The organism is Thalassovita mangrovi, from assembly GCF_009857745.1.
In the GTDB taxonomy this organism is placed as follows: Bacteria; Pseudomonadota; Alphaproteobacteria; order Rhodobacterales; family Rhodobacteraceae; genus Thalassobius; species Thalassobius mangrovi.
Genome location: NZ_WWEN01000007.1, coordinates 54,571 through 165,152, shown reverse-complemented (window position 1 = coordinate 165,152; position 110,582 = coordinate 54,571). Strand labels below are relative to the sequence as shown.

General features: G+C 64.1%; 115 protein-coding genes and 1 riboswitch (2 of these 116 only partly in view). Of the genes, 76 read left to right on the top strand and 39 right to left on the bottom strand.

Annotation, left to right across the window (positions count from 1 at the left end; all coding sequences use genetic code 11):
- Positions 1-690, bottom strand: the 5' portion of a protein-coding gene (cobW, locus tag GR167_RS15840; RefSeq protein WP_160974693.1) for a cobalamin biosynthesis protein CobW. It extends 381 nt beyond the left edge of the window; the window shows 690 of its 1,071 coding nt (coding positions 1-690); it begins with the start codon at positions 688-690; the stop codon falls past the left edge of the window.
- Positions 691-774: 84 nt separating this feature from the next.
- Positions 775-1,455 carry an energy-coupling factor ABC transporter permease gene (locus GR167_RS15835; protein ID WP_160974692.1) on the bottom strand — a complete coding sequence of 227 codons (681 nt, stop codon included), beginning with the start codon at positions 1,453-1,455 and terminating at the stop codon, positions 775-777.
- A 34-nt stretch (positions 1,456-1,489) separates the two neighbouring features.
- Positions 1,490-1,707, bottom strand: a riboswitch (cobalamin riboswitch).
- Positions 1,708-1,909: 202 nt separating this feature from the next.
- On the opposite strand from GR167_RS15835, the gene smc reads away from it, so the two are divergent.
- Positions 1,910-5,365 (top strand): chromosome segregation protein SMC, encoded by a 3,456-nt coding sequence (gene smc / locus GR167_RS15830; RefSeq protein ID WP_160974691.1) that lies wholly within the window; start codon positions 1,910-1,912, stop codon positions 5,363-5,365.
- A gap of 60 nt (positions 5,366-5,425) precedes the next feature.
- On the opposite strand, the gene GR167_RS15825 is transcribed toward smc, so the two are convergent.
- From GR167_RS15825 to GR167_RS15800, 6 genes are all read right to left on the bottom strand, one after another.
- On the bottom strand, positions 5,426-5,971 hold the full coding sequence (locus tag GR167_RS15825; protein ID WP_160974690.1) for an MOSC domain-containing protein: 546 nt from the start codon (positions 5,969-5,971) through the stop codon (positions 5,426-5,428).
- Complete coding sequence (locus tag GR167_RS15820) at positions 5,971-7,149, bottom strand: lytic murein transglycosylase (RefSeq protein WP_160974689.1); 1,179 nt, start codon at positions 7,147-7,149, stop codon at positions 5,971-5,973. Before GR167_RS15820 ends, GR167_RS15825 begins: the two co-directional genes overlap by 1 nt.
- Positions 7,150-7,211: 62 nt before the next feature.
- On the bottom strand, positions 7,212-8,108 hold the full coding sequence (cbiB, locus tag GR167_RS15815) for an adenosylcobinamide-phosphate synthase CbiB (RefSeq protein ID WP_160974688.1): 897 nt from the start codon (positions 8,106-8,108) through the stop codon (positions 7,212-7,214).
- Entirely contained in the window at positions 8,105-9,043 is a 939-nt protein-coding gene (locus tag GR167_RS15810; RefSeq protein WP_160974687.1) for a threonine-phosphate decarboxylase, read from the bottom strand. Before GR167_RS15810 ends, cbiB begins: the two co-directional genes overlap by 4 nt.
- A 1-nt stretch (position 9,044) precedes the next feature.
- On the bottom strand, positions 9,045-9,422 hold the full coding sequence (locus tag GR167_RS15805) for a DUF1636 family protein (protein WP_160974686.1): 378 nt from the start codon (positions 9,420-9,422) through the stop codon (positions 9,045-9,047).
- A gap of 111 nt (positions 9,423-9,533) precedes the next feature.
- Entirely contained in the window at positions 9,534-10,532 is a 999-nt protein-coding gene (locus GR167_RS15800) for a glutathione S-transferase family protein (RefSeq protein WP_160974736.1), read from the bottom strand.
- Between the two features lie 306 nt (positions 10,533-10,838).
- Here GR167_RS15800 and GR167_RS15795 point away from each other — a divergent pair, with 306 nt between their 5' ends.
- From GR167_RS15795 to GR167_RS15760, 8 genes are all read left to right on the top strand, one after another.
- The gene (locus GR167_RS15795) at positions 10,839-11,063 is read left to right on the top strand and encodes a DUF6732 family protein (protein WP_160974685.1); all 225 of its coding nucleotides are present in this window, start codon (positions 10,839-10,841) and stop codon (positions 11,061-11,063) included.
- Positions 11,064-11,067: 4 nt separating this feature from the next.
- Positions 11,068-12,336: a sirohydrochlorin chelatase gene (locus GR167_RS15790; RefSeq protein WP_160974684.1), complete on the top strand. Its 1,269-nt coding sequence runs from the start codon at positions 11,068-11,070 to the stop codon at positions 12,334-12,336.
- Positions 12,337-12,435: 99 nt separating this feature from the next.
- Positions 12,436-13,077 carry a precorrin-8X methylmutase gene (locus GR167_RS15785; protein WP_160974683.1) on the top strand — a complete coding sequence of 214 codons (642 nt, stop codon included), beginning with the start codon at positions 12,436-12,438 and terminating at the stop codon, positions 13,075-13,077.
- Between the two features lie 2 nt (positions 13,078-13,079).
- Positions 13,080-14,282 (top strand): precorrin-6y C5,15-methyltransferase (decarboxylating) subunit CbiE, encoded by a 1,203-nt coding sequence (gene cbiE / locus GR167_RS15780; protein WP_160974682.1) that lies wholly within the window; start codon positions 13,080-13,082, stop codon positions 14,280-14,282.
- A 66-nt stretch (positions 14,283-14,348) separates the two neighbouring features.
- Positions 14,349-15,050 (top strand): precorrin-2 C(20)-methyltransferase, encoded by a 702-nt coding sequence (gene cobI / locus GR167_RS15775; protein WP_160974681.1) that lies wholly within the window; start codon positions 14,349-14,351, stop codon positions 15,048-15,050.
- Entirely contained in the window at positions 15,041-16,840 is a 1,800-nt protein-coding gene (gene cobJ, locus GR167_RS15770) for a precorrin-3B C(17)-methyltransferase (RefSeq protein WP_160974680.1), read from the top strand. The genes cobI and cobJ overlap by 10 nt, the downstream gene beginning before the upstream one ends.
- A 34-nt stretch (positions 16,841-16,874) precedes the next feature.
- Complete coding sequence (gene cobM, locus GR167_RS15765; protein ID WP_160974679.1) at positions 16,875-17,645, top strand: precorrin-4 C(11)-methyltransferase; 771 nt, start codon at positions 16,875-16,877, stop codon at positions 17,643-17,645.
- A gap of 96 nt (positions 17,646-17,741) precedes the next feature.
- Positions 17,742-18,104, top strand: coding sequence for a hypothetical protein (locus tag GR167_RS15760; RefSeq protein WP_160974678.1), 363 nt, complete (start codon positions 17,742-17,744; stop codon positions 18,102-18,104).
- A gap of 3 nt (positions 18,105-18,107) precedes the next feature.
- Here the strand turns inward: GR167_RS15760 and GR167_RS15755 are convergent, their stop codons facing one another.
- Positions 18,108-19,277: a MalY/PatB family protein gene (locus GR167_RS15755; RefSeq protein ID WP_160974677.1), complete on the bottom strand. Its 1,170-nt coding sequence runs from the start codon at positions 19,275-19,277 to the stop codon at positions 18,108-18,110.
- A gap of 249 nt (positions 19,278-19,526) precedes the next feature.
- On the opposite strand from GR167_RS15755, the gene def (GR167_RS15750) reads away from it, so the two are divergent.
- Genes def (GR167_RS15750) through GR167_RS15725 form a run of 6 tightly spaced genes read left to right on the top strand, consistent with a single transcriptional unit; the run spans position 19,527 to position 22,456 of the window.
- Positions 19,527-20,045, top strand: coding sequence for a peptide deformylase (gene def / locus GR167_RS15750; protein ID WP_160974676.1), 519 nt, complete (start codon positions 19,527-19,529; stop codon positions 20,043-20,045).
- Positions 20,042-20,542, top strand: a complete 501-nt coding sequence (gene def, locus GR167_RS15745) for a peptide deformylase (protein ID WP_160974675.1) — start codon at positions 20,042-20,044, stop codon at positions 20,540-20,542. The genes def (GR167_RS15750) and def (GR167_RS15745) overlap by 4 nt, the downstream gene beginning before the upstream one ends.
- Positions 20,539-21,033, top strand: a complete 495-nt coding sequence (def, locus tag GR167_RS15740) for a peptide deformylase (protein WP_160974674.1) — start codon at positions 20,539-20,541, stop codon at positions 21,031-21,033. The genes def (GR167_RS15745) and def (GR167_RS15740) overlap by 4 nt, the downstream gene beginning before the upstream one ends.
- A gap of 17 nt (positions 21,034-21,050) precedes the next feature.
- On the top strand, positions 21,051-21,956 hold the full coding sequence (fmt, locus tag GR167_RS15735; RefSeq protein ID WP_160974673.1) for a methionyl-tRNA formyltransferase: 906 nt from the start codon (positions 21,051-21,053) through the stop codon (positions 21,954-21,956).
- Between the two features lie 17 nt (positions 21,957-21,973).
- Positions 21,974-22,210, top strand: coding sequence for a hypothetical protein (locus GR167_RS15730; protein ID WP_160974672.1), 237 nt, complete (start codon positions 21,974-21,976; stop codon positions 22,208-22,210).
- A gap of 9 nt (positions 22,211-22,219) precedes the next feature.
- Positions 22,220-22,456 carry a GlsB/YeaQ/YmgE family stress response membrane protein gene (locus tag GR167_RS15725; protein ID WP_160974671.1) on the top strand — a complete coding sequence of 79 codons (237 nt, stop codon included), beginning with the start codon at positions 22,220-22,222 and terminating at the stop codon, positions 22,454-22,456.
- A gap of 1 nt (position 22,457) precedes the next feature.
- On the opposite strand, the gene GR167_RS15720 is transcribed toward GR167_RS15725, so the two are convergent.
- Genes GR167_RS15720 through ispH form a run of 4 tightly spaced genes read right to left on the bottom strand, consistent with a single transcriptional unit; the run spans position 22,458 to position 25,066 of the window.
- Positions 22,458-23,078 carry a trimeric intracellular cation channel family protein gene (locus tag GR167_RS15720; protein ID WP_160974670.1) on the bottom strand — a complete coding sequence of 207 codons (621 nt, stop codon included), beginning with the start codon at positions 23,076-23,078 and terminating at the stop codon, positions 22,458-22,460.
- Positions 23,079-23,080: 2 nt separating this feature from the next.
- The gene (gene rnhA / locus GR167_RS15715; protein ID WP_160974669.1) at positions 23,081-23,533 is read right to left on the bottom strand and encodes a ribonuclease HI; all 453 of its coding nucleotides are present in this window, start codon (positions 23,531-23,533) and stop codon (positions 23,081-23,083) included.
- Positions 23,526-24,113 (bottom strand): class I SAM-dependent DNA methyltransferase, encoded by a 588-nt coding sequence (locus GR167_RS15710; protein ID WP_160974668.1) that lies wholly within the window; start codon positions 24,111-24,113, stop codon positions 23,526-23,528. Before GR167_RS15710 ends, rnhA begins: the two co-directional genes overlap by 8 nt.
- 2 nt (positions 24,114-24,115) lie before the next feature.
- Positions 24,116-25,066, bottom strand: coding sequence for a 4-hydroxy-3-methylbut-2-enyl diphosphate reductase (gene ispH, locus GR167_RS15705; protein WP_160974667.1), 951 nt, complete (start codon positions 25,064-25,066; stop codon positions 24,116-24,118).
- A 116-nt stretch (positions 25,067-25,182) separates the two neighbouring features.
- Between ispH and GR167_RS15700 the strand changes: the two genes are divergently transcribed.
- Positions 25,183-25,650, top strand: a complete 468-nt coding sequence (locus tag GR167_RS15700) for a c-type cytochrome (protein WP_370741328.1) — start codon at positions 25,183-25,185, stop codon at positions 25,648-25,650.
- A gap of 57 nt (positions 25,651-25,707) precedes the next feature.
- On the opposite strand, the gene GR167_RS15695 is transcribed toward GR167_RS15700, so the two are convergent.
- Positions 25,708-26,277, bottom strand: coding sequence for a LabA-like NYN domain-containing protein (locus GR167_RS15695; protein WP_160974666.1), 570 nt, complete (start codon positions 26,275-26,277; stop codon positions 25,708-25,710).
- Between the two features lie 144 nt (positions 26,278-26,421).
- Here GR167_RS15695 and folK point away from each other — a divergent pair, with 144 nt between their 5' ends.
- The 14 genes from folK to recO all read left to right on the top strand — a co-directional run bounded on the left by folK (position 26,422) and on the right by recO (position 36,933).
- Positions 26,422-26,988: a 2-amino-4-hydroxy-6-hydroxymethyldihydropteridine diphosphokinase gene (gene folK / locus GR167_RS15690; RefSeq protein WP_160974665.1), complete on the top strand. Its 567-nt coding sequence runs from the start codon at positions 26,422-26,424 to the stop codon at positions 26,986-26,988.
- Positions 26,989-27,062: 74 nt separating this feature from the next.
- Complete coding sequence (gene rpoZ, locus GR167_RS15685) at positions 27,063-27,422, top strand: DNA-directed RNA polymerase subunit omega (protein ID WP_160974664.1); 360 nt, start codon at positions 27,063-27,065, stop codon at positions 27,420-27,422.
- A 30-nt stretch (positions 27,423-27,452) separates the two neighbouring features.
- On the top strand, positions 27,453-29,585 hold the full coding sequence (locus tag GR167_RS15680) for a RelA/SpoT family protein (RefSeq protein ID WP_160974663.1): 2,133 nt from the start codon (positions 27,453-27,455) through the stop codon (positions 29,583-29,585).
- Between the two features lie 16 nt (positions 29,586-29,601).
- Positions 29,602-30,261, top strand: a complete 660-nt coding sequence (locus GR167_RS15675) for a DUF2062 domain-containing protein (protein WP_160974662.1) — start codon at positions 29,602-29,604, stop codon at positions 30,259-30,261.
- 46 nt (positions 30,262-30,307) lie between these two features.
- Positions 30,308-31,069, top strand: coding sequence for a pyridoxine 5'-phosphate synthase (locus tag GR167_RS15670; protein ID WP_160974661.1), 762 nt, complete (start codon positions 30,308-30,310; stop codon positions 31,067-31,069).
- Positions 31,066-31,503, top strand: coding sequence for an ABZJ_00895 family protein (locus GR167_RS15665; RefSeq protein WP_160974660.1), 438 nt, complete (start codon positions 31,066-31,068; stop codon positions 31,501-31,503). The genes GR167_RS15670 and GR167_RS15665 overlap by 4 nt, the downstream gene beginning before the upstream one ends.
- A gap of 18 nt (positions 31,504-31,521) precedes the next feature.
- Positions 31,522-31,923 carry a holo-ACP synthase gene (acpS, locus tag GR167_RS15660; RefSeq protein ID WP_160974659.1) on the top strand — a complete coding sequence of 134 codons (402 nt, stop codon included), beginning with the start codon at positions 31,522-31,524 and terminating at the stop codon, positions 31,921-31,923.
- A gap of 58 nt (positions 31,924-31,981) precedes the next feature.
- The gene (lepB, locus tag GR167_RS15655) at positions 31,982-32,806 is read left to right on the top strand and encodes a signal peptidase I (RefSeq protein ID WP_160974658.1); all 825 of its coding nucleotides are present in this window, start codon (positions 31,982-31,984) and stop codon (positions 32,804-32,806) included.
- Positions 32,803-33,480, top strand: a complete 678-nt coding sequence (gene rnc, locus GR167_RS15650; protein WP_160974657.1) for a ribonuclease III — start codon at positions 32,803-32,805, stop codon at positions 33,478-33,480. The genes lepB and rnc overlap by 4 nt, the downstream gene beginning before the upstream one ends.
- 162 nt (positions 33,481-33,642) lie before the next feature.
- Complete coding sequence (locus GR167_RS15645) at positions 33,643-34,362, top strand: hypothetical protein (protein ID WP_160974656.1); 720 nt, start codon at positions 33,643-33,645, stop codon at positions 34,360-34,362.
- Positions 34,363-34,400: 38 nt separating this feature from the next.
- Positions 34,401-34,607: a hypothetical protein gene (locus tag GR167_RS15640; protein ID WP_160974655.1), complete on the top strand. Its 207-nt coding sequence runs from the start codon at positions 34,401-34,403 to the stop codon at positions 34,605-34,607.
- Between the two features lie 70 nt (positions 34,608-34,677).
- Positions 34,678-35,583, top strand: coding sequence for a GTPase Era (era, locus tag GR167_RS15635; RefSeq protein WP_160974654.1), 906 nt, complete (start codon positions 34,678-34,680; stop codon positions 35,581-35,583).
- Between the two features lie 4 nt (positions 35,584-35,587).
- Positions 35,588-35,917, top strand: a complete 330-nt coding sequence (locus GR167_RS15630) for a DUF1491 family protein (protein ID WP_160974653.1) — start codon at positions 35,588-35,590, stop codon at positions 35,915-35,917.
- A gap of 263 nt (positions 35,918-36,180) precedes the next feature.
- A complete protein-coding gene (gene recO / locus GR167_RS15625) occupies positions 36,181-36,933 on the top strand; it encodes a DNA repair protein RecO (protein WP_160974652.1) in 753 nt (250 codons plus the stop codon).
- Here recO and GR167_RS15620 read toward each other — a convergent pair.
- Together GR167_RS15620 and GR167_RS15615 are read right to left on the bottom strand one after the other, a co-directional pair.
- A complete protein-coding gene (locus tag GR167_RS15620) occupies positions 36,901-37,452 on the bottom strand; it encodes a TetR/AcrR family transcriptional regulator (RefSeq protein ID WP_160974651.1) in 552 nt (183 codons plus the stop codon). The two genes, recO and GR167_RS15620, sit on opposite strands and share 33 nt — an antisense overlap.
- A 98-nt stretch (positions 37,453-37,550) precedes the next feature.
- Entirely contained in the window at positions 37,551-40,763 is a 3,213-nt protein-coding gene (locus GR167_RS15615) for a reductive dehalogenase (protein ID WP_160974650.1), read from the bottom strand.
- A gap of 198 nt (positions 40,764-40,961) precedes the next feature.
- Between GR167_RS15615 and GR167_RS15610 the strand changes: the two genes are divergently transcribed.
- A complete protein-coding gene (locus GR167_RS15610; protein ID WP_160974649.1) occupies positions 40,962-42,284 on the top strand; it encodes an NAD(P)-dependent oxidoreductase in 1,323 nt (440 codons plus the stop codon).
- 18 nt (positions 42,285-42,302) lie between these two features.
- Complete coding sequence (gene preA, locus GR167_RS15605; RefSeq protein WP_160974648.1) at positions 42,303-43,610, top strand: NAD-dependent dihydropyrimidine dehydrogenase subunit PreA; 1,308 nt, start codon at positions 42,303-42,305, stop codon at positions 43,608-43,610.
- Between the two features lie 197 nt (positions 43,611-43,807).
- Here the strand turns inward: preA and GR167_RS15600 are convergent, their stop codons facing one another.
- Both GR167_RS15600 and GR167_RS15595 read right to left on the bottom strand, forming a co-directional pair.
- Positions 43,808-44,431, bottom strand: coding sequence for a TetR family transcriptional regulator C-terminal domain-containing protein (locus GR167_RS15600; RefSeq protein ID WP_160974647.1), 624 nt, complete (start codon positions 44,429-44,431; stop codon positions 43,808-43,810).
- Between the two features lie 65 nt (positions 44,432-44,496).
- Positions 44,497-45,132, bottom strand: a complete 636-nt coding sequence (locus GR167_RS15595; RefSeq protein WP_160974646.1) for a TetR/AcrR family transcriptional regulator — start codon at positions 45,130-45,132, stop codon at positions 44,497-44,499.
- Between the two features lie 134 nt (positions 45,133-45,266).
- On the opposite strand from GR167_RS15595, the gene GR167_RS15590 reads away from it, so the two are divergent.
- The 6 genes from GR167_RS15590 (at position 45,267) to GR167_RS15565 (ending at position 51,877) form a co-directional block, all read left to right on the top strand.
- The gene (locus GR167_RS15590; protein ID WP_160974645.1) at positions 45,267-46,517 is read left to right on the top strand and encodes a Zn-dependent hydrolase; all 1,251 of its coding nucleotides are present in this window, start codon (positions 45,267-45,269) and stop codon (positions 46,515-46,517) included.
- A gap of 93 nt (positions 46,518-46,610) precedes the next feature.
- Positions 46,611-48,074, top strand: a complete 1,464-nt coding sequence (gene hydA / locus GR167_RS15585) for a dihydropyrimidinase (RefSeq protein ID WP_160974644.1) — start codon at positions 46,611-46,613, stop codon at positions 48,072-48,074.
- Between the two features lie 101 nt (positions 48,075-48,175).
- Positions 48,176-48,958: an ABC transporter ATP-binding protein gene (locus GR167_RS15580; protein WP_160974643.1), complete on the top strand. Its 783-nt coding sequence runs from the start codon at positions 48,176-48,178 to the stop codon at positions 48,956-48,958.
- Between the two features lie 177 nt (positions 48,959-49,135).
- On the top strand, positions 49,136-50,011 hold the full coding sequence (locus tag GR167_RS15575) for an ABC transporter permease (RefSeq protein WP_160974642.1): 876 nt from the start codon (positions 49,136-49,138) through the stop codon (positions 50,009-50,011).
- A complete protein-coding gene (locus tag GR167_RS15570; protein WP_160974641.1) occupies positions 50,011-50,850 on the top strand; it encodes an ABC transporter permease in 840 nt (279 codons plus the stop codon). The genes GR167_RS15575 and GR167_RS15570 overlap by 1 nt, the downstream gene beginning before the upstream one ends.
- Before the next feature lie 37 nt (positions 50,851-50,887).
- Entirely contained in the window at positions 50,888-51,877 is a 990-nt protein-coding gene (locus GR167_RS15565; RefSeq protein WP_212769999.1) for an ABC transporter substrate-binding protein, read from the top strand.
- Positions 51,878-51,948: 71 nt separating this feature from the next.
- On the opposite strand, the gene GR167_RS15560 is transcribed toward GR167_RS15565, so the two are convergent.
- Entirely contained in the window at positions 51,949-52,503 is a 555-nt protein-coding gene (locus tag GR167_RS15560; RefSeq protein WP_160974640.1) for a MarR family winged helix-turn-helix transcriptional regulator, read from the bottom strand.
- Positions 52,504-52,603: 100 nt separating this feature from the next.
- Between GR167_RS15560 and maiA the strand changes: the two genes are divergently transcribed.
- From maiA to GR167_RS15510, 10 genes are all read left to right on the top strand, one after another.
- Positions 52,604-53,248 (top strand): maleylacetoacetate isomerase, encoded by a 645-nt coding sequence (gene maiA, locus GR167_RS15555; RefSeq protein ID WP_160974639.1) that lies wholly within the window; start codon positions 52,604-52,606, stop codon positions 53,246-53,248.
- A 126-nt stretch (positions 53,249-53,374) separates the two neighbouring features.
- Entirely contained in the window at positions 53,375-54,409 is a 1,035-nt protein-coding gene (locus tag GR167_RS15550; RefSeq protein WP_160974638.1) for a TRAP transporter substrate-binding protein, read from the top strand.
- A gap of 99 nt (positions 54,410-54,508) precedes the next feature.
- Entirely contained in the window at positions 54,509-55,081 is a 573-nt protein-coding gene (locus tag GR167_RS15545) for a TRAP transporter small permease (RefSeq protein WP_370741327.1), read from the top strand.
- The gene (locus GR167_RS15540; RefSeq protein ID WP_160974636.1) at positions 55,078-56,400 is read left to right on the top strand and encodes a TRAP transporter large permease; all 1,323 of its coding nucleotides are present in this window, start codon (positions 55,078-55,080) and stop codon (positions 56,398-56,400) included. The genes GR167_RS15545 and GR167_RS15540 overlap by 4 nt, the downstream gene beginning before the upstream one ends.
- Before the next feature lie 138 nt (positions 56,401-56,538).
- Positions 56,539-57,309 carry a crotonase/enoyl-CoA hydratase family protein gene (locus GR167_RS15535; protein ID WP_160974635.1) on the top strand — a complete coding sequence of 257 codons (771 nt, stop codon included), beginning with the start codon at positions 56,539-56,541 and terminating at the stop codon, positions 57,307-57,309.
- Between the two features lie 5 nt (positions 57,310-57,314).
- A complete protein-coding gene (locus tag GR167_RS15530) occupies positions 57,315-57,788 on the top strand; it encodes a MarR family winged helix-turn-helix transcriptional regulator (protein WP_160974634.1) in 474 nt (157 codons plus the stop codon).
- Positions 57,789-57,799: 11 nt separating this feature from the next.
- Positions 57,800-59,596: a feruloyl-CoA synthase gene (locus GR167_RS15525; RefSeq protein ID WP_160974633.1), complete on the top strand. Its 1,797-nt coding sequence runs from the start codon at positions 57,800-57,802 to the stop codon at positions 59,594-59,596.
- Between the two features lie 87 nt (positions 59,597-59,683).
- Positions 59,684-60,556, top strand: coding sequence for an amidohydrolase family protein (locus GR167_RS15520; protein ID WP_160974632.1), 873 nt, complete (start codon positions 59,684-59,686; stop codon positions 60,554-60,556).
- 85 nt (positions 60,557-60,641) lie between these two features.
- Positions 60,642-62,204 carry an acyl-CoA dehydrogenase family protein gene (locus tag GR167_RS15515; protein WP_160974631.1) on the top strand — a complete coding sequence of 521 codons (1,563 nt, stop codon included), beginning with the start codon at positions 60,642-60,644 and terminating at the stop codon, positions 62,202-62,204.
- Positions 62,205-62,344: 140 nt separating this feature from the next.
- Positions 62,345-63,319, top strand: coding sequence for an SLAC1 anion channel family protein (locus tag GR167_RS15510; RefSeq protein WP_160974630.1), 975 nt, complete (start codon positions 62,345-62,347; stop codon positions 63,317-63,319).
- A gap of 130 nt (positions 63,320-63,449) precedes the next feature.
- On the opposite strand, the gene GR167_RS15505 is transcribed toward GR167_RS15510, so the two are convergent.
- Complete coding sequence (locus GR167_RS15505) at positions 63,450-65,102, bottom strand: acyl-CoA dehydrogenase family protein (RefSeq protein ID WP_370741326.1); 1,653 nt, start codon at positions 65,100-65,102, stop codon at positions 63,450-63,452.
- 287 nt (positions 65,103-65,389) lie between these two features.
- Between GR167_RS15505 and GR167_RS15500 the strand changes: the two genes are divergently transcribed.
- Complete coding sequence (locus tag GR167_RS15500) at positions 65,390-66,160, top strand: sulfite exporter TauE/SafE family protein (RefSeq protein ID WP_160974628.1); 771 nt, start codon at positions 65,390-65,392, stop codon at positions 66,158-66,160.
- A gap of 3 nt (positions 66,161-66,163) precedes the next feature.
- Here the strand turns inward: GR167_RS15500 and GR167_RS15495 are convergent, their stop codons facing one another.
- Positions 66,164-66,538: a helix-turn-helix domain-containing protein gene (locus GR167_RS15495; RefSeq protein ID WP_160974627.1), complete on the bottom strand. Its 375-nt coding sequence runs from the start codon at positions 66,536-66,538 to the stop codon at positions 66,164-66,166.
- Positions 66,539-66,817: 279 nt separating this feature from the next.
- Between GR167_RS15495 and GR167_RS15490 the strand changes: the two genes are divergently transcribed.
- Both GR167_RS15490 and GR167_RS15485 read left to right on the top strand, forming a co-directional pair.
- Positions 66,818-67,666 carry a helix-turn-helix domain-containing protein gene (locus GR167_RS15490; RefSeq protein ID WP_160974626.1) on the top strand — a complete coding sequence of 283 codons (849 nt, stop codon included), beginning with the start codon at positions 66,818-66,820 and terminating at the stop codon, positions 67,664-67,666.
- 58 nt (positions 67,667-67,724) lie between these two features.
- On the top strand, positions 67,725-68,444 hold the full coding sequence (locus GR167_RS15485; RefSeq protein WP_160974625.1) for a hypothetical protein: 720 nt from the start codon (positions 67,725-67,727) through the stop codon (positions 68,442-68,444).
- An 87-nt stretch (positions 68,445-68,531) separates the two neighbouring features.
- Here GR167_RS15485 and GR167_RS15480 read toward each other — a convergent pair whose 3' ends face one another.
- The 3 genes from GR167_RS15480 to GR167_RS15470 form a co-directional block, all read right to left on the bottom strand.
- Complete coding sequence (locus GR167_RS15480; protein WP_160974624.1) at positions 68,532-68,969, bottom strand: glyoxalase superfamily protein; 438 nt, start codon at positions 68,967-68,969, stop codon at positions 68,532-68,534.
- Entirely contained in the window at positions 68,966-70,363 is a 1,398-nt protein-coding gene (locus tag GR167_RS15475) for an MATE family efflux transporter (RefSeq protein WP_160974623.1), read from the bottom strand. Before GR167_RS15475 ends, GR167_RS15480 begins: the two co-directional genes overlap by 4 nt.
- Before the next feature lie 270 nt (positions 70,364-70,633).
- Positions 70,634-72,232 (bottom strand): phosphoenolpyruvate carboxykinase, encoded by a 1,599-nt coding sequence (locus tag GR167_RS15470; RefSeq protein WP_160974622.1) that lies wholly within the window; start codon positions 72,230-72,232, stop codon positions 70,634-70,636.
- Positions 72,233-72,600: 368 nt separating this feature from the next.
- Between GR167_RS15470 and GR167_RS15465 the strand changes: the two genes are divergently transcribed.
- From GR167_RS15465 to GR167_RS15435, 7 genes are read left to right on the top strand one after another with little or no spacing between them, the layout of a single operon-like run.
- Positions 72,601-73,302 carry a response regulator transcription factor gene (locus GR167_RS15465; protein WP_160974621.1) on the top strand — a complete coding sequence of 234 codons (702 nt, stop codon included), beginning with the start codon at positions 72,601-72,603 and terminating at the stop codon, positions 73,300-73,302.
- A gap of 2 nt (positions 73,303-73,304) precedes the next feature.
- The gene (locus GR167_RS15460) at positions 73,305-75,026 is read left to right on the top strand and encodes a sensor histidine kinase (RefSeq protein ID WP_160974620.1); all 1,722 of its coding nucleotides are present in this window, start codon (positions 73,305-73,307) and stop codon (positions 75,024-75,026) included.
- Position 75,027: 1 nt separating this feature from the next.
- Entirely contained in the window at positions 75,028-75,465 is a 438-nt protein-coding gene (locus GR167_RS15455; RefSeq protein WP_370741325.1) for an HPr kinase/phosphorylase, read from the top strand.
- 3 nt (positions 75,466-75,468) lie between these two features.
- A complete protein-coding gene (gene rapZ, locus GR167_RS15450) occupies positions 75,469-76,413 on the top strand; it encodes an RNase adapter RapZ (protein ID WP_160974618.1) in 945 nt (314 codons plus the stop codon).
- On the top strand, positions 76,410-76,805 hold the full coding sequence (locus GR167_RS15445) for a PTS sugar transporter subunit IIA (protein WP_160974617.1): 396 nt from the start codon (positions 76,410-76,412) through the stop codon (positions 76,803-76,805). The genes rapZ and GR167_RS15445 overlap by 4 nt, the downstream gene beginning before the upstream one ends.
- A gap of 3 nt (positions 76,806-76,808) precedes the next feature.
- On the top strand, positions 76,809-77,087 hold the full coding sequence (locus tag GR167_RS15440) for an HPr family phosphocarrier protein (RefSeq protein WP_160974616.1): 279 nt from the start codon (positions 76,809-76,811) through the stop codon (positions 77,085-77,087).
- A 17-nt stretch (positions 77,088-77,104) separates the two neighbouring features.
- Positions 77,105-78,001, top strand: coding sequence for a lysophospholipid acyltransferase family protein (locus tag GR167_RS15435; RefSeq protein ID WP_160974615.1), 897 nt, complete (start codon positions 77,105-77,107; stop codon positions 77,999-78,001).
- A 122-nt stretch (positions 78,002-78,123) separates the two neighbouring features.
- Here the strand turns inward: GR167_RS15435 and GR167_RS15430 are convergent, their stop codons facing one another.
- Positions 78,124-78,999 carry a 3-hydroxybutyryl-CoA dehydrogenase gene (locus tag GR167_RS15430; protein WP_160974614.1) on the bottom strand — a complete coding sequence of 292 codons (876 nt, stop codon included), beginning with the start codon at positions 78,997-78,999 and terminating at the stop codon, positions 78,124-78,126.
- Positions 79,000-79,157: 158 nt separating this feature from the next.
- On the opposite strand from GR167_RS15430, the gene GR167_RS15425 reads away from it, so the two are divergent.
- From GR167_RS15425 to GR167_RS15415, 3 genes are all read left to right on the top strand, one after another.
- Positions 79,158-79,955 carry a DUF6473 family protein gene (locus GR167_RS15425; RefSeq protein WP_160974613.1) on the top strand — a complete coding sequence of 266 codons (798 nt, stop codon included), beginning with the start codon at positions 79,158-79,160 and terminating at the stop codon, positions 79,953-79,955.
- Between the two features lie 88 nt (positions 79,956-80,043).
- Positions 80,044-80,784: an alpha/beta fold hydrolase gene (locus GR167_RS15420; RefSeq protein ID WP_160974612.1), complete on the top strand. Its 741-nt coding sequence runs from the start codon at positions 80,044-80,046 to the stop codon at positions 80,782-80,784.
- A 6-nt stretch (positions 80,785-80,790) separates the two neighbouring features.
- A complete protein-coding gene (locus GR167_RS15415; protein ID WP_160974733.1) occupies positions 80,791-81,918 on the top strand; it encodes an alpha-D-ribose 1-methylphosphonate 5-triphosphate diphosphatase in 1,128 nt (375 codons plus the stop codon).
- Between the two features lie 89 nt (positions 81,919-82,007).
- Here the strand turns inward: GR167_RS15415 and GR167_RS15410 are convergent, their stop codons facing one another.
- From GR167_RS15410 to GR167_RS15400, 3 genes are read right to left on the bottom strand one after another with little or no spacing between them, the layout of a single operon-like run.
- A complete protein-coding gene (locus GR167_RS15410) occupies positions 82,008-83,075 on the bottom strand; it encodes a 5-(carboxyamino)imidazole ribonucleotide synthase (RefSeq protein WP_160974611.1) in 1,068 nt (355 codons plus the stop codon).
- Positions 83,068-83,556, bottom strand: coding sequence for a 5-(carboxyamino)imidazole ribonucleotide mutase (gene purE, locus GR167_RS15405; protein ID WP_160974610.1), 489 nt, complete (start codon positions 83,554-83,556; stop codon positions 83,068-83,070). Before purE ends, GR167_RS15410 begins: the two co-directional genes overlap by 8 nt.
- Positions 83,557-83,612: 56 nt before the next feature.
- Positions 83,613-83,837: a YdcH family protein gene (locus tag GR167_RS15400; RefSeq protein ID WP_160974609.1), complete on the bottom strand. Its 225-nt coding sequence runs from the start codon at positions 83,835-83,837 to the stop codon at positions 83,613-83,615.
- A 160-nt stretch (positions 83,838-83,997) separates the two neighbouring features.
- Here GR167_RS15400 and GR167_RS15395 point away from each other — a divergent pair, with 160 nt between their 5' ends.
- The 3 genes from GR167_RS15395 (at position 83,998) to GR167_RS15385 (ending at position 85,272) form a co-directional block, all read left to right on the top strand.
- On the top strand, positions 83,998-84,411 hold the full coding sequence (locus GR167_RS15395) for an Hsp20 family protein (RefSeq protein ID WP_160974608.1): 414 nt from the start codon (positions 83,998-84,000) through the stop codon (positions 84,409-84,411).
- A 4-nt stretch (positions 84,412-84,415) separates the two neighbouring features.
- Positions 84,416-84,646: a DUF1150 family protein gene (locus GR167_RS15390; RefSeq protein WP_160974607.1), complete on the top strand. Its 231-nt coding sequence runs from the start codon at positions 84,416-84,418 to the stop codon at positions 84,644-84,646.
- 140 nt (positions 84,647-84,786) lie between these two features.
- Positions 84,787-85,272, top strand: a complete 486-nt coding sequence (locus GR167_RS15385; protein ID WP_160974606.1) for a cytochrome b — start codon at positions 84,787-84,789, stop codon at positions 85,270-85,272.
- 76 nt (positions 85,273-85,348) lie between these two features.
- On the opposite strand, the gene GR167_RS15380 is transcribed toward GR167_RS15385, so the two are convergent.
- Positions 85,349-87,067, bottom strand: coding sequence for a bifunctional sulfate adenylyltransferase/adenylylsulfate kinase (locus tag GR167_RS15380; protein WP_160974605.1), 1,719 nt, complete (start codon positions 87,065-87,067; stop codon positions 85,349-85,351).
- A 282-nt stretch (positions 87,068-87,349) separates the two neighbouring features.
- Positions 87,350-88,291, bottom strand: a complete 942-nt coding sequence (gene trxB, locus GR167_RS15375) for a thioredoxin-disulfide reductase (protein ID WP_160974604.1) — start codon at positions 88,289-88,291, stop codon at positions 87,350-87,352.
- 193 nt (positions 88,292-88,484) lie between these two features.
- Between trxB and GR167_RS15370 the strand changes: the two genes are divergently transcribed.
- Positions 88,485-88,985, top strand: a complete 501-nt coding sequence (locus tag GR167_RS15370) for an Lrp/AsnC family transcriptional regulator (protein WP_160974603.1) — start codon at positions 88,485-88,487, stop codon at positions 88,983-88,985.
- Positions 88,986-89,015: 30 nt separating this feature from the next.
- On the opposite strand, the gene GR167_RS15365 is transcribed toward GR167_RS15370, so the two are convergent.
- The 4 genes from GR167_RS15365 to lgt form a co-directional block, all read right to left on the bottom strand.
- A complete protein-coding gene (locus GR167_RS15365; RefSeq protein WP_160974602.1) occupies positions 89,016-89,786 on the bottom strand; it encodes a Hint domain-containing protein in 771 nt (256 codons plus the stop codon).
- 729 nt (positions 89,787-90,515) lie between these two features.
- Positions 90,516-91,271 carry a peptidoglycan editing factor PgeF gene (gene pgeF / locus GR167_RS15360; RefSeq protein WP_160974601.1) on the bottom strand — a complete coding sequence of 252 codons (756 nt, stop codon included), beginning with the start codon at positions 91,269-91,271 and terminating at the stop codon, positions 90,516-90,518.
- Positions 91,268-92,326, bottom strand: a complete 1,059-nt coding sequence (locus GR167_RS15355; RefSeq protein WP_160974600.1) for a class I SAM-dependent methyltransferase — start codon at positions 92,324-92,326, stop codon at positions 91,268-91,270. The genes pgeF and GR167_RS15355 overlap by 4 nt, the downstream gene beginning before the upstream one ends.
- Positions 92,323-93,210 (bottom strand): prolipoprotein diacylglyceryl transferase, encoded by an 888-nt coding sequence (lgt, locus tag GR167_RS15350; RefSeq protein WP_160974599.1) that lies wholly within the window; start codon positions 93,208-93,210, stop codon positions 92,323-92,325. Before lgt ends, GR167_RS15355 begins: the two co-directional genes overlap by 4 nt.
- Positions 93,211-93,305: 95 nt before the next feature.
- Between lgt and GR167_RS15345 the strand changes: the two genes are divergently transcribed.
- Entirely contained in the window at positions 93,306-93,551 is a 246-nt protein-coding gene (locus GR167_RS15345; protein WP_160974598.1) for an accessory factor UbiK family protein, read from the top strand.
- A gap of 83 nt (positions 93,552-93,634) precedes the next feature.
- On the opposite strand, the gene GR167_RS15340 is transcribed toward GR167_RS15345, so the two are convergent.
- Positions 93,635-94,060 (bottom strand): c-type cytochrome, encoded by a 426-nt coding sequence (locus GR167_RS15340; protein WP_212769998.1) that lies wholly within the window; start codon positions 94,058-94,060, stop codon positions 93,635-93,637.
- A gap of 438 nt (positions 94,061-94,498) precedes the next feature.
- Between GR167_RS15340 and GR167_RS15335 the strand changes: the two genes are divergently transcribed.
- The 5 genes from GR167_RS15335 (at position 94,499) to GR167_RS15315 (ending at position 98,351) form a co-directional block, all read left to right on the top strand.
- Positions 94,499-94,999 (top strand): type III secretion system chaperone family protein, encoded by a 501-nt coding sequence (locus GR167_RS15335; RefSeq protein ID WP_160974597.1) that lies wholly within the window; start codon positions 94,499-94,501, stop codon positions 94,997-94,999.
- Between the two features lie 42 nt (positions 95,000-95,041).
- The gene (gene proC, locus GR167_RS15330; RefSeq protein WP_160974596.1) at positions 95,042-95,857 is read left to right on the top strand and encodes a pyrroline-5-carboxylate reductase; all 816 of its coding nucleotides are present in this window, start codon (positions 95,042-95,044) and stop codon (positions 95,855-95,857) included.
- Positions 95,850-96,188, top strand: coding sequence for a tRNA-binding protein (locus tag GR167_RS15325; RefSeq protein WP_160974595.1), 339 nt, complete (start codon positions 95,850-95,852; stop codon positions 96,186-96,188). Before proC ends, GR167_RS15325 begins: the two co-directional genes overlap by 8 nt.
- Positions 96,185-97,147, top strand: a complete 963-nt coding sequence (locus tag GR167_RS15320) for a 2-hydroxyacid dehydrogenase (RefSeq protein WP_268894245.1) — start codon at positions 96,185-96,187, stop codon at positions 97,145-97,147. The genes GR167_RS15325 and GR167_RS15320 overlap by 4 nt, the downstream gene beginning before the upstream one ends.
- Before the next feature lie 82 nt (positions 97,148-97,229).
- Complete coding sequence (locus tag GR167_RS15315; RefSeq protein WP_160974594.1) at positions 97,230-98,351, top strand: beta-ketoacyl-ACP synthase III; 1,122 nt, start codon at positions 97,230-97,232, stop codon at positions 98,349-98,351.
- A gap of 61 nt (positions 98,352-98,412) precedes the next feature.
- Here GR167_RS15315 and GR167_RS15310 read toward each other — a convergent pair whose 3' ends face one another.
- Positions 98,413-98,994, bottom strand: coding sequence for a thymidine kinase (locus tag GR167_RS15310; protein WP_160974593.1), 582 nt, complete (start codon positions 98,992-98,994; stop codon positions 98,413-98,415).
- A 274-nt stretch (positions 98,995-99,268) separates the two neighbouring features.
- Between GR167_RS15310 and GR167_RS15305 the strand changes: the two genes are divergently transcribed.
- On the top strand, positions 99,269-100,132 hold the full coding sequence (locus tag GR167_RS15305) for a helix-turn-helix transcriptional regulator (RefSeq protein ID WP_160974592.1): 864 nt from the start codon (positions 99,269-99,271) through the stop codon (positions 100,130-100,132).
- 373 nt (positions 100,133-100,505) lie between these two features.
- On the opposite strand, the gene carB is transcribed toward GR167_RS15305, so the two are convergent.
- Positions 100,506-103,835, bottom strand: a complete 3,330-nt coding sequence (gene carB, locus GR167_RS15300; RefSeq protein ID WP_160974591.1) for a carbamoyl-phosphate synthase large subunit — start codon at positions 103,833-103,835, stop codon at positions 100,506-100,508.
- A 305-nt stretch (positions 103,836-104,140) separates the two neighbouring features.
- Between carB and aspS the strand changes: the two genes are divergently transcribed.
- Entirely contained in the window at positions 104,141-105,916 is a 1,776-nt protein-coding gene (gene aspS, locus GR167_RS15295; protein WP_160974590.1) for an aspartate--tRNA ligase, read from the top strand.
- 5 nt (positions 105,917-105,921) lie between these two features.
- Here the strand turns inward: aspS and GR167_RS15290 are convergent, their stop codons facing one another.
- Both GR167_RS15290 and GR167_RS15285 read right to left on the bottom strand, forming a co-directional pair.
- Positions 105,922-106,635 (bottom strand): BglII/BstYI family type II restriction endonuclease, encoded by a 714-nt coding sequence (locus tag GR167_RS15290; RefSeq protein ID WP_160974589.1) that lies wholly within the window; start codon positions 106,633-106,635, stop codon positions 105,922-105,924.
- A gap of 5 nt (positions 106,636-106,640) precedes the next feature.
- Positions 106,641-107,273, bottom strand: coding sequence for an MT-A70 family methyltransferase (locus tag GR167_RS15285; protein WP_160974730.1), 633 nt, complete (start codon positions 107,271-107,273; stop codon positions 106,641-106,643).
- A 220-nt stretch (positions 107,274-107,493) separates the two neighbouring features.
- Between GR167_RS15285 and GR167_RS15280 the strand changes: the two genes are divergently transcribed.
- The 3 genes from GR167_RS15280 to GR167_RS15270 all read left to right on the top strand — a co-directional run.
- Complete coding sequence (locus tag GR167_RS15280) at positions 107,494-108,894, top strand: DUF1800 domain-containing protein (RefSeq protein ID WP_160974588.1); 1,401 nt, start codon at positions 107,494-107,496, stop codon at positions 108,892-108,894.
- Between the two features lie 10 nt (positions 108,895-108,904).
- Positions 108,905-110,155 carry a DUF1501 domain-containing protein gene (locus GR167_RS15275; protein WP_160974587.1) on the top strand — a complete coding sequence of 417 codons (1,251 nt, stop codon included), beginning with the start codon at positions 108,905-108,907 and terminating at the stop codon, positions 110,153-110,155.
- Between the two features lie 78 nt (positions 110,156-110,233).
- On the top strand, positions 110,234-110,582 hold the beginning of the coding sequence (locus GR167_RS15270; protein ID WP_160974586.1) for a GNAT family N-acetyltransferase. The gene runs 365 nt beyond the window's last position; 349 of the gene's 714 nt are visible here — the first part of the coding sequence; the start codon lies at positions 110,234-110,236; its stop codon lies beyond the right edge, outside the window.

Here is a 110,582-nt window from a genome sequence, read left to right as displayed (position 1 = left end):
TTCGGCCCCCACGCCCTGACCCAGCAGCACGTCCACCGGCAGGGCGCCCATGGTGGATTTCACCACCTGCACCCCGTCGCGGCTTTCGTCGCGCAGCCGCTTGGTCAGCGTCTCGGCCTCGTCCTCGCTCAGCAGGTCGGATTTGTTCACCACGATCATGTCGGCGCAGCTGACCTGGTCGTGGAACAGTTCCGACAGCGGCGTTTCGTGGTCGAGGTTTTCGTCCAGTTTCCGCTGCGCATCCACCGCGGCGATGTCATGGGCGAAGCGGCCTTCGACCACGGCCTTGCCGTCGACCACGGTGACCACGCCGTCGACGGTCACCCTTGTGCTGATTTCCGGCCAGTTGAAGGCGCGCACCAAGGGTTGCGGCAGGGCAAGGCCCGAGGTTTCGATCACGATGTGATCGGGGGCCTGGTCGCGGTCCAGCAGCTTTTGCAGCGTCGGGATGAAATCCTCGGCCACGGTGCAGCAGATGCAGCCGTTGGACAGTTCCATGATATCGTCTTCGCTGCAGGTCTCGTCGCCGCAGCCTTTCAGGATGTCGCCATCGACGCCAAGATCGCCGAATTCGTTGATGATCAGGGCGATCCGCTTGCCCTCGGCATGGGCCAGCATGTGGCGGATCAGGGTGGTCTTGCCGGCGCCGAGGAAACCGGTCACCACGGTGGCAGGGATTTTTGCGGGCATTTTGTCGTTCCTTGAAACCTGAAAAAGACGACCGGCGGGGCCGGTCGTCCATGGGATCGGGTCGTGACCCTAAACTGGGTTAAATCAGGCTTCGGCCTTGACCAGACGCGGGGTGAACAGCCCGGTGGCCGCCAGGCCGCGCAGCGACTTGGCGCCAGCCAGTACGGCCAGGTCGGCCAGCGGTTCGATCAGCACGACCAGCATGTAGGCCGCGCCGAAGGTCCCGACCGAGGCCAGGTTTTCCGCGCCGAAGCCCTGGCCGTAGAAGGCCCAGAACCCGACCCAGGCCACCACGCCGCCCTGATAGGCGGTCGAAAGCGCCAGAGCCTGGGAATATTTCAGGTCAACATAGGCGGTGTCGGGGGCGATGATCCGCTTGGCCAGCATCTGCAGCGCGAACAGCGGCACCAGCAGCGTGGTCATGTTCATGCCGTATTGCGGCAGGTCGAAGGGCGCGAAGAACAGCCCCTGCAACAGCAGCCCGAGCGCCAGGCCAAAAGCGGCCGGGGCCGCGCCGAACAGCAGGAACAGGGTCGAACCGAGGATCAAATGCACCTCGGACACGCCGACCGCGTAATGCGGCAGGACTTCGAAAAATGTGAAAACGGCCGCGGTGGCAAGGCCGGTGCGCGCGGCGAGCGATCCAAGCCCGCGTTCCTTCAGCGCCTCCCAGCCCAGTTTCAGGGCATAGGTGCCAGCGGCGGCGGCGGTGCCATAGCTCAACAGAAGCTTCGCACCGGCTACGATTCCGGGTTCAATATGCATGGTCTGTCTCCTCTTCCGTCATCCCCGACGGCTTGGGTTTATGTCACGCATGGCAGGTCTCCTGGCTGGCGGGTCTTCACGTTCGTCCCCTTCCCGGGTTTGCCCCAGTGGTTTTTATGACGAACGCTCACCGCTGACAGTCGCGGGGGCGGCTGTGGCTGCGGGCCCCGGATTGGGTCGCCCGTTCCACATTCCCTTTTCATCCCGGGTGGTTTGCACCTGTGAATGGGAACCATACGCGGCCATTTCGCCCGTTTCCCGATCTCCGGTCAAGTTCGTTTTGGGCGCTCCGGGGGCGGAAAACGGCGAAAGCACCGTCCCTATATCGGCTGATATGCGCAATATTTTGTGGATAACTCCCGCCTTTGGGCCAGATAGAGGGTGTTTTGATTGACTCGCCGCCCGTCGGGGGCACAGGATTGAGGTCACTTCGGAATCAGCGGATAGGCAGACATTGCTCTTTACCCGACTCAGACTCACCGGCTTCAAAAGCTTCGTCGATCCGACGGACCTTCTGATCAAGGAAGGTCTGACCGGCGTGGTCGGTCCCAATGGCTGCGGCAAGTCGAACCTGCTGGAAGCGCTGCGTTGGGTGATGGGCGAAAACCGCCCCAAGGCGATGCGCGGCGGCGGCATGGAGGACGTGATCTTCGCCGGCGCCTCGACCCGCCCGGCGCGCAATTTCGCCGAGGTCAGCCTGGTCATCGACAATTCCGACCGCCTGGCCCCTGCCGGGTTCAACGACGACGACCAGCTGGAAATCGTCCGCCGCATCACCCGCGACGTCGGCAGCGCCTATAAGGTGAACACCAAGGACGTGCGCGCCCGCGACGTGCAGATGCTGTTCGCCGACGCCTCGACCGGCGCGCATTCGCCGGCGCTGGTGCGGCAGGGGCAGATTTCCGAACTGATCAACGCCAAGCCGAAGAACCGCCGCCGTATCCTGGAGGAAGCGGCGGGGATTTCCGGTCTCTATCAGCGCCGCCATGAGGCCGAGCTGAAACTGAAGGGCGCCGAACAGAACCTGGCGCGGGTCGATGACGTGGTCGATCAGCTGGCCAATCAGCTGGCGCAGCTGGACCGGCAGGCACGGCAGGCGGCGCGCTACCGCGCCATCGGAGAGGAGCTGCGCAAGGCCGAGGGCATGTTGCTGTACCGCCGCTGGCGCGAAGCCGACGAGGCCCGCCTGCTGGCCGAGGAAGAACTGCGCGCCCGCGTCACCGCCGCGGCGCAGGCCGAAGCGGCGGCCCGTCAGGCGGCCAAGGAACGGCAGACCCGGGACGACGCGCTGCCGCCGCTGCGCGAGGAAGAAGCGATCGCCGCCGCCATCCTGCAGCGGTTGGAAGTGCAGCGGGATTCGCTGAAGGATCAGGAATCCCAGGCGTTGCAGACCATCGAGACGCTGAAGAACCGGATCCTGCAGCTAACCAAGGATATCGACCGCGAAGCGGGGCTGAACCGCGACGCGGGCGAAACCATCGAACGGTTGGAATGGGAAGCGCGCGAACTGAAGAAGGCCAGCGAAGGCCATGACGACCGGCTGGAAGCGGCCTCGGACGCGGCGCGCGAAGCGGCCAGCGTGTTGCAGGACCGCGAAGCCGACCTGTCGCAGCAGACCGAGGACGTGGCGCGCCTGGCCGCCCGGCACCAGTCGGCGCAGCGCCTGCTGGACGACAACCGCAAGACGCTGGAACGCTCCGAGGCCGAAGCGATCAAGGCCCGCGATGCGGTGGCCTCGGCGCAATCGGCGCTGACCGAGGCCGAGGAACGGTTCGAAGAAGCGCAGGAAGAAGAGGCGGTGGCGCTGGAAACGGTGGAAAACGCCGAGGAAACCCTGATGGCCGCCGAAGCCGCCCGCGCCGAAACGCAAGGACGCGAAGCCGATGTGCGCGCCGAACGCTCCGAGGCCGAGGGCGAGTTGAACGCCTTGCGCGCCGAGGTGACGGCGCTGGCCAAGCTGTTGGAACGCGACACTGCCGAGGGTGGTCAGATCCTCGACCGGCTGCAGGTCGAAATGGGGTTCGAAAAGGCGCTCGGCGCCGCCTTGGCCGACGACCTGCGCGCGCCGCAGGTGGACGAAGACGGGCCTTCGGGCTGGACCGAACTGCCCGATTACGACGATACGCAGGCGCTGCCCGCCGGGGTCACCGCGCTGTCGAACCACGTGTCGGTGCCCGACGTTCTGGCCCGCCGGATGGCGCAGATCGGGCTGATCGATTCCGAGGATGCGCCGCGGTTGCAGCCGCTGCTGAAGCCCGGTCAGCGTCTGGTCTCGGTCGAGGGCGATCTGTGGCGGTGGGACGGCTACCGCGCCTGGGCCGAGGACGCGCCCTCGGCGGCGGCGTTGCGGCTGCAGCAGCTCAACCGTCTGGAAGAACTGAAACAGCAAAGCGAACGCGCCAATACCCGGGCGGATGCGGCGCGGCAGGCGCATGAGGCGCTGACCCAGCGTCTGGCCGACCTGACCCGCGCCGATCAGGCCGCGCGTCAGGCGCGCCGCGATGCCGACCGTCTGGTGAACGAGGCCAGCCGCAAACTGTCGCGCGCCGAGGCCGACCGCAACCTGGCCGAATCCAAGCTGGAATCGCTGGGCCTGGCGGTGACGCGGCATGAGGACGAGGCGACCGAATCCCGCGCCCGCGTGCTGGAAGCCGAACGCGCCATGGCCGATCTGGAAGACCTGGACGAGGCCCGCGCGGCTGTCGAGGACGTCAAGATGACGGTCGAAGCCGCGCGGCTGACGATGATGACCAAGCGGTCCGCGCATGACGAGATTCGCCGCGAAGGCGAGGCCCGCCTGCGCCGCAGCCAGGAGGTGACCAAGGAAATCAGCGGCTGGAAGCACCGCCTGGAAACCGCCGAGAAGCGCAGCGCCGAGCTGGCCGAGCGCAAGTTCGATTCCGAGGAAGAGCTGCGCATGGCAAGCGAAGCGCCCGAGGAAATCCGCATCAAGCGCGAGGAACTGGGCGAGGCGATCGAAGAGGCCGAGGAGCGCCGCCGGCAGGCCAGCGACGTGCTGGCCGAGGCCGAAAGCCAGCTGCGCGCCGCCGAACAGGCCGAGCGTGATGCCGAGCGCGCCGCCAGCGAGGCGCGCGAAGCGCGGGCCCGGTCGGAAGCCCGTGCCGATGCGGCGCGCGAAACCGTCGCCTACGCGGTGGAGCGGATCGAGGAAGATCAGCAGACGATGCCCGACAAGCTGTTGGAATCGCTCGACGTCGATCCCGACACCATGCCCGAGGCCGACGCGGTCGAGGCCGATGTGAACCGGCTGAAGCGGCAGCGCGACGCGCTTGGCGCGGTCAACCTGCGCGCCGAGGAAGACGCCAAGGAAGTGCGCGAGGAACACGGCAGCCTGGTCGACGAAAAGGCCGACCTGGAAGAGGCGATCAAGGCGCTGCGGTCTGGCATCGCCAGCCTGAACAAGGAAGGCCGCGAACGGCTGCTGACCGCCTTCGAGCAGGTCAACAGCAACTTCGCCCTGCTATTCCGGCACCTGTTCGGCGGCGGCGAGGCCAACCTGGTGCTGGTGGAAAGCGAAGATCCGCTCGACGCGGGGCTGGAAATCATGTGCCAGCCGCCGGGCAAGAAACTGTCGACCCTATCGCTTCTTTCGGGCGGCGAGCAGACGCTGACCGCGATGGCGCTGATTTTCGCCGTGTTCCTGGCCAACCCGGCACCGATCTGCGTGCTCGACGAAGTCGACGCGCCGTTGGACGACGCCAACGTGACCCGGTTCTGCGACCTGCTGGACGAAATGTGCCGCCGCACCGAAACCCGCTTCCTGATCATCACCCACCACGCGGTGACGATGGCGCGGATGGACCGGCTGTTCGGCGTGACGATGCAGGAACAGGGCGTCAGCCAGCTGGTCAGCGTCGATCTGAAGAAGGCCGAACAGATGGTGGCGTGACAGGCATGCGCCGCTCGTCGCCGCTTCACGGCAACATCGCCCCGCCCGCCGTCCCGTGTTTCAGAGCTTCTTCAGCCGGTCCTCCAGCGTTACCACCCCGTCCTGCACCACCTTGCACAGCAGCCCGCGCAGCCGCAGATGCACGTTTTCGCGGTCGGTGATCCAATCCTTCGCCGCCGCGCCATAGCGCGCCTTCCATTTGATGCAGGCGTCGTTGAACACGTCCGACACTTCCAGAACCGCGCTGCCCGCCTGCAACCGGCTGCCCACCGGCAGGTTGGCATAGGAACACTCCAGGTCTGCCACGATGGGATCGCCGGGATGCACCTGATTTTCCCGGTCAGTCCACACCGCATCCAGCACCCGCTTGGGCAGGATCGACACCTGGATGCGCGGATCGGGGCTGCCATCGGCCAGCCGCATCCAGGGCGCGGTGGTCCAGCGGTCGCCGGGGATGCCTTCAGCGACGGTCAGGGTTAGGGCGGGCAGGAATTCGCGTTCCCCGTATCCGGGGCGGCGGCACAGCATGTCGATGGGCGCATCGTCAAGCGGGGCGGCGCGGACGTGATCCATCGCGGCGGCCAGTTGGGCGGAACTCAGTTGCATCACAATCTCCCCAGAAGTTCAGTGGTGGGCCAGGCATCGGCGGGCAGGCCCAGCCGTTGCTGTTCGGCGCGCACGGCGGCGCGGGTGCCGGCGCCCAGGATGCCGTCGATCTTGCCGACGTCATGCCCATGCGCGGCGAGCTTTTGTTGCAGCTGCTTCATCTGCCCGGTGCCGAGGGCCGGATCGGGATTGCCCGCGTCGAATACCGGCGCCCCCATCAGGCGGGTGCCGAAATAGGCGGCGGTCAGCACATAGGTGAAGCTTTGGTTCCATTCGAAATAGACGTCGAAATTCGGATAGGCGATGAAGGCCGGGCCCTTGCGCCCCTGCGGCAGGATCAGCTTGCCCTGCAGCCCCGGCGCCAGCCACTGGCCCGACCGCGGCGCGACCCCCATCGCCTGCCATTGCGACAGCGGCAGCGCGGTGTCGAGCCCCGCCAGCGACCAATCCATCGTTGCCGGAACCCGGACTTCCTGCAGCCAGGGTTCACCCGCGCGCCAGCCAAGATGCTGCAGCATCTTGCCCCCCGACATCAAAGCATCGGGGGCGGAGCTTTTCAGCAGCACATGACCGTCGCCATCGCCGTCGACGCCGTTTTCAAGGATGTCCTTGGGCAGCATCTGCACCATGCCGATTTCCCCGGCCCAGGCGCCGGTGGTGCGGGCCGGGTCGAAATCGCCGTGTTCATAGAGTGTGATCGCGGCAAGAACCTGCGGCCGGAACAGTTCCGGGCGGCGGCAGTCATGCGACAAGGTCACCAGTGCGTTGGCGGTGTTGAAATCGCCCTGCACCGCGCCGTAATCGGTCTCGAACGCCCAGAAGGCCAGAAGCACCCCGGGCGAGACGCCGAATTCGCGTTCGATCCGGTCGAAAGTGGCGGCGTATTTCTGCGCGTTGGAGCGGCCCCGGTCCATCCGGTTTTTCGAGATCAGCCGCCGGGCAAAGGTGGTGAAATCCAGCGTGAAAACGCCCTGTCGGCGGTCGGCGGCCAGCACTTTCTGATCCTGCCGGACGCTGGCGAAGAACCCGTCGACGGTGGCGCGGGAATGGCCCTGGGCCATGGCTTCCTGTTTCAGACCTTCGACGAAACCGGAAAAGCTGCCGCCGCAGGGGACCTGCGCGATGGCCGGGGTGGTCAGGAAGGAGGCGAGCAGAAGGGCGGGGAGGTGAAAACGCATGAAATCCTCGAAACCGATAGGAATTGCGGGCAGCCTAGCAGGATCACCCCCTGCTGCAACCGTCACAACAGCGCGGCGGCCAGCGCCAGCGCCAGCACGATGCCCCAGCCGGTCCACAACACGCGGGTTGCGGCGTCGATATCGTCGGGGCCGATATCATCGCGCCCCTCGGGATGGACGAAGGGAAAGTCGCGCATTTCACCATCGTAGGATCGCGGTCCGGACAGCGCCACGCCGATGGCGCGGGCCATCGCCGCTTCGGGCCAGCCGGCATTGGGCGACCGGTGCCGCCTTGCGTCGCGCACGATGGCGGGCCAGTCGCGCAGCACGCCGTGGGGGATTGCAATCAGCAGCGCGGTCAGCCGGGCCGGGATCAGGTTCAGCAGGTCGTCGAAGCGGGCGGCGGCCCAGCCGAAGTTTTGGTGCCGGGGGGTGCGATAGCCGATCATGCTGTCGGCGGTGTTGGTGATCTTGTAGAGCAGCAGCCCGGGCAGGCCGAGGATTGCGAACCAGAAAATGGGCGCGATGACGCCGTCGGAAAAGTTCTCCGCCGCGCTTTCGATGGCTGCACGGGCGACGGCGGGGCGGTCCATGTCGCTTGTGTCGCGCCCGACGATCATCGCCACGCTCATCCGCCCGTCGCCCACGGACAGGCGCAGGGCGTCGGCAACCGCCTTGACGTGATCGACCAGCGAACGTTGCGCAAACAGGATGGCGGCGATGACGATCTCAACCGCCGGGCCGAACAGCGACACGACCCAGCCCAGCAGCAGCGCGCCGATGGCCAGCCCGGCCATGGTCAGGATGCCGTTTGCCCGGCGTTGGTCGCCGCTGTTGAACCGTTCGTCGGCCCAGCCGACCGCGCGGCCCATCAAAACGGCGGGGTGCGGCAGCCGCGACCACAGCCATTTCGGTTCGCCCAAAGCGGCATCGAGCAGCATCGCCAGCACCAGGGTCACAGTGCGGACTCCAGCCGGTGCCACTGATCCGGGGCGGGCAGGCCGAGCCGGATCAGCGTGTCGGAATAGGGGAAGATGCGGGTCCAGATCTGCGCCTGCGCCAGCCGGTCCTGCCACAGGGCGGCGTCATCCACCTCATAGAGCCGGAACAGCGATGTGCCCCCCGAAAGCCGCGCCCCTGCGCGGGTCATCAAGGCGTCGAGCCGGGCGGCGTCTTCGTTCAGCCTTGTACGGGTTGCGATGGCCCAGTCGTGATCGGTCAGCGCCCGGGTGCCGATGGTCAGCGCCGGGCCAGACACCGGCCAGGGGCCCAGCATCTGCGCCAGACGGTCGATCAGGGCGGGATCGCCGATGGCGAAACCCAGCCGCAACCCGGCCAGCCCCCAGAACTTGCCGAAGCTTTTCAGGATCACCGTGCCCGGGCGGGTGGCCTGCGCGATCCACGACCGGTCCGGCGCGACGTCGCAGAAGCTTTCATCGATCACCTTCAGGTCGAATCCGTCCGGTTCGTCGGCATACCAGTGACCGGTCGGGTTGTTGGGATGCACGATGACCCGGGCGTCGGGGCCTTCATGGGACAGTTGCCAGCCCTCTGCCTCGAAGGCGGCGGCGTGTTCGTTATAGGTCGGCGCGGGAATATCGACGGTGCCGGGCGGCAGCAGGGCAGGGATGCGCGCGATCAGCGATGATGCCCCCGGCGCAGCCAGGATCGCGGCGCCGTCGGGCACCCGCCAGAAGCTGCGCGCCGCGTCGGTCAGCGCCTGCTGTGCCGCGTGGTCGGGCAGGGCGTTCCAGGCCTGCGCGGGGATGCTGCCGACCGGATAGGGGACCGGGTTGATGCCGGTGGACAGGTCGATCCAGTCTTCGCGTGCGCCGCCGAAACGGGCCGCCGCCGCGTCGATGCCCCCGCCGTGATCGCGCTGCGGCCCGGCCATGTCAGTCTTCCTTCGGCAGCGGCGGGTGGCGGGTCACGAAATGCCCCTTCACCCCCTGCGGCCATTGCCGGAACGGCACCTGGCCGCTGTCGCTTTGCGCATGCAGCGCGGCGTAATCGACGATGGCCTGCGCCGCGCCGTCCTCGGCCGGATCGAACCGGCCCAGCGTATAGGCCAGCTTGCCCTCGCCCTGGATCGCGACGTTGCAGCCGTGGCTGCACCCCATCAGGCAGGACACGCGCCGGGTCTTGATCCCGGCGACGCCCGCGGCGGCGGCCTCGACCTGTTCGGCCAGGGCCTCGCCATCGGTGCGGGATGCGGTTTCGGCATCCCACCCTTCACGTTTGCAGGTGTCGCAGATCGTGATCCAGCTTGTCATCGGCGCGGTTCCTTTTGCGCGCAGACAAAGCGGATTTGGATTGAAAGCACAAGATGCGACCTTGGGCCGGCAGGGGAAAAGCGGCGTTTCCCTTGCAGCAGGCCCTATCCGTCAGGAGGCGGCGGCGTAGCTCAGCGCGTCGCGCCGGTGCGGCTCATGGTAATCCAGCACCGGGTTGATCGGGATGATCCGGTTCGGATTGATGGTGTCGTGGCTGTAATGATAGTGCCGCACGATATGATCGATATGGGTGGTCCCCGCCACGCCGGGCCATTGATACAGCTCGCGCGTATAGGCCCAGAGGTTGGGGTAATCGATCAGCCGCTTGCGGTTGCACTTGAAATGCAGGTGATAGACCGGGTCGAACCGGATCAGCGTGGTGAACAGCCGCCAATCGGCCTCGGTCACGCGGTCACCCATCAGGTAGCGGCGGCTGGACAGGCGCTCCTCCAGCCAGTCGAGACTGTCGAACAGCGGTCCGACCGCTTCGTCATAGGCCGCCTGAGTGGTGGCGAACCCAGCCTTGTAGACGCCGTTGTTGATGCTGTCATAGATCCGCGCGTTGACCGGTTCGATCGCCTCGCGCAGGTCCTCGGGCCAGTAATCGTCGCGGTTGCCGGTGATGTCGTCGAAGGCGGAATTCAGCATGCGGATGATTTCGGAACTTTCGTTCGACACGATGGTTTCGCGCTGCTTGTCCCACAGCACCGGCACCGTTACCCGGCCCGACACGCCGGGCTGGGCCTTGGTATAGATGTCGCGCATGAAGGGCAGGCCATACAGCCGGTCGCCGGTGGCGCCGGGGAAATCGGAATTCAGGCTCCAGCCGTCGCCGAGCATGTCGGGATGCACCACGGAAATGCCGATGTGATCCTCCAACCCCTTGATCGCGCGGAAGATCAGCGTGCGATGGGCCCAGGGGCAGGCGTAGGAGACATAGAGGTGATATCGCCCCGATTCGGCCTTGAACCCGGCGTCGCCCGTCGGCCCGGCGCTGCCGTCGGGGGTGATCCAGTTGCGGAAACCGGCGGTGGAGCGGACGAATTTGCCCCCCGTCTTGCCGGTGTCGTACCAGGTGTCGTGCCATTCGCCGTCGATCAGTAGGCCCATCATGCGTCTCCTTGCTTTCAGGGACCGATTTAGGCTTTTGCGGCCTGTGCGAAAACGCCGATTCCTGCGCATAAAATTTGCATTTATGCACAAAGGCAGGGCGCGGAGGTCGCAATCGATGGGGGCGGCGGCGTTTCCGCGATTGCGTTTGCGGGGCGCGGGCCTCTATACCTGAGATCAGACGAAGCCCCATGGGGGCCGGAGAGGTGGACTTGTGCGATCGACCCAAGCCGGGGATCAGGACAAGCGTCGTCAGGTGCTCATCCGGGCATTCTCTCTTCGATGTGGTGAAAAAAGGGGAGAGGCATGAAAGCTTTCTACACGATTTTGGGACTGTTCTGGGCTGGACAGGCCGCCGCGCATCCGGGCCACCTGGCCGAAGCGGCGGGGCATGACCACTGGGTCGCGGGCATCGCCATCGGCGCGGCCGTCGCGATCGGGCTGTGGGCCGCGCTGAAGGGCAAGGGCGCCGCCGAGGCGGAACCGGAGGAGGCCGAAGAGGCCGCCGAGGAAGAGCTTCAGGAAGCCTGAAGACATGACGAAAATCGGAGTGATGATCTGCGGCCACGGGTCCCGCAGCCAAGCCGCCGTGGACGAATTCAGCGTGCTGGCCGAAAAGCTGCCGGCGCTTTTGCCGTCCGACTGGGAAACCGAATACGGCTATCTGGAATTCGCCAACCCGGTGATCCGCGACGGGCTGGACCGGCTGCGCGATAAGGGCTGCGACCGGATCGTGGCGGTGCCCGGGATGCTGTTCGCCGCGATGCATTCGAAGAACGACATCCCGACGGTGCTGAACACCTATGCCGCCAAGCACGGGATCGAGGTGTCCTATGGCCGCGAACTGGGCGTCGACCCCAAGATGATCGCCGCCGCCGGTGCGCGGGTGCGCGAGGCGGTCGACAGGGCGAATGCCGAACTGGGCGAGGTGGCGCTGCACGACACCTGCCTGGTGGTGATCGGCCGCGGCGCGTCCGATCCCGACGCCAATGCCAACGTGTCCAAGATCGCCCGGCTGTTGCAGGAAGGCATGGGGTTCGGATGGTGCGAGGTCGGTTATTCCGGCGTCACCTTCCCGCTGGTCGAACCCTGCCTGAACCACGTGGTGAAGCTGGGCTACAAGCGGGTCATCGTGTTCCCCTATTTCCTGTTCACTGGCATCCTGATCGACCGGATTTACGGCTTCACCGACCAGGTGGCGGCGCGGCATCCGGACATCCAGTTCGTCAAGGCGGGCTATCTGAACGATCACCCCAAGGTGCTGGAAACCTTCGCCGAGCGGGTGACCGAGCAGCTTTCCGATGTGCCGCCGCCCAATTGCGGCACCTGCGCCTATCGCAGCCAGGTCCTGTCCGTCGAAGGCGGCGCGCCGCTGCAGATCAGCGCCGAGGACCGCGCCGGGCATCCGGCCTTTGCCGAGGTGCCACCGCCCACCTGCGTGATGTGCAAATACCGGGTCGAGGTTCTGGGTTTCGAGAATGAAGTCGGCGCGGTGCAGGAAAGCCATCACCACCATGTCGAAGGCCAGGGCGCCAGCGCGCCGGGATCGAACGTGGGTGATTGCACGCTGTGCGACACGTTCTGCACCGGGGAATGCCGGTTGGAGATGGGGCATCATCACCATCATCATGACCACGATCGTCACCACCACCATGATCACGGGCACCACCATGATCACGGGCACGACCATGGTCACGACCACGGCCATCACCATCATCACCACGACCACGATCACGTGCATCCCGTCTACCCGCATGCGGATCACCCGCTGGGCCCGGAAAGCGCGCGCAAGCATCGGCATTGACCGCCCTGTGAAGCCCTGTTTGGGCTTCGCATTCCGCATCGACCCCCATCCTGCCCTTCCCCCGGTCCGGGGGAAGGAACCCAACGGAGAGAGAGCGCCATGCGCCCGTATGAAAAGAACCCCTCGGCGATCTACGCACAGTCCTTCGCGACGGTGCGGAGCGAGGCGCGGCTGGACCGGTTCGGCCCGGGGATGCAGGCGCTTGCGATCCGGCTGATCCATGCCTGCGGAATGGTGGAGGTCGCCGACCGCCTGGCCTTTTCGCCCGCCGCCTACGAGGCCGGGCGCGACGCGCTGCTGGGCGGTGCGCCGGTGCTCTGCGATTGCGAAATGGTCGGCGCCGGGATCATCCGCCGTTATTTGCCCGCCGAGAACGAGGTGGTGGTGACGCTGAACGATCCCCGCGTGCCGGGGATCGCGGCGGGGATCGGCAACACCCGCTCTGCCGCGGCGGTGGAGCTGTGGGCCGACCGGCTGGAGGGCGCCGTGGTGGCCGTGGGCAACGCGCCGACGGCGCTGTTTCACCTGCTGGAACTGATCGACCAGGGCGCGCCGAAACCGGCGCTGATCCTGGGCTTCCCGGTGGGCTTCGTCGGCGCGGCGGAAAGCAAGGCGGAACTGGCCGAACGCCCGCGCGGCTGCGAATTCGTCGCCCTGCGCGGGCGGCGCGGCGGGTCGGCGATCGCCTCGGCGGCGGTGAATGCGCTGGCGGCAGGATTGCCCGAGGAAAAGGGAGACTGAACATGGCTGAACCCTGGTTGCATATCGTCGGCATCGGCGAGGACGGGCTGGACGGGCTGCTGCCCGCCACCCGCGCGGTGGTCGAGGCGGCAGAGGTGATCGTCGGCGGCGACCGGCATCACGACCTGTCGGGCGCGGTCAGCGCCGAACGGGTCGCTTGGCCCTCGCCCTTCGACGCGCTGATCGAGATGCTGAAATCCATGAAGGGGCGGCGCGTGGTGGTGCTGGCGACCGGCGATCCGCTGTGGTTTTCGGTGGGCGCCCGGATCGGCCGGTCGATCGACCCGGCCGAGATCACCTATCACCCGCAACTGTCGGCGTTCCAACTGGCCGCCGCCCGGATGGGGTGGAGCCTGGCGGATGTCGAAACGCTGACCGTGCATGGCCGCCCGGTCGAGCAGATGATCGCCTTCATCCAGCCCGATGCGCGGCTGCTGATCCTGACCACCGGGGCTGAAACGCCCGGCCAGATCGCGGCGTTCCTGACCGAGCGCGGTTTCGGTCGGTCGAAAATGACGGTGCTCGCCAATATGGGCGGGCCGGACGAGGCGCGGTTTGATGGCGTGGCGGAAAGCTGGGACCATACGGTGCCGGATTTCAACACCCTGGCGGTCGATTGCATCGCCGCGCCCGATGCCGCGCTGTTGCCGCGGGTGCCGGGGCTGGCCGACGATCTGTTCCAGCATGACGGCACCATGACCAAGCAGGAGGTGCGCGCGGCGACGCTGGCCAAGCTGATGCCGATGCGCGGGGCGCTGCTGTGGGATATCGGAACCGGCTGCGGATCGGTGGCGGTGGAATGGATGCGCGGCGCGCGCTACGCCCGCGCCATCGGGATCGAACCGCGCGCCGACCGCCGGGCGATGGCGGCGGCCAATGCGCTGGCACTTGGCACGCCGAAGCTGCAGCTGATCGACGGGCGGGTGCCCGAGGCGCTGTTCGGGCTGGACGCGCCCGACGCGGTGTTCATCGGCGGCGGGCTGAGCCGCGAGGTGTTCGAGGCGGCCTGGGCGGCGCTGCGCCCGCTGGGGCGGCTGGTGGCCAACGCGGTGACGCTGGAAAGCGAGGCGGTGCTGGTGGCGCTGCATCGCGAACATGGCGGGCAACTGGTGAAGATCCAGGTGCAGCGGGCGGAACCGGTGGGCGGGCTGACCGGCTGGCGGCCGCTGATGCCGGTGACGCAGTGGAGCCTGATCAAGCGATGAGCGGGTTGCGAGGGCAGGACGCCTCCGGCGGGAGTATTTGGACCAAGAAGAAGCTGGGGGCTGGATATGGCCGGTAAGCTGTACGGTGTGGGACTGGGGCCGGGGGACCCCGAGCTGATGACGCTGAAGGCGCATCGGCTGATCTCAACCGCCCGCGTGGTGGCCTATCCGGCGCTGGCCGGGTCGGACAGTTTCGCCCGTGCCATCGCCGCCGCCGCGATCCCGGAAGGGGCGCGCGAGATTGTCATGGACGTGCCGATGACGGTGGAACGCGGCCCGGCGCAGGCGGCCTATGACGCGGGTGCCAAGCGGATCGCCGAAGCGCTGGAGGCGGGCGAGGACGTGATCTGCCTCTGCGAGGGCGATCCGTTTTTCTACGGTTCCTTCATGTATCTCTACGCCCGGCTGGCCGACCGGTTCGAGGTCGAGGTGGTGCCGGGCGTGACCAGCATCACCGCCTGCGCGGGGCGGGCCGGGCTGCCCTTGGCGGCGCGCAACGAGCGGCTGACGGTGCTGCCGGGGCCCTTGCCCGAGGCCGAGCTGCGCGACCGGATCGAGGGGGCGGAAAGCGTTGTCGTGATGAAGGTGGGGCGGCACCTGGCGAAGATCCGCGGCGTGATCGACGGCTTGGGGCTGAGCGACAGGGCGGTTTACGTCGAACGCGCCAGCCTGCCCGGGGAACGCATCTGCCCGCTCTCCGAGGCGCCTGAAAAGGCGCCGTATTTTTCGATGATCCTACTGACGAAGGGGGCCGATCCATGGCTGTGAAACCCGTTGTTCTGGCGCTGAGCGCGTCGGGAGAAGCGACCGCGCGCAAGCTGGCGCAGGCCTTGGGGGCGGAGATGCACGGGCGCGAGGGGCGCGTGGTCGAAGCGGATGCGTTTTTCCCCAACGCCTTGGATCATGTGCGCGACCTGTTCGCCGCCGGGGTGCCGGTGGTGGGGGTTTGCGCGTCCGGCATACTGATCCGGGCCGTCGCTCCCTTGCTGGGCGACAAGCGGGCCGAGCCGCCGGTGTTGTCGGTCTCCGATGACGGATCGGTGGTGGTGCCGCTTCTGGGCGGGCATCGCGGGGCGAACCGGCTGGCGAAGGAGATTGCCGGGGCATTGGGGGCCGTTGCGGCGGTGACCACGGCAGGCGATGTGGCGATGGGCGTGGCGCTGGACGAACCGCCGCTGGGCTATCGGCTGGCCAACCCACAGGATGCCAAGGCGGCGATGGCGGCCTTGCTGTCGGGGGCAGGCGTGTCTGTCGTGGGCGAGAATATTTTCGGGATCGAGGAGACTGGCGGCGCGGTGGAACTGGTGGTCAGCGAGGCGCCCGAGGACGCGGGCGAAGAACGGCTGGTCTATCACCCGCAGCGCCATGTGCTGGGGCTGGGCTGTGCCCGCAATGCCGATCCGGAGGAGATGTGGGCGCTGGTCGGCGAGGTTCTGGACAAGGCCGGGATCGCGCCGGGGGCGGTGGGCTGTGTCGCCTCGATCGACCTGAAGGCGGATGAGCCTGCAATGAACGAGGTGGCGCGGCGGCTGGGCGTGCCACTGCGGCTGTTCACCGCCGCCGAGCTGGAGACGCAGGAGGTGCCGAACCCGTCCGATGTGGTCTTTGCCGAGGTTGGCTGCCACGGTGTCAGCGAAGGGGCGGCGCTGGCCTGTGGCGGCGCATTGGTGGTCGAGAAGCAGAAGACCGCCAATTGCACCTGCGCCCTGGGGCGGACGCAAGCGCCGATCACCGACCTGCCGGGCCGGGCGCGCGGGCGGTTGAGCGTGGTGGGTATCGGGCCTGGGCAGGCATCCTGGCGCACGCCGGAAGTGTCGAAGCTCATTGCCGAGGCCGAGGAACTGGTGGGCTACGGGCTTTATATCGACCTGCTGGGGCCGCTGGCCGCTGGCAAGGCGCGGTCGGATTTCCCGCTGGGCGGGGAAGAGGCACGCTGCCGCTACGCTTTGGAACGCGCGGCCAAGGGGCACAACGTGGCGCTGGTCTGTTCCGGCGATGCGGGGATCTACGCGATGGGGGCCTTGGTGTTCGAACTGCTGGATCGCGGGCCGGATGAGCACGGGGTCAGCGACGCGGCGCACCGGATCGAGGTGATCTGTTCCCCCGGCGTTTCGGCGCTGCAGGGCGCGGCGGCGCGGGCGGGGGCGCCCTTGGGTCACGATTTCTGCACCATTTCGCTCAGCGACCTGCTGACCCCGCGCGACGACATCCTGCGGCGGCTGAAGGCAGCGGCGGAGGGCGATTTCGTCATCGCCTTCTATAACCCGGTGTCCAAGACGCGCCGCACCCTGCTGGCCGAGGCGCGCGATATCCTGCTGCAGCACCGCCCGGCGGACACGCCGGTGATGCTGGCCTCCTCGCTGGGGCGGCCTGAGGAACATGTGCGCTACCGGCGGCTGGACCAGTTGCAGGTCGACGAGGTCGACATGCTGACCGTGGTTCTGGTGGGGTCGAGCAATTCGCGGCTGGCGCAGCTGGGCGAGGGCCCGCGCATGTTCACGCCGCGCGGCTATGCCCGCAAGATCGACGGCGATCTGGCGGCGGGCGGCGCGCAGTGAAGATTTATCGGGCAGGGAAAAGGGAAGCACAGGCATGACGGTTTATTTCATCGGCGCGGGGCCGGGCGATCCCGAACTGCTGACCAAGAAGGCCGAGCGGGTGATCGGCGAATGCCCGGTCTGCCTTTACGCCGGGTCGCTGGTGCCGCCCGAGGTGGTGGCCTGCGCGCCGGAAGGGGCGAGGGTGATGGACACCGCGCCGATGACGCTGGACGACACCCATGCGGAGATCAAGGCGGCCCATGCGAAAGGGCAGGACGTGGCGCGGGTGCATTCGGGCGATCCATCGCTTTACGGCGCGATCGCCGAACAGATCCGGCGGCTGCGGGCCGATGATATTCCCTATGAAATCATCCCCGGCGTGCCCGCCTACGCCGCCGCCGCCGCCGCCCTGGGTCAGGAACTGACCGTGCCGGAACTGGCGCAGTCGATCGTGCTGACCCGGGTGTCGATGAAATCCACCGCCATGCCGTCGGGCGAAACGCTGGAAAATTTCGCCCGCACCGGCGCGACCCTGGCGATTCACCTCGGCGTACGGAACCTGCGTGAGATCGAGCGGCAGCTGAGCCCCCATTACGGCGCGGATTGCCCGGTGGTGGTGGCCTATCGCGTCGGCTGGCCGGACCAGATATTCATCCGCGGTACGCTCAGCGATATCCACGCCAAGGTGCGGGTGGAAAAGATCACCCGTACGGCGCTGATTCTTGTCGGGCCGGTGCTTGGCGATGTGCGCGACTTCAAGGATTCGGCGCTGTACGATCCCGCCATGCCGCATGTGCTGCGCCCGAAAGCGTCTGGAAAATGACACAGTGGCGGGGAAAGAATCCCCGCCCATTCGGCCCCGAGTTCCCTCCTTGGCACGAATCCCGCATGATGGGGGCATCAGCGAGGGAGGCGTAAGATGCCGACATTTCTGCCCAAGGAAGTCCTGGCCGGACTGGAAGCCGCGCGCCAGCGCGACCGCAAGCGCAATGGCCGGATGCTGGTCGAAGCGGATGGCAAGACCTACCGCGTGATCAGCTTCTGGGAAGGCGGCTTTGCCCTCGATGCCGAAAACGCGCCGCATCTGCGCGGCTTCGTCGACCTCTATGATCGCGGTCAGCACCTGTATCAGTGCCTGATCATCGCCTCGGGCGAAGAAGACGGCCGGATGATCTATGAATTCAAGCGGCTGACGGCGATCCAGGATCGCCCGCCGCAGGATTTCGCGCCCGAAAAGGGCGACAGGATCGCCCTGCCGCTCCCCTCGGATTTGCCCTTGTGATCCTTATTGCAGGTCGGCGAAGGCCGCCTGCATCCGCTCCACCGCCTGTTCCACGGTGCTGCGCGGCGTGGCGAGGTTGAAGCGCAGGAAGCTGTCGCCGCCCGACCCGAAGCTCGGCCCGTGGTTGACGGCGATCTTCGCGTCCTGTTCGACCCTTTTGGTGAATTCTTCCCGCGTCATGCCGGTGCCGGAAAAATCGACCCAGGCCAGGTAGGTCGCTTGCAGCGGCATCGAGGAAAGGCCCGGGATCGCGTTGATGCCGGTATCGAAGACCTGCCGGTTGCCGTCGATATAGGCGATCAGATCGTCGAGCCAGGCCGCGCCTTCGGGGGAATAGGCGGCTTCGGCCATGTGCAGCCCGAAGGAATTGGGCGACATGCCGAGCGCTGCCATCCTGGCGGCGAACTTGGCGCGCAGGTCGGGGTCGTGGATGATCACGTTGCCCGAATGGCTGCCGGCGATGTTGAAGGTCTTGGTGGTGGCGCTCATCATGATCAGCCGGTCGGAAATGCCGTCGATCAGCGCCATCGGGATGTGCTTGGTGCCGGGGAAGACGAGGTCGTGGTGGATTTCATCCGACACCAGGATCAGGTCGTGGCGCTTGGCGAAGGCGGCGACGCCTTCGAGTTCTTCGCGCGTCCAGACCCGGCCGCCGGGATTGTGCGGCGAACACAGGATCATCATCTTTTCCGACCCGTCCAGCTGCTGGTCCCAGGCGTCGAAATCCATCTCGTAGCGGCCGTTTTCGACGGCCAGGTCGCATTCGACGACGCGGCGGTTGTTGGCGCGGATCACCTTGGCGAAGGCGTGGTAAACCGGCGTCATCAGCACGATACCGTCGCCCGGTTCGGTGAAGGTGTCGACGCACATCGCGGTGCCGTTGACCAACCCGTGGGTGGTGAAGATCGCCTGCGGGTCGACTTCCCAGCCGTGGCGGGTCCGCATCCACCAGCAGATCGCACCGAGATAGCTGTTGTCGTCGCCGTAATAGCCGTAGATCCCGTGTTCATGCATCTTCGCGATGGCGTCCTGCACGCAATCGGGCGCGCGGAAATCCATGTCGGCCACCCACATCGGGATGCCGTCCTTGGCCGGAACGCCATAGATATCTTCCATCTTGTCCCATTTCGCCGAATGGGTGCCAAAACGGTTGATGATCGTGTCGAAGCTCATTCTGGGTCTCCTTGCATGTCTCGCGGGGATGTCCGCGCCGGGATAGCGGCAATACGCCTTTTCTGGACCAAAATTCCAACAAGCGGATGGAAAATGGAAGAGCGATCTAAATCAATCGTGAAATCAGGGATATTATGCTGTCCGTCGGCGCAATACCGGGACATTTTCCTGTATGGTCATTTTTCTGCCGTCTGTTGCCGAAACAATGGCCCATTGCAGGGGCGGGGGCCATACCCTAAATCCACTGTCATGAAACGTCCTATCCTGATCCATCCCGATCCGCGCCTGAAAAAGGTCTGCGCCGCCGTTCCCGACCTGTCGGACGAGTTGCGCGTGCTGGCCGACGATATGCTGGAAACCATGTATGACGCGCCCGGCATCGGCCTGGCCGCGCCGCAGATCGGCGTGCTGGACCGGCTGATCGTGCTGGATTGCGCCAAGGAAAAGGATGAAACCCCGCGCCCGCTGATCATGTTCAATCCGAAGGTGATCGAATCCTCGGACGAGCTGAGCACCTACGAGGAAGGCTGCCTGTCGATCCCCGAACAATATGCCGAGGTGGAACGCCCGGCCGAGGTGACGGTCGAGTGGATCGACCGCAACGGCAATGAACAGCGCGAAACCTTCGCCGGTCTCTGGGCGACCTGCGTGCAGCACGAAATCGACCACCTGGATGGCAAGCTGTTCATCGATTACCTCAAGCCGCTGAAGCGTCAGATGATCACCCGCAAGATGCAGAAGCTGAAACGGGAACGGGCCCGGGCGTGAGCATTCTGCCGATCCTGAAATGGCCCGACCCGCGCCTGTCGCAGCCCTGTGACCCGGTGGCCCCGGGCGAGGATGTGTCGGATCTGATCACCGACATGCTGGAAACCATGTATGACGCGCCGGGGCGTGGCCTGGCTGCGCCGCAGGTCGGCGTGATGAAACGCGTCTTCGTGATGGATTGCGGCTGGAAAGACGGCGACATGACGCCGGTCATCTGTATCAATCCCGAAATCGTCGCGTCGTCAGAAGAGGTGGTGAGCGGCGAAGAAGGCTGCCTGTCGATCCCTGACGCCCCTGCCGAGGTGACGCGGCCCGAACGGATCACGCTGCGCTGGACCGGGCTGGACGGCGCGGTGCAGGAAAGCGAACTGACCGGGTTCGAGGCGAAATGCGCCCAGCACGAATACGACCATCTTGACGGTCTGGTGATCTTCGACCGGCTGTCGGATGAGGATCGCGCGCGGATCGAAGGGGCTTATCTGGAGACGCTGAAATGACCGCGCGCAAATGCCTGCCCTGGCCCGACAAGCGGCTGCGGACCCCCGCCGAGCCGGTGAGCGAGATCACCGACGATATCCGCGCCACCTGGACCGACATGATCGACACGATGGAGGCGATGCCCGGCGTCGGCCTGGCCGCGGTGCAGATCGGCGTGATGCAGCGCCTGGCGGTGGTCGATGCCAGCGAGGAACGCGGCAAACCCGTGCGCATGGCGAACCCCGAAATCCTGCACGCCAGCGTGCAGCTGCGCGATCATGACGAAGCCAGCCCCAACCTGCCCGGCGTCCACGCCACGATCAGCCGCCCGCGCGCGGTGACGGTGCGCTTCCTGAACGAGGCGGGCGAGGTCGAGGAACGCGATTTCGTCGGGCTTTGGGCCACCAGCGTGCAGCACCAGATCGACCATCTGAACGGCAAGATGTATTTCGACCATCTGAGCCGGGTGAAACGCGATATGCTGATCAAGAAGGCGCGCAAGCTGCGCTGATCGAAAGGGGCAGGGACATGCGTGTGATTTTCATGGGAACGCCGGATTTTTCCGTGCCGGTGCTCGACGCGCTGGTCGATGCCGGGCATGACGTGGCCGCGGTCTATTGCCAGCCGCCGCGTCCGGCAGGGCGGGGCAAGAAGGACCGGCCCACCCCGGTCCACGCCCGCGCGCTGGAACTGGGGCTGGAGGTGCGCCATCCGGTGTCGCTGAAATCGCCCGAGGAGCAGGTGGCCTTCGCCGATCTCAACGCCGATGTGGCGGTCGTGGTGGCCTATGGGCTGATCCTGCCGCAGGCCATTCTCGATGCCCCGAAACACGGCTGCCTGAACATCCATGCCTCGCTGCTGCCGCGCTGGCGCGGGGCAGCGCCGATCCATCGCGCGATCATGGCGGGCGACGCGGAAACCGGCATCTGCATCATGCAGATGGAGGCGGGGCTCGACACCGGCCCGGTGCTGCTCCGCGAGACCACGCCCATCGGGGCGGAGGAAACCACCGCCGGGCTGCACGACCGTCTATCGGAGATGGGGGCCAAGCTGATCGTCGAGGCGCTGGCGCGGCTGGACGAGCTGACGCCCGAGGTTCAGCCTGAACAGGGCGTGACCTATGCCCACAAGATCGACAAGGCCGAGGCGGCGATCGACTGGACCGCCCCCGCCGAGGAGGTCGACCGCAAGATCCGCGGCCTGTCGCCCTTCCCGGGTGCCTTCATCGAACATGATGGTCAGCGCATCAAGCTGCTCGCCTCGCGCCTGGCCGATGGTTCGGGCGAGCCGGGCGAGCTGCTGGACGATCAACTGACGGTGGCCTGCGGCACTGGCGCGGTACAGCTTTTGCGCTTGCAACGGGCAGGCAAGGCGGCACAGGATGCCGATATATTCCTGCGCGGGATGCCCCTGAGCAAGGGAACGCGGCTCTAACCCGGGAGAAAAGGCAGATGTTTCCAACGCTGATCGGAACCGTGGTGATTGCCGGGATCGTTGGGTATGTGTCGGAAAAGACCGGGTTCACCCGCAACGGCTACCTGCCCTCGATCATCATCTGCGTCGGCGGGGCCTTCCTGTTCTATTTCATCCGCATCATGTTCGGGCTGCGTTTTGGCGCGCCGGGCGTTGATGCTATCCTGTCTTCGATCGGGGCGCTGATCATCGTGCCCACCCATTACCGCAAGTAGGAGATTGCCATGTCCATCGTCTGGCTGATCATCATCGGCGCCGCCGCCGGGTTCCTGGCGACCCGGCTGATGAAGGTGGAAACCGATATCATCACCACCATCGGTATCGGTATCGCCGGGGCGCTGATCGGCGGGCTGGTGCTGCGGGCGCTGCTGGCGATGATGGGGATGGCGGCCGGGTTGGTCGGCGCGGTGCTGGGTGCGATGCTGCTGATCTGGGCCTGGCAGAGTTTCCAGAAGAAGTGAGTTATACCCGCGGCGGGCGGCTCTTGTAGCTCGGCAGGCTCCAGCCGAAGACCAGCGAGCCTGCGCGCAACGCCCAAGTCACCAATCCCCCGGCGGCGGCAACGATCAGCGGATCGGCGGCGGTGGTGGCCGCCAGCACCGTGGCAGCGGACCCGGCAAAGGCGGCGGTGACGTAAAGTTCGCCCTTCTTCAGCACCAGCGGCACCTCGTTGCAGACGACATCGCGCATCATGCCGCCGAAGGTGCCGGTCAGCGTGCCCATGATCAAAGTGACGGGCCAGGGATGGCCCAGGCTGATCGCCACCCCTGCACCGGCGGGCACGGCGACGGCCAGGGCAAGGCTGTCGAACCACAGCAGCGCGCGATAGCGGCTTTCCAGCAGGTGGGCGGTGAAGAAGACCACAGCGGCGGCCAGCGACGCCACCGCCACGAAACCCGGCTGCGCGACCCAAAGCGGGGTCCGGTCCAGCAACACGTCGCGCAGGGTGCCGCCGCCAAGCGCGGTCAGGTTGGCGATGAACATGAATCCCACCAGGTCCAGCTGCGCGCGCGACGCAGCCAGAGCGCCGGTCAGGGCGAAGACCAGTACCGAGGCATAATCCAGCAGGATCAGGTTTGTCATGCTTAGGGTTTATAAGGCGCCATGCCCGCGCGGGCCAGCTCATCCGCCTTTTCGTTTTCCGGGTGGCCAGCGTGGCCCTTGACCCATTCCCAGGTCACCCGGTGGCGCGCCTGCGCCGCATCCAGCCGCTGCCACAGGTCGACATTCTTCACCGGCTTCTTGTTCGAGGTCTTCCAGCCGTTTCTCTTCCAGCCGAAAATCCATCCGGTGACGCCGTTCTTCACATAGGCGCTGTCGGTCACGATGGTGAGGCTGCTGGATTTCTCCAGCGTTTCCAGCGCCATGATCGCTGCCATCAATTCCATCTGGTTATTGGTGGTCTCTGCAGCGCCGCCCTTGAGTTCGCGTTCCTTCAGGATGGAATCGCCGTCCATGGCGCGCAGCAGAACGCCCCAGCCGCCGGGGCCGGGATTGCCGGAGCAGGCTCCGTCGGTATAAGCAAAGAGTTCAGGCATGGGAGGCCACGGATAGCCAATCGGCCATGACTTCGTCCAGCCCTTTATCGCGGCCCCGGGTGCATTTTGTAGGGGTGAAGCCCGCATCGCGCAGCAGGGCCAACAATTCGGCTTCGCTGTAATAGGTGTAATAGCGCCCGATCGGGTCGCGCTTTTCGCCGCTGCCGGTTTTCACTGCCATGTGAAATTGTCCGCCGGGTTTCAGCGCCTTATGGATCGCCGCCAAGTGGCGCGGCATGTCTTCGCGTGGGGCGTGCAGAAGGCTGAAATTGGCCCAGATGCCGTCATAGGCCGCTTCGGCATCCAGATCGTCGAAGGTGGCCTGCCGCGCGGAAACGCCGGACCGCTGGCCCGCAAGCCCCACCATTTCGGCCGAGGCATCCACGGCATCGACCCGCAGGCCCGCTTGCGCCATCAGCCCCGCGTCGATCCCCGGGCCGCAACCCAGGTCCAGCACACGGCCGCCTGCCGGAACGGCGTCGATGAAATCGCGCAGCAACCGCCCCGGGGCGTCCGCCGCCGTCACCTGGGCGTAATCCTCCGCCCTTGCGTCATAGATGCGGATGGTTTCCTCGTCCATCCTCAGGCGGGTTCCCTCAGTACGCGGGGCACCTTGAACTCGACGTTTTCCTGTGCCGTCTCAACCTCCGCCACGGTCACGTCGAAGCGGTCGCACAGCGCCGCGATCACCTCGTCGACCAGAACTTCGGGGGCCGAGGCCCCGGCGGTGATGCCGATGGATTTGATCCCTTCCAGGGCGCGCCAGTCGATATCGGTGGCGCGCTGCACCAGCTGGGCGTATTTGCAGCCGTTGCGCGCGCCGACCTCGACCAGGCGGCGGGAATTCGATGAATTGGGCGCGCCCACGACCAGCAGCGCGTCGATCTTCGGCGCCATCGCCTTGACCGCTTCCTGCCGGTTGGTGGTGGCGTAACAGATGTCTTCCTTGTGCGGGCCCTGGATGGCGGGGAAACGCGCCTGCAGCGCGGCGACGATATCCTTGGTGTCGTCGATCGACAGGGTGGTCTGGGTGACGAAGGCCAGCTTTTCGGGATCGCGCACCTCGACCTCTGCCACATCGGCGACGGTTTCGACCAGCAGCACCTCGCCCTCGGGCAGTTGCCCCATCGTGCCGATGGTTTCGGGATGGCCGGCATGACCGATCATGATGATCTGCAACCCCTGTTCGGAATGCCGTTCGGCCTCGATATGCACCTTCGACACCAGCGGGCAGGTGGCGTCGACATAGACCATGTGCCGCGCCTGTGCCGCTTCGGGCACCGATTTCGGCACCCCGTGGGCGGAAAAGATCACCGGCCGGTCATCGGGGCATTCGCTGAGTTCCTCGACGAAGACGGCGCCCTGATCCTTCAGGCTGTCGACGACGAATTTGTTATGCACGATCTCGTGGCGGACATAGACCGGCGCGCCCCATTTCTGGATCGCCATCTCGACGATCTTGATGGCGCGGTCGACACCTGCGCAGAACCCGCGCGGCGCGGCCAGGTAGAGGGTAAGGGGCGGTTTCGTCATGGTCTGCGTCTCCTGTTGCGGAACAGGTAAGTCGGAAAGCCCCTTGCGTAAAGGCCGCTCTTGACCTTCCAGCGCAGGAAGCCGCGATTGATCGCCCAAAGCGCAGGGAGGATGCAGTGAGATATAAATTCGGTCTTGTCGCGGTCGGTGCCGGGGTTCTGGGGCTGGTCGGTTGGTTCATGTCGCAGGAAGAGGCGCAGGCGACGGGGCTGTTGCCCTATACCGATCCGGTGGCGGTGGCCGCCGGCAGCGAGGTTTATGCCGCCTATTGCGCTGCCTGTCATGGCGGCAAGCTGGAGGGCCAGCCGAACTGGCGGCAGCGGGATGAAGACGGCTATCTGCCCGCGCCGCCGCACGATCCCAGCGGCCACACCTGGCACCACCCGGACGAACAGCTGTTCATGATCACCAAATACGGCACCGAGGTCCTGGTCGGGAATGGCTATCGCAGCCGGATGCAGGGGTTCGGCGGTGTGCTGGACGACCAGGACATCCTGAATGTCCTGGCCTATATCAAAAGCACTTGGCCCGGGCCGGTGGCGGAAAACCACAACCAGCGGAATATGCAGGCCGCGCAGAACTGAGCCAGAACTGAGGTTGGGGGGCCGGAAACGAAAACCGGGGCGCGTGGCCCCGGTTTGTTAGTTGTCGCTATACGCGGCTTCGCGTTCCGCCGGGTGTTCGCGCGGCGGGCGCCCGATCACTTCCTTCAGCTCGTCCAGTTCGATGAAGTTATCGGCCTGGCGGCGCAGTTCGTCGGCGATCATCGGCGGCTGGCTGCGGATGGTCGAAACCACCGAAACACGCACGCCCTGGCGCTGCAGGCTTTCCACCAGCGGACGGAAATCGCCGTCGCCGGAAAACAGCACGATATGATCGACCCGCGGGGCCAGTTCCATGGCATCGACGGTCAGTTCGATATCCATGTTCCCCTTGACCTTCCGGCGGCCCTGGCTGTCGGTGTATTCCTTGGCCGGCTTGGTCACCATGGTGAAACCGTTATAGTGCAGCCAGTCGACCAGCGGCCGGATCGGAGAATATTCGTCATTCTCCAGCAGGGCGGTGTAGTAGAAGGCGCGCAACAATTTTCCGCGGCGCATGAATTCCTGCCGCAGAAGCTTGTAATCGATATCGAACCCAAGCGCCTTGGCAGCCGCATAAAGATTGGATCCATCGATGAACAGCGCCAGCCGTTCGTCTTTGTAGAACATCAAATTTCCTTCCGATTATCAGCTTGGCGACTAGTCCGTGAGTGAATAGATAAAAAAATTCGTCGCCTCGCTTGGGTAACAAAAATAAGTCGTATCCCCAGGTCGTGCAAGCTGACTGGGGTTATCAAAAGGATAGGTCGGGATATGGATGGTGGCCAAGATACACTTATTGCGCTAGGGGCGAATCTTTCGCACGGCGACGATTTGCCCGCCGACACGCTGCGCAAGGCGATCGGGATGCTGGCTGCGGGCGGGATCGACGTGGTCGCGGAAAGTCGTTTTTTTAAAACACCTTGCTTCCCCGAAGGTGCCGGGCCGGATTACGTGAATGCGGCCATACGCTGCCGTACTGATTTGGCGCCGGACGAAATTCTTCAATTTCTCCATAAGGTTGAGGCGGAATTCAGTCGTGTCAGATTGTCTCGGTGGGGCGGCAGGACGCTGGATCTCGATATAATTGCAGTCGACAACCATATCTGCCCGGATCGGGACACCGTCCGGCACTGGATCGATCTGCCGGCGGAACAGCAGATGCAGACCGCGCCGGATCAACTGATTCTCCCTCACCCGCGGTTGCAGGACCGCGCCTTCGTCCTGGTGCCGCTGGCAGAGGTGGCGCCGGGGTGGAAACATCCGCTTCTTGGCAAAACCGTCACGGAAATGTGCGATGAATTGCCAGAAGAGGCCCGCGCAGAGGTGATTCCTCTGTGATTTCGGCTTGTCATCCGGGCGCTTCCGCCGTAAATACACGCTTTCTACCGCCCGTCCAATGATTGGAGTGTCCCATGGCCCGCGTTACCGTAGAAGACTGCGTAGACAAGGTACCGAACCGTTTCGAGCTTGTGATGCTCGCCGCCCACCGTGCGCGCGAGATCGCTTCCGGTTCGTCGCTGACCGTGGACCGTGACAACGACAAGAACCCGGTCGTGGCCCTGCGCGAAATCGCCGAGGAAACCCAGTCGGCCGACGAGCTGCGCGAGCGCCTGATCGAAAGCAACCAGACCCAGATCGAAGTGGACGAGCCGGAAGAAGATTCCATGGCGCTGCTGATGGGCGGGGGCGAAGCCGCCGACAAGCCGGCCGAGGACGACATGTCCGAAGAAATGCTGCTGCGTCAGCTGATGGAAGCGCAGGGACAGAGCTGAGCCTGTTCCAAGTAAGGGGTTAAGGACAAAATGATCGCGGTTGACGACCTGATCGCCCTTGTCCGCAATTATAACCCGAAGACCAATGAAAAGTTGCTGCGCGAGGCCTATGAATTCGGCCTCGCCATGCATGAAGGGCAGTTCCGCCATTCCGGCGAGCCCTATTTTTCCCATCCCGTTGCCGTTGCCGCGATCCTGACCGAACAGCGTCTGGACGACGCCACCATCGTGACCGCGCTTCTGCACGACACGATCGAGGATACCAAGGCGTCCTATGCCGAGGTCGAACAGATGTTCGGCAAGGAGGTGGCCGATCTGGTCGACGGCGTCACCAAGCTGACCAACCTGCAACTGTCGAGTTCCGAGACCAAGCAGGCGGAAAACTTCCGCAAGCTATTCATGGCCATGTCCAAGGACCTGCGGGTGATCCTGGTGAAGTTGGCCGACCGTCTGCACAACATGCGCACGATCAAGGCGATGCGCCCGGACAAGCAGGCGCAGAAGGCGCGCGAAACGATGGAAATCTTCGCGCCGCTGGCGGGGCGCATGGGGATGCAGTCGATGCGCGAGGAACTCGAGGACCTCGCCTTCAAGGTGCTCAACCCCGAAGCGCGCGCCTCGATCATGCGCCGTTTCGTGATGCTGCAGAAGGAAACCGGCGATGTGATCCACCGCATCACCGGTGACATGCGCCAGGAATTCGAAGAGGCGGGCGTCGAGGCGCAGGTGTTCGGCCGGGCCAAGAAACCCTATTCGATCTGGCGCAAGATGTCGGAAAAGGATGTCGGGTTCTCGCGCCTGTCGGATATCTACGGTTTCCGCGTCATCACCAACAGCGAAGATGACTGCTACCGCGCCCTGGGCGTGATCCACCAGCGCTGGCGCGCGGTGCCGGGCCGGTTCAAGGATTACATCAGCCAGCCGAAATCGAACGGCTACCGGTCGATCCACACCACCGTGTCGGGCCGCGACGGCAAGCGGGTCGAGGTGCAGATCCGCACCCGGCAGATGCATGACGTGGCCGAAACCGGGGTGGCGGCGCATTGGTCCTATCGCGACGGGGTGCGGGCCAAGAACCCCTTCGCCGTAGATCCGGCGAAATGGATCGCCTCGCTGACCGAACAGTTCGACGCCGAGGAAGACCACGCCGAATTCATGGAAGCCGTGAAGCTGGAAATGTATTCGGACAAGGTGTTCTGCTTCACCCCGAAGGGCGAGGTGGTGAAGCTGCCCAAGGGCGCGACGCCGATCGATTTCGCCTATGCGATCCACACCCGCATCGGCAATGCCTGCGTCGGCGCCAAGGTCGACGGAATGCGGGTGCCGCTGTGGACGCGGGTCAAGAACGGCCAGTCGGTGGAAATCATCACCGCCGAGGGCCAGACGCCGCAGGCTACCTGGCTGGATATCGCGATCACCGGCAAGGCGCGCACCGCGATCCGCCGGGCGCTGCGCGAGGTGGACCGCGAACGCTTCATCAAGCTGGGCCGCGAACTGGCGCGCTCGGCGTTTGATCACGTGGGCAAGAAGGCGACCGACAAGGCGCTGGAAACCGCCGCCCGCAATCTGCGGCTGGAAGATACCGACATGCTGCTGTCGCGGCTGGGCAGCGCCGAGCTGACCACCCGCGAGGTGCTGCACGCGGTCTATCCCGAACTCAGCGAAGCGGAATCGGACGATATCGAGTTGCGCGGCGCGGTGGTGGGCCTGTCGCATGATCAGCATTTCACCATCGCCAAGTGCTGCCAGCCGCTGCCGGGCGAACGCATCGTCGGCATCAGCCATCGCGGCAAGGGCGTGATCGTCCACGCCATCGACTGCGAAGCTCTGGAAGCCTACGAGGATCAGCCGAGCCGCTGGATGGACCTGCATTGGCATGCGGGCAAGCACCCGGCGATCCATTCCACCACGCTGGAACTGACAATCGGCAACGATGCCGGGGTGCTGGGGCGGGTTTGCACGTTGATCGGTGAACAGAAGGCCAATATCTCGGACCTGAGTTTCCTGGACCGCAAGCCCGATTTCTTCCGCTTGCTGGTCGAGGTCGAACTGCGCGATGCCGAGCATCTGCATTCGGTGATGTCGGCGCTGGAAGCCGAAAGCGATGTCGCGGAGGTCCGCAGGTACCGGGACCCGTCGCGTTCAACCACGCAAGCGGGATAGCAGGAGGGCGCAAGCCTTGGTCTTCAAACGCCGCGACCGTCGACCGATCTGGAGGATCGTGTTCGAATTCTTCTGGCCCCGCGGTGGCTGGGGCCGGGCGGCGCAATATGTGAAGCACCGGCTGCGGCGGCTGCCCGATTCCCCCGAAAAGATCGCCCGCGGCATCTTTGCCGGGGTTTTCACCACCTTCACGCCGTTTTTCGGCATGCATTTCGTGATCGCCGGGACCCTGGCCTTCATCCTGCGCGGCAATATCCTGGCGGCGCTGCTGGGCACGTTTTTCGGCAACCCGCTGACCTATCTGCCGATCGGCGTGATTTCGATGAAGACGGGGTATTTCCTGCTCGGTCGACACCTGCAGCACGACGATGTGGAACGGTCGCTGGCGGGCAAGTTCCTCGATGCCGGGGCCGATCTGCAGCATAATTTCTTCGCCGTTTTCACCGAGGCCGACATGGATTGGCACCGGCTGGAGCTGTTTTACGACGAAGTGTTCTTTCCCTACATGGTCGGCGGCATCATTCCCGGGATCATCGCCGGGCTGGTCTGTTACTACGTCTCGGTGCCGCTGATCCGGGCCTATCAACACCGCCGCAAGGGGGTGCTGAAAGCGAAATTGGCCGCGCTGAAGAAAAAAGCGCATCTGAAGGCTGACGATCCGTCAAAAGGCGACTAGGTTGGCCGCTGACGGGGACGGTCATTCGAAACACGAGGAGAAGGCCATGCAGCCTTTGGGAAAACTGCGTCTTGGGGTGAATATCGATCACGTGGCCACGGTGCGCAATGCGCGCGGCGGGGCCTATCCCGATCCGTTGCGCGCCGCCAAGATAGCCGAGGAATTCGGCGCCGACGGCATCACCGCGCATCTGCGCGAAGACCGCCGCCACATTTCGGACGCCGATATCGACGGTCTGATGGAAGTCCTGTCGGTGCCGCTGAATTTCGAAATGGCGGCGACGCCGGAAATGCAGGCCATCGCGCTGCGCCACAAGCCGCACGCGGTCTGCCTGGTGCCCGAAAAGCGCGAGGAACGCACCACCGAGGGCGGGCTGGAAGTGGCGCGCGAAGAAAACCGGCTGGCCCATTTCATCGCGCCCTTGCGCGAAGCGGGCTGCCGGGTATCGATCTTCATCGCCGCCGACAAGAAACAGATCGACGCCGCCGCCAAGATCGGCGCGCAGGTGATCGAACTGCATACCGGCGCCTATTGCGACGCCCATGCCGAGGGCCGTTTCGACGACCGCGATGCCGAGTTGGTGGCGCTGCGCGAAATGGCCGCCTATGCCCATTCGCTTGGGCTGGAGGTCCATGCCGGTCACGGGCTGACATATGAAACGGTGAAGCCCATCGCCGCCTTCCCCGAGGTGATGGAGCTCAATATCGGTCACTTCATCATCGGCGAAGCGATCTTCCGCGGCCTTGGCCCGGCGATCCAGGAAATGCGCCGCCTGATGGACGAGGCGCGGGCAGAGGTGGACGCATGAACATTCGCCGTTACGCGCTGATCTTCGTGGGGGTCGCCGTCGGGCTGGGGCTGCTTTCGCTCGCGGTGCAGGCCCTGTTCGGGATCGACATCTTCAACGGCGGCATGGCGATCATCCCGCCGATGACGGCGGCGATGATCGAAGGCCACCGGTACGCGATGAAGGAAAAGCGCCTGCCCGAAAGCCCCGAGATGTGGCGGTTCTCGCGCAGTGCGGCGCTTGTGGTGCTGGCCATCGCGATGGTCGCGACCGTGGCGCTGAGCTTTGTCGTGCCGCAGATGCGGGCGCTGATGGCGATGCGCGCGGGCGGTGGCATCCTGATGGGGGCGGTGCTGCTGCAGGCGCTGCTGGCCCTCCTCGTGACCCGCTATTTCCTGGGCCTGGGGGCGCGGTCGGCGCTTAATGCCGCGAAGAAGAAGGGCAAGTCGCGCTAAGCGGCCCGGCGGACGAACATGATCCTGGGAATAGGCTCCGATCTGGCAAATATCGAACGGATCGCCGGAACGCTGGACCGTTTCGGCGACCGCTTCCGCGACCGCGTCTTCACCGCCACCGAACAGCGCAAGGCCGAACGCCGCAAGGACGTGGCCGGCACCTATGCCAAACGCTGGGCCGCCAAGGAAGCCTGTTCCAAGGCGCTTGGCACCGGCCTTCGTATGGGGATCGCCTGGAAGGACATGGCGGTCAGCAACATCGATACCGGCCAGCCGGTGATGGAGGTCACCGGCTGGGCGCGCGAACGGCTCGACGCGATGACACCGCCCGGGCACGAGGCGATCATTCACGTAACTTTGACCGATGATCATCCTTGGGCGCAGGCCTTCGTGGTGATCGAGGCCCGGCCTTTGGGTTGACAGTCAAGCCCCATCCGCTCATCTACCTCTGCAACCTCGCATTCAGGAGAAAGCCCCAATGGCCGCTGACGCCAATAAAGGAAACGCCGTCGTCGAAACCATCAAGACGGTGGTCTATGCCCTGCTGATCGCGGGGGTGTTCCGCACGGTCTTTTTCCAACCGTTCTGGATCCCGTCCGGGTCGATGAAGGACACGCTGCTGATCGGCGATTTCCTGTTCGTCAATAAGATGGCCTATGGCTATTCCTACGCCTCCTGCCCGACGATCCGTCCCCTGGGCATCGATGCCAAGACCCTGTGCGGCTTCCTGGACGGCGACAACACCCGGGTCATGGGCAGCGAACCCGAACGCGGCGACGTGATCGTGTTCCGCCACCCGGTCAACGGCACCGATTACATCAAGCGCCTGATCGGCCTGCCCGGCGACACCGTGCAGATGAAAAACGGGGTGCTGCATATCAATGGCGAGGCGGTGAAGGTGAAAGACGACGGCATCTTCGTCGAACCGGCCGCTCCGCAAGGGCCGCAGGGGCTGCGCCCGCGTTGCGAAAACGGGCCGGTGGGCACCGGCGGCGACTGCATGAAGTCGCGCCAGATCGAAACCCTGCCGAACGGGGTGGAACACGCGGTGCTGAATATCGGCAACCAGAGCTCGGACAACACGCCGATCTATACCGTGCCCCAGGGGCATTATTTCTTCATGGGCGACAACCGCGACAATTCCACCGACAGCCGCGTGCCGCAGCAGGCCGGCGGTGTCGGTTTCGTGCCCTATGAAAACATCATCGGCCGCGCCGACCGCATCATGTTCTCGTCCGCGGGCCGCTCGATGCTGGCCTTCTGGACCTGGCGGTCGGACCGTTACCTGAAGGGGATCGAGTGAAGCTGTCTGCCGATCTGAAGGCCTTCGAAGGCCGCATCGGGCATCGCTTCGCCGAGCCCGAGCTGCTGCTGCGCGCGGTGACCCATTCCTCGATGTCCTCGCCCACGCGGGAAGATAACCAGCGGCTGGAATTCCTGGGCGACCGGGTGCTGGGGCTGGTGATGTCCGAGGCCCTGCTGGGGCGCGACAAATCCGCGACCGAAGGCCAGCTGGCGCCGCGCTTCAACGCCCTGGTGCGCAAGGAAGCCTGCGCCGACGTGGCCAAGGATATCGATCTGGGCGCGGTGCTGAAGCTGGGCCGGTCGGAAATGATGTCGGGCGGGCGGCGCAAGCAGGCGCTGCTGGGCGACGCGATGGAGGCGGTGATCGCCGCCGTCTATCTGGATGCCGGGTTCGAGGCGGCGCGCACGATAGTGCTGCGGCTGTGGGGCAATCGGATCGACGACGTGAAGGCCGATGCGCGCGACGCCAAGACGTCGTTGCAGGAATGGGCCCAGGCGCGCGGTGAGAGGCCGCCGAAATACGTGGAAACCGCGCGGTCGGGGCCCGATCACGCGCCGGTCTTCACCATCCGGGTCGAGCTGGAAAACGGCGAAAGCGAAGACGCCACCGCCGGATCGAAGCGCCAGGCCGAGCAGGCGGCGGCGAAGGCGCTGCTTGACCGGTTGACGTGACTGGATCTGTTGCCTCGACCGTGGCGGCGCGGCAAGACTGGATCGTCAAGGACGACAGGGGGCGGATGCGTCAATCCTGATCCGACCCGACAAGGCGCGGGAATGCGGCGCGGGCGCGAATGGTTCCTTGAACTTGATTTGAAATGACTTTTTGAGGCTGCATTGAGAAGACTCTGGATACATATCGGGCACGACAAGACGGGATCGAGTTTCCTGCAATCGTCCTTTGCCATTCAGTCCGGGGTACTGGAGCGGCACGGGATCGCGTATCCGGGCGATCCAGCCGTGCTGCGCCGTGCGCGCGAATTCGGGGTGACCTCCGGGAACGCCCAGACGATGGGTATCGAGGAACTCCTGACCATGGCGCCGGACGATATGGATGTCCTGGTCAGCTATGAGGGTTTTTTCAATCAGCTGGTGAGAAACCCGGAAGAGACGACCAAAGCCTGGGAACGTATGGCCGCGGCCCATGGGTTCGACCGGATCGAGGTGCTGCTTTTCATCCGGAACCCGATGGAACATGCCCAGTCCGTCTATATGCAGGGCGTGCGCTATCGCGGGCATTCTGACAGCTTCGACAGTTTCTTGTCGCAATACAGCCGGCCACGATTTGTCGTGAAGGCGATCAAGCCGCTGCGGCAGAGCCGCAAGATTGCATTGACGATCAAGAACTATTCGACCTGCAAGGACAAAGTTTTCGAGGTCGCCATGGCGTGGCTGGGATTGCAGGAAGGCGAATTCGAGGCCTTCGACCAGGCGAAAACGATCAATCGCGGCCTGACCGATGGCGAGCTGGCGATCATCCGCTTTCTGAACAAGTTCAGACCGAACCTGGCGCATATGACGGCCAAGAGCCTGCAGGAAGTTTATCCCGAGGGCTAGGTCGCGCATCCGGTTGCCGGCTGGAAGCCCAGGAAGCGATGTTCAAGGCCAATGAACATGCGATGCAGATGGTCAACAGATGCGTCGCCGAGGAAGATCGCTACCAGGTCGAATATGATCGCCGCGAAGCACGGCGCCTGCGCGTTTCGGAATGGTCCGTCGCGGTGCTGCATAGCGTTTACGCGCTGATTAAGTTAAACGTGGTGAGCCCATTTCTGAGGAGATGCATGTCCGTCTTGCGTTAGGATTGGGGTTTTTCGCATGGAAGTTGCCGCTAGGGCCTTGTAAAAGCTCTCATCGGTTTTGGAGACCCAGATGACCACACGCGCCGGATTCGTTGCCCTGATCGGAGAGCCCAACGCGGGCAAATCCACCCTGACCAACCGCATGGTCGGGGCGAAAGTGTCGATCGTCACCCACAAGGTGCAGACCACCCGCGCCCGCATCCGCGGCGTCGCGATCGAGGGCGATGCCCAGATCGTCTTCGTCGACACGCCGGGCCTGTTCAAGCCGCGCCGGCGGCTGGACCGGGCGATGGTCGCCGCCGCCTGGGGCGGCGCGGCGGACGCCGACGTGATCGTTCTGATGGTCGAGGCGCATCGCGGCGTCACCGACGGGGTGCAGCGTATCCTCGAAGGGCTGGAAGATATCGGCAAGGGCCGCACGGTGGCTTTGGCGATCAACAAGATCGACCGGGTCAAGGCCGAGGCGCTGTTGGCGCTGTCCAAGGACCTGAACGAGCGTTATCCCTTCGCCAAGACCTTCATGATCTCGGCCGAAAAGGGCTATGGTATCGACGATCTGCGCGAATGGCTGGCGGGCGAATTGCCCGAAGGTCCGTGGCTTTACCCCGAAGACCAGATCGCCGATCTGCCGATGCGGATGATCGCCGCCGAAATTACCCGCGAAAAGCTGACCTTGCGGCTGCACCAGGAATTGCCCTACCAGTTGACCGTGGAAACCGAGAACTGGGAAGAACGCAAGGACGGCTCGGCCCGGATCGACCAGGTGATCTATGTCGCCCGCGACGGGCACAAGGGCATCGTGCTGGGCCATCGCGGCGAAACCATCAAGGCTATCAGCACCGCCGCGCGCGAAGAGATGGAAGAATTCCTCGGCCGCAAGGTGCATCTGTTTTTGCAGGTGAAGGTACGCACCGGCTGGCTGGACGAGGCCGCGCGCTATTCCGAAATGGGGCTGGATTTCAAGGACGGGAACTGAGGCCATGCGCCTGACCGCCCGGATCTGGGTCGATGCCTATCTGACCCGGCTGCGCCTGTACGACATCCCGGCCTTCGTCGTCTCGCACGGCGACGACACCGCCGGCGCGGTTCTGATCAAGCTCAACACGCTGGACGGGCGGGCGGTGGCCTATCAGCGCTCCTTCGACCTGATGACCGGCGCACGCAAGTGGATGGAACTGGTCGCGGGCGAGGAGCGCGATGTCGACGCCGCCATCGCCAAGCAGCGCGGCTTCGATCCCGACCTGTGGGTGGTCGAGGTCGAGGACCGGCAGGGGCGGCACCTGCTGGATGAGCCGGGGCTGGCGGATTAGCGGTCCATCCGGGCAATAAACCCAGCCCGAACAGCGGCGCCCCGCGCCGCCGGGCAGCGCCCGACCGCCCCCCGGGCGGGCGCTTTCTCAAGGTCTTCGAGAGACTGAAGCCAAGGACGTGCCCGGATGGATAAAGTGCCATATCAGGGCGTTTGTGCGCCCACCCGCGGTCGGGCGCTGCCCTCTGTTTCGCAATCCCGATCAGGTCCCGCGATCCGCAATTGATCTTGCACTTACCCTGACGGCTGCCCCACAGTCCCGCCATGGAATGGCGCGATCAGGGCATATTGCTGGCGGTGAAACGGCACGGGGAAAACGCGGCCATCTTGGAGCTGTTAACCCCCGAACACGGCCGTCATGCCGGCGTGATGCGCGGTGCGACCAGCCGGAAAATCGCCCCCGTGCTGCAGCCCGGCGCGCAGCTCGACGTGACATGGAAGGCGCGGCTGGCCGATCATATCGGCAGCTACACCGTCGAACCGCTGCGCAGCCGCGCGGCGATGGTGATGTCGGATCGGCAGGCGCTGGCGGGGCTGAACGCGGTCTGCGCGATGCTGCTGTATGCGCTGCCCGAACGCGAGGTGCATCTGCCGCTTTATCAGCGCACCGAGGCGCTGCTGGATGTGCTGGACGAAACCGATCTCTGGCCGCTGGCCTATCTTCGCTGGGAACTGGCGCTGTTGGAGGAGCTGGGTTACGGGCTCGACCTGTCGTCCTGCGCCGTCGTCGGGGCGGCGAATGACCTGAGCTATATCTCGCCCCGGACCGGCCGGGCGGTGTCGCGCGCGGGGGCGGGGGAATGGGCCGACCGGTTGTTGCCGCTGCCGGAATGCCTGCTGGGTGGAACCGAATTCCCGCTGTCCAATATCCTGCAGGGGCTTGAGGTGACCGGGTTCTTCCTGCGCAAATCGCTGCAGGAGGGGGCGCATGGCAAGCCGCTTCCGCAAGCGCGGCAAAGGTTCATCGACGTGCTGGTGCGGCGCTCAGCGCAGGGCGAGAACCAGATCGACAAGTGATCCCATCGGCCCGTCCGCGTCGCTGGCATTCGCGGGCAGGCTCTTGATCCCGATGGTCGAGCCGAGGATCACCCGCGCCCAGTCGGGGTTGGTGATGCCGTTGTCGCGCAGCAGTTCGGCCAGCAGGTTCAGCCGCAGCCCGTCGACCTTTTCCACCCGGCCCGCCACGGATTCATCGCCCTGGGCCCAGGCGCGGATGGCGCGTTCTGGATTTTCCTGCGCGGTGACGTCGCTGGCGTAATCGGTAATTTCCTGGCCCAAGCGGCGCAGCTTGGCGCCGGAATTGGGTTCTTCGTCCAGAATGCGGGCGATCGGCGACAGCGCCTCGGCCTCCCACACGTCCAAAAGCGCGCCGTGATAGGCGGGCACATCGGCGAAATGCCAGTAGAACGACCCCTTGGTGGTGTTCAGCCGCCGGGCCAATGGTTCGGCCTTCAACGCGACCGGGCCGTCCTGGACCAGGGCGGCGAAACCGGCTTGCAACCAGTCGGATTTCGAAAGGCGTTTCTTTGCGGTCATGGTTCAATCCCTACGCCTGCGTCGTTTATTTCGCAACTGCAGAAAGATTTTGTGCGACGAATGTCTCATGACGGTGACGATACTGCCCGATTCTGAGGCTAGAGGTCTATTTCGATGACGCCATCGGGGTCGGCCGCGCGCGACTGGCACAGGATGATGGTGTTTTCCCGCTGCTTGTTGGACAGCACGAAATCGCGGTGTTCGACCGCGCCGCTGACCAGCCCGCATTTGCACACGCCGCAGATGCCGTCGGAACATTTCACATCGACGTGGATGCCGTTTTCCAGCAACACGTCCGAGGCCGATTTGTCCTCGGGCACCCGCAATTCCCGCCCGTCCTTCAGCCGCAGGGTGAAGGGGTGGTTTTCATAGTCCGGCTGTTCCGGGACGCTGAAATATTCCAGGTGCCGGGCTTCTTCGGGGAAACCCTGCCGCGTGGCGGCGTCGATCACCCCTGACATGTAACGATCCGGCCCGCAGGTATAGACGTGCCAGCCGTCTTGATACCCCGCCAGCACCGCGTCGAGATCGGCGCGGCTGTCTTCATCGCTGAAATGGTAATGCACCTTGCCGGCCCAGGGCATCCCCGCCAGATCGTCCAGATACCCGGCGCCTGCGCGGGTGGAACAGGAATAATGCAGCGCGAAATCGCGGCCCAACTCGTGCAGGCGGTGGGCAAAGGCGATCATCGGCGTCACGCCGATGCCGCCGCCCATCAGGAAGGTTTTCGTCGCCTCCTCGGCCAGCGGGAAATGGTTGATCGGCTTGGAGATGAAGACCTTGCGCCCCTCGTTGAAAATCCGGTGCATCAGCAGCGACCCGCCGCGCCCTTCGTCTTCGCGCAACACACCTATCTGGTATTTCGTGTGATCCGCCGGATCGCCCGACATCGAATATTGCCGCAGGAATTCCGGCGCGACCAGCACGTCCAGATGCGCGCCCGCCGACCAGTCGGGCAGGGGTGACCCGTCGAGGGTCGAGAATTCGTATTTGGTCACGTCGGCGGTCATCTTTTCCGCCTTGCTGACCGCGACGCGGATCACCGGTGGATCGCTGGGTGTGGTGTAGCGGTGGACGACGGACAGATCGCCCTTGGCCAGCCGGTCGCGGTATTCGTCTGCCGTGACCATCGCCTCATAGGCGGCGATCCCCGCCTCGCGGTCCATCGGGAACGGGTAGGGCCAGGGCGGCGGCGCCAGCGGCGCGGGATAGACGGCCAGCGTCTGATCTTCGTATTTCAGGTCGATTTCGGTCTGCAAATCGCGCCGGTTCAGCGGGTGTTGCGTCGGGTGGTAACCGCCATCGTCCTGCAGTTCGATATCCCACCACCATTTCTTGGTGTCGTTCAGCCCGCCATTGCCCACCGCATCGTCAAGCTTCGCCAAGGGCCGCGCCAGCGCCGGGATATTCGACGCCGCCCAGCGGAACGGTGCTTCGGCGAACAGCCCTTCGAGGTTCCACGGGCAGGTCTTCATGCAGCGGCCGCACATCGCGCCGCCTTCGGTGGTGATCCGGTAGGTGGCGCATTTCTGGCTGTCGGATTTCCAGATTTCGTAGCCGTTGAACATCAGCTTCGGCCCGGCGGTGATTGCGCCCGACGGGCATTCGCGGGCGCATTTGTTGCAGGATGCGCAAAACGCCTGCAGCCCGAAATCGATCGGCTTGTCATGCGCCATCGGCATGTCGGTGGTCACCACCCCGGATTTCAGCCGCGGGCCGAGGTAGGGGTTCAGGATCACTTCGCCGATGCGGCTGACCTCTCCCAGGCCGGACAGCAGCAGAAGCGGCGGTTGCAGCACCTCACCATCCATCACCGTATGGGCCTTGGCATTATATCCAAGATTGCGGATATGTTTTGCGATCACCCCGCCCAGAAGCGAAAAGCGCAGGTAGGCGCGCATCGACTGGGCGACGGAAATCCAATCATCGCCGCTGGCGCCTTCCATCGTCTCGTAGCCTTGGTCGATGATCATGCTGATCGCCTGATCATGCGGCGGGTCGATCGGGTCGCCTGCGGCGTCGTGGCTGTACCATGCCCAATCGGGGCAACGGCTGAGCCCGACCGCATCGACTCCGAGGAAATAGCTGGTCGCCTTGATATTGGAGGCGTTGATCTGCGGGTCGGAGGGGCGCAGCCCGTGCGGGTTGGGATCGCCGTTCTGGATCACCACGAAAGCGCCAAGCGCCCGGCGCTGCGCGAAGCTGGGGGCGGATTTGCGGGCGTAGTGCCCGCCCTTGGCACCGTCCTGCACGTGCTTGCCCATATCGCCGAACTGGGCGCGGGCGAACATGTCGGCGCGCTTGGGCACCCGGGCGACGTTGGGTTCGTCGATGAAGGTGGTCGGGTCCTCAACCCGTTTCAGCCGCTCGAAGGGTTGCGGCCCGTCGGCAAAGCGGCGCTTGGCGAAGGGATCGCGGTTCAGCGCCGATTTGGCAAATCCCTTGCCCAGCCACCAGGCTGGGCCCTTGGTGCTGAACCACGGCTGATCCGCCATCGGGGCCAGCGGCTTGTCGGCGATCAGGCCAAGATCGCAGGTCACCGCTGCGACGCCGAATCGGGGGCCGATCCAGGGCGCGACCAAGGCGCCCCCTTCGACCGTCGCCAGCCCCGCCGCCACCGCCAACCGGTTCAGATCGACATCCGAAGACGCCCCGGAATGCGCCTTGGCCTGCCATCCCAGCAGCCGGATGTAATTCGCCAAAACGGCGGCGGTTTCATTGGCGCGCAGGCAGGCGCGTTGCGCCTGCGCGTCGGCGATCCATTCGGTTCCGGGCTCGTAAGCGTCGGGATCGCGGGGGTATTCGTAAAGGAAAACCAGCGCGTATTTATGACCGTCGATTCCCGAAGGCGGGGCCTCCATCGCCTCTTTCAGTTCGGCCATGATCACGTCGATGCCCGAGGCCAGCGTCTTGGTCTGCCTTGTGCGCAATTCATCGGCCAAGCGGTCGATATCGGGATTGCGCACGGGATCAATCAGCCGCGCCGCATCGGGCAGGCGGCAGATGCCGACCATGCTGGCATCGGAAAAATAGCCGAAAGCTTTCAGGTGGTTGGATCGTTCCAGCGGGTCGGCCGGGATGGTCGCGCGGGTCTTGTTCACCATGCCGTCGCGGATCGCGTCCAGCATCGCCTGATATTCGCCCATCGCGTTGACGATGCTGTCGGGCGCATCCGGGCGGCGGAAGGACACCGGAGCCCATGCGGGTACGGTGCCCAGATCGGGCAGCGCACCATGCCGCTTCAACCGCTCCAGCGGGTAGGGGCCCAGATGCACGGGCCGATCCTTGCTCGAAAAGAAACGCAGGCCCATGGCTCCTCCTCCTGACCCCTCCTGATCCCGCGCGTCAATGGATCAGCGCCCGCCCGGAGTTTCAAGCCGTTTTGCCTCTTTTTAGGGCAGTGACGCGGAAAGCCCACCGCCAATCGCGCTTTTTAAATTTTACCAGTTGATAAAAAATATCTTGGGGACATACTGAAAAGAAAAATACCAAGCTCAGTGGAGGTAACAATGACTTCAAACGCACTGACGCCAGGCATCGTTGCAGGACGTTTGCCGGCGGATCAGTTGTCGGATAATTTCTCGGACCTGCATCCGCCGCTCGACGATCACGAAGCGCTGGTGGCGGCGGACCGCTGCTATTTCTGCCATGACGCGCCCTGCGCCACGGCCTGTCCGACCGATATCGACATTCCCCTGTTCATCCGTCAGATCGCCACCGGCACGCCCGAAGCGGCGGCCAAGACGATCCTGTCGCAGAACATCCTGGGCGGCATGTGCGCCCGGGTCTGCCCGACCGAAACCCTGTGCGAACAGGTCTGCGTGCGCGAAACCGCCGAAGGCAAGCCGGTCACCATCGGCAACCTGCAGCGCTATGCCACCGACACGCTGATGGCGGCGGGCGTGCACCCGTTCAAACGCGCCGCAGAGACGGGCAAGAAAATCGCCGTCGTCGGCGCCGGACCCGCGGGCCTGTCCTGCGCCCACCGGCTGGCGATGAAGGGCCATGACGTGATCGTCTATGACGCGCGGCCCAAGGCGGGCGGCCTGAACGAATACGGTATCGCGTCCTACAAATCCGTCGGTGGTTTCGCCGCCAAGGAAGTGGACTGGCTGCTGCAGATCGGCGGCATCACCGTCGAGAACGGCCAGTCGCTCGGCAACGGGCTGTCGCTGGACAAGCTGAAGGCCGATCATGACGCGGTGTTCCTCGCCATCGGCCTGCCCGGCGTCAACGCTCTGAATGTCGAAGGCGAAGGCAAGGACGGTGTGCTGGACGCGGTGGATTTCATTTCCGACCTGCGCCAGGCCTCGGATGTGGCATCGGTCGAAATCGGCCGCGACGTGGTGGTGATCGGTGGCGGCATGACCGCTGTGGACGCCGCCGTGCAAGCGAAGCTGCTAGGCGCGCTGAACGTTTCGCTGGTCTACCGCCGTGGCCGCGACCGGATGAACGCGAGCGTGTTCGAACAGGATCTGGCCGCCTCCAAGGGTGTGCGGATCATCACCAATGCCTCGCCCAAGGAAGTGATCGGCAACGGCGCGGTGCGCGAGATCGAATTCGAATATACCGACGACGATCTGAGCCCCACCGGTCAGACCTTCCGCCTGGCCGCCGATCAGGTGTTCAAGGCGATCGGTCAGACGCTGGGCGGCAGCGAGTTGCCGGACCTGGAGCGCGGCAAGATCGCCGTCACCGGCGCCGGGCGTACCAGCATCGAAGGGGTCTGGGCCGGCGGCGACTGTGCCGCGGGTGGCGAAGACCTGACCGTGACGGCCGTGGCCGAAGGCCGCGACGCCGCCGAAGACATTCACGCCACGCTGATGGCGTAAGCAGAGGGAGATAAGCAGATGGCCAATCTCGCAAGCGATTTCATCGGGATCAAATCCCCCAACCCGTTCTGGCTCGCCTCGGCGCCGCCGACCGACAAGGAATACAACGTCCGCCGCGCCTTCGAGGCCGGCTGGGGCGGTGTCGTGTGGAAGACGCTCGGTTCCGAAGGGCCGCCGGTGGTCAACGTCAACGGCCCACGCTACGGCGCGATCTGGGGCGCCGACCGCCGCCTGCTGGGGCTCAACAATATCGAACTGATCACCGACCGTTCGCTGGAAGTGAACCTGCGCGAAATCAAGTCGGTGAAACGCGATTACCCCGACCGTGCGCTGATCATTTCGCTGATGGTGCCCTGTGACGAAGACAGCTGGTCCGACATCCTCAAGCGGATCGAAGACACCGGCGCCGACGGGGTCGAGCTGAACTTCGGCTGTCCGCACGGCATGGCCGAACGCGGCATGGGTGCGGCGGTGGGCCAGGTGCCCGAATACATCGAAATGGTGACCCGCTGGGTGAAGAAGCATTCGCGCATGCCCTGCATCGTGAAGCTGACCCCGAACATCACCGATGTGCGCAAACCGGCCGAAGCCGCGCTGCGCGGCGGTGCCGACGCGGTCAGCCTGATCAACACGATCAACTCGATCACCTCCGTCGACCTGGACGATTTCGCGCCGGAACCGACGATCGACGGCAAGGGCACCCATGGCGGCTATTGCGGCCCGGCGGTGAAGCCGATCGCGCTCAACATGGTGGCCGAGATTGCCCGCAACCCCGAAACCGCCAACCTGCCGATGTCGGGCATCGGCGGCGTGACCACCTGGCGCGACGCGGCCGAATTCATGGCGCTTGGCGCCGGCAACGTGCAGGTCTGCACCGCGGCGATGACCTACGGGTTCAAGGTGGTTCAGGAAATGATTTCGGGCCTGTCCGACTACATGGATCGCAAGGGCTTCACCTCGACCTCGGAACTGGTCGGCCGCGCGGTGCCCAATGTCACCGACTGGCAGTATCTGAACCTGAACTACGTGACCAAGGCCAAGATCGACGAAGACGCCTGCATCAAGTGCGGCCGCTGCTATGCCGCCTGCGAAGACACCAGCCACCAGGCCATCGACATGTCCGAAGACCGGGTGTTTTCGGTCAAGGACGAAGAATGCGTGGCCTGCAACCTCTGCGTCAATGTCTGCCCGATCGAGGGCTGCATCACCATGGAACGCGTGGCACCCGGCCAGCTGGATCAGCGCACCGGTAAGGTGGTTCCGGAAGAGTATGGCAACTGGCTGGAACACCCGAATAACCCGGGCAATACCTGCGCCGCCGAATAAGAGTGTGCGCCCGTTCCGGGCGCGCTTCATATCTCAGGAAAATGCCTTCGGGCATTTTCCTTCGTGCCGCCTCCGGCGGGAGTATTTGCACCAAGAAGAAGCCTCCAGGCGCTTTGTTTCTTCTTGGTCGAAATACTCCGGGGGCTTGGGGGCTGGCCCCCAATCCGCTTCGCCGCAGGCGAAGCATCCCTGGTGGATCAGGGCGTCAGCAGCTTCCGATACATGCTGTCTAGAAACGCCTCGGCCCCTTCGATCGGGTCGGCTTCGCCTTCGGTCAGGATCGACACCTGCACTTCGAAATCGGCGTAATGCTGGGTGGTGGCCCAGATCGAGAACACCAGGTGGCGCGGATCGGACTTGGCCAGCTTGCCCTCGTCCATCCAGCGCTGAATCAGCGTGGTCTTGTCGTCGAACAGCACCTTCAGGCCGGTTTCCAGATGCGGCCGCATCCTAGGGGCGCCTTGCAGGATTTCATTGGCGAACAACCTGCTTTCACGGGGGAATTCGCGGCTCATCTGAACCTTACGATGGATATAGCCGAGGATTTCCTCCAGCGGGTCGCCGTCGGGGTCCATCTTGGCCAGCGGGTCGAGCCAGTTTTCCATCAGCGCGTTCAGAAGCGTCACGTGGATCGCTTCCTTGCCGTCGAAATAATACAGGATATTGGGTTTCGACAGGCCCGAGGCTTCGGCGATCTGATCCAGCGTCGCGCCGCGATAGCCGTGCTGCGAAAACACGTCCAGCGCCGCTTCCAGGATGCGTTTGCGGTTGCGCAGCTGGATGCGGCTTGGCTTTTTCTCGGGTTTCGTCACGTCGTCCATTCTTCGCTCCGGTCGGGCTGGGCGGCTACCCTATCTCAGGCTTGTCGAATGGTCCAGAAACCGCGTCATTCGACGACGCCGATGCCTTTCAGGATGATGCGCTTGACGCTGGCCTTGGCCGCCTCCCATTGCGCGTCGTCCAGAGGTTTGCCGCCGTTCAGGGTTTCGATCTGGTGGCCGAAATCGGCGTAATGCTGGGTGGTTGCCCACAGCATATAGAGCAGGTGGTCGGGATCGACCGGGTCCATCCGGCCTTCCGCGATCCAGCGGTTGATGATCGCCGCGCGGCCCTCGGTCCATTCCATCAGCGTGGTTTCCAGGTAATCCTGGATCACCGGGGCGCGGTGCATCACCTCGGTCGCCCAGACCTTGGACCCGGCCGGGTGGCGGCGGCTGATTTCCATCTTGGCGTCGATATAGGCGCCGATTCCCTCGGCCGGACCGTCGGCCTGGTCGAACACGTCGGCGGCCTGCAGCCAGAATTGGAAAATGTTTTCAACCACCTGCCGGTACAGCGCTTCCTTGGTCGGGAAATAGTAATGCAGGTTGGCCTTGGGCAGCCCGGCCATGTCGGCGATTAGTTGCATCGTCGCACCGCCAAACCCCGCCTCGGAAAAGACTTTTTCCGCTGCTGATAAAATAAGCTTTTCGCTTTCCTGGCGGCGTTCTTTTTTGCTGTTCGAGCGCGGCTGAGCGGCCATGGCGAAATCTGTCCGATAATATTTCTTGACCGGTTGGTCAGGTTGTGGTGTCGTGAATTTGACCATACGGTCAGGAACCGTATGAGGCAAGAGAACAAAGGCCCGCAGAGGCTGCACAGACTGGGAGATATCCGATGGCCGTGCATGGCGACAATCTTAAAATCAACGGCGACCGCTTGTGGGACAGCCTGATGGACATGGCCAAGATCGGGCCGGGTATCGCGGGCGGCAACAACCGCCAGACCCTGACCGATGAGGATGCCGAAGGCCGCGCGCTGTTCCAGAAATGGTGCGAAGCGGCGGGCTGCACCATGGGTGTGGACAAGATGGGCAACATGTTCGCCTCCCGCCCCGGCACCGACCCCGAGGCCCTGCCGGTCTATATGGGATCGCACCTGGATACCCAGCCGACCGGCGGCAAATACGATGGCGTTCTGGGGGTGCTTGGCGGTCTTGAAGTGATGCGCACCCTGCAGGACCTGGGGGTGAAGACGAAACACCCGATCGTGCTGACCAACTGGACCAACGAGGAAGGCACCCGGTTCGCGCCGGCGATGCTGGCTTCGGGCGTGTTCGCCGGCAAGCATGCACTGGACTGGGCCTATGACCGGGTCGATGCCGAGGGCAAGAAATTCGGCGACGAGCTGAAGCGGATCGGCTGGGTCGGCGACGAAGAGGTCGGCGCGCGCAAGATGCACGCGATGTTCGAGCTGCATATCGAACAGGGCCCGATCCTGGAAGCCGAGGGCAAGGATATCGGCGTGGTGACCCACGGCCAGGGGCTGCGCTGGATCGAATGCACGGTGACCGGTAAGGAAAGCCACACCGGGTCGACGCCGATGCCGATGCGCAAGAACGCGGGCCGTGGCCTGGCGCGGATCACCGAGCTGGTGCACGAGATCGCGATGACGCATCAGCCCAACGCGGTGGGCGCCATCGGTCATATCGACGTCTATCCCAACAGCCGCAACATCATCCCCGGCAAGGTCGTGTTCACCGTCGACTTCCGGTCGCACCTGCAGGATGTGATCGACGCGATGATGGCGGAATTCGAAGAAAAGGCGCCGAAGCTTTGCGAGGAAATCGGCGTGTCGCTGGAGTGGAAGATCTCGGGCCAGTTCGATCCGCCCGCCTTCGACGAAAAGCTGGTCAATGCTGTGCGCGATGCGGCGGAACGGCTGGGCTACAGCCACATGGATATCGTGTCCGGCGCCGGGCATGACGCCTGCTGGATCAACGACGTGGCGCCGACCGCGATGATCATGTGCCCCTGCGTCGACGGGCTGAGCCATAACGAGGCGGAAGAGATTTCCAAGGAATGGGCGGCGGCCGGTACGGATGTCCTGCTGCATGCCGTGTTGGAGACGGCGGAGATCGTCGAGTAAGCTTGGGAAATTGGAAAGCGCCGGGGGCTCTGCCCCCGGACCCCCGGGATATTTGTGAACAGAAGAAGCCGGGATTTTCAGGGAGATTGTGATATGACGACCAAAGTGATCAAGGGCGGCACCGTCTGCACCGCCGACCGGACCTGGAAGGCCGATGTTCTGATCGAAGGCGAAGTGATCAAGCAGATCGGCGAGGACCTGAAGGGCGACGAATATATCGATGCCGAAGGCGCTTACGTGATCCCCGGCGGGATCGACCCGCATACCCACCTGGAAATGCCCTTCATGGGCACCACCGCGGCGGAAACCTTTGAATCCGGAACCTGGGCGGCGGCGGTCGGCGGTACCACCATGCTGATCGATTTCTGCCTGCCGGGCGAAGACGGGTCGATCAAGAACGCGATCAACGAATGGCACCGCAAATCGGCGCCGCAGATCTGTTCGGACGTCGGGTATCACATGGCGATCACCGGCTGGAACGAGAACATCTTCGACGAGATGAAGGATGCCGTCGACATGGGCGTCAATTCCTTCAAGCATTTCATGGCCTACAAGGGCGCGCTGATGATCGAGGACGACGAGATGTTCGCCTCGTTCAAGCGCTGCAAGGAGCTGGGCGCGCTGCCGATGGTGCATGCCGAGAACGGCAACCTGGTGGCCGATATGCAGCAGCAGATGCTGGAGAAGGGGATCACCGGGCCGGAGGGCCACGCGTATAGCCGCCCGCCGGAGTTCGAGGGCGAAGCGGCGAACCGGGCGATCACCATCGCCGATACCGCCGGTGTGCCGCTCTATATCGTGCATGTCAGCTGTGAACAGTCGCATGAGGCGATCCGGCGAGCGCGCCAAAAGGGCATGCGGGTTTACGGCGAGCCGCTGGTGCAGTTCCTGACGCTGGACGAAAGCGAGTATTTCAACAAGGACTGGGACCACGCCGCGCGCCGGGTGATGTCGCCGCCGTTCCGCTCGAAGGACCATCAGGACAGCCTTTGGGCCGGTCTGCAATCGGGCAGCCTGCAGGTGGTCGCCACCGACCACGCGGCGTTCACCACCGAACAGAAACGCATGGGCATCGACAATTTCTGCATGATCCCGAACGGGTCGAACGGGCTGGAAGAACGCCTGGCGGTGCTGTGGACCCAGGGCGTGGAAACCGGGCGGCTGACGCCGAACGAATTCGTCGCCGCGACCTCGACCAACGTGGCGAAGATCCTCAACATCTACCCCAAGAAGGGGGCGATCGTGGAAGGCGCGGATGCCGATATCGTGGTCTGGGACCCGAAGATCAGCAAGACGATCAGCGCCAGCAACCACCATTCCGTGTTGGATTACAACGTGTTCGAAGGCTTCGACGTGAAGGCGCAGGCGCGCTACACGCTGAGCCGCGGCGAAGTGATCTGGGCCTGGGGTCAGAACAGCCAGCCGCAGCCCGGCCGTGGCCGTTTCGTGCCGCGCCCGGCGTTCAACTCGGCCTCGGTGGCGCTGTCGAAATGGAAAGAGCTGACCAGCCCGAAAATGGTGCAGCGCGATCCGATGAATATCCCTGCGGGAATCTGATACACTGACAGAACGCGGCGTCCCGGCCATTGCCCGGGGCGCCGCCAAAACATAATAAGACCCGGCAGCTACATGCTACCGATACGGAGACACAGGGACTTATGACCGATACCGTGATCAGCGCCAAAGACCTGTCGCTGACCTTCCAGACCAATGATGGCCCCGTTCATGCGCTCAAGGATGTCACTCTTGATATCCAGAAGGGCGATTTCGTCAGTTTCATCGGGCCTTCGGGCTGCGGCAAGACGACCTTCCTGCGCTGCATGGCCGATCTGGAACATCCCACCGGCGGCAGCATCACCGTCAACGGGGTGAGCCCGGAAGAGGCCCGCAAATCAAGGGCTTACGGTTACGTTTTCCAACATGCGGGGCTGTATCCGTGGCGCACCATCGGCGGCAATATCCGGCTGCCGCTGGAAATCATGGGCTATGGCAAGGCGGATCAGGACGAACGGGTTCAGCGGGTGCTGGATCTGGTGGAACTGTCTGGTTTTGAAAAGAAATTTCCCTGGCAGCTGTCGGGCGGCATGCAGCAGCGCGCGTCGATCGCGCGGGCGCTGGCGTTCGATGCAGACATCCTGCTGATGGACGAACCCTTTGGCGCGCTGGACGAAATCGTGCGCGACCACCTGAACGAACAGCTGCTGCACCTGTGGGACCGGACCAACAAAACCATTGGTTTCGTTACACATTCGATCCCCGAGGCGGTGTATCTGTCGACCAAGATCGTGGTGATGAGCCCGCGTCCGGGCCGGATCAGCGACGTGATCGAAAGCACCCTGCCGAAGGAACGGCCGCTGGATATCCGCGACACGCCGGAATTCCTGGAAATCGCCCATCGCGTCCGCGAAGGGCTGCGCGCGGGGCACGCTTACGATGATTAAGTTTGCCGCAACATGCGCATTTTGTGCCCCGAAACGGTGCATATCCCCTGAAGGTCTAAACTCTGTGGCGAATGCGGCCGGATCGGCTGTGGACAGGGCGCGCGCGGACGGTTCCGGTATCGCGGCAGAGCGCGGAGCCATGAGACTTTTGACCAAGACGAACGCGGGGGGCGGCGCATGAGGAAATCGCTGTTTCCGATCCTGACCGTGGTCGCCGCGATCTTCGTGATCTGGTACGGCGCGTCGGTCGGTTTGAACATGGCCTGGGCCAAGGACCAGGCGACGCGGGCCGGGACCGATCCGAGCTTCAGCGAGCTGGTCGCCAATACCTGGTCGCAGACCAAGCCGAAGCTGCCGGCGCCGCATCAAGTGGCGGTGGAAATCTGGAACACCACCGGCGAGATGATCCTCAATGGCCGCGCCTTTTCCAAGCGGTCGCTGATCTATCACAGCTGGATCACGCTGAGCGCCACCGGCCTCGGTTTCCTGCTGGGGGCGGGTTTCGGCATCCTGCTGGCGATCGGCATCGTCTATAACCGGGTGATGGACATGAGCGTGATGCCCTGGGTGATCGCGTCGCAGACCATCCCGATCCTGGCCATCGCGCCGATGATCATCGTGGTGCTGAACGCGGTGGGCATTTCCGGGCTGCTGCCCAAGGCGATGATTTCGATGTACCTGTCCTTCTTCCCGGTCGTGGTCGGCATGGTGAAGGGGCTGCGCAGCCCCGGCATGATGCAGCTGGACCAGATGAAGACCTGGAGCGCCACCAAGGGCCAGGAATTCTGGCGGCTGCGGCTGCCGTCCTCGATGCCCTACCTGTTCACCTCGCTGAAGGTGGCGATGGCGGCGTCGCTGGTGGGGGCCATCGTGGGTGAGCTGCCGACCGGCGCGGTTGCGGGGCTTGGCGCGCGCCTGCTGGCGGGCAGCTATTACGGTCAGACCATCCAGATCTGGAGCGCGCTGATCATGGCGGCGGCGCTGGCCGCAGTGCTGGTGGCGCTGATCGGGCTGATCCAGAAGATTGTTCTCAAGCGGATGGGGATGGCGTGATGGGCTGGATTGTCTTCGGGTTTATCGCCTGGCTTGTGGGCTGGCGCGCCAATGTCTGGCTGGCGCGGCTGCCGAAATCGCGCGCCACGTCGCTTCTGGTGCCGGTGATCTTCGGCGTCACCGTGGTGGTCTTGTGGGAATGCGCTGTGCGCGGGTTCAATATCAACCCGGTGCTGTTGCCGGCGCCCACGGCCATCGCCGTGCGCTTCGCGGCCTCGACCGGCATCCTGTGGCAGGATTTCGTGCAGACGGTGCTGAAGGGCGCCCTGTCGGGGTATATCCTGGGCTGCGGCGGCGCCTTCCTGACCGCCATCGTGATCGACCGGTACCCGTTCCTGCAAAAGGGGCTGCTGCCGGTGGGCAATTTCGTGGCCGCCCTGCCGATCGTCGGCATGGCGCCGATCCTGGTCATGTGGTTCGGTTTTGATTGGCAGTCGAAGGCCGCCATCGTGGTGGTGATGGTGTTCTTCCCGATGCTGGTCAACGCGGTCGAAGGGCTGCAGGCCACCGACAAGATGCAGCGCGACCTGATGCGCACCTATGCCGCCGGGTATGGCAAGACGCTGCTGAAGCTGCGGCTGCCCGCGGCGATGCCGTTCATCTTCAACGGTTTGAAAATCACCACCACCCTGGCGCTGATCGGCGCCATCGTGGCGGAATTTTTCGGAAGCCCGATCAAGGGGATGGGTTTCCGGATTTCCACCAGTGTCGGGCAACTGGCGCTGGATCTTGTCTGGGCCGAAATCGTGGTTGCCGCGATCGTCGGGTCGGCATTTTATGGCGGGGTCGCATTGCTGGAAAAGGCAGTGACGTTCTGGCACCCGTCGCAACGAGGCTGAGCGATAAAAGATTCAGTTCAACAACGGAGAGTATGAAATGAAAACGATGATGAAGACTTTGGGCGTTGCCGCGCTCGGTCTGTGGGCCGGGATGGCCCAGGCCGCGGACGACGTGACCCTGCAGCTGAAATGGGTGACCCAGGCGCAGTTCGCCGGTTACTACGTGGCGCTGGACAAGGGGTTCTATTCGGATGAGGACCTGAACGTGACCATCAAGCCGGGCGGCCCCGACATCGCGCCTGCTCAGGTTATCGCGGGCGGCGGTGCCGACGTGGTTCTGGACTGGATGCCGTCGGCGCTGGCGTCGCGCGAAAAGGGTCTGCCGCTGGTGAACATCGCGCAGCCCTACAAGAGCTCGGGCATGATGCTGACCTGCCGCAAGGATGCCGGGATCGAAACCCCGGCCGATTTCAAGGGCAAGACGCTGGGCGTCTGGTTCTTCGGCAACGAATACCCGTTCCTGAGCTGGATGAGCAAGCTGGGCTATTCCACCGAGGGCGGCCCGGATGGCGTGACGGTGCTGAAGCAGGGCTTCAACGTCGATCCTCTGCTGCAGGGCCAGGCGGCCTGCGTGTCGACCATGACCTACAACGAATACTGGCAGGTCATCGACGCCGGTCTGAAGCCGGAAGAGCTGGTCGTGTTCAAGTATGAAGACCAGGGCGTCGCGACGCTGGAAGACGGCATGTACGTGATGGAAGACAACCTGAACGACCCGGCTTTCGTCGACAAGATGGTGCGTTTCGTGCGCGCGTCGATGAAGGGCTGGAAATGGGCCGAGGAGAACCCGAAAGAAGCCGCGCTGATCGTTCTGGACAACGACGCGTCGGGTGCGCAGACCGAGGAACACCAGGTCCGCATGATGACCGAGGTCGCCAAGCTGACCGCCGGTTCGAACGGCGCGCTGGACGTGGACGATTACCAGCGCACGGTGCAATCGCTGCTGTCGGGCGGTTCGGACCCGGTGATCACCAAGGAGCCGGAAGGCGCCTGGACCCACGCGATCACCGACAAGGCGCTGAACTGATCCCCTTGGCGCTGGGATGAACAGGGAAAGGGCTGGCCGTTTGGCCAGCCCTTTTTCGTTGGGGGCCGCTTTTAGCGCGGGTCGGTTTCGAGCACTTTCAGCAACAGCCGGGTCAGGGTTTCGGTTTCCCCGTCTTCCAAGCTTTCGGTCAGGCGCGTCTGGGTGCGCTGGGTCGCCTTGTGCGCCTGGGCCAGCACGTCGTGCCCCGAATCGGTGAGGTTCAGCACCCGGGCGCGGCGGTCTTTCTCGGATACCGCGCGTGACACGTACCCCTTTGCAACCAATCGGTCGACCACCCCTCCCACGGTGGCGCGGTCGCAGCCGGTCCAGGCCGCGACCGAGGCCTGATCGACCCCCGGGTTGAGCTGTATCGCGGACAGGGCGGCATATTGAAATGGTGTAATATCAAGCTCTTGCCTGCCCATTTCTTCGAAAAATACCGCCGATGCCACCTGATGCGTGCGCCGGAAAAGATGCCCGACCATCACGTGAAATTCCATTTTCCTCCCCCCATTCTTGCTGCGGTTTGTGCTGGTATTCCAGTCTTGCGCAGCACCGTCTATGCCTAAAATCAATCGCAGGCGCGAGAAATCAAATTGACATATCGGATAACGATATGAATACATACTTCTTGAACTATCGCAATCGGCCTTGGGGAGGGCTGCCGATGTCGCATCGAGATCCACGGCCGTCGCGCGCCGCGTTGAACGGACCGGTCGTCTAATCATGAAATTCCTGGGCTATTTCAGGTCGTCCTCGGCCTATCGGTGTCGTATCGCCTTCAATCTGAAGGGGATCGATTACGATTTCGAAAGCGTGCATCTGAAATCCGGCGCCCAGAAGGAGCCGGGCTTCGCCGCGATCAATCCGCAGCGGCTGGTGCCGGCGCTGATCACCGACGAGGGCCAGGAACTGACCCAGTCGCTGGCGATCATCGAATGGCTGAATGAGACCTATCCCGGCACGCCGCTGCTGCCCGCCGACAAGGACCTGCGCGCCGAGGTGCGGGCCTTTGCCCAGGTCATCGCCTGCGAAATCCATCCGCTGCAGAACCTGCGGGTGCTGCAATATCTGCGCGGCGAGCTGGGGCTGGACGAAGAGGCGGTCAGCGCCTGGTTGTCGCGCTGGCTTGGCGAGGGGCTGCGGGCCTGCGAGGACATCTTGCAAAAGCGCGGCGGCGACAGCGCCTTCTGCTTCGGCGACGAGCCGGGGCTGGCGGACATCTGTCTTGTGCCGCAGGTGTTTTCCGCGCAACGTTTCAACGTCGATATCAGCGGGTTGGAGCGGGTGAACGCCATCCATGACAATTGCGCCGCGCTGGACGCCTTTGCCAAGGCGCATCCGGCGAAGCAGCCGGATTTCGAGCCGTAAGGCCGGCCGGCACAGGGGGAGGAGGAGACCGGGCTGGGGGGCCGGGGTCTATCCAAGAAGATTTTTAGATTTCCCGTTCGGAGAGGTCCGGTCGGGCAATAACCAAACCAAGGGAGGTTACCTACTATGAAACTCATGAAAACCGCATTGCGGACGGTTGCCGCTGCGGCCATCGTCGCGGGCACCACGGCAACGGCCTTCGCCGCCGAGGTCACCCTGACCATGCACCAGTTCCTGCCGGAACAGGCCAACGTGCCGCGCGACGTGCTGGAAGTCTGGGCCAAGAAGATCGAGGAAGAATCGAACGGCCGCATCGAAGTCGAACATTTCGGGTCGATGTCGCTGGGTGGCAAGCCGCCGGAACTGATCGGCCAGCTGGAAGACGGCATCGCCGATGTGGTCTGGACCGTTGCCGGTTACACCCCGGGCCGCTTCCCGCAGGCGGAAGTGTTCGAACTGCCCTTCATGATGACCAATGCCGAGGCCACCAGCCGCGCCTATTGGGAATATGCCGAAGCGAACATGTTCGACACCGACTACAAGACCTTCAAGCCGATCGCGCTGTGGGTCCATGGCCCGGGCCTGATCCATTCGAAGGACCCGATCGTCAGCGTCGCCGACCTGAACGGCGTCAAGCTGCGCGCCCCGACCCGGGTGACCAACAAGATGTTCTCGGAACTGGGCGCGACCCCGGTCGGCATGCCGGTTCCGGCGGTGCCCGAGGCGCTGTCGAAGGGCGTGATCGACGCCACCGTGATCCCGTGGGAAGTCACCGGGATGCTGAAAGTGCCGGAACTGGTCACCAACCACACCACCTTCCCGGGCGCGTCGCTGTACACCACCGCGTTCATCTTCGGCATGAACAAGGACAAGTACGATTCGCTGCCCGACGACCTGAAGGCCGTGATCGACAACAACTCCGGCGCCGACGTGTCGGCCTGGGCGGGCAAGATCATGGAAGGGGCAGACACCTCGTCCTATGAGTTCGCCAAGGAACGCGGCAACAACATCATCGAGCTGAGCGACGATCAGGTTGCCGAATGGAAGGCCGCAGCGGCCAGCCAGGAAACCGACTGGGTCGAGGAAATGAACGGCAAGGGCTTCGACGGTCAGGCCCTGCTGGATCAGGCCAAGTCGCTGATCGCCAAGTACAGCAACTAACGGCACCCGCGTTAGTCTGAGAAGCGGCCGCCGCGACCCCGTCGCGGCGGCCATCATCAAATCCCCTCGGGGGGAAAGAGGAAAACAATGCAACGGTTCATGAACAACCTTGCGCGGGGCATGGCGATGCTGGGGGGCGCGGTGTTGACCTTCCTGATCATCCTGACCTGCCTGTCGGTTCTCGGTCGGGCGGTCAACACGTTCCTGCACAGCGATGTCGCCAACGCGGTGCTGGGCGGGCTGACCAAGACGCTGCTGGACACCGGGGTCGGTCCGATCACCGGCGATTTCGAACTGGTCGAAGCCGGGATCGCCTTTGCGATCTTCGCCTTCATCCCGTTCTGCCAGATCACCGCGGGTCACGCATCGGTCGATATCTTCACCTCGTCGCTGCCGCTGAGGGTGAACCGTTTCATCTCGATGGTGGCGGAAATCCTGTTCGCCATGGCGCTGATCCTGATCGCCTGGCGGCTGTACGACGGCATGCTGTCGAAGATGAAGTACAACGAGACCACCTTCCTGCTGCAATTCCCGATCTGGTGGGCCTATGGGGTCAGCTTCATCGCCAGCGTCGTATCCGCGGTGGTGTCGGTCTATATGGCCGTGGTCCGGATCGCAGAATTTTTCCGTAACACGACAATCATCCACGCCGGTTCGGGGGCAGACCATTGAGCAATCTTGAAATCGGACTGACGTCCTTCCCGCTTCTTCTGGTTCTGATCTTCCTGCGCATCCCGATCGGGCTTGCGATGTTCCTGGTGGGCCTGGGCGGGCTGTATTTCCTGACCGGCAATCCCAATATCGCGCTGGCCAAGCTGAAGACCGAAACCTATTCGACCTTTTCCAGCTATTCGCTGTCGATCGTGCCGATGTTCCTGCTGATGGGCCATTTCGCCACCCTGGGCGGCATGAGCCAGGCGCTGTTCAAGGCCGCCGAAAGCTTCCTTGGCCACCGTCGCGGCGGTGTCGCCATGGCGGCCGTCGGCGCCTGCGCCGGGTTCGGCGCGATCTGCGGGTCGTCGCTGGCCACCGCCGCCACGATGAGCCAGGTGGCGCTGCCGGAACTGCGCCGCTACGGCTATTCGGGCGGATTTTCCACCGCGACGCTGGCCGCCGGCGGCACACTGGGCATCCTGATCCCGCCCTCGGTGATCCTGGTGATCTACGCGATCCTGACCGAACAGAACATCGCCAAGCTGTTCCTTGCCGCCTTTGTGCCGGGCATCCTGGCCGCGGTGGGCTACATGATCACCATCTCGATCTATGTCCGGCTGCATCCCGATGCAGCGGGCGTGCGCGAACCGATCCCGATGGCGCAGCGGTTCAAGGCGCTGGCCGATGTCTGGCCGGTGCTGCTGGTGTTCACCGCCGTCGTCGGCGGCATCTACCTGGGCATCTTCACCCCGACCGAAGGCGCGGCCGTCGGTGCTGCGGGCACCGGGCTGATCGCGCTGGCCAATGGCGGGCTGAACAAGGTGACGCTGATCGAAAGCTTCATGGCGACCGCGCGCTCCACCGCGATGATCTTCTTCATCGTACTGGGCGCCGGGTTCTACAACGGCTTCCTGGCGCTGAGCCAGGTGCCGCAGGAGCTGTCGAATTACGTGGTCGGCCTGGGCTACAGCCCGTGGATCATCCTGGCGATCATCCTGTCGCTTTACCTGATCTTCGGCTGCGTGATGGACAGCCTGTCGATGATCCTGCTGACGATCCCGATCTTCTTCCCGATCATCGCGAGCCTGGATTTCGGGCTGACGATGGAAGAAACCGCGATCTGGTTCGGCATCATCGTTCTGATCGTGGTCGAGGTCGGGCTGATCACGCCGCCGGTGGGGATGAACCTGTTCGTCATCAACTCGATGGACCGGCTGACCCCGATGGTCGAAACCTACAAGGCGGTGATGTATTTCGTCGCCTCCGACGTGATCCGGGTGATCCTGCTGATCGCCTTCCCGGGGATCACGCTGTTCCTGCTGCGTCTGCTGCACTGACGCCGCGAAAAGTGACGGAACGTTTTGAAAACCCGGCCTCGTGCCGGGTTTTCTTTTGCCTGGGAGCCGGGAAGATATGGGGCTGGACTGTTCAGAACATAATAGTTATATAACATAGCTAACAAGTGGGAGTGAGAGATGAGCGATTCCGATATCATCAAGGTCGAGGTCGACGGCCCGGTGGCGACGGTCACCATGAACCGTCCCGGCAAGCGCAACGCGATGAACGACACGTTGCTGGCGGCGCTGGACGGGTTCTTTTCCAACCCGCCCGAGGGCGTGAAGGTGGTGATCCTGACCGGCACCGACGGGCATTACTGTTCCGGGCTCGACCTGTCGGAACACGTGTCGCGCGACGCCGAGGGCACCATGCGCCATTCGCGCGGCTGGCACGCGGTGATGGACAAGATCCAGTTCGGCGGGCTGCCGGTGGTGTCGGCGATGTTCGGCGCGGTGATCGGCGGCGGGCTGGAACTGGCGACCTCGACCCATGTGCGGATCGCCGAACCCTCGACCATCTTCCAGCTGCCCGAAGGCCGCCGCGGCATCTATGTCGGCGGCGGGGCCTCGGTGCGGGTGGGCCGCATCCTGGGCGCCGACCGGATGACCGAAATGATGCTGACGGGGCGCAAATATGGCGCCGAAGACGGTTACATGCTGGGCCTGTGCCACCATTCGGTGGGCGAGGGCGAAGCGCTGCCGCTGGCCAGGAAGCTGGCCGCGCAGATCGCCGATAACGCGCCGCTGTCCAACTACGTGATGATCCACGCGCTGGCCCGGATCGAGGACATGTCGAAGCAGGACGGGCTGTTCACCGAAAGCCTGTGTGCGGCGCTGACCCAGACCAGCCCGGATGCGCAGGAGGGTCTGAAGGCCTTCCTTGAAAAGCGCAACCCGACCTTCCGGTGACCGAGATGGCGAAGGCAACGAAAGCAGCGGCGCAGGCGGTGGCGGAGAACGGCAACCTGGACACGGCGCTGCGCGGGCTCGTCGGGTATTCGATGAAGCGGGCCACCAACATGCTGCAGGCCGATGCGTCGCGGGTGCTGGACGGTTACGGGCTGCGCATCACCACCTTTTCGGCGCTGGCGGTGATCTGCGATCACCCCGACGTTACCCAGTCGCAGATCGCGGCGGCGCTGAACATGGAACGGTCCAACACGGTGCTGATCATCGACGCGCTGGAACAGGCCGGGCTGATCGGCCGCCACCGGGTGCCGACCGACCGGCGGTCCTATGCGTTGCGTGCGACGCTGGAGGGGATGAAGACCCGCGACGCCGCGCTGAAGGCGCTGGCGGCGCATGAAGACGACATGTTGCGAAACCTCGACCAGGAGGAACGCGCCACGCTGATGGCGCTGATGGGGAAGATCGCACCGCGCAGCTAAGGGGGGAGACCATGGCTGAACATTCCATCACCGTCCCGCAGGAGGTGATTTGCGAAACGCGTGCCGACGGCACGCTGATCCTGACATCGTCCCATGCGTTGGGGCCGGTGGCCGCGACCACCGGCGACTGGCTGCACGAATGGGCCGACAAGACGCCCCAAGCGGTGTTCATCGCCGAACGCCAGGGCGATGGCTGGCGCGAGGTCACCTACGCGGAGGCGCTGGACATGGTGCGCCGGCTGGGGGCGTGGCTGCTGGACAAGGGCTATGACAAGAAAGGCCCGGTTCTGGTGATGTCGGGCAATTCGGTCGACCATGGCCTGCTGGCGCTGGCGGCGCAATATGTCGGCATGGCGGTGGTGCCGGTGGCGGAACAGTATTCGCTGATCCCCGGCGCGCATGAGCGGCTGCTTTATGTTGCCGACAAGGTCCGCCCAGGGCTGTTGTTCGTCGATGATGCCGGGCGCTATGCGCAGGCGCTGAACATGCCGGAACTGGCGGGGTTCGACGTTCTGACCTCCAACCCCGAGGGCGCGCCGCGCGACGTGATCGCGATGGACGAGGCGCTGCAAGGGGGGGCTGCGGATGTCGATGCGGCCCATGCATTGGTCACCCCCGATACGGTGGGCAAGATCCTGTTCACCTCCGGGTCGACCTCGCACCCCAAGGGGGTGATCACCACCCACCGCATGATGTGCGTGAACCAGACCCAGATCGCCGATGCCTTCCCGGTGCTGCGCGCCAAGCCGCCGAAGATCCTCGACTGGCTGCCGTGGAACCATGTGTTCGGGGGCTCGCACAATTTCAACATGATGCTGGCCAATGGCGGCGCGCTTTACATCGACGACGGCAAGCCGACCGATGCCTTGTTCCCGCGTTCGCTTGAGAACATGAAGATGCATACCGGCACGCTGGCCTTCAACGTGCCGGTGGGCTTCGCCCGCCAGGTCGAGGCGCTGCGCGCCGATGCCGAGCTGCGCAAGGCGTTCTTCACCGATCTCGATTTCACCTTCTACGCAGGCGCTTCGCTGCCGCAGGAAATCTGGGACGCTTTGGGCGAAATGGCGATGGAGGTCACCGGCAAGGTGCCGTTGATGGTGTCGAGCTGGGGCATGACCGAAACCGCGCCTGCGGTTCTGCTGGTGCATGAGCGGGTCAACCGGTCGGGCATCATCGGCGTGCCGGTGCCGGGCACGGTGATCAAGCTGATCCCGGACGAAGACGGCCGGTTCGAGCTGCGTTGCAAGGGGCCGAACGTGATGCCGGGCTATTTCGAGGACCCGGAAAAGACCGCCGAGAGCTTCGATTCCGAGGGTTTCCTGATCACCGGCGACGCGGTGAAATTCGCCGAACCGGGCAATCCGGGGCGGGGCTTGAGCTTCGACGGCCGCATCTCGGAGGATTTCAAGCTCACCTCGGGCACCTGGGTGCGGGTGGCCAGCCTGCGCACGGCGCTGATGACGGCCCTGGACGGGCTGATCGGCGATCTGGCGATCACCGGCCACGACCGCGCCGAGCTGGGCGTGCTGCTGTTCCCGGTGCGGCCCGCGCATGGCGCCGAGGGCGAGATCGTCACCGATGCCGCGCTGGTCGAGCAGGTGCGGGAGCGCCTGGCGAAGCTGGCCGAAACCGCCACCGGGTCCTCGACCCGGATCGGTAAGGCGCTGATCTGCGCCGAGGCGCCCTCGCTCAAGGATCACGAAATCACCGCCAAGGGCAACCTGAACACCCGCAAGCTGCTGACCCGGCGCGCCGCGCTGGTGGAAAAGCTTTACGACGACGAAGACGAGGAAGTGATCCGGGTCTGATCCGGCTCCGTTTCTTCTTGGCAAAAATACTCCCGCCGGAGGCGTCCCGAAGATGCCAAAGGCGCAACCGATTGAAAGGACAGCACAATGGTCGATATTTCCAAGGTCCGCGCCATCGACATCCACACCCATGCCGAGGAACCCTGCGGCTGCCATGCCGATGACGGCTATGACGAATTGCAAAGCACCATGGCGAATTATTTCGGTGCGCCGTGGCAGCACCCGCCGACCATCCCGCAGACGGCGGCGCATTACCGCGAACAGAATATCGCGGCGGTGATCTTCCCGGTCGATGCGGAACGCGAAACCGGCTACCGCCGCTACAAGAACGAAGAAGTGGCGGAACTGGCGGCGGAAAACGACGACGTGCTGATCCCGTTCGCGTCGATCGATCCGTGGAAGGGCAAGATGGCGGTGCGCGAAGCGCGCCGGCTGATCCGCGACTTCGGCATCAAGGGGTTCAAGTTCCACCCGACCTTCCAGGGCTTCTATCCCAATGACCGGATGGCGTATGATTTCTACAACGTGCTGGAAGAAGAAGGCGCGATTGCGCTGTTCCACACCGGCCAGACCGGGGTCGGATCGGGGATGCCGGGCGGCAACGGGATGCGGCTGAAATATTCCAACCCGATGTATCTTGACGACGTGGCGGTGGATTTCCCCGACCTGAAGATCATCATGGCGCATCCCAGTTTCCCCTGGCAGGAGGAGGCGCTGTCGGTGGCCCAGCACAAGCCCAATGTCTATATCGACCTTTCCGGCTGGTCGCCCAAGTATTTCCCCGAAATCCTGGTGCGGTATTGCAATTCGATCCTGCGCAAGAAGGTGCTGTTCGGGTCGGACTGGCCGATGATCACGCCGGAACGTTGGCTGTCCGATTTCGAAAAGATCAACATCAAGGACGAGCTGCGCCCCGACATCATCAAGAACAACGCCGCAAGGCTGTTGGGCCTGATGTAAGCCGGTTTTTCCGGTTTCTTTGAACGATACTTCGCCGCCCCTGCCCGGGGCGGCTCAGCCCCGCTTTGCCTGAAGGAGCCTTGCGATGAAACCCTTTGCAGCCCCTGTCGACGACATCCTGTTCACGCTCGAAAAGGTGGGGCGCGCCGATGCGCTGCCCGATTGGGACGGCGATCTGATCCGAGAAATCACCCAGCATTTCGCCAGCTTCGCCGAAAGCGAAATCGCGCCCTTGGACGAAGCGGGCGACCGGCAGGGATGCCGGTTGCAGGGCTGCCGGGTGGCGATGCCGGACGGGTTCGGGGAGCTGTACCAGAGCTATGCCGAACAGGGCTGGCCGTCGCTGACCGTGCCCGAGGAATATGGCGGGCAGGGGATGGGCGGCATCGCCTTGGCCTGCACCTCCGAGGTATTCAGCGGTGCCAACCATTCGCTGCAGATGGTGACCGGGCTGGTGCCCGGCGCGGTGCGGGTTTTGCTGGAATACGGCAGCGAGGATCAGAAGACCGCCTATATCCCGAAACTGGCCTCGGGCGACTGGCTGTCGACCATGTGCCTGACCGAACCGGGCGCCGGGTCGGACCTGAGCCGCGTGCGCACCCGCGCGGTGCGCGACGGCGACGGCTGGGCGATCAGCGGCGAGAAGATTTTCATCTCGGGCGGCGATCAGGACCTGAGCGAAGGCATCTTCCACCTCGTGCTGGCGCGCACCGGCGATGCGGACAGCGGCGTGAAGGGCCTGTCGCTGTTCGCCTGCCTGTCCGACCTGCCCGATGGCAGCCGCAATGCGATCACCGTCACGCGGATCGAGGAAAAGATGGGGCTGCATGCCTCCCCGACCTGTCAGATGGCCTTCGACGGCGCCCGGGCCGAGCTGATCGGCGCGGAAGGCGCCGGGTTGAAGGCGATGTTCACCATGATGAACCACGCCCGCATCGACGTGGCGCTGCAGGGTGTGGCCCACGCTACCCGCGCCCATGACATCGCCGCCGCCTATTGCGCCGAGCGTCAGCAGGGGCGCGGGCCGGACGGTGCGCCTGTGACGCTGGATGTGCACCCGGATGTGCGCAACATGCTGGACGAGATGCGCGCGCTGTCGCTGCTGGGCCGGGCGATCTGCCACCTGGCGGTGGTGGAGCTGGAAAAAGGAGACGACCCGGCGCTGGTCGATTTCCTCACCCCGATCGCCAAGCATTTCTGCACCGAAGCGGCCAGCCGCGCCGCCGATCTGGGCATCCAGTGCCTGGGCGGTTACGGCTACCTGCAGGAATACCGCATCGAACAGGTCTGGCGCGATGCCCGCATCTGCCGCATCTACGAGGGCGCCAACGGCATCCACGCACTGACCCTGGCCACGCGGATGCTGCGCGGGCCCGCCGCCGTGGCGGCCGACCGGTTCCAAGCCTTCGCTGCGGAAAACGCCGCGCCCGGGGACCTGTCGCACTGGACCCGCGCCCGGGACGCGCTGGCCGACTCCGATGCCCCTGCCGAACAGGCCGCCGATTTCATGGCGCTGTCGGAATGGCTGCTGCTGCGCTGCCTGGCGCCGCGTTTCGCCGGTCACGGGGCGCAGGCGCAGATTGCCCGCTACCTGGACCGCACTGCCTATATCGGTGCGCTGATGGCCGCCCGGATCGCCGGAGAGTGAGCGGCACAGACGCCGGATAAAAGTCCGATTAAAGATGTCAGGAAAAGAGATCTTTTGATTTAGGTCAATGCTTTCCCGGGCCGCCGGTGCCATGGCTGGCGGATCAATCACTCCGCGCGCAAACGGGAAGGAGACAGGCCATGTCAGAGGCCCTTCACGAACAATCCGGCAACCGGCTGGAACATTATCCGGTGACCTTTTTCGCCATCGTCATGGGCATGACCGGGCTGGCCTTGGCGCTGCATGCGGCGGAACTGGCCTTCAGCTTCGGCTCCACCGCCTCCACCGTGGCCTATTACGCGGCGCTGTTCATCGCGCTTCTGGCGGCGATGGGCTATATCGCCAAGGCGATGCAATATCCGCAGGCGGTCGTCGCGGAATGGAAACACCCGGTGCGGCTGGCCTTCTTCCCGGCGATTTCGATTTCGCTGCTGCTGCTGGGCACTGCGTCGATGCCGCGCAGCGAAGCGCTGGCCGAGGCGTTCTGGATTGCCGGCATGCTGGCGCAGGGCGGGCTGACCATCGCGGTGGTCGCGGGCTGGATCGGTGCGCGGGCGTTTCAGACCGGCCACCTGAGCCCGGCCTGGTTCATCCCGGCGGTGGGCAACGTGCTGGTGCCGATCGCGGGCGTGCCCTTGGGCTATACCGAGCTGAGCTGGTATTTCATGTCCGTCGGGCTGATCTTCTGGCTGGTGCTGATGACGCTGGTGATGAACCGGCTGATCTTCCACGATCCGCTGCCGGGGCGGCTGCAGCCGACGCTGGTGATCCTGATCGCGCCGCCGGCCGTGTCCTTCATTTCCTGGGTCCGCCTGGTGGGCGAGGTCGACAGTTTCTCCCGCATCCTGCTCAACGCGGCTTACCTGTTCACGCTGATCGTGGTGGTGCAGCTGCCGCGCATCGTCAAGCTGCCCTTCGCGCTGAGCCACTGGGCGCTGAGCTTCCCTTTCGCCGCCGTGACCATCGCCAGCTTCAACTATGCCGCCCATACCCATAGCGGGGTGCACAAGGCCTTTGGTGTGGTCCTGCTGGCGGTGCTGCTGGTGATCATCGCGGCGCTGCTGGTCCGCACCCTGAAGGCGATCGGCGCAGGCGAAATCTGCCAGCCGGAATAATCCCCGGCCGTTTCATCTTGGCAAAAATACCTCCGCCGGAGGCATCGCCGGGCCGCAGGCCCGGCGCAATAAAAAAGCGCGGCCCGTAAGGGCCGCACCAGTTGGGGAAGAGTCCGTTTGTAAAGCCCGATCAGCCCAACAGGCGGCGGGCGATCACCTGGGCCTGGATCTCGGCCGCGCCTTCGAAGATGTTCAGGATCCGCGCATCGCACAGGATGCGGCTGATCTGGTATTCCAGCGCGAAACCGTTGCCGCCGTGGATCTGCAGCGCGTTATCCGCCGCCGCCCAGGCGACGCGGGCGCCCAGCAGTTTCGCCATGCCCGCCTCCAGGTCGCAACGCTGGTCGTGGTCCTTTTCCCAGGCCGAGAAATAGGTCAGCTGGCGCGCCACCATGATTTCCACCGCCATCATCGCCAGCTTGTTGGCGACGCGCGGGAAGTTGATCAGCGATTTGCCGAACTGCTTGCGGTCCTCGGCATATTGCATGCCCACCTCAAGCGCGTTCTGCGCCACGCCGATGGCGCGGGCGGCGGTCTGGATGCGGGCGGCCTCGAAGGTCTTCATCAGCTGCTTGAAGCCCTGGCCCTCGACCCCGCCCAGCAGGTTGGCGCCCTTGACCTTGAACTTGTCGAAGCCCAGCTCGTATTCCTTCATGCCGCGATAGCCCAGCACCTCGATCTCGCCGCCGGTCATGCCCTCGGTCGGGAACGGGTTGGCGTCGTCGCCCGGGGTCTTTTCGGCCAGGAACATCGACAGGCCGCGGTGATCGGTGCTGTCGGGATCGGTGCGCGCCAGCAGGGTCATCACATGGGTGCGCGCGGCGTGGGTGATCCAGGTCTTGTTGCCGGTGACTTCGTAATCGCCCTCGGCGTTCTTCACCGCGCGGGTGCGCAGGGAACCGAGATCCGACCCGGTGTTGGGTTCGGTGAACACGGCGGTGGGCAGGATTTCACCGCTGGCCAGTTTCGGCAGCCACTGTTCCTTCTGTTCATCGGTGCCGCCGGCGAGGATCAGTTCGGCGGCGATTTCCGACCGGGTGCCAAGCGAGCCCACGCCGATATAGCCGCGCGACAGTTCTTCGGACACCACCACCATCGACGCCTTGCCGAGCCCCAGCCCGCCGAGGTTTTCCGGGATGGTCAGGCCGAACACGCCCATTTCGGCCAGTTCCTCGATGATTTCCATCGGGATGAAGTCGTCCTTCAGGTGCCATTCATGGGCATTGGGGGCGACCCGTTCGTCGGCATAGCGGCGGAACTGTTCGCGGATCATTTCCAGTTCCTCGTCCAGCCCCGAGGCGCCGAAGGTGGCGTGGCCCGCGTTGTCGCGCATCAGCGCGACCAGGCGGTTGCGCGCACCCTGGCTGTTGCCCTGGGCGACGAGCGTCGAGATCGCTTCGATCTCGAGCGAGGAGGCGTCGGTGCCGAGATCGGCCAGGCGGGCGATTTCGCCCTGGCTCATCGGGATGCCGCCCTTGATCTGGGCCAGGTATTCGCCAAAGGCGATCTGGTGGATCAGCTGTTCCATCTCGCCGAACTTGCTCTCGGCGGTTAGCCGTTCGGCCCAGGCCTGCATCTGGGTCAGCGACTGGCCATAGGTGGCCAGCCAGGACAGGGCGTGCGCGGCGGCCTGGTTGGCCTCCAGCGCGTCGCCGGACACCCGGCCATCGACTGAAACGCTGTCGCGCAGATTGGCGGTGGCGCTGTCCACCAGCGCATTCACCGGGGCCACGGCCGCGCCGGTCAGCGCCAGAAGATCGGGGAGAATTACAGTATCGGTCATCGTCAGGTCCTGTCCGTCGCGGGCCCCGTCGGAGCCCTGAATCATATCCTCAATTGCTGCAGTGTGACATATTCCCTTTGCAGGTGCAGCGCAATAAAAATACCGAATGAATTCTTTAGTGTTGCGAAAGTTGCGTGGAGAAAATTCGCGCGACGGCGGGGATTTGCGTCTGAACCCGGGTTTCCGGTGCGAATTTGCCAGGGGCTGTGCGGATTTGCACAAAGTTCGCTGAACGGCGCGCGCGTTTTCCTGTTGCAGCTTTTCCGGGCTGTGATCTAACAGGCGCCATGGATACGCTTTTCACGCTCATGTCGCCGCAGGTTTTCGCCTTTGCCTGCCTTGTCGCCCTGCTGGCCGGGTTCATCAAGGGGATGGTAGGCTTCGCCATGCCGATGATCCTGATTTCCGGGCTCAGCAGTTTCATCGACCCGCAGCTGGCGCTGGCCGGGCTGATGCTGCCGACGGTGGCGACCAACGGCTGGCAGGCGCTGCGGCAGGGGCGCGCGGCGGCCTGGGAATCGGTCAAGCGGTTCCGGGTGTTCCTGCTGGTCGGGCTGGTGACGATCCTGGCCAGCGCGCAGCTGGTGCGGTTCATTTCCCCGCAGGTGATGCTGCTGCTGATCGGCGTGCCGGTGTCGGTGTTCGTGCTGATCCAGCTGTTCGGCATGCGGCTGCGCCTGCCCGAGAACGGGCGCGGCGCGATCGAGGCGGCGATCGGCGGCTTTGCCGGGCTGGTCGGCGGCATGTCCGGCGTCTGGGGCCCGCCCACGGTGCTGTACCTGACCGCGCTGGACACGCCCAAGACCGAACAGTTGCGCATCCAGGGCGTGATTTACGGCCTCGGCGCGGTGGCGCTGTTGGGGGCGCATATCGGGTCGGGCGTGGTGCGCGCCGAAACGGCGGTGTTTTCCGCCGCCCTGCTGATCCCGGCCCTGATCGGGACCTGGGTCGGATTGCGGGTGCATGACCGGATCGATCAGGCGACGTTCCGCCGGATGACCCTGATCGTGCTGTTCGTCGCGGCGCTCAACCTTGTGCGCCGCGCGATCTTTTTCTGAGGCTCAGTGCGTGGCCGCGTCTTCGGCGGGCACGTAACCGGCGACCGCGTCGACGAAGGAGCGGATCTGCGCCTTCAGGCGTTCATCCTTGATCTTGCTGAAGATCGAGGCGATGCGCGCGGTTTCTTCGTCGATGACCGGGGTGGAGGCATCGGCGTTCTGGTCCAGCCCTTCGAAGAAATAGGCCGGCGGAACGTTCAGGATATTTGCGATCTCGAACAGCTTGCTGGCCGAAATGCGGTTGCGGCCGAGTTCGTATTTCTGAACCTGCTGGAACGAAATATTCAATCCCTTGGCGACGTCGGTTTGCGTCAGCCCGCGCAAGACGCGGAGGTTCTTCAGTTTCTTGCCTACGTGAACATCTACTGGGTGTGACATATCAAGTTTCCATCTTTAAGACTACCAGAAGAAGAAAACAGCTAGGTAGTATTCAATCAACTGATTATGAATTTCCTTGACGGGAACATGAATCATCCATCAGTATGAGGGTGACGGGTTAGTTGGAAAGCTGCCGTGAAGTGACGCAAAAACAAGGACTAAACAGCTTTTTCATTGTGACAGTAATGTAAAAAGTGACCATTCCGAGTGTGGTTAATGGTTCGCGCCACCATAAGGGGTTAAGTGTTGGAGTTGAAGAATCATCCGTTATTGTTCGAGTTGCTGCGCTCTTTCACCACCCTGGCGGAGACGTTGAATCTGTCTCGAACGGTCGAAATTCTCGACTCCACCCGGCAAACGGTCCGGCGCCATATCAACATCCTTGAAGAGCTCAAGGGCGCGCAGCTTTTCGTCATCGTCGACCGTCATTACCAGCTGACCGATGCGGGCCGCCGCAGCCTGCGCGAGGCGCAGGATATCCTGGCGCGGGGCAGCGCGTGGCTGAACAATGAAACCGGCCATATCGGCGGGCTGTACCATATCGCCAAGGAAGATTCGGACGGCTGGCGGTTCTTCCTGCAGCAACACCCGATCAGCGAAATCTGGCTGGGGCAGAATGATTTGCTCAAGCAGGGGGTGAAATGCTGGGCCGAGGCGGAGGGGGTGATCACCCACGAAGCCTTCGATCCGGTCCGCGACCACCTGATGGTGTTCCGCAAATCCGCCGAGGACTGGATCTGCACCGCCGTGGGCAGCGAATCCTCCTATGCGACATGGTACGGCAAGCGGTGGGAAAACAGTTCGATCGGGCGCGCGGTGCCGTCGCTGCCCGGCGGATCGCCCCATGCCGAAAAGCTGTCGCAACCGTTCGAGGAGGTCCGGGCCAACCGCGGGATCCGTTATGACCATGTGCACACGCTGATGGGGCGCGGTGAAGAAGCCAAGCCAGAACCGATCAGTTTCAAGCGGCTGCTGCTGGGCTGCCGCTATCCCGATGACAGTTTCGCCATGGCGTCGCTGGTGGTGCGCAGCTACGATTTGCAGATCAAGGGGCTGCCGCAGGCGACCATCGAAACCATGCCTGAATCGGAGCTGATGGAGGCCCCTCCCGCACCGCGGGAACAATAAAAAGACATTTTCGCCTGTGTTGGGCATCCTGTTGTTGTGTGCAGCACAGGAGTTGAAAATGAGCATACAAGATGTATTCGACGCTGCGCGGTATCTGTCCGAAACCGCGAACGAGCTGAAATCGCAGCATCTGCATATCGAGGTCGGCGACGATTTCGAAACATATGCGCAGATCGTCAAAGAGGGCCGGCCGGAACAGCCGCTGGGCCCGCCCTTCGACCCGAGAAAGCAATTTTTGCCAGCCGCCCGAGGTATTTGGATCGTCGGACGCAATGGCAAGGGCGCCCTGGTTCACACCCAGGCAATGCGTCTTCTTGATCTCTATGATCAAACCCTGGCGCGGTATCTGACTTCCCGTTTCGGGGATTTTCCGCCTGGCGGGATGGGTATCGATCACGACGGATCGTGGTTCCGTCCGGGGCCCGGGGCGGCCAAGATCACCGGCCGCGCCGTGTATCACGGTGAAATGTGGCTTAAGGATGATTCGGCCTATCGCGGGCGCGGATTGATCGATTTGCTGGCGCGGTTTTCCTTCCTGACCGCGATGTTGCACTGGCAGCCGGATTTCCTGTTCGGCTTCATGCTGCGCCCCGTCGCGCGGCGCGGGCTGGCGGAACGCGAAGGCTATATGCATTGCGATCCCTATTGCCTGAGCTGGAAGATCGACGGCCGCAACGAGCCGCTGGATTGCAACATGGTGTGGATGGCGCAGGAAGATATGCGTCACATCATGCATGTGCCCACCCGGCAGATGAACGTTGCGATTGCGGCGGAATGAGCCCTGCAGAGGCTGGGGCTTTTGCTGCCGCCCCGGCCTCGCAATTTGTCTTTTGTTCCTCTGGCGGCGGCAGGGATGATCCCGGGCCTATGCGCCGCGCAGGGGCAGCCTTTCCACGATCAGTTGCGGCACGCCGTCCGAGGTTTTTTCGGGCGACCGCCCGTCCTCGGCGATGAGCCCCTGAACGGTGCGTCGCCAATTTGAGAAACTATCGAATTTGACCGTGTCGACCGGATGGTCGAGCCTGATTTTCACCCGGCGGTATTGTCCCGCCTTCGTCACGGATACGATCCGCCCAGTGAAATCCTGCCCCAGGTAGCGGCCGCGAACCGGCATGTTCGGGCGCAGGCCGCGAAGCGCCGGGGCCGACAGCCGTGCATGCAGCGTGTTCCAGTCGCGCGCGCCGTGCTGCCGGGCGATCCGTTCCAGCGCCTCGGACTGGCGGATCGGGGTGCCCTGTTCCGCCAGCTCCCGGCGCAGGGCCTTTGCTTGCGCCTTGGCTTCTTCCACGCTCTGGAGGGTCATGTCCGTTCCGCCGTCATGGTCAATCCGAACCCCGGTTGCCCGGGGCCTTTTGACAGGCTACGCGCGACCAGAGCGGTTGCAAAGGTCAGCACGATCCCATCGGCCAGCGGAAAGGCGAACCAGATCGCGCCCGGCCCGGCGAGGCTGACGCAGGCAAGGATCAGCAGCGGGCTGAGCAGGAAGGGTTTGATCAGCGTCAGCAGCGCGGTGCGGGCGGGTTGCCCCACGGCCTGGAAATAAAGCGCCAGGACGAGGATGGGGCCGGCGAACAGGTAGAACAGAAGCAAGGGCCACAGGATCACCGCGACCTGGGCGACGACCGCATGATCCGCCACGAAACCGAACCCGATCCGCGAACTGGTGGCAAGCAGGGCCGCCTCGACCGCGAGGCAATAGAGGAACGTCACCACAAGCGACAGCCGCAGCGCCGCGTCGGACCGCGCGTAAAGCCCGGCGCCGACATTGTTGCCGACGATGCTCTGGGTGGCGAGCGCGATGGCCATCTGCGGCAGGAACACGAAGCCCATGATCCGCGTCACTATCCCGTAGGCCGCGACGGTGTCGGCGCTGCCCGCTGCAGCCGTCAGGTTCAGCACCGCGATCACGGTGGCCGACACCAGCGCCAGGCCGATGAAGCTGAGGCTGAGCGGCGCGCCCAGTGCCAGCACAGTTTTCCAGTCGCCGCGCCAGCGGTGGCGGGTCAGCACCGACAGCGGCATCAGGCTCCGGTCGCGCAGACGCATCCCGATCAGCAGGATCAGCCCCAGCCCCTGCGCCAGCACGGTGCCCCAGGCCGATCCCGCCACGCCGAAATCGAACATCACGATCAGCACGTAGTCGAGGATCACATTGGCCAGGGTGACGCCCACCGACAGCAGCGCCATGAAACCGGCGCGGCCTTCGTTGCGCAGCGCGTCGGCATGGATTCCAAGCAGAAACTGCACCGGCGCCCCCAAGACCAGGATCGACAGGTAGATATGCGCCATCGCGGCGATGTCGCCTTGCGCGCCCAGCAGGTGGGTCAGCCCCCAGCGGCCCGCGCTCAGGAAGGTCGCGATCAGCAGCAGGGAAATCAGCAGGGACAGCCCATGGGCGCGGGTGAAGATGCTTTCGGCGGCGTGCCTGTCGCCGGCGCCCAGGTGGCGGGCCAGCAGGCTGGACATGCCGCCGCTGACAAGGGTGGACAGGGCGATGGTGATCATCACCACGGGGAAGCTGAGGCTGACCGCGGCCAGCGCCCCGGCGCCGACGAATTGCCCCAGAAAGGCGGCATCGACGACGTTCAACAGCCCGCTCATCGACATCACAAGGGTCATGGGCAGGGCATTGATCACGAACAACCGTCCCATCGGGACGGTCAGAAAACGGTTATCAGCGGCGGGTCCGGACGACATCGCTCACTCCTCTCAAGAGGCATTTCAAGTTCGATGGGGGCCTGCATTGCCCACCGCCGAAATGCTTTCGAGGGTGAGGTGATCGTTGCTTCGGGCTTCACCGTGACTTTCGTCCGCAGGCGGCAGGTGCCCGACACCTTGGCCGCCGTTTAGCCGCATCGCGCAGGGGTTGTCAACGCCTGCCTCGTTGCGCGCAGGAAAGGGGTGGAACGAAAAACGCCCCGGCCTAGGGGCCGGGGCGTTGCAGTGTCTGCGATGACGTCCGCGCGATCAGCCGATCGCGGCGGCTTTCACGTCTTCGTCGATGTAAGGCACATACTGTTCGAAGTTGTCGGCGAACATCTGCACCAGCTTGGCGGCCTGCGCGTCATAGGCGGCTGCATCCGCCCATGTCTGGCGCGGGTCCAGCAGCTTTTCGTCGACGCCCGGAACCGAAACCGGCACGTCGAAGCCGAAGTTTTCGTCCTTGCGGAACTCGGCTTCGTTCAGCGAGCCTTCCAGCGCGGCGGTCAGCAGCGCGCGGGTTGCCTTGATCGGCATCCGCGAACCGGTGCCGAAGGCGCCGCCGGTCCAGCCGGTGTTGACCAGCCAGCAGGTCGCGCCGTGCTTGCCGATCTTGTCGCGCAGCAGGTTGCCGTAGGTTTCCGGACGACGCGGCATGAACGGTGCGCCGAAGCAGGTCGAGAAGGTGGGTTCGGGTTCAACGACGCCACGTTCGGTGCCCGGGGTCTTCGAGGTGAAGCCCGACAGGAAGTGATACATCGCCTGCGCCGGGGTCAGTCGCGCGATCGGCGGCAGCACGCCGTAAGCGTCGCAGGTCAGCAGGATCACGTTCTTCGGGTGACCGCCAAGCGCGGTGTCCGAGGAATTCGAGATGTATTCCAGCGGATAGGCGCAGCGCATGTTTTCGGTCAGGCTGGAATCTTCGAAGTCGAGTTCGAAGGTTTCCGGGTCGAAGACCATGTTTTCGATCACGGTGCCGAACTTCGTGGTGGTGGCGTAGATTTCCGGTTCCGCCTCGGGGTTCAGGCCGATGGTCTTGGCATAGCAGCCGCCTTCGAAGTTGAAGGTGCCGCGATCCGACCAGCCGTGTTCGTCATCGCCGATCAGGGTGCGCGACGGGTCGGCCGACAGGGTGGTCTTGCCGGTGCCCGACAGGCCGAAGAAGATCGCGGTGTCGACCGGGTTGTCGATGGCGTGGTTGGCCGAGCAGTGCATCGGCATGACGCCCTGTTCCGGCAGCAGGTAGTTCAGCAGGGTGAACACCGATTTCTTGTTCTCGCCGGCATATTCGGTGTTGCCGATCAGGATCAGCTTCTTGTCGAAGTTCATCGCGATCACGGTGTCGCTGCGGCAGTCATGGCGTTCCGGGTCGGCCTTGAAGCTGGGGCAGTTGATGACGGTGAAATCGGCCAGGAAGCTGTCCAGCGCTTCGCGCTCGGGACGGCGCAGCAGGTGGCGGATGAACAGGCCGTGCCAGGCCAGCTCGGTCACCATGCGGACGTTGATCGCATGATCGGGATCGGCGCCGCCGACGAGGTCCTGAACGTAGAAGTCGCGGCCCTTCATGTGCTCCAGCATATCGGCATAGAGGTTGTCGAACCCTTCCGGCGACATCGCGGCATTGTTTTCCCACCAGATCTTATCGACGACGCTGTCGGTCTTGACGACATGCTTGTCCTTGGGCGACCGGCCGGTGAATTTCCCGGTGGTGACCAGGAAGGCGCCGCCGTTGCCCAGCGTGCCTTCGCCGTTTTTGAGCGCGGCTTCGATCAGCGCGGGCTCCATAAGATTGTAAAAGACATTGCCCAGCCCAGTGATCCCCTGATCTTCCAGCTGGAATTCCGGGTTTACCCGTCCAAATGTCATATTGCCAAGCTCCTGTAGCCGCGCATGTCGCGGCGATTGTCCATGCGGGGGCGAGACTCCTCTCCCGTTCCCGACCGGATGCAGTACCCGATAACCGGCCTCTTAACATGACGTTTCCATGAAGTAACAGGACGGTTTAGCGCAGTTAGCGCAACCAAATCGAAGTTAGCGCAATCAAGGCGGAAATCCCCCGGTCGCCGCGCCGCCGTCCCGCCGGATGTGAGGCAAATTAGCCATTGGTTGAGAAAATTGCCGTGAAATCGGTTCTGTGGCGGGGCTGATTCGCAGTTTCCGATTGATTGCCAAGGGAGATTTTGGGCATAATGAGGAAAAAATTAGGCAATAAGAGCAGTAAAAGGAATTCTCCCATGTCGAAAATCGCCCTTGTGGACGATGACAGGAATATCCTGACATCGGTGGCCATGACTCTTGAGGCAGAAGGGTTCGAGGTCGAGACTTATAATGACGGTCAATCCGCGCTGGATGCGTTCAATCGCAAGCTGCCGGACATGGCCGTTCTGGATATCAAGATGCCGCGGATGGACGGGATGGACCTGTTGCAGCGGCTGCGCCAGAAAACCCAGATGCCGGTGATCTTCCTGACCTCCAAGGACGATGAGATCGACGAGGTTCTGGGCCTGCGCATGGGCGCCGACGATTACGTCAAGAAACCGTTTTCGCAGCGCCTGCTGGTCGAACGCATCCGCGCGCTGCTGCGCCGCCAGGACGCGGTGTCGGGCATCGAGGTGGTCGAGACCGAGGAAACAAAGGTGATCGAACGCGGCGACCTGCGGATGGACCCGCTGCGCCACTCGGTTAGCTGGAAGGGCAACGACGTGTCGCTGACCGTGACCGAATTCCTGCTGCTGCAGGCGCTGGCACAGCGCCCCGGCTTCGTGAAGTCGCGCGATCAGCTGATGGATGTGGCCTATGACGATCAGGTCTATGTCGACGACCGAACTATCGACAGCCACATCAAACGGCTGCGCAAGAAGATGCGCACCGCCGACCCGGAATTCGCGGCGATCGAAACGCTGTACGGCATCGGTTACCGGTATAACGAAGACTGAGAATGGCGCTGGCTGAAGGGATCAACTTGCGGGATACGGCGACACGACAAAGTGGCGACGTGGTGCTGGGCGACGATTTCGTCGCCCCGGCCAGCACCGTGGACAAGGAACTGCGCGTTCGTCGTGAACGGCGCGGTTGGCTGTCGCTGAACCGGTCGCCGCTGACCCGCAAGATCATCACCTTCAACCTGATCGCGCTGAACATCCTGGTTGCCGGGGTGTTGCTGCTGAATTCCTCGCGCGATTCCTTCGCGGTGGAACGGGCCAATTCGCTGGTGGCGCAGGCGGAACTGATCGCCGACGTGATCGAGGCGCAGCTGCCCGACGAAGCCGTGACGGATATTTCGGCCACTGGCGGCGCGGTCGATGCCGCCCGTACGCTGGAAGCGCTGGACCTGCGCGACGGTGTCGAAGCCTTCGTCTTCGACCGCGACATCGCCTTGGTGTCCAGCGTCGAAGGGCAGGGCGGCGCGCCGACCGCCGACATGCCCGAACCGGGGCCGACGCTGATCATCGACGCGCTGTCCTGGCTTTGGGACAAGATGTCGGGGCTGTTTTCCCTGAACGACACCGCGGCGGTGCTGCCCAGCGTCGAGGATCAGGCGCGGCAACTGGCGGCCGAGGCGCTGACCGGCGAGGCGCGCATCGACATGGGCACCGCGACCGGCGGCGCCAAGATTTTCACCGCCGCCACCCCGATCGAACAGGGCGGCCGCATCGTCGGCGTCGTCGCGCTGAGCAGCCTGGCGGGCGAGGTCGATCTTCTGGTGCGGGCGCAGCGCGAACGGGTGCTGCAGATGTTCCTGATCGCGATCCTGGTGTCGATCGGGCTGAGCCTGGTGCTGGCCTCGACCATCGCCAACCCGCTGGCCGACCTGGCCGCCGCCGCCGAACTGGGTGGCGCGCGCGACAAGCGGCAGAAGACCGGCGGCCGTATCCGCATCCCCGACCTGACCGCGCGGCCCGACGAGATCGGCCGCCTGTCCGGCGCGTTGCGCGGCATGGTGTCGGCGCTGTACGACCGGATCGACAGCAACGAACAATTCGCCGCCGACGTGGCGCATGAGATCAAGAACCCGCTGGCCAGCCTGCGCTCGGCCGTGGGCACCCTGCGGGTCGCCAAGCGCGACGATCAGCGCGAAAAACTGCTGGACGTGATCGATCACGACGTGCGCCGGCTGGACCGCCTGGTCAGCGACATTTCCAACGCCTCGCGGCTGGACAGCGAACTGGTGAAGGAAGAACAGGAATCCTTCGACCTGCTGAAGATGCTGCGCAACCTCAGCGAATACCTGGGCCAGCAGGCGGGCGAACAGGGCGTCGATTTCATCACCGACCTGCCCGAGACCCCGATCGAGATCATGGGGCTGGAGGCGCGGCTGGCGCAGGTTTTCGTCAACCTGATCACCAACGCGATCAGTTTCTGCGAAGAGGGCGACGCGATCCGCGTCTGGGCACGGCAGCGCGAAAACCGCGTGCTGGTGGTGGTCGAAGACACCGGCCCCGGCATCCCCGAAGAAGCGCTGACCAAGGTGTTCAAGCGGTTCTATTCGGAACGCCCCGAACACCAGTTCGGCAACAATTCCGGCCTTGGCCTGGCGATTTCGAAACAGATCGTCGAGGCGCATGGCGGCGTGATCTGGGCCGAAAACATCCGCCCGACCGATGCCGACGCGACCTCGGAACCGCTGGGCGCGCGGTTCGTCGTGGGCCTGCCGGTGTGACGTGGACCGCCCGGCGGACAGCGATTGCCTGATTACCCATGCCAGCACCGTCGCGCTTGACGGGCGCGCGGTGGTGATCACCGGCCGCGCAGGCGCAGGCAAATCCGGGCTGGCGCTGCAGTTGATGGCATTGGGCGCGGGGTTGGTGGCGGATGACCGGACTTGTCTTTGGAAAGACGGCGACACGATCTGGGCCGACGCGCCGGACACCATCCGCGGCCGGATCGAGGCGCGCTTTGTCGGTATCCTGGACGCGCAGGCCACAGGCCCGGCCCGCGCCGCGCTGTGGGTCGATCTGGACCAAGAAGAAACGCTGCGTCTGCCGGATAAAAAAACCGTGACGGTTCTGGGAGTTTCGCGCCCGTTGCTGCACAATGTGCAGGCGCAGCATTTCCCGGCTGCGATTCTGCACTATCTGAAGGCGGGCAGGCGGGACTGAGCCATGAGCGAAGCCGAAACCAACAGCGTGGGGCGACAGCGCATCGTCCTTGTCACCGGTCCTTCCGGCGCCGGGCGCACCACCGCGATCCGCACGATGGAGGATCTGGGGTTCGAGGCGATCGACAACCTGCCGCTGCGGCTGCTGCCGCGGCTGCTGGAAGACCCGCCGCTGGGCCGCGACCTGGTGCTGGGGCTGGATGTGCGCAACCGCGACTTTTCCGTCAACGCGCTGATCGAAACCCTCGACAGCCTGCGCGACGCGCCGGGGATGGAGACCGAGCTCTTGTATCTCGACTGCCGCTCGGACGTGTTGCTGCGGCGGTTTTCCGAAACCCGCCGCCGCCACCCGCTGGCCCCGGCGGAAGGCCCTGAAGAGGGGGTGCAGCGCGAGTTGGATCTGCTGGTGCCGATCCGGGCGCGGGCCGATATCCTGATCGACAGTTCCGACCTGACCCCGCATGATTTGCGCGCCGAGGTCGAGCGGCTGATCACCCCCGAAAGCGGCGCGCGGCTGGCGGTGTCGGTGAATTCCTTTTCCTACAAGCGCGGGCTGCCGCGCGGCATGGACATGGTGCTGGACTGCCGGTTCCTGAAAAATCCCTATTGGGAACAATCGCTGCGGGCGCTGGACGGGCGCAGCGCCGATGTGGTTGCCCATATCGCCGGCGATCCTCGTTTCGTCCCCTTCTTCGACAAGGTGCTGGACCTGGCCCGGATGCTGCTGCCGGCCTATATGGAGGAAGGCAAGGCGCATTTCGCCATCGGTTTCGGCTGTACCGGCGGGCAACACCGGTCGGTGGCAATCGCAGAAAAGATGTCCCAGGCCCTTGCGGAGGACGGCTGGCAAGTGTCAACTAGGCATCGCGAACTCGAGCGGAGGCAGGCTAGCGCCGTCGCCGGGGCGTCGCAGCAGACAGCGAATGCAGGCGAAGGAAGGCAAGCTTGATCGGTATCGTCATCGTCGCGCATGGGGGATTGGCGCAGGAATACCTGGCCGCGATCGAACATGTCGTCGGTCCCCAATCCGGCATTCGCGCCATTTCCATCGATGTGGATCACGACCGGGCGCAGAAGCAGCGTGAAATCTGCGAAGCCGCCGACGCGGTCGATCAGGGCAAGGGCGTGGTGGTGGTGACCGACATGTTCGGCGGCTCGCCGTCCAACCTGTCGCTGCTGGCTTGCCAGCACGACAACCGCCGCATTCTCTATGGCGCCAACCTCCCGATGCTGATCAAGCTGGCGAAATCCCGCCATCTTGGCGTCGCCGACGCGGTCCGTGCTGCGATGGAAGCGGGGCGCAAATATATTGACAGTCAGATTGTAACCAAAGTCCTATAAAACATGCCCGAAACAACATTGCGCAAATTCGAGATCATCAACGAAAAGGGGCTGCATGCCCGCGCCTCCGCCAAGCTGGTGGAAGTGGTCGAGGGATTCGATGCCACGGCCGAGATCTGCCGTGACGGCATGTCGGCCTCGGGCGACAGCATCATGGGGCTTTTGATGTTGGCAGCCTCCAAAGGAACCACTATTGAAGTCCAGACGTCCGGACCGGATGCCGAGGCGCTTGCCGATGCGATCGAAGCGCTGGTAGCGGACCGGTTCGGCGAAGACATGTAAGCGCGGGGACGCGTGATATGGACGGTACGGGACACGTGGTGGACAGCGCAGGCAAGGATCAGACCGGGCAACCGCAGCAGGGGGTGAGTTTCACCACCTATGACCGGCGCAGCCTGACCTATGCCAACAGTTTCGACAGTTTCGCCAAGTCGCAGACGATCCGGGCAATCGAATGGCTGACCGGCAAGATTTCCATCCTGCGGATGATCCGCGACTTCGAACGCCGCGGTACCCCCGAGGGGCAGGCGTTCTGGGGCGCCTGCCTGGACGTGATGGGCATCGACCTGCAGACGCCGATGGAACAGATCGAACGCATCCCGACCGAGGGGCCGGTGGTGGTGGTGGCCAACCACCCGCACGGGTTGGTCGACGGGATGATCCTGGCCGAACTGATCGGCCGGCGGCGCAACGATTACCGTATCCTGACCCGCGAATTGCTGACCGGGCTGGACGAGGTCGCGTCGTCCTACCTGATCCCGGTGCCGTTCCCGTACGAGGAAGACGCGCAGCGCAAGAGCGTGGAAATGCGCGCCTCAGCGATGGCGCATCTGAAACAGGGCGGCGTGGTCAGCGTGTTCCCCTCGGGCGTGGTGGCGTCGTCCAAATCGATGCTCGGCCCGGTGGTCGAGGCCGACTGGAACGTGTTCACCGCGCAGATGATCCGCCGCTCGGGTGCGACGGTGGTGCCGATCCGGTTCACCGGCGAGAATTCGCGCTGGTACCACATGGCCAACCAGGTCTCGGCGACGCTGCGGCAGGGGCTTTTGCTGCATGAAATCGTGCACAGCTGCAACCAGCCGCACAAACCGGTCATCGGCCATCCGCTGAGCGATGATCAGATGGAACGGCTGGCCTCGGACCCGCGCGGCTATATCGCCTGGCTGCGCGAACACACGCTTGGCCTGATCGACTGAGCTATTCTTTTAGGGACGGGGTAAAGCGCCTTGGAAGGCGCTTTGACGCGATTTGACAAATCGCGTGACCAAGGATTTTCGAGAATCCTTGGTCCTGAGGGGCCGAATGGTCAGGTGCGGCCTTAGCGCGTCGGCACCGGGACCTCGCCGCGATAGTCGTAGAAGCCGCGGCCCGACTTGCGGCCCAGCCATCCGGCTTCGACATATTTCACCAGCAGCGGACAGGGCCGGTACTTGGTGTCGGCCAGCCCGTCATGCAGCACGTTCATGATCGCCAGGCAGGTGTCGAGCCCGATGAAATCGGCCAGTTCCAGCGGCCCCATCGGGTGGTTGGCGCCGAGCTTCATCGATTCGTCGATCGACTTCACGTTGCCGACCCCTTCGTAGAGTGTGTAGACCGCTTCGTTGATCATCGGCACCAGGATGCGGTTGACGATGAAGGCGGGGAAATCTTCGGCGCTGGCGGCGGTCTTGCCCAGCCGTTCGACCACGCCGAGGCAAGCCTTGTAGGTGGGTTCATCCGTGGCAATGCCGCGGATCAGTTCGACCAGCTGCATCAGCGGCACCGGGTTCATGAAATGGAAGCCCATGAAGCGTTCCGGCCGGTCGGTGCGGCTGGCCAGGCGGGTGATCGAGATCGACGAGGTGTTCGAGGTCAGGATCGTGTGCGGCTGCAGATGCGGACCCAGTTCGTCGAAGATCGCCTGTTTGACGGTTTCGCGTTCGGTGGCCGCTTCGATCACCAGGTCGGTCTGGCCCAGGTCGGTCAGGGTCAGCGTGGTGTCGATCCGCGCCATCGCGGCATCCTTGTCGGCCTGGCTGATCTTGTCGCGGCTGACCTGGCGGTCGAGGTTGCGCGAAATCAGCGCGACGGCGGCGTCCAGCGCTTCGCGGTTGATGTCGTTGAGCAGCACGTCATACCCGGCCAGCGCCATCACATGCGCGATCCCGTTGCCCATCTGACCGGCCCCGATCACGCCGATTTTGCGAATTTCCATGATCTTGTCCCTCATCCGTTCTTGTCCCCAGATAGGCATGTGTGAGCCGCGGCTGCAAGACCGGCGGTGACACATTCAAATCCCGCGAATTTTAAGTTTAGCCCTTTTTCAACGACTCGGGGTCAGGCTGTGGCCGGGTTATGAAATTGGTGGGCGCTATGACATACGCAAAGCAAGGGGCCGAGGCCCTGGATTACCTGCCGTGCCGATACGGACGGTCGAAACTGCAATTCCGCGGGCCGATGCGGCCGGTGCCACGCGATTACGTCTGTTTCATCGGCGGCAGCGAAACCTTCGGCCGGTTCGTCGCCCGGCCCTATCCGGCGCTGGTCGAGGACATGACCGGCATGCCCTGCCTGAACCTGGGCAGCGCCAATGCCGGGCTGGACAGTTTCCTGCAGGACGCGACGGTGATTTCGCTGGCGCGCGGCGCCCGGATGGTGGTGCTGCAGCTGATGGGGCCGCAATACCTGTCGAACCGGTTCTACACGGTGCATCCGCGCCGCAACGACCGGTTCATCAAGGCCAACGCGCCGCTCCGGCGGCTGTATCCGTCGGTGGATTTCACCGAATTCAGCTTTGTCGGGCACCTGTTGAACCGGCTGCAGCATGTATCGCGGCATAAATTCCGCCAGGTGCGGGCGGAATTGCAGGCCACATGGGCCGAAAGGATGCAGCTGGCGCTGCGGCTTTATGGGCGCCCGGTGCTGCTGTTGTGGATGGAGGAAGGCCAGGCGATGACCCGGCTGCTGGACCGGGACATGCTGGCGCGGCTGCAAAGCGACGGGGTGGAGCTGCTGCGGATCGGATCGGACCAATGGGTGTCGCAGCAGGGCGTCCGGGACATGGTGTTCGGTGCTGCCCAGGCGCGCGCCGCCACGGTCAGCCCCAGTTCCGCCTATCACCGGCTGGTCGCGCAGCAGCTGACGCCCTTCGTGCTGAACGGGCTGGCCTAGCGGGCAGGACGGGCAGGACGGGCAGGCGGCGCGGGCGATTTCGCGGCCGAGGCTTCCCGACGGGGCGCGAAGCGCCTATGTCGGGGGCATGCGTATTCTGAGTCTGATTTTGGCGATGCTGATCCCGGCGCTGGCCCCCGCGCAGGCCGGGGCGGGCTGTGTCGTGCTGCTGCACGGGCTGGCGCGGACCGAAAGTTCCTTCCTGCTGATGGAACAGGTGCTGCGCCACAAGGGGTACGAGGTGGTCCGGCCCGGGTATCCCTCGACCGAGGAAACGATTTCCAACCTCGCGCAGGAGGTCCTGCCGCGCGCCGCCGCACAATGCGAGGGCCGGCCGATCCATTTCGTGACCCATTCGATGGGCGGCATATTGCTGCGCTACTGGCTGGTCGGGCATGGCACCGAAGATATTGGCCGGGTGGTGATGCTGTCGCCGCCCAATGGCGGGTCCGAGGTGGTCGATGTGTTTGGCGAGCTGAAGGCCTTCGGCTGGTTCAACGGGCCGGCGGGGCAGCAACTGGGCACCGGCGAGCAGGGGTTGCCGGCGCATTTGCCCGAGGTGGATTTCGAGCTGGGGGTGATCGCGGGCAACCGGTCGCTCAACCCGGTGTTTTCGGCGCTGATCGAAGGCGATGATGACGGCAAGGTGTCGGTCGCCTCGACCCGGGTGGCTGGGATGGCCGATCATATCGTGCTGCCGGTGACCCATACCTTCATGATGAACGACCCGATGGTGATTGCGCAGGCGCTGGAATTTATCGAAAAAGGGGCGTTCGACCGGGGGCTGACCTGGACGGACGCGCTGAGGAAACTGCCCGAGGGGGAATAGCCAGTGCTGGAGCTGACATTGAGCGGGGCGGAGGTTCTGCTGCCCGGCGGATTGCAGCGCGCGGATCTGGGCCTGTCGGGTGGGGTGCTGTGCGCGGGTGGGCCGGGGCGGCGGGTGGACCTGTCTGGGTTCCGGGTGCTGCCCGGCATCGTCGATCCTCATGGCGACGGGTTTGAACGCCACCTGGCGCCGCGCCGGGGCGCGATGAAGGACCTGGGTGCCGGTCTGATTTCGGCCGAGGCGGAGCTGGCGGCGAACGGCATCACCACCGCCTACTTGGCGCAGTTCTGGAGCTGGGAAGGCGGCATGCGCGGGCGCGATTTCGCGCTGCGCTTCCTGCGGGCGCTGCGCGAGTATCGGGGCACCGGCACCGATCTGCGCGCGCAGCTGCGCTTCGAGCTGTTCATGCTGGACGATTACGCCGCGTTCGAAGCGGCGGTGGCGGAATTCGGTGTACCCTACGTGGTGTTCAACGATCACCTGCCGCATGACGCGCTGATCAAGGGCAAGCGGCCGCCGCGGCTGACCGGGCAGGCGCTGAAGGGCGGCCGCAGCCCCGAGGCGCATCTGGCGCTGATGCGGTCGATGCATCTGCACATGGCGGGGGTCGCCCCGGCGGTGGCTGGGCTGGCGGCGCGGCTGGGCGCGGCGGGCGTATTGCTGGGCAGCCATGACGATAACACCGCCGGTCTGCGCCGGGCGTGGCACGCGCGCGGGGTGACGGTGTCGGAATTCCCCGAAACACAAGTGGCGGCAGCCGCCGCGCGCGCGGTGGCGGACCCGGTCGTGCTGGGTGCGCCCAACGTGGTGCGCGGCGGGTCGCATTCGGGCAATGCCAGCGCAGGCGATCTGATCCGGGGCGGGCTGTGCGATGCCCTGGCGTCGGATTACCACTACCCGGCACCGCGCCAGGCGGCTTTGATCCTGGCGCAGGAAATCGGGCTGGAACGGGCCTGGGGGCTGGTGTCGGCGGGCCCGGCGCGGCTGCTGGGGCTGGGCGACCGCGGCGTGCTGGAACCCGGCAAGCGGGCCGATTTGGTGGTGCTGGATGGCGAGGGGCGGATCGGCGCGACCGTGGCCGGGGGGCGGGTGACGCACCTGAGCGGCGAGGTGGCCGAGCGGTTTCTGGGCTGAGCGGGAGCGGCGGGTGCGGGACGCTCCGCGGGAGGTATTTGGGCCAAGATGAAGGCCGGGGCGCTGTTATGAGCCCCAGCCTTGCTTGATCAGGTCTTGATCCGGTTCACGTGGCCCATCTTGCGGCCGGGCTTGACCTCGGCCTTGCCGTAGAGGTGCAGCGCGGCGTTGGTTTCCTTGGCGATATGCGGAACGCGGTCCATGTCGTCGCCGATCAGGTTTTCCATCTGCACGTCGGCGTGACGCTTGGCGTCGCCCAGCGGCCAGCCCGCCACGGCGCGGATATGCTGTTCGAACTGGTCGACGGTGCAGCCATTCTGCGTCCAGTGGCCGGAATTGTGAACCCGGGGCGCGATTTCGTTGACGATCAGGCCCTCGGGCGTGACGAACAGTTCCACCCCCATCGTGCCGATGTAATGCAGCGTGTTGAGGATCTTGGCGGTCAGCAGCACCGCGTCGGTGCGCTGTGCGCTGGTCAGGTTGGCGGGCACGGTGGTGGTGCGCAGGATGCCGTCGCGATGGACGTTTTCGCCGGGATCGAAACAGGCGATTTCGCCGTCGGCGCCGCGGGTGCCGATCACCGACACTTCGTGGCTGAAATCGATGAAGCCTTCGAGGATCGCGGGCGCGCCGGCCATGTCGGCGAGCGCCTGTTCGGCGTCTTCGGGCGTCATGATCCGGGCCTGGCCCTTGCCGTCATACCCGAAGCGGCGGGTTTTCAGGATCGCGGGGGTGCCGATTTCGGCGATTGCCTCGGCCAGGTCCACTTCATCGTCCACGGCGGCGAAGGGGGCGGTTCTCAGGCCATGTTCGCTGAGGAAGGCCTTTTCGACCAGCCGGTCCTGCGATACCGCCAGCGTCCGGCGGTTGGGCCGGATCGGGCGCAGCTTTTCGAGGATGTCGAGCGCCGAGGTGGGGATGTTTTCGAATTCGTAGGTGATCACGTCCACGGTTTCGGCGAAGGCGGTCAGCGCCGCTTCGTCCTCGTAAGACGCGGTGGTCACCATATGGGCCACGTCGGCCGCGGGCGGGTTGGCGCCGGGCTCGAAAATATGGGTCTTCAGCCCGAGGCGGGAGGCCGCGACGGAGAGCATCCGGCCCAGCTGGCCGCCGCCCAGGATGCCAATCACGGCGCCGGTTTGCAAAACGTCAGTCATCGGAGGGCTCATCGGGAATGGAGGCGGACAGGGCGTCGCGCCAGTCGTCGAGGCGCTGTGCGATTGTGGCATCGGTATTTGCCAGGATCGCGGCGGCCATCAGGCCCGCGTTCTTGGCGCCCGCACCGCCGATCGCCATGGTGGCGACGGGGAAACCGCGCGGCATCTGCAGGATGGAATAGAGGCTGTCGACGCCGGAAAGCGCCTTGGTCTGCACCGGAACGCCGATCACCGGCACCCGGGTTTTGGACGCCATCATGCCGGGCAGGTGGGCGGCGCCGCCGGCGCCTGCGATGATCACCTGCAGGCCACGTTCGACGGCGGTCTTGCCATAGGTCCACAGCCGGTCCGGCGTGCGGTGGGCCGACACGATCTTGGCCTCGTAAGGGATGTTCAATTCGTCGAGAATATCGGCGGCTTCCTTCATGGTCGGCCAGTCCGACTGGCTGCCCATGATGATGCCCACTTTGACCTGTGCCATATATCGCCCCTTCAGCGCCCTGCCAGTGGAGCGCGCACTATAGCCAAGGCTGCGTCTTACGCAATGATATCCGGTGTCAGCCGGTCTTCGATCCGCGCGATCATATCCTTGAGCTGCAGCTTCTTCTTCTTCAGCCGCTGCAGCGTCAGCTGATCGGCGGTGCCGCGATCCACCAGGGCGGTGATCGCTTCGTCGAGATCGCGGTGTTCGCGGCGGAACACTTCCAACTCGACGCGCAGGACTTCGTCCGTTTTCATCGAAATGTCTGAAGAAGCGTTCATGGCCTTGATTCCGTCGATTCTGGGTTCCGTTAAGATACTGAAAAGCCGCAGTTTCGCAAAGGTCTTGCACAGCTATCGCGGGATGCCCATATTTCAGGGGCGGGTCGCCGCAACGGGGCCCTGATGACTTGGACTGTCGCTTGATCATAAGGACGTGTCGATGACAAAGCTTACCCTGGGGTCGCACCCCTATCTGCTGGGGTTCGATCAGCTGGAACGGTTGCTGGAACGCAACGCGAAATCCGGCAACGAAGGTTACCCGCCTTTCAATATCGAACAGACGTCGCAGAATTCCTATCGCATTACGCTGGCCGTGGCGGGTTTCGCCGAAGACGACCTGTCGATCACCGTCGAGGACCAGCAACTGGTCATCCGGGGCCGCCAGCGCGATGATTCCGAGGGGCGCGTTTTCCTGCATCGCGGTATCGCCGCGCGGCAGTTCCAGCGGTCCTTCGTGATGGCCGACGGGGTCGAGGTTGGCGAGGCGGTGATGGAAAACGGCCTGCTGCATGTCGACCTGACGCGGCACCAGCCCGAAGCGGTGGTGCAGACGATCAAGATCAGGAAAGGGTAACGCGATGGATGTGAAATACGATTTCGGACAAGGCGACGAAAATCAGATCGTTTACGTGCGCCCGGTGAAGGTCGCCGACCTGCCGCAGGACGTGCGCGACCAGGTCGGTTCGCGGGCCGAAACGCTTTACGCGGTGTGCAGCGAGGACGGCGAGCAGCTGGCGCTGGTGGGCGACCGCAAGCTGGCCTTCCTACTGGCGCGGCAGAACGATCTTGCGCCGGTGACGGTGCACTGAGCCCCGCGCCCGGGCGTTGACGCAAGGGCACCGGATGTGACCGGGCTTTGCGCCGACGGATCTTCGCTTTGGCCGCGTATCATGATTTTGTGAAATCGGGGTGTTAAGCCCCGGTCATGGTCAACAGACGGAGAATTCAAATGGCGCAGCCGGAAAAATACAGCAAGCTGCAGATCGCGTTGCATTGGGGCATCGCGGCCCTGTTGGTGGTCAGCTATTTCAGCGCCGACGCGATGGGCGAGGTGTGGCGCACGCTGATGCGCACGGGCGAGACCGAACCCACCGCGGCGGCGCGGGCGCATGTGCTGGTCGGCATCGCCATCCTGGCGCTGATGGCGCTGCGGGTGGTGGTTCGGATCGTGAAGGGCGCGCCGCCCGCGGTCGAGACCGGCAAGCCGCTGCAGGACATGGCGGCCAAGGGCATCCATATCGGGCTTTATGTCGGGCTGCTGGCGATCCCGGCGGCCGGGCTCGCGGCCTGGTTCGGCGGGGTGAAGGTTGCGGCCGAGGCGCATGAGGTGCTGTTCAATATCGGCATGATCCTGGTCATCGGGCACGTGGCGGCGGCGCTGCTGCATCAGTTCGTGCTGAAGGACAACCTGCTGGCGCGGATGCGGGTGAAGTAAGCCCGAGGGCCAGCCGATAGGACAAAGAAAAAGGCGCGCCACCTGGCGCGCCTTTCGTCATTCGTATGGGGCGTTATCAGCCCCAGTTGCCGGAAATCAGCCCCATCGATTCCAGCTTCAGCAGAACCTGGTGGGCGCAGTTATCGACATCGACATTTTCGGTTTCGACGCTCAGCTCGGGGTTCACCGGCACGTCATAGGGATCGGAGATGCCGGTGAATTCCTTGATCTTGCCTTCGCGCGCCAGCTTGTAGAGCCCCTTGCGGTCCCGGCGTTCGCATTCCTCGAGCGAGGTGGCGACATGCACTTCGACGAAGGCGCCGAACTGTTCGATGTCTTCGCGCACCGCGCGGCGGGTGGTGGCGTAGGGCGCGATCGGGGCGCAGATGGCGATACCGCCGTTCTTGGTGATTTCGCTGGCCACGTAGCCGATGCGGCGGATGTTCAGATCGCGGTGTTCCTTCGAGAAACCCAGTTCCGAGCTGAGGTTTTTGCGCACGATATCGCCATCGAGCAGGGTGACCGGACGGCCGCCCATTTCCATCAGCTTGACCATCAGCGCGTTGGCGATGGTCGATTTGCCCGAGCCCGAGAAGCCGGTGAAGAAGACGGTGAAGCCCTGCTGGCTGCGCGGCGGCTTGGTCTTGCGCAGTTCGGCCACCACTTCGGGGAAGGAGAACCATTCCGGGATTTCCAGCCCTTCGGCCAGGCGGCGGCGCAGTTCGGTGCCCGAGATGTTTAGGATGGTGACGTCATCCTTGTCTTCGATCTCGTCGTTGGGTTCGTACTGGGCGCGTTCCTGCACATAGACCATGTGTTTGAAGTCGACCATTTCGATGCCGATTTCTTCCTCGTGTTCGCGGAACAGGTCCTGCGCGTCATAGGCGCCGTAGAAATCTTCACCGGCCGAGTTCTTGCCCGGGCCTGCGTGGTCGCGGCCGACGATCATGTGGGTGCAGCCGTGGTTGGCGCGGATCAGCCCGTGCCACACCGCTTCGCGCGGGCCGGCCATCCGCATGGCGAGGTTCAGCAGGCTCATCGCGGTGGTGGCGGCCGGGTACTTGTCCAGCACCGCCTCGTAGCAGCGCACGCGGGTGAAGTGATCGACATCGCCCGGCTTGGTCATGCCGACCACCGGGTGGATCAGCAGGTTGGCCTGCGCTTCGCGGGCGGCGCGGAAGGTCAGTTCCTGGTGCGCGCGGTGCAGCGGGTTGCGGGTCTGGAACGCCACGATCTTGCGCCAGCCCATTTTGCGGAAATAGGCGCGCAGTTCGTTCGGCGTGTCGCGGCGGGCCTTGAAATCGTAATGGACCGGCTGCTGGATGCCGGTGACCGGGCCGCCCAGGTAAATCTTGCCCGCGGTGTGGTGCAGGTAGTTGACGGCCGGATGCGCGATGTCATCGGCGCCGAAGACCTTTTCGGCCTCGCGCGATTTGTTCGGTTCCCAGCGGTCGGTGACGGTCATGGTGCCCAGGATCACGCCTTCCTGGTCGCGCAGCGCGATGTCCTGACCGATTTCCAGGCCAGCGGCGAAGTCTTCGTTCACGTCCAGCGTGATCGGCATCGGCCACAGGGACCCGTCGGCCATGCGCATGTTTTCGACGACGCCGTTGTAGTCTTCTTCGCTCAGGAAGCCCTTGAGCGGGTTGAAGCCGCCGTTCATCAGCAGTTCGAGGTCGCAGATCTGGCGCGGGGTCAGGTCCCAGCTGGTCAGGTCGGCGGCTTCGACTTTCAGTTTCTGGGCGCTGTCATAGGAAACGTAAAGTTCGGGAATGGGGGCCAGATTGGGCAACATCGACTTAATGCCTTTTAACTATCTGCTCGTGCAGGACGGTTGCGGATTTCGCGGGCATCTAGGCTTTGACGCCCATGAAATGCAAGGGGGGAGGGGGCTGAGCCCAATATAAGAACGTTTTTGCAGCATTGCGGCGACAGGGAAGACCGGTTTGGGCAGATGCGGCAGAGGTGCGAACGAGGTTCGCCAACCGGGCGTCCCCGAGGAACAGGTTCAAGCCAGCCTGCGTAGGATTTCCCCCTCTGGGCAGAACCAGCGGGGGAAATCTGCGTGCAGTTTCGATTATTCCTGTTCGGCCAGCCAGCGTTCGGCGTCCAGCGCCGCCATGCAGCCCATCCCGGCGCTGGTCACGGCCTGGCGGTATTTGTGGTCGGTCAGGTCGCCCGCGGCGAAGATGCCCGGGACCGAGGTTTCGGTGCTGCCCGGTTTGACCTTCACGTAACCGCCATTGTGCAGTTCCAGCGTGTCCTTGACCAGTTCGCTGGCCGGGGCGTGGCCGATGGCGACGAAGACGCCCTTGCAGGGAATCTCGGTGATTTCGCCAGTGTTGACGTTCTTGGCGCGCACGGCGGTGACGCCCTTGGGATTGTCCTCGCCCACCACTTCGTCAAGCGTGTGGAACCACAGCGGTTCGATCTTTTCGTTCTTCAGCAGCCGGTCGACCAGGATCTTTTCGGCGCGCAGTTCATCACGGCGGTGGATCAGGGTCACCTTGGAGGCGAAGTTGGTCAGGAACAGCGCTTCTTCAACGGCGGTGTTGCCGCCGCCGATCACCACGATTTCCTGGCCGCGATAAAAGAACCCGTCACAGGTGGCGCAGGCCGAGACGCCGAAGCCCTTGAAGGCTTCTTCGCTGTCCAGGCCCAGCCACTTGGCGCGCGCGCCGGTAGCCAGGATCACCGCGTCGGCGGTGTAGATGGTGCCGCTGTCACCCTTGGCGGTGAACGGGCGCTTGGAGGTGTCCAGTTCGGTGATGATGTCGCCGACGATGTCACAGCCCATGGCGGTGGCGTGTTCCTGCATCTTCACCATCAGGTCGGGGCCCTGCACCTCGGTGAAGCCGGGATAGTTTTCGACCTCGGTGGTGGTGGTCAGCTGACCGCCCGGTTCGATGCCCTGCACCAGGATCGGCGACAGCATCGCGCGCGACGCATAGATGCCCGCGGTATAGCCGGCCGGGCCGGACCCGATGATCAGAACCTTGGTGTGACGTGTATCGGCCATGACAGGACCCTTTTTGCGAAATTCCAGAAGCTTTAACGCATATAGACGCCGCCGCGCGCCGGGAAAAGGTTTAGATGCGGAAATCAAAAAATGTGCAAAAACATGAAGAATTGGCAACGATATTGCGCGACCGCGAAATAAAGTTGCGCGCCGAACGGGCCGGGTATAAGACTTCGACCAAAGGAGAATTCGAATGCCAACGACGCGGCTTGATCCCATCGATCGGAAAATTCTGGCGGAACTTCAGGCCGATGGCCGGATGACCAATGTCGAGCTCGCCAAGCGGGTGGGCATTTCCGCGCCGCCCTGCTTGCGCCGGGTCCGGACGCTTGAGGAATCGGGCTATATCAGGGGCTATCACGCCGAGGTCGACGCCCGCGAGCTGGGGTTCGAGGTGCAGGTCTATGCCATGGTCGGGCTGCAGAGCCAGGCCGAATCCGACCTCAGCGCCTTCGAGGGCCTGTGCCGCGGCTGGCCCTTGGTCCGCGAATGCAACATGCTCAACGGCGAGGTCGATTTCATCCTGAAATGCGTGGCGCCGGACCTGAGCACCTTCCAGAGCTTCCTGACCGGTGAATTGCTGACCGCGCCCAACGTGGCCTCGGTCAAGACCAGCCTGGTCATCCGCAGCGCCAAGGATGAACCCGGCGTGCCCTTCGACGTGCTTGAGGAACGGCTGAACCGGTCGGCCTGACCGGTCCGTTCTTTCCCATCCTTTGCGCGATCAGATCGCGACCTGTTCCAGAATGCCGGCTTTCTGCCGCTCTGCATCGTGGAGCAGGGCGGGGCCGAAATCGCTCATCGTGTCGAGATGCGGGAACAGCGACAGGAACAGCCGCTGCATCTGCGGCCCCATGATTTCGGTCATGCCGGGGCGGGGGTGATAGGTCGCAATCGGCAGCCCGTTGGCCCGGATCGTCGCCTGCAGCGGCAGGCACAGGTGGAACACCTGCACCGGCGAAGGCGGCGAGGTCTGGATCACGCTGTCGCCATCGGCGAAGCGGCTGACCGGGACCAGGCCCTCGGCATTGCCCCGGCGCGGCATCCGCGCCGCCGGGCCCAGCACCAGGTCCGAGGTGGGGCGGGACATGCCGAAAGTGCCGGCCATCACCCGGGTCAACTGCGCCCGTTCGGGGTGGTCGGTCGGCGTGTTCGGGATGATGTTCATCATGCCGCGCCACAGCATCGGCAGCGGGCCGAATTCTTCGGTGTCGATCCGCATCCCGGGCTGCAGGTCCTCGATGGCGCAGGGGCCCTGGTCGGTCTGGATCAGGGTGCCGCGGGCGAAAGCCGAAAAGGCGGATTCGAACAGCTCGCTGGCCGGGGCGATGGCCGAATGGGAAGCCGGAGCATTGTCATGGTCCAGATACAGCACCTCATAGCGCCGCATCAGCGTGGTCTTGACCGGGGTGTTCGAGGTGAATTGATCCGCGACGGCCGCCTGATCGCGGTCACGAGCATACGGGGCCGAAGCCCAATGACGGGACGGGGGCAAAATTCTGTTCACTACTCACGCACTTTCGCTGCGTCGCATCCGCGCCGGCCCCCACCGACGACGACAGAGGGACTGTTTCCATTCCAACTGTTGACGTCAGGATAATGACCCTAGGCCCCGACGGTTGTCAAAAAAGGGACGACATTGGATGCGTTCGGCGCGGCAATCCAGGGTGCGGCAGGGGCTTTGTTTCCAAGTGGGGGACGCGGGTGCCACATTTCGATTCGGGCAGCGGCGCGGGGGGGATAAAAACAGAAGGGACCGCTACGGGGGGCAGCGGTCCCTTAACTGGCACTCACGTTCCAACTGGTTAAAAAGCTACTCGGCGTGAGCGGGCCAAGATCGTATCGGTTCAGGCGCTGCGACGCTGCGCTTCGGCTTTGACGCTTTTCTTGCGGGCCCAGGGCAGGGCGGGCATTTCGGTCTTGGACGTTGCGATGACCGATTTCATCCAGCGTTTTTGCGGCTTCATAATCAATTCCTACTCGTTGTGCCTGAACGTGTCGTTTGATCCGAATATGGCGGTCCAATGCGGCCATGATTGGGCGGTGCATGCGGCAATTGCGGCAATTCGGTGAAATCCGCCCTTTTTGGAGTTATTGTTGACGGAATTTTGCAAGCTATTGAAATTGTTGGAATGTGCGGGCGCGCGTCTGTCTGGGCTGTCCCGGAATAGGGCAGGCTTGCGGCTGGTTCGGCCCCGCTGGTGTTGCGGCGGGGCAGGGTGGCTTACAGCAGAATCGAGGAAATCAGCCGCCCGTAATCCGCTTCGCCCTCATGGGTGGCGCGGCGGAAGGAATAGAACCGGGCCGGATCGGAATAGGTGCAGTGGCGAATCCATTCGGCTTCGCCCACGCCTGCGCGGCGCAGCCGGTGCAGTCCGAACCCGGGCAGGTCGAACAGGTAGCGGTCGCCGTTCCCATTGGAGAAGAAGCGCGTATTCGACGGATCGTCGGCGATGAAATCGTCGAGGAATTCCGGGCCGACCTCATAGGCGCGCTGGCTGATCGTCGGGCCGATCGCGGCGACGATATCGGCACGCTTCGCGCCAAGCGCTTCCATCGCGTCGAGCGTGGCCTCCAGGATGCCGTCGATCGCGCCGCGCCACCCGGCATGGGCGGCGCCGATGACGCCGGCCTTGCGGTCGGCGAACAGCACCGGCTGGCAATCGGCGGTCAGCACCGACAGGGCCAGGCCGGGCGTGGCGGTGACGATGGCGTCGGCTTCGGGCCGGTCGGTGATCGGGGCGTCGGCGGTGACGACGGTGGCCGAATGGGTCTGATGCACGGTGACCAGATGGGTCAGCGGCACGCCCATCGCGCTCGCCACGCGGGTCCGGTTGATTTCGACGATTTCGGCCTGGTCCGACGATCCCTGACCGCAATTCAGCCCGGCGAACACGCCCGAGGACGCGCCGCCCTTGCGGGTGAAGAAGCCGTGTTTGACGTCGGTCAGAAGGTCTGAGGTCAGGATTTCCAGGGTCATGCGTCCAGTCCCGGCGGGGGCGTTTTCGATTTCGGATAGAGGCCGATTACCTTGAAGACCGTCCCCATTTCCTGTGGGTGCGTCAAGCGCCGATGTGCGGCGATCAGGTTTTCCAGCGCCGCTCCTTGCAGGCGCGATGCCAGAGCCTGCGCCCGCGCGGTGATGCCCAGCCGTTCCAGGAACACGCCCTGCGCGGTTAGTTTGCTGTGGGCCGACGGGGTGGCCAGCGCCAGCGCTTCGAAATCCACATGGGCGGTCAGGTCGGATTGGCCGGGGGCGGCCAGCGGATCGATGCTGTCATGCGCCTTGACCGCCTGCAGCGTGTCGCCCTGCGAACGCCAGTCGCCATAGTCGAAGATCAGCGCCGCGCCGCCGTGGGTTTCGATCCGCCGCCCGATTTCGGCGGCCAGTCCCGGGGCGGCGGGGCAGATTTCCACCAGGTCGCCGTCCTTGGTGTCGTCCAGCCGGTAGCGCAACGCCTCGACCGGCGCCGCGCCGCCAAGGGCGAAGCCCAGTTGGCCATCCTCTGCCACCACCCGCTTTTCGCGCCATCCGGCGCCGTCGCGGACGAATTGCCGGATCGGCAGCGCGTCGAAGAATTCGTTGGCGACGAAGAACAGCGGCAGTTCGGGCAGGTCGGCGATGCTGTCGAGCCAGGTCACTTCACGGCCGATGGTTTCGCGCTGCTTGTCGCGCAGCACCGGCGAGGCTTCGATCAGGTGCAATTGCATCGCGTCGTGAAACCCCGCCACCGAATGGGTGGCGCGCAGGATGTCGGCCATCAGCGTGCCGCGCCCCGGCCCGGCCTCGGCCAGCACGAAGGGCGCCGGTTGGCCCTGATCGATCCAGGCCTGCGCCAGCGACAGCCCCACCAGTTCGCCGAACATCTGGCTGATTTCCGGCGCGGTGGTGAAATCGCCCGCCGCGCCCAGCGGGTCGCGGGTGGTGTAATAGCCAAGCGTCGGATGCAGCAGGCAATCGGCCATGTAATCGGCAACGCTCATCGGGCCGCTGGTGGCGATCCGCGCCAGCAGATGGTCGCGCATATCGCTCATCCGGCGCGCCTGCGGGCGTATGCCACGATGAGCAACCCGAGGAACAGCATCGGCAGCGACAGCAATTGCCCCATGGTGACCCCGGCCGGACCCAGTTGCAGGACGTACCCCATCGGGTTGTCCACCGTGATGAACTGATCGTCGGCCTGGCGGAAGAATTCGACGATGAAACGGGCCACACCATAGCCCGCGATGAACAGGCCCATGATCTGCCCCGGCACCTTCAGCCCGCCGCGGCGGAAGGCCAGCCAGAGCAGCAGCGTGCCCAGCACCAGCCCTTCCAGCGCTGCCTCGTACAGTTGCGAGGGATGGCGTGCGCAGATGCCGATGACGCCTTCACAGGTCTGCGCCGAGGCGCCGGGGAAGGCCACGCCCCAGGGAAGGTCGGTCGGGCGGCCCCAGAGTTCCGCATTGATGAAATTGGCGATCCGGCCCAGCATCAGCCCCGTCGGCACCGCCAGCGCCAGTGAATCGCCCAGCGACAGGCGCGGCACCTTGAACCGCGCGGCAAAGATCAGCGCCACGATCACGACGCCGAGGAAACCGCCGTGAAACGACATGCCGCCCTGCCAGACCATCAGGATTTCCTGCGGGTGGCGCAGGTAATAGACCGGCTTGTAGAACATCACATAGCCCAGCCGCCCGCCGAGGATCACCCCGACGATGATCCAGCTCAGCAATTCCTCGACCTGCTGCGGCGTCATCGGCGAGGTGTCGCCGGGCCAGAGCCTGGGCCGTTTGACGGCGGCCACGATCAGCCGCCAGCCGATCAGGATGCCCGCGATATAGGCCAGCGCGTACCAGCGCAGCGCAAATTCGACGCCGAACAACGTGATGGTGAAAATCTCGGGCGAGATATTGGGGAAGGGGATCATGGCCTGCATGTGCGTCTGTGTGCCTCTGGCGGAAAGGGGAAGTCAACCTTGTGGCCGACCGCTTTCCGTTCCATATAGGGGACAAGTGAAGATTGGAGAGCCAGATGCAGACGCGAAACAAATTTTTCGACGACATGTCGCAGCTGATGACCAACGCGATGGGCGTGGCCCAGGGCGCCAAGGACGAAGCGGAAAACGCGATGAAAAGCCTGGTCGACCGCTGGCTGGCCGATCGCGATTTCGTCACCCGCGAAGAATTCGAAGCCGTCCGCGCCATGGCGCAGAAGGCGCGGGAAGAAAACGAAGCGCTGAAATCGCGGATCGAGGCGCTGGAAGCGGCGGCGAAGTAAGCCGCCAGCGACACAGGTATTGCGAGGGCGCGCGGGCCGATGGGTCGCGCGCCTTCTTGCTTTTTGGGGCTATGATCGGCGGCTCACTTGGCCTGCATGGTGGCGAGATAGTCGATCAGCGCCAGAATCCGGGTACGCACATAGACCTCGGTGTCATCGGGCGAAAAATCGCCCTCGGGGTCGTTTTCGACCCGTTGCCGGTAGCGATTGCCCCACAGTGGCATGTCGCGGCCATGCACATCGACCTGGGCGCTGCCGTCGATCACCGCATAGACATTGGCGAAGGGAAATACGCCGTCATTGTTTTTCTGCAGCATCGTCAGATCCGGCGGCAGGTTGCGCAGGAAGGCGGTGACCGGTCCTTGCCCCTTGGCGTCCGGGCCGTGGCATTGCGCGCAACTGTTGTTGTATTCGAATTCGCCGAGCGACATGTCAGCGGCGCTTGCCGCACCCGCCATGCCGACGCCGACCGAAAGCAGCGCGATCCATTGCATAAATTTCTTTTCCATATTTCCTCTCCCAATAGCTGCGTGCGCGTTCTTGGGTGGTGAGAAATCGCGGCCCCTCCCGGCCGCTACCGGCCCTCAGCACGCATGGTTTTCCTTACCTCGGGCGCGTTTGGTTGACCTTGCGTCATGTCAAGGCGGGGCCGGTAAAGCCGTTGGCGAGAGATTCGCGGATGGCCCTGAGAGGACGGGGAATTCGCCGTATCCAGGGGGTGGAAGGCGGGTATTCCGCGCGATGGGGTTGTGCCTCAATATTCGGCAGACAGACGCAAAGCATCCACAACTTATTGCGGTTATCCCCAAAATTTAGCTTTACAGCTAACCTTTTGAAGCCCACCATATCTAGTAAGGACGGGCGCAAAGTCCCCGACCCTTAGAGCAGGCAACAAGCGCTTGGGGGCGCTGCCACGCCCCGGAGCCAGTCAGAAAAGAGGTGGCGTCATGGCATTGTCTGAGCAGTTCATGCAAGAAGATCTTCACCCCATCGACCTCGTCGAATACATCGCCGAGCATCATCAGTGGGATTTCGACCGGATCGGCGAAGATCAGATCGCCATGGCGGTCGAAGGCCAGTGGCGCACCTATACCCTGACCCTGGCCTGGTCGGCCTATGACGAAACCCTGCGGCTGATCTGCACCTTCGAAATGGAACCGCCGCGGGAACGTATCCCGGCGATCTACGAGGCGCTGAACGCGATCAACGATCAGTGCTGGGCCGGGTCCTTCACCTTCTGGGCGCAGCAGAACCTGATGGTTTACCGCTATGGCCTGGTGCTGGCGGGCGGGCAGGAAGCCTGCGCCGATCAGATCGACACCATGATCAACGCCGCGGTGCTGAGCGCCGAACGCTACTACCCGGCGCTGCAGCTGGTGGTCTGGGGCGGGCGCGACACAGAGGACGCGATGCAGGTCGCCATTGCAGAGGCCTACGGCCGCGCGTAAACCTTCCCCCCAAACCGGAATGAACGGGCAAGGGGGTATGTCATGGATATGGATCACGTCGCCGGCAAGGGGCTGGTGCTGCTGGGCTGCGGCAAGATGGGGTCGGCGATGCTGGCCGGGTGGCTGAAGCAGGGATTGCCGGCCACATCGGTCTGGGTGATCGACCCGAACCCGTCCGACTGGCTGCAATCGACCGGCGTGCGGATCAACGCCGATCTGCCCGAAGCCCCCGCCGTTGTGCTGGTCGCGGTCAAGCCGCAGATGATGGGCGATGCCTTGCCGGTGCTGACGGCGATGGGCAATGGCGAAACGGTGTTCGTGTCGGTCGCCGCGGGCACCCCGATTGCGAAGTTCGAAGAGGTGCTGGGCGATCAGACCCCGATCGTGCGGGCGATGCCCAACACGCCCGCCGCCGTGGGCCGGGGCATCACCGCGATCATCGGCAATACGCATGTGTCCGGTGCCGCGCTCGACATGGCCGAGGGGCTGCTTTCCGCGGTCGGCCAGGTGGTGCGGCTGGAACGCGAAGACCAGATGGATGCCGTCACCGGCGTGTCCGGGTCGGGCCCGGCTTATGTGTTCCACCTGATCGAAACGCTGGCCGCCGCCGGTGAGGCGCAGGGCCTGCCCGCCGATCTGGCGATGCAGCTCGCCAAGGCCACCGTTGCGGGCGCCGGGGCGCTGGCCGAACAGGCCGAGGAGGACCCGGCGCAGCTGCGCATCAACGTGACCAGCCCCAACGGTACCACCCAGGCCGCGCTTGAAGTGCTGATGGACGCGGAAACCGGATTCCCGGCGCTGCTGCAACGCGCGGTGAAGGCGGCCACCGACCGGTCGAAGGAGCTCGCCAATGGCTGAGATCGACTTCGACGACTTCATGAAGGTCGATGTCCGGGTCGGCCGCGTGACCCGCGCCGAACCCTATCCCGAGGCGCGCAAGCCCGCGATCAAGATGTGGATCGATTTCGGAGGTGAGATCGGCGAGAAGAAGACCTCGGCCCAGGTGACGGCGCATTACACGCCCGAAAGCCTGACCGGCAAGCAGGTGATGGCGGTGGTCAATTTCCCGCCGCGCCAGATCGGCAAGTTCATGTCCGAGGTCCTGGTGCTGGGCCTGCCCGACGCCAATGGCGACATCGTGCTGCTGTCGCCCGATCAGGACGTCCCCCTGGGCGGGAGGATGCATTGAGCCGCAAGACCCCCCGTGTGCTGATCGCCCGCCCGATGCCCGCCGACGTGGTGGAACGGGCCGAAACCCTGTTCGACGTCGAACACCGCGCCAGCAACCTGCCGATGAGCGCGGCCGAGATGCGCTCGGCCCTGGCGCTTTATGACGGGATTATGCCGTCGCTGGGGGATAGGTTTTCGAACGAAATCTTTGCCGAATTCGGCCGCCCGCGCTGCCGGGTGCTGGCCAATTTCGGGGTCGGTGTCGATCACATCGATATCGAGGCCGCGCGCAATCACGGCGTGACGGTGACCAACACGCCCGGCGCGGTGACCGACGCCACTGCCGATATCGCCATGACGCTGATCCTGATGAGCGCCCGGCGCGCCGGGGAAGGTGAAAGGCTGGTGCGTTCGGGGCAGTGGCAGGGCTGGCACCCGACCCAGATGCTGGGGCTGCATGTCACCGGCAAGACGGTGGGCATCATCGGCATGGGCCGGATCGGTCAGGCCATCGCGCGGCGCTGTCATTTCGGTTTCGGGATGGAGGTGCTCTATGCCAACCGGTCAGAAAAGGCGATGGATTTCCCCGCCCGGCAGGTGAGCCTGGAAGAGCTGGCGCGGCAATCCGATTTCATCGTCCTCGCGGTGCCCGGCGGGCCGGAAACCATGTATCTGGTCGGGTCCGATTTCCTGTCCGGCATGCAGGCCCACGCCCATCTGATCAACATTTCCCGCGGCAACGTGGTGGATGAAAGCGCGCTGATCGACGCGCTGCGGGAAAACCGGATCGGCGGCGCGGGGCTCGATGTCTACGAATTCGAACCCGAGGTGCCCGAGGCGCTGCGGCAATTGGACAATGTCACGCTGCTGCCGCATCTGGGCACGGCGGCGCTGGAAGTGCGCACCGGTATGGGGATGATGGCGCTGGACAACCTGCAGGCGTTCTTCGCCGGGGAAAGGCCGCCGAACGCGCTTTGAGCGGCCCGCCTTCCCTTGGGGCAAGGGTTGACGCTGTCCCCTGTCTGAGGTGTTCTGGCCCCCACTTTTATTGGGGGGTCGGATGTATACGCCTGCGATTACCGGGACCGGGGTGTTCACCCCGCCGGAAACCATCACCAACGACGAACTGGTCAAGGCGTTCAACGCCTATGTCGATCTCTATAACGCCGAGAATGCCGAGGCCATCGCCGCGGGCGAGGTCGAGGCGAAAGAATATTCCTCGTCCGAATTCATCTTCAAGGCGTCTGGCATCGAACAGCGCTACGTGATGGAAAAGGACGGCATCCTGGACCCGACCCGGATGTATCCGCATTTCCGCCAGCGCAGCGACGACGAACCCGGCATCATGACCGAAATCGCGTTGAAGGCCTGCAAGACCGCCCTGGATCAGGCGGGCATCGGTGGCGAAGACATCGACCTGGTGATCTGCGCCGCGTCGAACATGGAACGGGCCTATCCGGCGGTGGCGATCGAGATCCAGAAGGAACTGGGCGCGGGTGGCTTTGCCTTCGACATGAACGTCGCCTGCTCCTCGGCCACCTTCGGCATTCAGGCCGCCGCCGACATGATCCGCGCCGGATCGGTGCGCCGCGCCATCGTGGTCAATCCCGAAATCACCTCCGGCCACCTGGAATGGCGCGACCGCGATTGCCATTTCATCTTCGGCGACGTGGCCACGGCAACGGTGCTGGAACGCGAAGAGGACGCCAAGGGCGATCACTGGATCGTCCGGTCGACCCGCTGCGCGACGCAGTTTTCCAACAATATCCGCAACAATAACGGTTTCCTGCGCCGCAACCGCCCCGACGGGATGAAGGACCGCCGCGACATGCAGTTCATGCAGAACGGCCGCAAGGTGTTCAAGGAAGTGGTGCCGATGGTGTCGGCCCATATCCAGCAGCACATGGCGGATACCGGCGTGGTGGCGGGCGATCTGAGGCGCATGTGGCTGCACCAGGCCAACAAGGCGATGAACGATTTCATCGGCCGCAAGGTGCTGGGCCGCGATCCCGAAGCGGGCGAACAGCCCAATATCCTGCAGGATTACGCCAACACGTCTTCGGCCGGGTCGATCATCGCCTTCTCGAAACATTCCGAGGACATGCAGAAGGGCGATATCGGGCTGATCTGTTCCTTCGGCGCCGGTTACTCGGTCGGTTCGGTGATCGTCGAGAGGGCCTGAGGCAGGCTGCGCCCGAGCGCGCGCTCGGGCGGGCGTCGCACCCGGCCTTGGCGGTCAGTCCTTACTGGTGGCCGACCGCGTCGCGCCAGTGGCGGCGGCACAGCGACACATAGGTCTCATTGCCGCCGATCTGCACCTGCGCGCCTTCCTTCAGCGCGGTGCCGTCCGGCCCCATCCGCACCACCATCGTGGCCTTCTTGCCGCAATGGCAGATGGTGCGCACCTCGCGCATTTCATCGGCCAGCGCCAGCAGCGCGGCCGAGCCGGGGAACAACTCGCCGCGGAAATCCACCCGCAGCCCGTAGCACATCACCGGCACGTTCAGATCGTCCACCACCCGGGCCAGTTGCCAGACCTGATCCTTTTCGAGGAACTGCGATTCGTCGATGAAGATGCAGGCGACCGGCCCGTCCAGCAGTCGCTTTTCCACCTTGGCGAACAGGTCTTCGCCCGAGGTGAAAGTGTCGGCATCGCTGCTGATCCCGATCCTGGACGCCACCGTGCCGGTTCCGGCCCGGTCGTCGAACCCGGCGGTCATCACATAGGTGTCCATGCCGCGTTCGCGGTAGTTGTAGGATGCCTGCAAAAGCACGGTCGATTTGCCGGCATTCATGGTCGAATAGTGAAAGTAGAGCTTGGCCATGCCCGCATCTATCGCTGCCCGTGCGGGGAAGGCAAGAGGCGGAAAAACCGTCGCCGTGCTTCCAGGCCGGGCAGGGCAATAAGGGCACGTTTCGTCAGCCCATTTGCGATGGATCAGTGCAATTTTGGCGAAAAATAGGTATATGTCTTTCACATATCGAAGACGGCGATGTTTCCCCGCCCTGATCGGCTGGGCATCGCGGGCGCAAGAAGAAAGCGGAGCGTTGGGACAGGCGGGGGATTCAGAGCAGAAGCGGGAACTGCTGGCGGCGGAAATGTTCACGCCGCCGCTGCTGCACGATTTCCTGCGCGATATCGAAAACACCAGCCATTCCGTCGAGGTCTGGGACCGGCTGGTGCAGCTGGGCCGCCAGCTGGACCTGCCCTTCATCGATTTCATCACCGTCAGCACCTCTTCGGAAGGCCAGCAGCGGCTGTTCGTGCGGACCTCTTATGACGCGCGCTGGCTGAACCGGGAAAACCAGGACCCCGAGAATGCCGAATGGTCCTATTTCCGGACCCATGCGTCAAAGCACCTGACCCCGATCCTGATCGGATATGAATTCATCGACGATTACCTGCACCTGCCGCAGCGCCGGGTCGAGGTTCTGAGCGAAGCGGCGCGGCGGGGCATGCGGGCGGGGTTTTCGGTGCCCTTGCGGGTGAACGCACCGCCGCAATCGGGGATCATCAATTTTTCCGGCGACCATTCGCGGCGCGACATGCTGGCGATCGTGAAGGCGCATGGCTGGGCGCTGAACGTGGCCGCGCTGCTGGCGCACCAGCGTTACATGGCGCATTTCGTGTCGGAATATTTCGACCGCAACCAGATCAGCGACAAGCAGCGCGAATTGCTGGAACTGATCGGTCGCGGGTTGCAGGACAAGCAGATCGCGGCCGACCTGGGCATTTCAGTATCGGCGTTGCGCCAGCGGATGCACAGCCTGATGGCCAAGACCGGCTGCAGCAACCGCGCCGAAATCGCCGCCCTTGCGATGAGCGCGGGATTGGTGCCGGAATTGCAGGGGATGCGCGAAACCGCCGATACCGCTCATATCGTGGTGCAGATGGACGGGCTGGGGGTCAGGCATCTGACGCTGCCCCGGCGGGGCGATCAATCGCAGCAAAATTCCAAATAAATAAGGGGCTCCCGCGAAGGAGAGCCCCTGACTTTTGGAAATGACTTACAGAATGAAACTCTTAAAAACACGGACCGGCCAGGCTGCCGCGCTGTGATCGCGGAATGGACTTGGGGATGGTTATTGTCCTACCTGCCCTACCTCAAAAGAATAGGATACGGCGGCAGATTCTGTCTTGGGTAAATTGCGGGCTCCGGCGTAAAGCGCCCTGTCAAAATATATAGGTTATCTGTGTACCCCTGTAATTTAATACAGGTTTACGCGGGGGCAGCCGCGCAAGGCGGGGCTGCGGGGCCTGCCGAGGTAGGACATTCGAATCGGAAATAGGTCTTTGGGCCTGCCCGCCGCGTGGACGGGCAGGCCCGGTAAGCTATCAGCCTTGCAGGCTCATCACCCCGAAATCGCCTTCGGCGCGAGCCTTGATCGCCTGTGCGGCGGCCTGGGCACCGGCGGCGGTGGTGAAATAGGGGATCTTGTCATAGAGCGCGACCGAGCGGATTTCGCGGCTGTCCTCGACCGCCTGCGCGCCTTCGGTGGTGTTCAGCACCAGCGAAATTTCCCCATCCTTCAGCATATCGGCGATGTTCGGGCGGCCTTCGTAAACCTTGTTCACGATGTCGCATTCGATGCCGTTTTCCGACAGCCACGCGGCGGTGCCGCGGGTGGCGACGATGGTGAAGCCCTGATCGCTCAGCGTGCTTGCCGCTTCCACCATCAGCGCGGTCTTGTCGGCATCCTTGATCGAGATGAAGACCTTACCGCCCCGGGGCAGGTCGGTGCCCGCGCCCAGCTGCGCCTTGAGGAAGGCCAGAGCGAAGGACACGTCCCAGCCCATCACTTCGCCGGTGGAGCGCATTTCCGGGCCGAGGATGGTGTCGACGCCGGGGAAGCGGGCGAAGGGCAGCACCGCTTCCTTCACGCTGAACCACGGCATGTTGGGATCGGCCAGGGTCATCGGGTCGGCCATCGGCAGGGTGCCGGGCTTGGCGTCCTTGGGGTATTCGCCGCGGAACGGGAAGTTTTCCATCGGTTCGCCCGCCATCAGCCGCGCCGCGATGGACGCGATGGCGCTGTCGGTGGCCTTGGCGACAAACGGCACGGTACGCGAAGCGCGCGGGTTCACCTCGATCAGGTAAATCTCGCCGTCCTTGACCGCGAACTGCACGTTCATCAGGCCGATAACGCCCAGCGACAGGGCCAATGCTTCGGTCTGACGCTTGATTTCGTCGATGATGTCCTGCGGCAGCGAATAGGGCGGCAGCGAACAGGCGCTGTCACCCGAGTGCACGCCGGCTTCCTCGATATGCTGCATGATGCCGGTCACGTGCACGGTCTTGCCGTCCGACAACGCATCGACGTCGCATTCGATGGCGCCGCTGAGGTAGCTGTCGAGCAGAACCGGGCTGTCGCCCGAAACCACCACGGCCTCGGCGATGTAGCGTTCCAGCTGTGCCATATCGCGGACGATTTCCATCGCCCGGCCGCCCAGCACGTAGGAGGGGCGGATCACCAGCGGGAAACCGATGTCTTCGGCGATCTTCAGCGCTTCGGCGTCCGAGGACGCGATGCCATTGTTCGGCTGTTTCAGTTCCAGCTTGTTGACCAGCTGCTGGAACCGTTCGCGGTCTTCGGCCAGGTCGATCGCGTCGGGCGAGGTGCCGAGGATCGGGATGCCTTCCTCGTACAGCGCATTGGCCAGCTTCAGCGGCGTCTGGCCGCCGAACTGCACGATGACGCCGTGCAGGGTGCCGTTCTGCAGCTCGACCCGCAGGATTTCCATCACGTGCTCGAAGGTCAGCGGTTCGAAATACAGCCGGTCCGAAGTGTCGTAGTCGGTCGACACGGTTTCCGGGTTGCAGTTGATCATGATGGTTTCATAGCCCGCGTCGGTCAGCGCGAAACAGGCGTGACAGCAGCAGTAGTCGAATTCGATCCCTTGGCCGATCCGGTTCGGACCGCCACCCAGGATCACCACCTTCTTGCGATCCGAGGGGCGCGCTTCGCATTCGACATCGCCCATCGCCGGGGTTTCATAGGTCGAATACATGTAGGGCGTCTGCGCTTCGAACTCGGCGGCACAGGTATCGATCCGCTTGAACACGGCGGTGACGCCGAGGTTCTGGCGGGCGCGGCGGATATTGGCTTCGGTCCGGCCGGTCAGTTCGCCCAGGCGGGCATCGGTGAAGCCCAGCATCTTGAGCTTGCGCAACCCGTCTTCGGTGACCGGCAGGCCGTTCTTGCGGACCTCTTCTTCGGCTTCCACGATTTCGCGGATGCGGGCCAGGAACCAGGGGTCGAACATGGTGACGGCGTGAATTTCGTCGTCGCTCAGCCCGTGGCGCATCGCCTGGGCGATGGTGCGCATCCGGTCCGGGGTCTGGCGGCTGATCGCCTTGATCACGGCGGCCTTGTCGGGGGCGCCTTCGATGTCCACCTCGTTGAACCCGGTCAGGCCCGATTCCATCGAGGCCAGTGCCTTTTGCAGCGATTCATGGATGGTGCGGCCGATCGACATCGCCTCGCCCACCGATTTCATCGCGGTGGTCAGGGTGGGTTCGGAACCGGGGAATTTTTCGAACGCGAATTTCGGGATCTTGGTGACGACATAGTCGATGGTCGGCTCGAAGCTGGCCGGGGTCACCTTGGTGATGTCATTGTCCAGTTCATCGAGCGTGTAGCCGATCGCCAGCTTGGCGGCGATTTTCGCGATCGGGAAACCGGTCGCTTTCGACGCCAGAGCGGACGACCGCGACACCCGCGGGTTCATTTCGATCACAACCATGCGGCCGTCTGCGGGGTTGATCGCCCATTGCACGTTCGACCCGCCGGTCTCCACCCCGATTTCGCGCAGCACGGCGATCGAGCCGTTGCGCATCATCTGGTATTCCTTGTCGGTCAGGGTCAGCGCCGGGGCCACGGTGATGGAATCGCCGGTATGCACGCCCATCGGATCGACGTTTTCGATGGAACAGACGATGATGGCGTTGTCGGCGCGGTCGCGCACGACTTCCATCTCGTATTCCTTCCAGCCCAGCAGGCTTTCGTCCACCAGGATCTGGTTCACCGGCGAAGCATCCATGCCGGTGCGGCAGTAATGGATGTAATCTTCGCGGTTATAGGCCACACCGCCGCCGGTGCCGCCCAGGGTAAAGGCGGGGCGGATGATCGCGGGCAGGCCGATGTCTTCCAGCTCGTCCAGCGCCAGCTGCACGCCCGCTTCCAGATCGGCAGCGCCGCTTTCTTTCTTCGGCGCGGTGATGATGGTCGCCTTGGGGTTTTCCAGCCCGATCCGGTCCATCGCTTCGCGGAACAGCTTGCGGTCCTCGGCCATTTCGATGGCGTCGCGGTTGGCGCCGATCAGTTCCACGCCGAACTTGTCCAGCACGCCCATGTCGGCCAGCGCCAACGAAGTGTTCAGGCCGGTCTGCCCGCCCATGGTGGGCAGCAGCGCGTCGGGGCGTTCCTTTTCGATGATCTTGGCGACCACTTCCGGCGTGATCGGTTCGATATAGGTGGCGTCGGCCAATCCGGGGTCGGTCATGATCGTCGCCGGGTTCGAGTTCACCAGGATCACCCGGTAACCTTCTTCGCGCAGGGCCTTGCAGGCCTGGGCGCCGGAATAGTCGAATTCGCAGGCCTGGCCGATGACGATGGGCCCCGCCCCGATGATCATGATCGAGGAGATATCGGTTCTTTTGGGCATGGCGGACCTCTTTTTTTGTTTTGCGGGCAGCAGCGGACAGGGGTGAGACTCACCCCGCGCAAATTGTTGCGGGTTATAGACAACGGCGGGCAAGGCGCAAGGGGCTTTGGGGCTCATCGGCGCTCTGTCGCGGGGCGAAGGGGCGCCAGGCAGGGCATTTAACGCCGAAAACACCGCGCGGAAAGGCCGCGTCAGCGCTGTAAAACCGACGCATCGCTTGACATCCGCGGCTCAAACGAGTGTATCGGCGCGGACGAATTCCGTGCGCCAAAAGCGCCGACGATGCCTGATTGAAAGGTCGAACCATGCACGCTTTCCGCAGCCATACCTGCGCCGAACTGAAAAAAACCAACGTGGGCGAAACCGTCCGCCTGTCGGGCTGGGTCCATCGGGTCCGTGACCACGGCGGCGTGTTGTTCATCGATTTGCGCGACCATTACGGCGTGACCCAGGTTCTGTGCGATCCCGACAGCCCGGTTTTCGCCGAGATGGAGAAGGTCCGCTCCGAATGGTGTATCCGCATCGACGGCGTGGTGAAGGCGCGTGACGAAAGCCTGATCAACCCCAAGCTGCCCACCGGCGAGATCGAAGTCTATGTCCGCGACCTGGAAGTGCTGGGCGCGGCCGGTGAATTGCCGCTGATGGTGTTCGGCGATCAGGAATACCCGGAAGAAACCCGCCTGAAATACCGCTTCCTCGACCTGCGCCGCGAAGCGATGCAGGACAACATGAAGCTGCGCTCGGACGTCGTGATGTCGATGCGCAAGCGGATGTGGGATCAGGGGTTCCGCGAATACCAGACCCCGATCATCACCGCGTCGTCGCCCGAAGGCGCGCGCGACTTCCTGGTGCCGTCGCGTCTGCACCCGGGCAAGTTCTACGCGCTGCCGCAGGCGCCGCAGCAGTTCAAGCAGCTGATGATGGTCGCGGGCTTCGATAAGTATTTCCAGATCGCGCCGTGCTTCCGCGACGAAGATCCGCGCGCCGACCGTTCGCCCACCGATTTCTATCAGCTCGACATGGAAATGTCGTTTGTCACCCAGCAGGACGTGTTCGACACGATCCAGCCGGTGCTGCAGGGCGTGTTCGAGGAATTCGGCGGCGGCCGCAAGGTCGATACCGACTGGCCGCAGATTTCCCATGCCGACGCCGCGCTGTGGTACGGCACCGACAAGCCCGACCTGCGCAACCCGATCAAGATGCAGGTCGTCAGCGAACATTTCGCGGGTTCGGGCTTTGCGATCTTCGCCAAGCTGCTGGAACAGGAAGGCACCGAAATCCGCGCCATCCCGGCGCCTACTGGCGGCAGCCGCAAGTTCTGCGACCGGATGAACAAGTTCGCTCAGCAGGAAGGTCTGCCGGGGATGGGCTACATCTTCTGGCGCGATCAGGGCGAGGGCATGGAAGCCGCCGGTCCGCTGGCGAAAAACATCGGCCCGGAACGCACCGAGGCGATCCGCCAGCAGCTGGGCCTGGGCGTCGGCGACGCGGCCTTCTTCCTGGGCGGCAAGCCCAAAGCGTTCGAAGCCGTCGCGGGCCGCGCCCGCAATGTGATCGGCGAGGAACTGGGCCTGCTCGACAAGGATCGTTTCGCCTTCGCATGGATTGTCGATTTCCCGATCTTCCAGCTGGACGAAGAAAACGGCGGGCTGGATTTCGACCACAACCCGTTCTCGATGCCGCAGGGCGGTCTGGACGCGCTGCTGGGCGATCCGCTGCACGTGAAGGGCTATCAGTACGACCTGGCTTGTAATGGTTACGAGCTGGTGTCGGGCGCGATCCGGAACCACAAGCCGGAAATCATGTTCAAGGCGTTCGAACTGGCTGGTTACGGTAAGGACGAGGTGATGAAGCGCTTCGGCGGCATGGTCAACGCGTTCCAATACGGCGCCCCGCCGCACGGTGGTTGCGCCGCCGGTGTCGACCGCATCGTGATGCTGCTGGCCGATGAGGCGAACATCCGCGAAGTGGTGATGTTCCCGATGAACCAGCGCGCCGAGGACCTGATGATGAACGCGCCCAGCGATCCGACCTCGGACCAGCTGATGGAACTGGGCCTGCGGGTGATCCCGCAGGAGTGATCGGATTATTCGGGAAGAATATTCCCGGGTAAGATTCCTATGGCAAGAACGGGGCAGCCGCCACTGCGGCCTGCTCCGATCCTGCTGATCAATTTGTGTGTGCCGGTTGTGCTTGCCCCGAATTTGGCTGCGACTGTTTTGTCAGTTTCGTTGCCATCTTTGTCGAGACAAAATCCCAAGCTGTGGAAGTACTCGTTCGACAGTTCGCGGGTTACGATCACGCCAACGTCGATCACCCCTGCTTCAAAGAAGCTTCTGAAGGCGTAGAGATCGCGGTCATAGGTTTGATCTTTGCTGTTCCACTCATAGTCAAAGGCAACTCGCCCGAGCCAGAAATCGACCAAGTGGTTATGTATGTAGTCTTCGCGAAGGATCCTGTCGATCTCAGGCGCGTTTTCCCCTTTGCCAGCCTTCAGTTTGACCAGGAGGTCGGCTTCAATCCGCACCTCTTCGTAAAAACCGGCCTGGGCGGCTAGGCGGCCAAATCTTTCAGTCGCGGACATGCGATTGCCGCCGGGTGATCGAATCTCCGTTTCGGTGATGTGGAAATCCTTCAAAACGGAAATGATCGCCTGCAGTTCTTCTGGGGCGCGCTGTTGCAGAACGGCGGTCGCGCTGCGGTAGCTTTTAATGGAATATCTAGAGAGAATGTCTTGGTCGAAAGGGGCTTCGGCGTCTTCTTGTCTATCAAAGACAGCATCCGCAATGCTGCGTGCCAATCGTTTTACTCCGCTGCGACAGATGAATTGTAGCTGTATGTTTTCCAGCCGGGCTTATAATCAGCATCGGCTTGATTGCCCCAGACGGTCCACCCATCTCGGACGCCTCGGCCAAAGAGTTCTAGGAACGGTCCCCAAGAACAGCTTTCAATCAGTTCGTACTGTTCGTCCGGCTTTCTCGAATGTTCTCGCTTCCGGGTCTGCATCATGTTGACCTGCCGGCGGCCTGGCGCCAGCGTCCGTGCACTCTTTCCGCGTGTGCCGAACAGAAGGATTTCGGTCACATTGCGGAAATAGAACCCAACGCCACGACCATCTGATCCGCCATCCTTGCGGATCTTGTGCCAGATGATGTTCGACTTGTATTCGAAGCCCCAAGCCGAAAGAACCTGCAGCCCTTCTGGCAACAGCGCATTGGGCACCCACAGGTAGCAATGTGCCGTGTCTTCCAGGTGCTCAGCCACCGGAAGCGCGCAGATGTCTTCGAGGGTCATGGTCGGATATCTTGCAAGCCGCTTATGCTCAGGAGCGACTTTCCCAGTTCGATTGGTGAAGCGCCACGGTGGGTCCGCCATCACGCAGCCGAATTTGTCACCATTGAGGAATTTGAGTAAATCTTGTGAGGCAGGCTGGGTCATGTCCAACATATTGTCTTGATTTGCACTTGCTGTCATCTGGAACATTTTAAGAACATATCTCTTTCGCAAGAGTTAATTCAAGAAAAAATCTGCTGAAGACCATCTTATGGTCATGTGTCCGGCAGCACGCTGCTGATGGAAGGCTTGGCCTAAAAGTTAGGCTTCCAAACTCGGGGCAGTGCTCTACGTTCGTATTCAACGTTGTTAAAAGGATTGCCCGGTGAGTTTCGATCCCATCTTGGCGGAAAAACGCTTCGGCTACGGCCTGTCGCCCCGCGTTGCGGCGCCGGTCTCCGTCGCCGACATGCTGGCGCGGCTGCAGGGGCCGGATGAGGTCGCCGCACGTTTCCCGATCGAACCCTTCCCGGTCTTTCGCGCCCGGATGCTGGAAGCCATCACCCTGCGCAAGGACATGCGGCAGGTGCGGGGCACCGATGCGGCCAAGGCGCTGAAGAAGGACATTCAACTGGTCAAGAAGGCCGCGCGTGAGGAACACCGCCGCTGGCTGGCCCTGTCGCTGATCCGCCGGGCCTGGACCGGGGACGGGTTCCGCGAACGGCTGGCCGCGTTCTGGGCCGATCACTTCACCGCGCAGGGCAAGGCGGGGCTGCTGAAACGCGGCACCTCGCCCTATATCGAAGCCGCGATCCGGCCGCACCTGTCGGGGCGGTTCGCCGATCTGCTTTATGCCGTGACCACCAGCCCGTTGATGCTGCATTACCTTGATCAGGAAAATTCCATGGGGCCGGGCAGCCCCAAGGCGGAAAAGCGCGGTGCCAAAGCCGGGCTGAACGAAAACCTCGCGCGGGAATTGCTGGAACTGCACACGCTGGGCGTCGGCGCAGCCTATTCGCAAGAGGATGTGCGGCAGCTGGCGGAATTGCTGACCGGGCTGACCTTTGACGCCAATCAGGGTACCAAGTTCCGCAAGGATTTCGCCGAACCGGGGGCCGAAACAGTGCTGGGCAAACGCTATGGCGGCGGGCAGCCCGGGCTGGGCGATATCCGCGCGGTGCTGGAAGACCTGGCGGCGCATCCGGCCACGGCGGGGCATATCGCGCGTAAGCTGGCGGTGCATTTCACCTCCGACACGCCCGATCCCGATCTGGTGCGGGTTCTGACCGAGCGCTATCGCGATACCGGCGGCGACCTGGCGCAGGTTTACGAGGCGCTGCTGTCCCACCCGGCGGCCTGGGTGCCGGAGCTGTCGAACATCAAGCTGCCCGACGAATTCGTCGCCTCGGCGATGCGGGCCTTGGCGGTCGATCCGCAACTCTTCACCGGGATCGAGGACGGGCGCGAGCATGAAAAGCTGGTGCAGCGGCTGTTCCTGCAGCCGCTGCGGCTGATGGGCCAGCCCTGGCAGGACCCGCTGGGTCCCGATGGCTGGGCCGAGGACGACGCGGCCTGGATGACGCCGCAGGGATTGACCGCGCGGATGGAGTGGGCGCTGTCGGCGCCGGCCCGGATGTGCGATCCGCTGCCCGATCCGCGCGTCTTCGTCACCGACGCCCTGGGCCGCGACGCGCCCGAACCCGTCCGCTTCGCCGCCAAGGCGTCCGAGAACAAGCGCGAGGGGATCGCCCTGATCCTGGCCTCCCCCGCTTTCCAGCGCAAATGAGGGCCGACAGATGAGTGACAGCACGCTTTCCCGCCGCGCCTTCCTGACCCGCACGGCCATTCTGGGCTGCTCAGCGGCGGCCAGCCCTCTGCTGACCCCGGTCAGCCTGGCCTCGGCGCCCTGGGATAACCGGCTGGTGGTGATCATCCTGCGCGGCGCGATGGACGGGCTGGACGTGGTGCAGCCCTATGGCGATCCGGCGCTGGCCGGGTGGCGGCGCACCCTGTCGGCAGGCCCGCAAAATGGCGCGCTGGACCTGGACGGGTTCTTCGCCCTGCACCCGGCGCTGGCGCCGCTTTACCCGCTGTGGCAGGCGAATGACCTGGGCTTTGCCCATGCGGTATCCACCCCCTATCGCGACAAGCGCAGCCATTTCGACGGGCAGGACCTGCTGGAGGCGGGCACCGCCAATCTGGGCCCCGCCGCGGGGCGCGACGGCTGGCTGAACCGGCTGTTGCAGACCCAGCCGGGGATGTCGGCCGAAACCGCCTATGCGATCGGGCATGACAACATGCTGCTGCTGTCGGGCGCGGCACCGGTGGCGAACTGGTCGCCCGACGTGGCGCTGAAGCTCAGCCCGCAGGGCGCGCGGCTGGCCGAATTGGTGATGCATGACGACCCGCTTTTCCGCGATGCCTTCGCCGAGGCGCAGATGCTGTCGGGGTCGATGCAGGCGATGGAACAGCAGGCGATGATGGCTTCGGAGATGATGGCGGGCGACATGCAGGGCATGGCCGGGATGGCTGCCGCGCCGAAGGGACAGGCGAAGGGGATCGAGCTGATCGCGGAATTCACTGCCAAGCGGCTGCGGGCCGATACCCGTATCGCGTCCTTTTCCATCGGCGGCTGGGATACCCATGACGGGCAGGAACGCGCCCTGTCGCGGGCGCTGCAGCAGCTCTCGACCGCGATCCTGACGCTGAAGGCGGAACTGGGACCGCATTGGAAGAAGACCGCCGTTCTGGCGATGACCGAATTCGGCCGGACGGCAAAGGAAAACGGCACCAAGGGCACCGATCACGGCACCGGCGGCGCGATGCTGATGGCGGGCGGCGCGGTGCGTGGCGGGCGGGTCTACGGCGCCTGGCCGGGGTTGTCCGAGGCCGATCTGTATGAGCGCCGCGACCTGATGCCGACCGGCGACGTGCGCGCCTATGCTGGCTGGGCGATGCGCGGTCTGTTCGGGCTGGACCGGGCGGTGGTGAAACAGGCGGTGTTCCCGGGGCTCGACCTCGGTACCGATCCTAAGCTGCTGCGATAAGGCCCGGTCCGCCATTCCCCCTTTTCTTTCGCCCGGGTCCCGCGTTAGCGTCGGCCCGATTGGAAAGAGGAACGCGACATGACCGAACAGCGCAGACTGGGCGACCCGGTCCCGGATTGGAAACCCTGCCCGGCGCCGTCGGGGGCGGTGCTGGAAGGGCGCTATGCCCGGCTGGAACGGCTGTCGGCGGAACGCCACGCGGCGCTTTTGTTCGGCGCCTTCGAGGGCCATGACGCGGTGTGGGATTACATGGGCTACGGCCCGTTCCATTCCGCGGCGGCCTATCACCGCTGGGTGCGCGAGATGGAGGCGGGCGACGATCCGCTGTTCTATGCCATCAAGGATGTCGAGGCGGGGGCGTTCGGCGGCGTCGCCAGCTTCTTGCGGATTGTTCCGGCGATGGGGGTGATCGAGCTGGGCCATATCA

Excerpts from the sequence above, each read along its gene's own strand:
- GR167_RS15520 (WP_160974632.1), top strand. The coding sequence starts at position 59,684 with ATGGTCGATATTTCCAAGGTCCGCGCCATCGACATCCACACCCATGCC.
- GR167_RS15600 (WP_160974647.1), bottom strand. The coding sequence starts at position 44,431 with ATGGACGACGTGACGAAACCCGAGAAAAAGCCAAGCCGCATCCAGCTG.
- GR167_RS15590 (WP_160974645.1), top strand. The coding sequence starts at position 45,267 with ATGGCCGTGCATGGCGACAATCTTAAAATCAACGGCGACCGCTTGTGG.
- GR167_RS15495 (WP_160974627.1), bottom strand. The coding sequence starts at position 66,538 with ATGTCACACCCAGTAGATGTTCACGTAGGCAAGAAACTGAAGAACCTC.
- preA (WP_160974648.1), top strand. The coding sequence starts at position 42,303 with ATGGCCAATCTCGCAAGCGATTTCATCGGGATCAAATCCCCCAACCCG.
- GR167_RS15755 (WP_160974677.1), bottom strand. The coding sequence starts at position 19,277 with ATGAGCTTCGACACGATCATCAACCGTTTTGGCACCCATTCGGCGAAA.
- GR167_RS15370 (WP_160974603.1), top strand. The coding sequence starts at position 88,485 with ATGCCAACGACGCGGCTTGATCCCATCGATCGGAAAATTCTGGCGGAA.
- GR167_RS15545 (WP_370741327.1), top strand. The coding sequence starts at position 54,509 with ATGAACAACCTTGCGCGGGGCATGGCGATGCTGGGGGGCGCGGTGTTG.
- GR167_RS15440 (WP_160974616.1), top strand. The coding sequence starts at position 76,809 with ATGCCCGAAACAACATTGCGCAAATTCGAGATCATCAACGAAAAGGGG.
- cobM (WP_160974679.1), top strand. The coding sequence starts at position 16,875 with ATGACGGTTTATTTCATCGGCGCGGGGCCGGGCGATCCCGAACTGCTG.
- GR167_RS15470 (WP_160974622.1), bottom strand. The coding sequence starts at position 72,232 with ATGACATTTGGACGGGTAAACCCGGAATTCCAGCTGGAAGATCAGGGG.
- GR167_RS15595 (WP_160974646.1), bottom strand. The coding sequence starts at position 45,132 with ATGGCCGCTCAGCCGCGCTCGAACAGCAAAAAAGAACGCCGCCAGGAA.
- GR167_RS15305 (WP_160974592.1), top strand. The coding sequence starts at position 99,269 with ATGTTCACGCCGCCGCTGCTGCACGATTTCCTGCGCGATATCGAAAAC.
- GR167_RS15480 (WP_160974624.1), bottom strand. The coding sequence starts at position 68,969 with ATGACCCTCCAGAGCGTGGAAGAAGCCAAGGCGCAAGCAAAGGCCCTG.
- GR167_RS15430 (WP_160974614.1), bottom strand. The coding sequence starts at position 78,999 with ATGGAAATTCGCAAAATCGGCGTGATCGGGGCCGGTCAGATGGGCAAC.
- GR167_RS15355 (WP_160974600.1), bottom strand. The coding sequence starts at position 92,326 with ATGAGCGATATGCGCGACCATCTGCTGGCGCGGATCGCCACCAGCGGC.
- GR167_RS15615 (WP_160974650.1), bottom strand. The coding sequence starts at position 40,763 with ATGGGCCTGCGTTTCTTTTCGAGCAAGGATCGGCCCGTGCATCTGGGC.
- GR167_RS15610 (WP_160974649.1), top strand. The coding sequence starts at position 40,962 with ATGACTTCAAACGCACTGACGCCAGGCATCGTTGCAGGACGTTTGCCG.
- GR167_RS15400 (WP_160974609.1), bottom strand. The coding sequence starts at position 83,837 with ATGAACGCTTCTTCAGACATTTCGATGAAAACGGACGAAGTCCTGCGC.
- GR167_RS15525 (WP_160974633.1), top strand. The coding sequence starts at position 57,800 with ATGGCTGAACATTCCATCACCGTCCCGCAGGAGGTGATTTGCGAAACG.
- GR167_RS15790 (WP_160974684.1), top strand. The coding sequence starts at position 11,068 with ATGACGAAAATCGGAGTGATGATCTGCGGCCACGGGTCCCGCAGCCAA.
- GR167_RS15640 (WP_160974655.1), top strand. The coding sequence starts at position 34,401 with ATGTTCAAGGCCAATGAACATGCGATGCAGATGGTCAACAGATGCGTC.
- GR167_RS15665 (WP_160974660.1), top strand. The coding sequence starts at position 31,066 with ATGAACATTCGCCGTTACGCGCTGATCTTCGTGGGGGTCGCCGTCGGG.
- GR167_RS15340 (WP_212769998.1), bottom strand. The coding sequence starts at position 94,060 with ATGGAAAAGAAATTTATGCAATGGATCGCGCTGCTTTCGGTCGGCGTC.
- GR167_RS15530 (WP_160974634.1), top strand. The coding sequence starts at position 57,315 with ATGGCGAAGGCAACGAAAGCAGCGGCGCAGGCGGTGGCGGAGAACGGC.
- cobJ (WP_160974680.1), top strand. The coding sequence starts at position 15,041 with ATGGCTGTGAAACCCGTTGTTCTGGCGCTGAGCGCGTCGGGAGAAGCG.
- GR167_RS15325 (WP_160974595.1), top strand. The coding sequence starts at position 95,850 with ATGGCTGAGATCGACTTCGACGACTTCATGAAGGTCGATGTCCGGGTC.
- GR167_RS15720 (WP_160974670.1), bottom strand. The coding sequence starts at position 23,078 with ATGACAAACCTGATCCTGCTGGATTATGCCTCGGTACTGGTCTTCGCC.
- GR167_RS15435 (WP_160974615.1), top strand. The coding sequence starts at position 77,105 with ATGGACGGTACGGGACACGTGGTGGACAGCGCAGGCAAGGATCAGACC.
- GR167_RS15695 (WP_160974666.1), bottom strand. The coding sequence starts at position 26,277 with ATGTTCTACAAAGACGAACGGCTGGCGCTGTTCATCGATGGATCCAAT.
- rnhA (WP_160974669.1), bottom strand. The coding sequence starts at position 23,533 with ATGCCTGAACTCTTTGCTTATACCGACGGAGCCTGCTCCGGCAATCCC.
- pgeF (WP_160974601.1), bottom strand. The coding sequence starts at position 91,271 with ATGACCCTGGAAATCCTGACCTCAGACCTTCTGACCGACGTCAAACAC.
- GR167_RS15460 (WP_160974620.1), top strand. The coding sequence starts at position 73,305 with ATGGCGCTGGCTGAAGGGATCAACTTGCGGGATACGGCGACACGACAA.
- purE (WP_160974610.1), bottom strand. The coding sequence starts at position 83,556 with ATGGCACAGGTCAAAGTGGGCATCATCATGGGCAGCCAGTCGGACTGG.
- acpS (WP_160974659.1), top strand. The coding sequence starts at position 31,522 with ATGATCCTGGGAATAGGCTCCGATCTGGCAAATATCGAACGGATCGCC.
- GR167_RS15570 (WP_160974641.1), top strand. The coding sequence starts at position 50,011 with ATGGGCTGGATTGTCTTCGGGTTTATCGCCTGGCTTGTGGGCTGGCGC.
- lgt (WP_160974599.1), bottom strand. The coding sequence starts at position 93,210 with ATGCAGGCCATGATCCCCTTCCCCAATATCTCGCCCGAGATTTTCACC.
- recO (WP_160974652.1), top strand. The coding sequence starts at position 36,181 with ATGGAATGGCGCGATCAGGGCATATTGCTGGCGGTGAAACGGCACGGG.
- GR167_RS15835 (WP_160974692.1), bottom strand. The coding sequence starts at position 1,455 with ATGCATATTGAACCCGGAATCGTAGCCGGTGCGAAGCTTCTGTTGAGC.
- GR167_RS15420 (WP_160974612.1), top strand. The coding sequence starts at position 80,044 with ATGCGTATTCTGAGTCTGATTTTGGCGATGCTGATCCCGGCGCTGGCC.
- GR167_RS15710 (WP_160974668.1), bottom strand. The coding sequence starts at position 24,113 with ATGGACGAGGAAACCATCCGCATCTATGACGCAAGGGCGGAGGATTAC.
- GR167_RS15310 (WP_160974593.1), bottom strand. The coding sequence starts at position 98,994 with ATGGCCAAGCTCTACTTTCACTATTCGACCATGAATGCCGGCAAATCG.
- GR167_RS15390 (WP_160974607.1), top strand. The coding sequence starts at position 84,416 with ATGGATGTGAAATACGATTTCGGACAAGGCGACGAAAATCAGATCGTT.
- GR167_RS15560 (WP_160974640.1), bottom strand. The coding sequence starts at position 52,503 with ATGTATTCATATCGTTATCCGATATGTCAATTTGATTTCTCGCGCCTG.
- ispH (WP_160974667.1), bottom strand. The coding sequence starts at position 25,066 with ATGACGAAACCGCCCCTTACCCTCTACCTGGCCGCGCCGCGCGGGTTC.
- fmt (WP_160974673.1), top strand. The coding sequence starts at position 21,051 with ATGCGTGTGATTTTCATGGGAACGCCGGATTTTTCCGTGCCGGTGCTC.
- proC (WP_160974596.1), top strand. The coding sequence starts at position 95,042 with ATGGATATGGATCACGTCGCCGGCAAGGGGCTGGTGCTGCTGGGCTGC.
- GR167_RS15575 (WP_160974642.1), top strand. The coding sequence starts at position 49,136 with ATGAGGAAATCGCTGTTTCCGATCCTGACCGTGGTCGCCGCGATCTTC.
- GR167_RS15505 (WP_370741326.1), bottom strand. The coding sequence starts at position 65,102 with ATGACCGATACTGTAATTCTCCCCGATCTTCTGGCGCTGACCGGCGCG.
- GR167_RS15680 (WP_160974663.1), top strand. The coding sequence starts at position 27,453 with ATGATCGCGGTTGACGACCTGATCGCCCTTGTCCGCAATTATAACCCG.
- era (WP_160974654.1), top strand. The coding sequence starts at position 34,678 with ATGACCACACGCGCCGGATTCGTTGCCCTGATCGGAGAGCCCAACGCG.
- cobI (WP_160974681.1), top strand. The coding sequence starts at position 14,349 with ATGGCCGGTAAGCTGTACGGTGTGGGACTGGGGCCGGGGGACCCCGAG.
- aspS (WP_160974590.1), top strand. The coding sequence starts at position 104,141 with ATGCACGCTTTCCGCAGCCATACCTGCGCCGAACTGAAAAAAACCAAC.
- def (WP_160974674.1), top strand. The coding sequence starts at position 20,539 with ATGACCGCGCGCAAATGCCTGCCCTGGCCCGACAAGCGGCTGCGGACC.
- GR167_RS15730 (WP_160974672.1), top strand. The coding sequence starts at position 21,974 with ATGTTTCCAACGCTGATCGGAACCGTGGTGATTGCCGGGATCGTTGGG.
- GR167_RS15395 (WP_160974608.1), top strand. The coding sequence starts at position 83,998 with ATGACAAAGCTTACCCTGGGGTCGCACCCCTATCTGCTGGGGTTCGAT.
- def (WP_160974676.1), top strand. The coding sequence starts at position 19,527 with ATGAAACGTCCTATCCTGATCCATCCCGATCCGCGCCTGAAAAAGGTC.
- GR167_RS15565 (WP_212769999.1), top strand. The coding sequence starts at position 50,888 with ATGAAAACGATGATGAAGACTTTGGGCGTTGCCGCGCTCGGTCTGTGG.
- GR167_RS15345 (WP_160974598.1), top strand. The coding sequence starts at position 93,306 with ATGCAGACGCGAAACAAATTTTTCGACGACATGTCGCAGCTGATGACC.
- GR167_RS15315 (WP_160974594.1), top strand. The coding sequence starts at position 97,230 with ATGTATACGCCTGCGATTACCGGGACCGGGGTGTTCACCCCGCCGGAA.
- GR167_RS15580 (WP_160974643.1), top strand. The coding sequence starts at position 48,176 with ATGACCGATACCGTGATCAGCGCCAAAGACCTGTCGCTGACCTTCCAG.
- GR167_RS15385 (WP_160974606.1), top strand. The coding sequence starts at position 84,787 with ATGGCGCAGCCGGAAAAATACAGCAAGCTGCAGATCGCGTTGCATTGG.
- GR167_RS15485 (WP_160974625.1), top strand. The coding sequence starts at position 67,725 with ATGAGCATACAAGATGTATTCGACGCTGCGCGGTATCTGTCCGAAACC.
- rapZ (WP_160974618.1), top strand. The coding sequence starts at position 75,469 with ATGAGCGAAGCCGAAACCAACAGCGTGGGGCGACAGCGCATCGTCCTT.
- rpoZ (WP_160974664.1), top strand. The coding sequence starts at position 27,063 with ATGGCCCGCGTTACCGTAGAAGACTGCGTAGACAAGGTACCGAACCGT.
- GR167_RS15630 (WP_160974653.1), top strand. The coding sequence starts at position 35,588 with ATGCGCCTGACCGCCCGGATCTGGGTCGATGCCTATCTGACCCGGCTG.
- GR167_RS15760 (WP_160974678.1), top strand. The coding sequence starts at position 17,742 with ATGCCGACATTTCTGCCCAAGGAAGTCCTGGCCGGACTGGAAGCCGCG.
- GR167_RS15810 (WP_160974687.1), bottom strand. The coding sequence starts at position 9,043 with ATGGCCGGGCCGCAGCGCGATCACGGCGGGGGCATCGACGCGGCGGCG.
- GR167_RS15380 (WP_160974605.1), bottom strand. The coding sequence starts at position 87,067 with ATGTTGCCCAATCTGGCCCCCATTCCCGAACTTTACGTTTCCTATGAC.
- GR167_RS15725 (WP_160974671.1), top strand. The coding sequence starts at position 22,220 with ATGTCCATCGTCTGGCTGATCATCATCGGCGCCGCCGCCGGGTTCCTG.
- folK (WP_160974665.1), top strand. The coding sequence starts at position 26,422 with ATGGATGGTGGCCAAGATACACTTATTGCGCTAGGGGCGAATCTTTCG.
- GR167_RS15785 (WP_160974683.1), top strand. The coding sequence starts at position 12,436 with ATGCGCCCGTATGAAAAGAACCCCTCGGCGATCTACGCACAGTCCTTC.
- GR167_RS15425 (WP_160974613.1), top strand. The coding sequence starts at position 79,158 with ATGACATACGCAAAGCAAGGGGCCGAGGCCCTGGATTACCTGCCGTGC.
- GR167_RS15535 (WP_160974635.1), top strand. The coding sequence starts at position 56,539 with ATGAGCGATTCCGATATCATCAAGGTCGAGGTCGACGGCCCGGTGGCG.
- carB (WP_160974591.1), bottom strand. The coding sequence starts at position 103,835 with ATGCCCAAAAGAACCGATATCTCCTCGATCATGATCATCGGGGCGGGG.
- GR167_RS15275 (WP_160974587.1), top strand. The coding sequence starts at position 108,905 with ATGAGTGACAGCACGCTTTCCCGCCGCGCCTTCCTGACCCGCACGGCC.
- GR167_RS15465 (WP_160974621.1), top strand. The coding sequence starts at position 72,601 with ATGTCGAAAATCGCCCTTGTGGACGATGACAGGAATATCCTGACATCG.
- cbiE (WP_160974682.1), top strand. The coding sequence starts at position 13,080 with ATGGCTGAACCCTGGTTGCATATCGTCGGCATCGGCGAGGACGGGCTG.
- GR167_RS15800 (WP_160974736.1), bottom strand. The coding sequence starts at position 10,532 with ATGGGCCTACTGATCGACGGCGAATGGCACGACACCTGGTACGACACC.
- GR167_RS15335 (WP_160974597.1), top strand. The coding sequence starts at position 94,499 with ATGGCATTGTCTGAGCAGTTCATGCAAGAAGATCTTCACCCCATCGAC.
- GR167_RS15515 (WP_160974631.1), top strand. The coding sequence starts at position 60,642 with ATGAAACCCTTTGCAGCCCCTGTCGACGACATCCTGTTCACGCTCGAA.
- GR167_RS15620 (WP_160974651.1), bottom strand. The coding sequence starts at position 37,452 with ATGACCGCAAAGAAACGCCTTTCGAAATCCGACTGGTTGCAAGCCGGT.
- GR167_RS15550 (WP_160974638.1), top strand. The coding sequence starts at position 53,375 with ATGAAACTCATGAAAACCGCATTGCGGACGGTTGCCGCTGCGGCCATC.
- GR167_RS15500 (WP_160974628.1), top strand. The coding sequence starts at position 65,390 with ATGGATACGCTTTTCACGCTCATGTCGCCGCAGGTTTTCGCCTTTGCC.
- GR167_RS15820 (WP_160974689.1), bottom strand. The coding sequence starts at position 7,149 with ATGCGTTTTCACCTCCCCGCCCTTCTGCTCGCCTCCTTCCTGACCACC.
- GR167_RS15670 (WP_160974661.1), top strand. The coding sequence starts at position 30,308 with ATGCAGCCTTTGGGAAAACTGCGTCTTGGGGTGAATATCGATCACGTG.
- GR167_RS15285 (WP_160974730.1), bottom strand. The coding sequence starts at position 107,273 with ATGACCCAGCCTGCCTCACAAGATTTACTCAAATTCCTCAATGGTGAC.
- GR167_RS15795 (WP_160974685.1), top strand. The coding sequence starts at position 10,839 with ATGAAAGCTTTCTACACGATTTTGGGACTGTTCTGGGCTGGACAGGCC.
- GR167_RS15825 (WP_160974690.1), bottom strand. The coding sequence starts at position 5,971 with ATGCAACTGAGTTCCGCCCAACTGGCCGCCGCGATGGATCACGTCCGC.
- GR167_RS15410 (WP_160974611.1), bottom strand. The coding sequence starts at position 83,075 with ATGACTGACGTTTTGCAAACCGGCGCCGTGATTGGCATCCTGGGCGGC.
- GR167_RS15510 (WP_160974630.1), top strand. The coding sequence starts at position 62,345 with ATGTCAGAGGCCCTTCACGAACAATCCGGCAACCGGCTGGAACATTAT.
- GR167_RS15805 (WP_160974686.1), bottom strand. The coding sequence starts at position 9,422 with ATGACAAGCTGGATCACGATCTGCGACACCTGCAAACGTGAAGGGTGG.
- trxB (WP_160974604.1), bottom strand. The coding sequence starts at position 88,291 with ATGGCCGATACACGTCACACCAAGGTTCTGATCATCGGGTCCGGCCCG.
- GR167_RS15475 (WP_160974623.1), bottom strand. The coding sequence starts at position 70,363 with ATGTCGTCCGGACCCGCCGCTGATAACCGTTTTCTGACCGTCCCGATG.
- lepB (WP_160974658.1), top strand. The coding sequence starts at position 31,982 with ATGGCCGCTGACGCCAATAAAGGAAACGCCGTCGTCGAAACCATCAAG.
- maiA (WP_160974639.1), top strand. The coding sequence starts at position 52,604 with ATGAAATTCCTGGGCTATTTCAGGTCGTCCTCGGCCTATCGGTGTCGT.
- hydA (WP_160974644.1), top strand. The coding sequence starts at position 46,611 with ATGACGACCAAAGTGATCAAGGGCGGCACCGTCTGCACCGCCGACCGG.